The organism is Microvirga sp. GN3 (genome assembly GCF_055792825.1).
The window spans coordinates 50,694-144,984 of the sequence record NZ_JBVVAK010000005.1; the positions used below are offsets into that span (position 1 = coordinate 50,694).

Annotated in this window: 86 protein-coding genes and 2 tRNA genes; 47 read left to right on the forward strand and 41 right to left on the reverse strand. The window is 61.0% G+C overall.

Going from position 1 to position 94,291, the window contains the following annotated elements:
* Positions 1-476: endonuclease domain-containing protein (locus ACS5Q1_RS04360; RefSeq protein ID WP_473097042.1), on the forward strand; the 476-nt coding region annotated here is incomplete at its 5' end.
* On the forward strand, positions 473-2,890 hold the full coding sequence (gene pheT / locus ACS5Q1_RS04365) for a phenylalanine--tRNA ligase subunit beta (protein WP_473097043.1): 2,418 nt from the start codon (positions 473-475) through the stop codon (positions 2,888-2,890). The genes ACS5Q1_RS04360 and pheT, both read left to right, overlap by 4 nt.
* A gap of 200 nt (positions 2,891-3,090) precedes the next feature.
* On the opposite strand, the gene ACS5Q1_RS04370 is transcribed toward pheT, so the two are convergent.
* Positions 3,091-3,885, reverse strand: coding sequence for a HesA/MoeB/ThiF family protein (locus ACS5Q1_RS04370; protein WP_473097044.1), 795 nt, complete (start codon positions 3,883-3,885; stop codon positions 3,091-3,093).
* Between the two features lie 152 nt (positions 3,886-4,037).
* Here ACS5Q1_RS04370 and ACS5Q1_RS04375 point away from each other — a divergent pair, with 152 nt between their 5' ends.
* From ACS5Q1_RS04375 to ACS5Q1_RS04420, 10 genes are all read left to right on the forward strand, one after another.
* Positions 4,038-5,042: a BMP family lipoprotein gene (locus ACS5Q1_RS04375; protein ID WP_203442742.1), complete on the forward strand. Its 1,005-nt coding sequence runs from the start codon at positions 4,038-4,040 to the stop codon at positions 5,040-5,042.
* 120 nt (positions 5,043-5,162) lie between these two features.
* Positions 5,163-6,686 carry an ABC transporter ATP-binding protein gene (locus ACS5Q1_RS04380; RefSeq protein WP_203442743.1) on the forward strand — a complete coding sequence of 508 codons (1,524 nt, stop codon included), beginning with the start codon at positions 5,163-5,165 and terminating at the stop codon, positions 6,684-6,686.
* Positions 6,686-7,120, forward strand: a complete 435-nt coding sequence (locus tag ACS5Q1_RS04385; RefSeq protein ID WP_473097045.1) for a VOC family protein — start codon at positions 6,686-6,688, stop codon at positions 7,118-7,120. Before ACS5Q1_RS04380 ends, ACS5Q1_RS04385 begins: the two co-directional genes overlap by 1 nt.
* On the forward strand, positions 7,117-8,220 hold the full coding sequence (locus ACS5Q1_RS04390; protein ID WP_473097046.1) for an ABC transporter permease: 1,104 nt from the start codon (positions 7,117-7,119) through the stop codon (positions 8,218-8,220). Before ACS5Q1_RS04385 ends, ACS5Q1_RS04390 begins: the two co-directional genes overlap by 4 nt.
* Positions 8,221-8,224: 4 nt before the next feature.
* Complete coding sequence (locus ACS5Q1_RS04395; RefSeq protein WP_473097047.1) at positions 8,225-9,130, forward strand: ABC transporter permease; 906 nt, start codon at positions 8,225-8,227, stop codon at positions 9,128-9,130.
* A gap of 2 nt (positions 9,131-9,132) precedes the next feature.
* Complete coding sequence (gene cdd / locus ACS5Q1_RS04400) at positions 9,133-9,537, forward strand: cytidine deaminase (RefSeq protein ID WP_473097048.1); 405 nt, start codon at positions 9,133-9,135, stop codon at positions 9,535-9,537.
* A gap of 59 nt (positions 9,538-9,596) precedes the next feature.
* On the forward strand, positions 9,597-10,418 hold the full coding sequence (locus ACS5Q1_RS04405; protein ID WP_473097049.1) for a purine-nucleoside phosphorylase: 822 nt from the start codon (positions 9,597-9,599) through the stop codon (positions 10,416-10,418).
* Positions 10,411-11,172, forward strand: coding sequence for a deoxyribose-phosphate aldolase (gene deoC / locus ACS5Q1_RS04410; protein WP_473097050.1), 762 nt, complete (start codon positions 10,411-10,413; stop codon positions 11,170-11,172). Before ACS5Q1_RS04405 ends, deoC begins: the two co-directional genes overlap by 8 nt.
* Position 11,173: 1 nt before the next feature.
* Positions 11,174-12,496 (forward strand): thymidine phosphorylase, encoded by a 1,323-nt coding sequence (gene deoA, locus ACS5Q1_RS04415; protein WP_473097051.1) that lies wholly within the window; start codon positions 11,174-11,176, stop codon positions 12,494-12,496.
* Positions 12,493-13,434, forward strand: a complete 942-nt coding sequence (locus tag ACS5Q1_RS04420) for a 2-hydroxyacid dehydrogenase (protein WP_473097052.1) — start codon at positions 12,493-12,495, stop codon at positions 13,432-13,434. Before deoA ends, ACS5Q1_RS04420 begins: the two co-directional genes overlap by 4 nt.
* 252 nt (positions 13,435-13,686) lie before the next feature.
* Here the strand turns inward: ACS5Q1_RS04420 and ACS5Q1_RS04425 are convergent, their stop codons facing one another.
* The 18 genes from ACS5Q1_RS04425 to ACS5Q1_RS04510 all read right to left on the reverse strand — a co-directional run bounded on the left by ACS5Q1_RS04425 (position 13,687) and on the right by ACS5Q1_RS04510 (position 33,640).
* A complete protein-coding gene (locus tag ACS5Q1_RS04425; protein ID WP_473097053.1) occupies positions 13,687-14,538 on the reverse strand; it encodes a C40 family peptidase in 852 nt (283 codons plus the stop codon).
* Positions 14,535-14,882, reverse strand: a complete 348-nt coding sequence (locus ACS5Q1_RS04430; protein ID WP_473097121.1) for a MarR family transcriptional regulator — start codon at positions 14,880-14,882, stop codon at positions 14,535-14,537. Before ACS5Q1_RS04430 ends, ACS5Q1_RS04425 begins: the two co-directional genes overlap by 4 nt.
* A 74-nt stretch (positions 14,883-14,956) precedes the next feature.
* Positions 14,957-16,339, reverse strand: coding sequence for a leucyl aminopeptidase family protein (locus ACS5Q1_RS04435; RefSeq protein ID WP_473097054.1), 1,383 nt, complete (start codon positions 16,337-16,339; stop codon positions 14,957-14,959).
* 214 nt (positions 16,340-16,553) lie between these two features.
* On the reverse strand, positions 16,554-17,456 hold the full coding sequence (locus ACS5Q1_RS04440; protein WP_473097055.1) for a 2-dehydro-3-deoxygalactonokinase: 903 nt from the start codon (positions 17,454-17,456) through the stop codon (positions 16,554-16,556).
* Between the two features lie 48 nt (positions 17,457-17,504).
* The gene (gene upp, locus ACS5Q1_RS04445; protein WP_203444079.1) at positions 17,505-18,134 is read right to left on the reverse strand and encodes a uracil phosphoribosyltransferase; all 630 of its coding nucleotides are present in this window, start codon (positions 18,132-18,134) and stop codon (positions 17,505-17,507) included.
* A gap of 36 nt (positions 18,135-18,170) precedes the next feature.
* On the reverse strand, positions 18,171-19,424 hold the full coding sequence (locus ACS5Q1_RS04450; protein WP_473097056.1) for a URC4/urg3 family protein: 1,254 nt from the start codon (positions 19,422-19,424) through the stop codon (positions 18,171-18,173).
* 97 nt (positions 19,425-19,521) lie between these two features.
* Positions 19,522-20,784, reverse strand: a complete 1,263-nt coding sequence (locus ACS5Q1_RS04455; protein WP_473097057.1) for a GTP cyclohydrolase II — start codon at positions 20,782-20,784, stop codon at positions 19,522-19,524.
* 165 nt (positions 20,785-20,949) lie between these two features.
* Complete coding sequence (locus tag ACS5Q1_RS04460; protein WP_473097058.1) at positions 20,950-21,567, reverse strand: hypothetical protein; 618 nt, start codon at positions 21,565-21,567, stop codon at positions 20,950-20,952.
* A 224-nt stretch (positions 21,568-21,791) separates the two neighbouring features.
* Positions 21,792-22,262: a methyltransferase family protein gene (locus ACS5Q1_RS04465; RefSeq protein WP_473097059.1), complete on the reverse strand. Its 471-nt coding sequence runs from the start codon at positions 22,260-22,262 to the stop codon at positions 21,792-21,794.
* A 119-nt stretch (positions 22,263-22,381) separates the two neighbouring features.
* Positions 22,382-23,602, reverse strand: a complete 1,221-nt coding sequence (locus ACS5Q1_RS04470; RefSeq protein WP_473097060.1) for a phosphopentomutase — start codon at positions 23,600-23,602, stop codon at positions 22,382-22,384.
* A 68-nt stretch (positions 23,603-23,670) separates the two neighbouring features.
* A complete protein-coding gene (locus ACS5Q1_RS04475) occupies positions 23,671-24,654 on the reverse strand; it encodes a cation diffusion facilitator family transporter (protein ID WP_473097122.1) in 984 nt (327 codons plus the stop codon).
* An 18-nt stretch (positions 24,655-24,672) separates the two neighbouring features.
* Positions 24,673-26,301: an ABC transporter ATP-binding protein gene (locus ACS5Q1_RS04480; protein ID WP_473097061.1), complete on the reverse strand. Its 1,629-nt coding sequence runs from the start codon at positions 26,299-26,301 to the stop codon at positions 24,673-24,675.
* The gene (locus tag ACS5Q1_RS04485; RefSeq protein WP_473097062.1) at positions 26,298-27,452 is read right to left on the reverse strand and encodes an ABC transporter permease; all 1,155 of its coding nucleotides are present in this window, start codon (positions 27,450-27,452) and stop codon (positions 26,298-26,300) included. Before ACS5Q1_RS04485 ends, ACS5Q1_RS04480 begins: the two co-directional genes overlap by 4 nt.
* Before the next feature lie 155 nt (positions 27,453-27,607).
* Positions 27,608-28,720 (reverse strand): microcin C ABC transporter permease YejB, encoded by a 1,113-nt coding sequence (locus ACS5Q1_RS04490; RefSeq protein ID WP_473097063.1) that lies wholly within the window; start codon positions 28,718-28,720, stop codon positions 27,608-27,610.
* Positions 28,720-29,088, reverse strand: a complete 369-nt coding sequence (locus ACS5Q1_RS04495; protein ID WP_473097064.1) for a DUF4260 domain-containing protein — start codon at positions 29,086-29,088, stop codon at positions 28,720-28,722. Before ACS5Q1_RS04495 ends, ACS5Q1_RS04490 begins: the two co-directional genes overlap by 1 nt.
* A 39-nt stretch (positions 29,089-29,127) precedes the next feature.
* Positions 29,128-30,990, reverse strand: coding sequence for an extracellular solute-binding protein (locus ACS5Q1_RS04500; RefSeq protein WP_473097065.1), 1,863 nt, complete (start codon positions 30,988-30,990; stop codon positions 29,128-29,130).
* On the reverse strand, positions 30,987-32,873 hold the full coding sequence (locus ACS5Q1_RS04505) for an extracellular solute-binding protein (RefSeq protein WP_473097066.1): 1,887 nt from the start codon (positions 32,871-32,873) through the stop codon (positions 30,987-30,989). The genes ACS5Q1_RS04500 and ACS5Q1_RS04505 overlap by 4 nt, the downstream gene beginning before the upstream one ends.
* Positions 32,874-33,100: 227 nt before the next feature.
* Positions 33,101-33,640, reverse strand: coding sequence for a c-type cytochrome (locus ACS5Q1_RS04510; RefSeq protein ID WP_473097067.1), 540 nt, complete (start codon positions 33,638-33,640; stop codon positions 33,101-33,103).
* Between the two features lie 276 nt (positions 33,641-33,916).
* Between ACS5Q1_RS04510 and ACS5Q1_RS04515 the strand changes: the two genes are divergently transcribed.
* The 6 genes from ACS5Q1_RS04515 (at position 33,917) to ribB (ending at position 39,834) form a co-directional block, all read left to right on the forward strand.
* The gene (locus ACS5Q1_RS04515) at positions 33,917-34,660 is read left to right on the forward strand and encodes a 3-deoxy-manno-octulosonate cytidylyltransferase (protein ID WP_473097068.1); all 744 of its coding nucleotides are present in this window, start codon (positions 33,917-33,919) and stop codon (positions 34,658-34,660) included.
* Positions 34,657-35,511, forward strand: coding sequence for a prephenate dehydratase (locus ACS5Q1_RS04520; RefSeq protein ID WP_473097069.1), 855 nt, complete (start codon positions 34,657-34,659; stop codon positions 35,509-35,511). The genes ACS5Q1_RS04515 and ACS5Q1_RS04520 overlap by 4 nt, the downstream gene beginning before the upstream one ends.
* Positions 35,508-36,038 (forward strand): GNAT family N-acetyltransferase, encoded by a 531-nt coding sequence (locus tag ACS5Q1_RS04525; RefSeq protein WP_473097070.1) that lies wholly within the window; start codon positions 35,508-35,510, stop codon positions 36,036-36,038. The genes ACS5Q1_RS04520 and ACS5Q1_RS04525 overlap by 4 nt, the downstream gene beginning before the upstream one ends.
* An 804-nt stretch (positions 36,039-36,842) precedes the next feature.
* Entirely contained in the window at positions 36,843-37,163 is a 321-nt protein-coding gene (locus ACS5Q1_RS04530; RefSeq protein ID WP_473097071.1) for a hypothetical protein, read from the forward strand.
* A 216-nt stretch (positions 37,164-37,379) separates the two neighbouring features.
* Positions 37,380-38,495, forward strand: a complete 1,116-nt coding sequence (gene aroC / locus ACS5Q1_RS04535; RefSeq protein ID WP_473097072.1) for a chorismate synthase — start codon at positions 37,380-37,382, stop codon at positions 38,493-38,495.
* A gap of 256 nt (positions 38,496-38,751) precedes the next feature.
* Positions 38,752-39,834 carry a 3,4-dihydroxy-2-butanone-4-phosphate synthase gene (gene ribB, locus ACS5Q1_RS04540; protein WP_473097123.1) on the forward strand — a complete coding sequence of 361 codons (1,083 nt, stop codon included), beginning with the start codon at positions 38,752-38,754 and terminating at the stop codon, positions 39,832-39,834.
* Between the two features lie 136 nt (positions 39,835-39,970).
* On the opposite strand, the gene ACS5Q1_RS04545 is transcribed toward ribB, so the two are convergent.
* Positions 39,971-40,912 (reverse strand): histone deacetylase family protein, encoded by a 942-nt coding sequence (locus ACS5Q1_RS04545; RefSeq protein ID WP_473097073.1) that lies wholly within the window; start codon positions 40,910-40,912, stop codon positions 39,971-39,973.
* Positions 40,913-41,100: 188 nt separating this feature from the next.
* On the opposite strand from ACS5Q1_RS04545, the gene ACS5Q1_RS04550 reads away from it, so the two are divergent.
* A complete protein-coding gene (locus tag ACS5Q1_RS04550; RefSeq protein ID WP_473097074.1) occupies positions 41,101-41,688 on the forward strand; it encodes a L,D-transpeptidase in 588 nt (195 codons plus the stop codon).
* A 683-nt stretch (positions 41,689-42,371) separates the two neighbouring features.
* A complete protein-coding gene (locus ACS5Q1_RS04555; RefSeq protein ID WP_473097075.1) occupies positions 42,372-45,626 on the forward strand; it encodes a peroxidase family protein in 3,255 nt (1,084 codons plus the stop codon).
* Positions 45,627-45,719: 93 nt separating this feature from the next.
* On the opposite strand, the gene ACS5Q1_RS04560 is transcribed toward ACS5Q1_RS04555, so the two are convergent.
* The 4 genes from ACS5Q1_RS04560 to ACS5Q1_RS04575 form a co-directional block, all read right to left on the reverse strand.
* Positions 45,720-45,908, reverse strand: a complete 189-nt coding sequence (locus ACS5Q1_RS04560; protein ID WP_203440632.1) for a hypothetical protein — start codon at positions 45,906-45,908, stop codon at positions 45,720-45,722.
* A 131-nt stretch (positions 45,909-46,039) separates the two neighbouring features.
* Positions 46,040-46,510 (reverse strand): DoxX family protein, encoded by a 471-nt coding sequence (locus ACS5Q1_RS04565; RefSeq protein ID WP_473097076.1) that lies wholly within the window; start codon positions 46,508-46,510, stop codon positions 46,040-46,042.
* Between the two features lie 58 nt (positions 46,511-46,568).
* A complete protein-coding gene (locus ACS5Q1_RS04570) occupies positions 46,569-47,414 on the reverse strand; it encodes a patatin-like phospholipase family protein (RefSeq protein ID WP_473097077.1) in 846 nt (281 codons plus the stop codon).
* Positions 47,415-47,420: 6 nt separating this feature from the next.
* Complete coding sequence (locus ACS5Q1_RS04575) at positions 47,421-47,915, reverse strand: MarR family winged helix-turn-helix transcriptional regulator (RefSeq protein WP_473097078.1); 495 nt, start codon at positions 47,913-47,915, stop codon at positions 47,421-47,423.
* Between the two features lie 187 nt (positions 47,916-48,102).
* Between ACS5Q1_RS04575 and ACS5Q1_RS04580 the strand changes: the two genes are divergently transcribed.
* Genes ACS5Q1_RS04580 through ACS5Q1_RS04590 form a run of 3 tightly spaced genes read left to right on the forward strand, consistent with a single transcriptional unit; the run spans position 48,103 to position 51,190 of the window.
* Positions 48,103-49,323, forward strand: coding sequence for a YjgN family protein (locus tag ACS5Q1_RS04580; RefSeq protein ID WP_473097079.1), 1,221 nt, complete (start codon positions 48,103-48,105; stop codon positions 49,321-49,323).
* A gap of 8 nt (positions 49,324-49,331) precedes the next feature.
* Positions 49,332-50,411, forward strand: a complete 1,080-nt coding sequence (locus ACS5Q1_RS04585; protein ID WP_473097080.1) for a M48 family metallopeptidase — start codon at positions 49,332-49,334, stop codon at positions 50,409-50,411.
* Complete coding sequence (locus ACS5Q1_RS04590) at positions 50,411-51,190, forward strand: DUF1499 domain-containing protein (protein ID WP_203440626.1); 780 nt, start codon at positions 50,411-50,413, stop codon at positions 51,188-51,190. Before ACS5Q1_RS04585 ends, ACS5Q1_RS04590 begins: the two co-directional genes overlap by 1 nt.
* On the opposite strand, the gene ACS5Q1_RS04595 is transcribed toward ACS5Q1_RS04590, so the two are convergent.
* Positions 51,191-52,102 carry an MBL fold metallo-hydrolase gene (locus tag ACS5Q1_RS04595; protein ID WP_473097081.1) on the reverse strand — a complete coding sequence of 304 codons (912 nt, stop codon included), beginning with the start codon at positions 52,100-52,102 and terminating at the stop codon, positions 51,191-51,193.
* A 215-nt stretch (positions 52,103-52,317) separates the two neighbouring features.
* Here ACS5Q1_RS04595 and ACS5Q1_RS04600 point away from each other — a divergent pair, with 215 nt between their 5' ends.
* Positions 52,318-52,926, forward strand: a complete 609-nt coding sequence (locus ACS5Q1_RS04600; RefSeq protein WP_203440624.1) for a biotin transporter BioY — start codon at positions 52,318-52,320, stop codon at positions 52,924-52,926.
* Between the two features lie 95 nt (positions 52,927-53,021).
* On the opposite strand, the gene ACS5Q1_RS04605 is transcribed toward ACS5Q1_RS04600, so the two are convergent.
* Positions 53,022-53,393: a hypothetical protein gene (locus tag ACS5Q1_RS04605; RefSeq protein ID WP_473097082.1), complete on the reverse strand. Its 372-nt coding sequence runs from the start codon at positions 53,391-53,393 to the stop codon at positions 53,022-53,024.
* A 96-nt stretch (positions 53,394-53,489) separates the two neighbouring features.
* Between ACS5Q1_RS04605 and ACS5Q1_RS04610 the strand changes: the two genes are divergently transcribed.
* The gene (locus ACS5Q1_RS04610) at positions 53,490-54,176 is read left to right on the forward strand and encodes a hypothetical protein (protein WP_473097083.1); all 687 of its coding nucleotides are present in this window, start codon (positions 53,490-53,492) and stop codon (positions 54,174-54,176) included.
* Between the two features lie 56 nt (positions 54,177-54,232).
* Here ACS5Q1_RS04610 and ACS5Q1_RS04615 read toward each other — a convergent pair whose 3' ends face one another.
* Complete coding sequence (locus ACS5Q1_RS04615) at positions 54,233-54,640, reverse strand: DoxX family protein (protein WP_203440621.1); 408 nt, start codon at positions 54,638-54,640, stop codon at positions 54,233-54,235.
* 608 nt (positions 54,641-55,248) lie between these two features.
* On the opposite strand from ACS5Q1_RS04615, the gene ACS5Q1_RS04620 reads away from it, so the two are divergent.
* Positions 55,249-55,572: a hypothetical protein gene (locus tag ACS5Q1_RS04620; protein WP_473097084.1), complete on the forward strand. Its 324-nt coding sequence runs from the start codon at positions 55,249-55,251 to the stop codon at positions 55,570-55,572.
* A gap of 66 nt (positions 55,573-55,638) precedes the next feature.
* On the opposite strand, the gene ACS5Q1_RS04625 is transcribed toward ACS5Q1_RS04620, so the two are convergent.
* The gene (locus tag ACS5Q1_RS04625) at positions 55,639-55,929 is read right to left on the reverse strand and encodes a hypothetical protein (protein WP_473097085.1); all 291 of its coding nucleotides are present in this window, start codon (positions 55,927-55,929) and stop codon (positions 55,639-55,641) included.
* Between the two features lie 419 nt (positions 55,930-56,348).
* Positions 56,349-56,425: transfer RNA gene (locus ACS5Q1_RS04630), tRNA-Pro, on the reverse strand.
* A gap of 147 nt (positions 56,426-56,572) precedes the next feature.
* On the opposite strand from ACS5Q1_RS04630, the gene ACS5Q1_RS04635 reads away from it, so the two are divergent.
* Together ACS5Q1_RS04635 and ACS5Q1_RS04640 are read left to right on the forward strand one after the other, a co-directional pair.
* A tRNA-Gln gene (locus tag ACS5Q1_RS04635) sits at positions 56,573-56,647 on the forward strand.
* A 426-nt stretch (positions 56,648-57,073) separates the two neighbouring features.
* Positions 57,074-57,961, forward strand: a complete 888-nt coding sequence (locus ACS5Q1_RS04640; protein WP_473097086.1) for a LysR substrate-binding domain-containing protein — start codon at positions 57,074-57,076, stop codon at positions 57,959-57,961.
* A gap of 117 nt (positions 57,962-58,078) precedes the next feature.
* On the opposite strand, the gene ACS5Q1_RS04645 is transcribed toward ACS5Q1_RS04640, so the two are convergent.
* The 3 genes from ACS5Q1_RS04645 to ACS5Q1_RS04655 all read right to left on the reverse strand — a co-directional run bounded on the left by ACS5Q1_RS04645 (position 58,079) and on the right by ACS5Q1_RS04655 (position 61,133).
* Entirely contained in the window at positions 58,079-58,516 is a 438-nt protein-coding gene (locus ACS5Q1_RS04645) for a DoxX family protein (protein ID WP_473097087.1), read from the reverse strand.
* 177 nt (positions 58,517-58,693) lie between these two features.
* Positions 58,694-59,713 carry an aldo/keto reductase gene (locus ACS5Q1_RS04650; protein WP_473097088.1) on the reverse strand — a complete coding sequence of 340 codons (1,020 nt, stop codon included), beginning with the start codon at positions 59,711-59,713 and terminating at the stop codon, positions 58,694-58,696.
* Between the two features lie 79 nt (positions 59,714-59,792).
* Positions 59,793-61,133 carry an NAD(P)H-dependent oxidoreductase gene (locus ACS5Q1_RS04655; protein ID WP_473097089.1) on the reverse strand — a complete coding sequence of 447 codons (1,341 nt, stop codon included), beginning with the start codon at positions 61,131-61,133 and terminating at the stop codon, positions 59,793-59,795.
* A 173-nt stretch (positions 61,134-61,306) separates the two neighbouring features.
* On the opposite strand from ACS5Q1_RS04655, the gene ACS5Q1_RS04660 reads away from it, so the two are divergent.
* Complete coding sequence (locus tag ACS5Q1_RS04660; RefSeq protein WP_473097090.1) at positions 61,307-62,431, forward strand: Kelch repeat-containing protein; 1,125 nt, start codon at positions 61,307-61,309, stop codon at positions 62,429-62,431.
* Positions 62,432-62,435: 4 nt separating this feature from the next.
* On the opposite strand, the gene ACS5Q1_RS04665 is transcribed toward ACS5Q1_RS04660, so the two are convergent.
* The 8 genes from ACS5Q1_RS04665 to ACS5Q1_RS04700 form a co-directional block, all read right to left on the reverse strand.
* Positions 62,436-63,425: a ketopantoate reductase family protein gene (locus ACS5Q1_RS04665; RefSeq protein WP_473097091.1), complete on the reverse strand. Its 990-nt coding sequence runs from the start codon at positions 63,423-63,425 to the stop codon at positions 62,436-62,438.
* 101 nt (positions 63,426-63,526) lie between these two features.
* Positions 63,527-64,171 carry a ThuA domain-containing protein gene (locus ACS5Q1_RS04670; protein ID WP_473097092.1) on the reverse strand — a complete coding sequence of 215 codons (645 nt, stop codon included), beginning with the start codon at positions 64,169-64,171 and terminating at the stop codon, positions 63,527-63,529.
* 30 nt (positions 64,172-64,201) lie between these two features.
* A complete protein-coding gene (locus tag ACS5Q1_RS04675) occupies positions 64,202-65,377 on the reverse strand; it encodes a Gfo/Idh/MocA family protein (protein WP_473097093.1) in 1,176 nt (391 codons plus the stop codon).
* Positions 65,378-65,382: 5 nt separating this feature from the next.
* A complete protein-coding gene (locus ACS5Q1_RS04680) occupies positions 65,383-66,150 on the reverse strand; it encodes a sugar phosphate isomerase/epimerase family protein (RefSeq protein WP_473097094.1) in 768 nt (255 codons plus the stop codon).
* Positions 66,151-66,222: 72 nt separating this feature from the next.
* The gene (locus ACS5Q1_RS04685) at positions 66,223-67,302 is read right to left on the reverse strand and encodes an ABC transporter ATP-binding protein (RefSeq protein ID WP_473097095.1); all 1,080 of its coding nucleotides are present in this window, start codon (positions 67,300-67,302) and stop codon (positions 66,223-66,225) included.
* Positions 67,303-67,305: 3 nt separating this feature from the next.
* Positions 67,306-68,190, reverse strand: a complete 885-nt coding sequence (locus ACS5Q1_RS04690) for a carbohydrate ABC transporter permease (protein ID WP_473097096.1) — start codon at positions 68,188-68,190, stop codon at positions 67,306-67,308.
* Positions 68,187-69,122 (reverse strand): carbohydrate ABC transporter permease, encoded by a 936-nt coding sequence (locus ACS5Q1_RS04695; protein ID WP_473097097.1) that lies wholly within the window; start codon positions 69,120-69,122, stop codon positions 68,187-68,189. Before ACS5Q1_RS04695 ends, ACS5Q1_RS04690 begins: the two co-directional genes overlap by 4 nt.
* A gap of 79 nt (positions 69,123-69,201) precedes the next feature.
* Complete coding sequence (locus ACS5Q1_RS04700; protein WP_473097098.1) at positions 69,202-70,440, reverse strand: ABC transporter substrate-binding protein; 1,239 nt, start codon at positions 70,438-70,440, stop codon at positions 69,202-69,204.
* A 183-nt stretch (positions 70,441-70,623) separates the two neighbouring features.
* On the opposite strand from ACS5Q1_RS04700, the gene ACS5Q1_RS04705 reads away from it, so the two are divergent.
* The 3 genes from ACS5Q1_RS04705 (at position 70,624) to ACS5Q1_RS04715 (ending at position 74,386) form a co-directional block, all read left to right on the forward strand.
* The gene (locus tag ACS5Q1_RS04705) at positions 70,624-71,670 is read left to right on the forward strand and encodes a LacI family DNA-binding transcriptional regulator (RefSeq protein ID WP_473097099.1); all 1,047 of its coding nucleotides are present in this window, start codon (positions 70,624-70,626) and stop codon (positions 71,668-71,670) included.
* Positions 71,671-71,714: 44 nt separating this feature from the next.
* Positions 71,715-72,713 (forward strand): Gfo/Idh/MocA family protein, encoded by a 999-nt coding sequence (locus ACS5Q1_RS04710; RefSeq protein ID WP_473097100.1) that lies wholly within the window; start codon positions 71,715-71,717, stop codon positions 72,711-72,713.
* A 221-nt stretch (positions 72,714-72,934) separates the two neighbouring features.
* The gene (locus ACS5Q1_RS04715; protein ID WP_473097124.1) at positions 72,935-74,386 is read left to right on the forward strand and encodes a phosphomannomutase; all 1,452 of its coding nucleotides are present in this window, start codon (positions 72,935-72,937) and stop codon (positions 74,384-74,386) included.
* Between the two features lie 28 nt (positions 74,387-74,414).
* On the opposite strand, the gene ACS5Q1_RS04720 is transcribed toward ACS5Q1_RS04715, so the two are convergent.
* Entirely contained in the window at positions 74,415-75,317 is a 903-nt protein-coding gene (locus ACS5Q1_RS04720) for a glycosyltransferase family 2 protein (protein ID WP_473097101.1), read from the reverse strand.
* Positions 75,318-75,701: 384 nt separating this feature from the next.
* On the opposite strand from ACS5Q1_RS04720, the gene ACS5Q1_RS04725 reads away from it, so the two are divergent.
* The 15 genes from ACS5Q1_RS04725 (at position 75,702) to ACS5Q1_RS04795 (ending at position 94,210) form a co-directional block, all read left to right on the forward strand.
* On the forward strand, positions 75,702-77,009 hold the full coding sequence (locus ACS5Q1_RS04725; protein ID WP_473097102.1) for a nucleotide sugar dehydrogenase: 1,308 nt from the start codon (positions 75,702-75,704) through the stop codon (positions 77,007-77,009).
* Between the two features lie 130 nt (positions 77,010-77,139).
* Positions 77,140-77,943, forward strand: coding sequence for an ABC transporter permease (locus ACS5Q1_RS04730; RefSeq protein WP_473097103.1), 804 nt, complete (start codon positions 77,140-77,142; stop codon positions 77,941-77,943).
* Positions 77,944-77,952: 9 nt separating this feature from the next.
* Positions 77,953-78,720 (forward strand): ABC transporter ATP-binding protein, encoded by a 768-nt coding sequence (locus tag ACS5Q1_RS04735; protein WP_473097104.1) that lies wholly within the window; start codon positions 77,953-77,955, stop codon positions 78,718-78,720.
* Between the two features lie 134 nt (positions 78,721-78,854).
* Positions 78,855-80,861, forward strand: coding sequence for a glycosyltransferase (locus ACS5Q1_RS04740; protein ID WP_473097105.1), 2,007 nt, complete (start codon positions 78,855-78,857; stop codon positions 80,859-80,861).
* Positions 80,862-81,064: 203 nt separating this feature from the next.
* Entirely contained in the window at positions 81,065-82,126 is a 1,062-nt protein-coding gene (gene rfbB, locus ACS5Q1_RS04745) for a dTDP-glucose 4,6-dehydratase (protein WP_473097106.1), read from the forward strand.
* A 78-nt stretch (positions 82,127-82,204) separates the two neighbouring features.
* Complete coding sequence (gene rfbC, locus ACS5Q1_RS04750) at positions 82,205-82,762, forward strand: dTDP-4-dehydrorhamnose 3,5-epimerase (protein WP_473097107.1); 558 nt, start codon at positions 82,205-82,207, stop codon at positions 82,760-82,762.
* A gap of 60 nt (positions 82,763-82,822) precedes the next feature.
* The gene (gene rfbA / locus ACS5Q1_RS04755; protein WP_473097108.1) at positions 82,823-83,692 is read left to right on the forward strand and encodes a glucose-1-phosphate thymidylyltransferase RfbA; all 870 of its coding nucleotides are present in this window, start codon (positions 82,823-82,825) and stop codon (positions 83,690-83,692) included.
* Positions 83,693-83,742: 50 nt separating this feature from the next.
* On the forward strand, positions 83,743-86,256 hold the full coding sequence (locus ACS5Q1_RS04760) for a methyltransferase domain-containing protein (RefSeq protein ID WP_473097109.1): 2,514 nt from the start codon (positions 83,743-83,745) through the stop codon (positions 86,254-86,256).
* A gap of 3 nt (positions 86,257-86,259) precedes the next feature.
* Complete coding sequence (locus ACS5Q1_RS04765; protein WP_473097110.1) at positions 86,260-87,189, forward strand: glycosyltransferase; 930 nt, start codon at positions 86,260-86,262, stop codon at positions 87,187-87,189.
* A gap of 42 nt (positions 87,190-87,231) precedes the next feature.
* The gene (locus tag ACS5Q1_RS04770) at positions 87,232-89,220 is read left to right on the forward strand and encodes a glycosyltransferase (RefSeq protein ID WP_473097111.1); all 1,989 of its coding nucleotides are present in this window, start codon (positions 87,232-87,234) and stop codon (positions 89,218-89,220) included.
* Positions 89,217-90,005 (forward strand): glycosyltransferase family 2 protein, encoded by a 789-nt coding sequence (locus ACS5Q1_RS04775; RefSeq protein WP_473097112.1) that lies wholly within the window; start codon positions 89,217-89,219, stop codon positions 90,003-90,005. The genes ACS5Q1_RS04770 and ACS5Q1_RS04775 overlap by 4 nt, the downstream gene beginning before the upstream one ends.
* 434 nt (positions 90,006-90,439) lie before the next feature.
* The gene (locus ACS5Q1_RS04780) at positions 90,440-91,774 is read left to right on the forward strand and encodes a polysaccharide pyruvyl transferase family protein (protein ID WP_473097113.1); all 1,335 of its coding nucleotides are present in this window, start codon (positions 90,440-90,442) and stop codon (positions 91,772-91,774) included.
* Positions 91,775-92,069: 295 nt separating this feature from the next.
* On the forward strand, positions 92,070-93,428 hold the full coding sequence (locus ACS5Q1_RS04785; protein ID WP_473097114.1) for a hypothetical protein: 1,359 nt from the start codon (positions 92,070-92,072) through the stop codon (positions 93,426-93,428).
* A 132-nt stretch (positions 93,429-93,560) separates the two neighbouring features.
* Entirely contained in the window at positions 93,561-93,965 is a 405-nt protein-coding gene (locus ACS5Q1_RS04790) for a transposase family protein (RefSeq protein WP_473097115.1), read from the forward strand.
* Positions 93,962-94,210 (forward strand): transposase, encoded by a 249-nt coding sequence (locus tag ACS5Q1_RS04795; protein ID WP_473097116.1) that lies wholly within the window; start codon positions 93,962-93,964, stop codon positions 94,208-94,210. Before ACS5Q1_RS04790 ends, ACS5Q1_RS04795 begins: the two co-directional genes overlap by 4 nt.
* Positions 94,211-94,291 lie beyond the last annotated feature (81 nt).

Consider the following 94,291-nt stretch of genomic DNA (forward strand, 5'->3'; position numbering starts at 1 on the left):
CCCGCCACGGGTCGAGCGGGAATGCCGATCGACCCGATGGCGTCGTACCCCCCTCCCTGGCCCTCCCCCACAAGGGGGGAGGGGATGAGGCCGCGCATGCTCATGTGACGTCTCGCCAACGGTCTCAGGCCAAGTGGATGCGTCGTGAGATGACGCCGGCCGAGCGCAAGCTCTGGCATGCTCTCAAGGCTCATCGCTTCCAGGGACTGCATATGCGGCGTCAGGTTCCCATAGGACCCTACGTGGCAGATTTCATCTGCCACTCGGCAAAGCTCGTGATCGAGGTCGATGGCTCCCAACATGGTTTCGACCGGCATGTTGAGCAGGATCGAGCAAGAGATTCCTGGTTCGAAGCGCAGGGCTATCAGGTCCTTCGCTTTTGGAACCACGATGTCATGACGGCGCTCGACAGCGTTCTCGATACAATTTTCGCAAATATTCCATCCAACCTGCCCATTGCAGGAGATACACCATGAAATTCACCCTCTCCTGGCTGAAGGATCATATCGAGACCTCGGCCTCCCTCGACGAGATCGTCGAGACGCTCACCCGCATCGGTCTTGAGGTCGAAGGGGTCGAGGACAAGGCGAAGACGCTGGCGCCCTACAAGGTCGCCTATGTGATCTCGGCCGAGCAGCACCCCAATGCCGATCGCCTGCGCGTATGCATGGTCGATACGGGCGAAGGCGCTCCGATCCAGGTGGTCTGCGGCGCCCCGAATGCTCGCACCGGCATGAAGAGCGTGTTTGCGCCGCCCGGCACCTACATCCCGGGCAAGAACATCACGCTCGGCGTCGGGACCATCCGCGGCGTCGAGAGCGCGGGCATGCTGTGCTCTGCGGCGGAACTCGAGATCTCCGACGATCACGACGGGATCATCGACCTTCCGGCCGACGCGCCAGTGGGCGTTCCTTACGCGACTTATGAGGGCCTCGACGATCCGGTGATCGAGATCAACCTGACGCCGAACCGTCCCGACTGCACCTCAATCCACGGCATCGCCCGCGATCTCGCAGCCGTCGGCCTCGGTACGCTCAAGGGCGATGCCGTACCGGCTGTTGCGGCCAAGGGCGCATGCCCGGTCTCGGTGACGATCGAGGACGAGAAGCTCTGTCCGGCTTTTGCGCTTCGCCTCGTGCGCGGCGTGAAGAATGGTCCGTCGCCGGATTGGATGCAGCGCCGCCTGCTCTCCATCGGTCTTCGCCCGATCAATGCGCTCGTCGACATCACCAACTACATGACCTTCGATCGCGGCCGCCCGCTGCACGTCTTCGACGCGAAGAAGGTGAACGGCAACCTCACAGTCCGCCGCGCGAAGGAGGGCGAGGAAGTGCTGGCGCTCGACACCCGCACCTACAAGCTCGATCCGAGCATTGTGGTGATCGCCGACGAGAGCGGCGTCGAGTCCATCGGCGGCATCATGGGTGGCGAGCATTCGGGTTGCGACGAGAATACGACCGACGTGCTGATCGAATCGGCGCTGTGGGATCCGCACAACATCGCGCAGACCGGCCGCAAGCTCGGGATCATCACCGACGCGCGCTATCGCTTCGAACGCGGCGTCGATCCGGCCTACACCGTGCCGGGTCTCGACCTTGCTACCAAGCTGGTCATCGACCTGTGCGGCGGCGAGGCGAGCGAAGCCACGATGGCCGGAACGGTGCCTGAGGCAACGCGCGTGATCGAGTTCCCGTGGAGCGAGGTTCCGCGCCTGTCGGGTCTCGACGTGCAGCCTTCGGAATCGGAATCCATCCTCAAGAAGCTCGGCTTCGGCATCCAGATCCAGGGCTCGGGCGAGCGCGTCAGCGTCACGGCGCCGTCCTGGCGTCCGGACATCGAGGGCAAGGCCGATCTCGTCGAGGAGGTCATCCGCATCGCCGGCGTCGACCGCATCCTGCCCAAGCCTCTGCCGCGCCTCGAGGACACGGTCGCCAAGCCGATCCTGACCCTGATCCAGAAGCGCACGCGCCTCGCTCGCCGCTCGCTCGCCGTGCGCGGGCTGGTGGAGGCCGTCACCTGGTCCTTCATCGCCAAGAGCGAGGCCGAGCTGTTCGGCGGTGGTGATGCGCGCCTGGCGCTTGCCAACCCGATTGCTGCCGAGCTCTCCGACATGCGTCCGAGCCTGCTGCCGGGCCTGCTCAAGGCCGCGCAGCGCAATGCGGACCGTGGCTTCGGCGATGTGGCCCTCTTCGAGGTCGGCCAGACCTTTGCCTCTGACGAGCCGGAAGGCCAGTCGATCAAGGCCGCTGCGGTCCGTCGCGGAACGGCGCGTGCGGAAGGTGTTGGCCGTCACTGGGACGGCGGCGCTGAGAGCGTCGATGCTTTCGACGCCAAGGCGGATGTGCTGGCGCTTCTCGCGGCGCTTGGCATCCCCTCGGGCAGTCTCCAGATCGTCGCGGGCGGTCCGTCCTGGTTCCATCCCGGCCGCTCGGGCACGCTGCAATTCGGCCCGAAGAACGTGGTCGGCGCCTTCGGCGAGGTTCATCCGAAGGTGCTCAAGGCCCTCGACCTGAAGGGGCCGCTGGTGGCCTTCGAGCTCAATCTCGATGCGCTTGTGCCGCCCAAGGCGAAGCCGACCAAGATGAAGCCGAAGCTCAACCTGCCCGACTTCCAGCCGCTCACCCGCGACTTCGCCTTCGTGGTCGGCCGCAACGTGGCGGCCGGCGACATCGTGAAGGCGGCGCAAGGAGCGGAGCGCCAGCTGATCGTCGGCGTCGACGTGTTCGACATCTACGCGGGCACCGGCATCGATCCGGACAAGAAGTCCGTCGCCATTGCCGTGACCCTGCAGCCGACCGAGAAGACGCTCACCGACGCGGAGATCGAGGCCGTCTCGGCCAAGATCGTCGGAGAGGTGTCGAAGAAGACCGGCGCGGTGTTGCGCGGGTAACCACAAGCGTCATCCCGGACGCGGCACAGCCGCGATCCGGGATCGTAAGACGAGTAAGGCGTAAAAACTCCTCCGTCATGCCCGGGCTTGACCCGGCCATCCACGTCTTAGGAACCGTCGTGTTTCAAAGGCGTGGATACCCGGCACAAGGCCGGGCATGACGATGAGGAAAGCCCATCCAGCTTGTGCTTTGAATTGATTCAGACTGACTGGGATGCCGTTGCTTTGACCCCACTCAGCGGATTCGCCTCATCCCATCCATAGCGCACCGTGTCGAAGCGCATCCCCCGCGCATCGACCATCAGCAGGCGCCCGACAAGGCTCTCTTCGAAGCCCACGATCTCCCGGATCACCTCCATGGCCATCAGGCTGCCCATGACGCCGGCGAGCGCACCGAGCACGCCGGCTGCGGCGCAGGTCGGAATCGCGCCGGGTGGGGGCGAGGAGGGGAAGAGGCAGCGATAGGTGGGGTTGGGCTTGCCATCCGGGCCGGTCTCGTGAGCCCTAATCGTGGTGAGCGAGGCGTCGAACTGGCCGAGAGCCGCCGTCACCAGGGGCTTCTTCTCGAAAAAGCAGGCATCGGAGACCGCATAGCGGGTCTCGAAATTGTCTGAGCCGTCGGCGACGATGTCGTAGCAGCGGACCAGATCACGCGCGTTCGCGGCCGTCAGCCGGGTCGGGTGAGGCTCGACCGTCACATGGGGATTGAGACGGCCAACCGCCTCCGCCGCGCTCTCGACTTTTGGACGACCGAGATCCGGAACCCCATGGATCACCTGCCGCTGCAGGTTGGAGAGGCTTACCGCGTCGTCATCCACAATTCCGATGGTGCCGATGCCTGCCGCAGCGAGATACTGGATCAGGGGGGCGCCCAAGCCGCCAGCCCCGATCACGAGGACGCGAGCGGCTTTCAGCTTCAATTGTCCAGGCCCGCCCACGTCCCGCAGAACGAGGTGGCGGGCATAGCGTTCGACTTCATTGGTGCTCAGAGACATCCTCTGACCTTACGGGAATGGCTCCTGCTATCAACCATTCGGTGAAGGAAATAACATGCCGCCTTGACAGGGGCCTTGGCGTCATGACCCTTGCCGTGCCATCGTCATGGGGCAACCGGCATCAAGCCGGCGTCTAACAGGGAACAAAGCCGATGACAGTCACAAAGTTTGGCCTCGCACTCGCGGGCCTCGCCTTCTCCGCCTCCGCTGCCCTTGCGCAGCAGCCGGCCTTCAAGCCCGCCGTCGTTTACGATCTCGGCGGCAAGTTCGACAAATCCTTCAACGAGGGCGTCCACATGGGCGCCGAGAAGTTCAAGAAGGACACGGGCACCGACTACCGCGATTTCGAGCCGCAGAACGACGCCCAGCGCGAGCAGGCTCTGCGCCGCTTCGCCCGCGACGGCTTCTCGCCGATCGTGGCCGTGGGCTTCTCGCAGGAGACCGCGCTGAAGAAGGTCGCCGAGGAATTCCCGAAGACCCAGTTCGCGATCATCGACGCCGTCGTCGAGAAGCCGAACGTGCAGTCCGTCGTGTTCAAGGAGCATGAGGGCTCGTTCCTGGTCGGCCTCCTGGCGGCCCAGGCCTCCAAGACGGGCAAGGTCGGCTTCGTGGGCGGCATGGACATCCCGCTTATCCGCAAGTTCGCCTGCGGCTACGTCCAGGGCGTGAAATACGCCAAGAAGGACGGTGAGGTGTTCCAGAACATGACCGGCACCACGGGGGCTGCCTGGAACGATCCGGTGAAGGGCGGCGAGCTCGCCAAGAGCCAGATCGATCGCGGCGCGGACGTGATCTACCATGCGGCCGGCGGCACCGGCGTGGGCGTGATGCGCGCTGCGGCTGATGCGGGCAAGCTCGGCATCGGCGTCGACTCGAACCAGAACGGCATGCATCCCGGCAAGATCCTGACCTCCATGGTCAAGCGCGTGGACGTGGCCACCTACAACGCCTTCGACCAGGCCAAGAAGAACGCCTTCAAGGCCGGTGTCTCGGTGCTCGGTCTGGCCCAAGACGGCGTGGCCTGGGCGCTCGACGACAACAACAAGTCGCTGATCACCGCCGACATGAAGGCTGCCGCCGACAAGGCTGCCGCCGACATCAAGTCCGGCGCCATCAAGGTGCACGACTACATGTCGGATTCGAAGTGCCCGATGTAAGATGAGACAGGGTTCGGCCGCAGATCCGTAAAGGTCTGCGGCCGAATCTTTTTCGACCGAGTTTTGTTTTTCCGATAGAATCCGGCTCTCGTTTTATCGCCGGCAGACCATTCGAGGCCGATGTCCCCAGCCATTGAACTCATTGCCATCAACAAGAGCTTCGGCGCCGTTCACGCCAACAAGGACGTGAATCTGCGTGTCGAGCGCGGCACGATCCACGGCATCGTCGGCGAGAACGGCGCGGGCAAGTCGACCCTGATGTCGATCTTGTACGGTTTCTACGAGGCGGATTCCGGCGCGATCCACGTCAACGGCAAGACGATTTCGATCCGTTCCCCGAACGACGCCATTCATGCCGGTATCGGCATGGTGCACCAGCATTTCATGCTGGTGGAGCCCTTGAGCGTGGTCGACAACGTGATGCTCGGCGCCGAAGGTGGCGCCATGCTGCGCGCGGGCGAGGCCAAGGCGCGCGCCGAGCTTGCGCGGCTCGCCAAGGATTATGGCCTCGAGATTGACGTAGACGCGACTGTCGGCGACCTTTCGGTCGGCCTGCAGCAGCGCGTCGAGATCCTGAAGGCCCTCTATCGCGGCGCGGATATCCTCATCCTCGACGAGCCCACCGCCGTGCTCACGCCTGCGGAGGCCGATGCGTTGTTCGAGCTGCTCCGCTCGCTCAAGGAGCAGGGCAAGACCGTTATCCTCATCACCCACAAGCTGCGCGAGATCATGGCGATCACGGATCGCGTCTCGGTCATGCGCCGCGGCGAAATGGTGGCGACCGTCGAGACCGCCGATACCTCGCCGCCCGAACTGGCGGAGCTGATGGTGGGACGGCGCGTGCTGCTGCGCGTCGAGAAGGCGGAGAAGACGCCCGGCGCGCCGCTGCTCGAGATCGACAACCTATCCGTCGTCGATATCCGAGGCGTGCTGCGTGTCGCCAACGCCTCCTTCAAGGTTCATGCGGGCGAGATCGTCGGCATCGCGGGCGTCGCCGGCAACGGTCAGAGCGAATTGCTGGAAGCCATCGCCGGCATGCGCCAGCCAGTGCTTGGCTCGCTCCGTCTCGAGGGGCGCGACATCCCTTGGTCGGAGCACAACCCGCACCGGATGCGCCAGCTCGGCCTGCTCCATGTACCGGAAGACCGGCTGCGCATGGGCCTCGTTTCCGCCTTTCCGGCCTTCGAGAGCGCCATCCTCGGCTTCAGCGACGAGCCCCATCTCGGCCGTGGGCCGATCCTGGATCATGACCGCCTGATCGCGGATCTGGCGAAGAAGATGGAGCAATACGACGTGCGCCCACCCGCGCCACGGCTGAAATCGTCGAAATTTTCCGGCGGCAATCAGCAGAAGATCGTGCTGGCGCGCGAGATTGAGCGCAACCCGAAGGTGCTGCTCGTCGGCCAGCCGACCCGCGGCGTCGATATCGGCGCCATCGAGTTCATTCACCGCCGCCTGATCGCCCTGCGCGATGCGGGCGTTGCCATATTGCTCGTCTCGGTGGAGCTCGACGAGATCATGAACCTGTCCGACCGCATCCTCACCATGTGCGGCGGCAGGATCACCGGCGAGCGCAAGGCCTCCGAGACGAACGAACAGGAGCTCGGCCTGCTCATGGCTGGCGTGACGGATGAGGCCGCCTGATGCAACCGCGTTTGACCCTTGTCACGCTGGGCGTTGCAGATCTCGCAAAGTCCCGCGCGTTCTATGAAGCCTGGGGCTGGAAGGCCTCTTCCTTCAGTCAGCCCAGCGTCGCCTTCTTCCAGGCGAACGGTCTGGCGCTCGGTCTGTTCGGCCGCGCCGATCTCGCCAAGGATGCCGGCGTCGAGGACAAGCCCACCGGCTTTGCCGCCATCACGCTCGCCTACAATGCCCGCTCCAAGCAGGAGGCCGACGAGGTCTATGCCCTTGCGGTGAAAGCGGGCGCACGTCCCGTCAAGCCGCTGCAGGATGTGTTCTGGGGCGGCTATTCGGGCTATTTCGCCGATCCCGACGGGCATCTCTGGGAAGTCGCCTGGAACCCGTCCTTTCCTCTTGATGAGCAGGGCCACATGTTCCTGCCGGATTCGAAGACGTGAGTGCTCCTCTCGACCTGCCCAAATGGGCCGACACGATTCTCGTGCCCGCCATCTCCGTGGTGGCGGCTTTTCTCGTCGCCGGCCTCGTTGTGCTCGGCATCGGCGAGAATCCGCTCTCTGCAACGCGCTACCTGCTGCAGGGCAGCCTCGGCACAGGGGAGGGGCTCGGCTTCACCCTGTTCTACATGACCGACTTCATCTTCGTCGGTCTGGCGGTCGCGGTCGCCTATCATGCCGGGCTGTTCAATATCGGCGGCGAAGGCCAGGCGACGCTTGCGGGTCTCGGCATCGCGCTCGTTCTCAACAACCTCACCTTCCTGCCGGGTTTCCTGCTCATTCCGCTCGGCATTCTGGGCGCTGCGGCCTTCGGTGCCGCCTGGGCGGCCGTGCCCGGCTATCTCCAGGCGAAGCGCGGCAGTCACATCGTCATCACGACGATCATGTTCAACTGGCTTGCCAGCGTGCTGATCGTCTACCTGCTCGTGAACGTGCTGCGCGAACCGCAGAACATGAACCCGGAAACGCGCGCCTTCCCCGAGCAGTCGCATATTCCCTTCATGCACGATGTCTTCGCGGCCTTCGGCATCGAGATCCCGGCTTCGCAGCTCAACCTCACGCTCGTGCTAGCATTGGCGGCGTCGTACTTCGTCTGGCTTCTCATCTACCGCTCGCGCCTCGGCTATGCGATCCGCGTCGTCGGCTCCAATCCCACGGCCGCAGTCTATGCCGGCATCTCGCCCGCGCGCATCATCATTATCGCGATGGTCATCTCCGGCGCGCTGGCGGGTGGTCTCGCGGTCAACGAACTCATGGGCTATCAGCACCGCCTGTTGCTGGAGTTCACCTCCGGCTACGGCTTCGTCGGCATCGCGGTGGCGCTCATGGGCCGCGCGCATCCGGTCGGCATCATCCTGGCGTCACTCCTGTTCGGCATTCTCTATCAGGGCGGCGCGGAGCTGGCCTTCGAGCAGCCGGCGATCACCCGCGACATGGTGGTGGTGATCGGCGGTATCATCATCCTGTTTGCCGGCGCCCTCGACGGGCTGTTCCGGCGTCTCGTGGCGCATCTGTTCACGCGTCAGAAACTGGCGAGGGCGTGACGCCATGGATCTCAGCTCTCTCGTCACGGTTTTCGACTCGGCCCTGCGGCTCTCGATCCCGCTTCTCGCCGCCTGCCTCGCTGGCCTCTGGTCCGAGCGTTCCGGCGTGGTGGATATCGGCCTCGAGGGCAAGATGCTGGTGGCGGCCTTTGCGGCAGCTGCCGCGGCCTATGCCTTCGGATCCGCCTGGATCGGTCTTGTCGCCGGCATCTGTGCATCGGTGGTCTTCGCGCTCATCCACGGCTTTGCGTCCATCAGCCAGCGCGGCAACCAGATCGTGTCAGGCGTCGCCATCAACATGCTGGCGGCGGGGCTGACCGCCATCGTCGGCAATGCCTGGTACAGCCAGGGCGGACGCACGCCGCCACTGGAAGGAGCGCAGCGTTTTGGCGATGCGATCTTCGGTCATTCGGCGCTGGTCTACATCGTTCTTCTGGCCGTGCCGCTCACTTGGTTCGTGATGGGACGGACCCGCTTCGGCCTTCGCCTGCGCGCGGTCGGCGAGAACCCGGCTGCCGTCGACACGGCTGGCATTTCGGTGACGGGCCTTCGCTACACCGCCGTCATCATCGGCGGCGTTCTGTGCGGCATCGGCGGGACCTATCTTTCCGTCGGGCAATCGGCGGGCTTTCTCCCCAACATGACGGCCGGCAAGGGCTTCATCGCGCTCGCCGCGCTGATCTTCGCCAAGTGGCGTGCCTGGCCGGCGCTTGGCGCGTGCTTCCTCTTCGGTCTGCTCGATGCCATTGCCATCCGCCTGCAGGGCATCTCGCTGCCGGGAATCGGCGAGGTGCCGGTACAGGCCATCCAGGCACTGCCCTATCTCATGACCGTGATCCTGCTCGCCGGCGTCATCGGCACGGCGATCCCGCCCCGGGCGGCCGGCGTACCCTATGTGAAGGAGCGCTGAGCATGCCATCGCTCGATACCCTGTTCGAGGCGGCCAAGGCGATCCAGGCCAAGGCCTATGCGCCTTATTCGCGCTTCAAGGTCGGCGCGGCCATCGCAACGCCCGGCGGCAAGATCTTTGCCGGCTGCAATGTGGAGAATGCGGCCTATCCGGTCGGCTCCTGCGCGGAAGCCGGCGCCATCGCGGCCATGATCGCCGCCGGCGAAAGCCGCATTGCCGAGATTGTCGTGATGGGCGAGGGCGAGCACCTCGTCACGCCTTGCGGTGGCTGCCGCCAGCGCATCCGCGAGTTCGCTGCGCCCGATACGCCGATCCACATCGCGGGTCCCGAAGGGATCCGGAAACGCTTTACGCTCGACGAGCTTTTGCCCTTCTCCTTCGGGCCGGACAATTTGACGGATCGCTAGAACAGGTCCGAAACCGATTGTGACAATGAAAGGAAGGCCTGCGATTCAGGCCTGAAACGATGACGATGCATAAGATGATTCAGGAAGCGGCCGAATTCGTGCGCGCCCGCGGCTTCGACGGACGTTTCGATGCAGCCTTCGTGCTCGGCACGGGGCTCGGAACCTTGGTCGACGAGGTCGACGATGCGGTGAGCCTGCCCTATGCCGACATCCCGAACTTCCCGAAGAGCGGCGTCTCCGGTCACGCAGGCAAGCTCGTCGCCGGCACGTTAGAGAGCAAGCGCGTGCTGCTGTTCCAGGGCCGTGCGCATTATTACGAGACGGGCGATGCTGGCGCGATGCGCCTGCCCATCGCCTTCGTGAAGGAACTCGGCGTTCCGGTGCTGGTCGCCACCAATGCTGCCGGTTCGGTGCGAGCCAACATTCGTCCCGGCAGCCTCGTTGCGATCAACGATCACCTCAATCTCTCGGGCGGCAATCCGCTGCTGCGCGATCACACCGAAGGCCGCTTCGTCTCGCTCACCGGTGCCTATGATCCGGACCTCCGCCAGGTTCTGCAGCGTGCCGCGAAGAAGAGCGGCATTGAAGTACCGGAAGGCGTCTATGCCTGGCTGTCCGGCCCGAGCTTCGAGACACCGGCTGAAATCAAGATGGTGCAGATTCTCGGCGGCGATCTCGTCGGCATGTCCACAGTGCCGGAGGTGATCCTTGCCCGCTATTATGGCCTCAAGGTTGCCGCCATCTCCGTCGTCACGAACCTCGCTGCCGGGATCGAGGGCGCTTCGCCCTCGCATCAGGAAACCAAGGATACGGCGGCCGAAGCCTCAGAGAAGTTCAAGCGTCTCATCCGGTCCTTCGTTGCGGAGCTGTCCCATGTCTGATGCGCAAATAGCGATGCGCGCCCTGCGCAGTCTCGATCTCACCGACCTCACCGATACCTGCAACGATCAGGCCATCGATGCCCTGTGCAGGAAGGCGCTCGATCCGCGAGGGCCTGTGGCGGCCGTGTGCGTGTGGCCGCAATTCGTGAAGCGCTCGCAGGAGAATCTCAAGGGTTCCTCCGTGCGCATCGCGACGGTGGTGAACTTCCCCGCCGGCGGCGAGGATGTGAGCCGCGTCACGGACGATACGCAGGAAGCGCTCTCCGACGGCGCCAACGAGATCGATTTGGTGTTGCCCTACGGAGCCCTACGCCGGGGTGATCTCGCGGTGGCCACCGAGATGGTGGAGGCGGTGCGCGATCTCGTCGATCAGGGGCGTCTCCTGAAGGTCATCCTGGAGACGGGCGAGCTGAAGGATCCGAAGCTCATCGAGACGGCAAGCCGCATCGCCATCGACGCAGGTGCTGATTTCATCAAGACCTCGACCGGCAAGACACCGGTTTCGGCGACGCCTGAGGCGGCCGAGATCATGCTCAACGCCATCAAGGCGTCGGGTAAGCCCGTCGGCTTGAAACCCTCCGGCGGTATCCGCACCGTTGCGGATGCGAAGATCTATCTCGATCTTGCCGACCGCGTCATGGGCCCGAACTGGGCGACGCCGCGGACATTCCGCATCGGCGCGAGCAGCGTCTATGATACGCTGCTTGCTGCCATCGAAGGACAGGCCAGCACAGCGGCGACTGGAATTTATTGAGATGACGCTTCTTCCGCAGGAAATCATCCGCCACAAGCGCGACGGCGGCAGGCTCGACCCTGAGCATATCGAGCACTTCATCGAAGGCCTCACCGCAGGCCGTGTCACGGAAGGCCAAGCGGCCTCCTTCGCGATGGCGATCTTCTTCCAGGGCCTCTCCGTGCCGGAGCGCGTGGCACTGACACGCGCGATGATGAATTCCGGCACGGTTCTCACCTGGGATCTGCCGGGTCCGGTGCTCGACAAGCACTCGACGGGCGGCGTCGGCGATACGGTCAGTCTCGCGCTCGGACCTGCGGTGGCGGCCTGCGGTGGCTACGTGCCGATGATCTCCGGACGCGGCCTCGGCCACACCGGCGGCACTCTCGACAAGTTCGATTCCATTCCGGGCTATGTCACGCAGCCCGATATTGACACGTTCCGTCGTGTCACGCGCGAAGTCGGCTGCGCCATCATCGGTCAGACGGCCGATCTCGCGCCCGCCGACAAGCGCCTCTACGCCATCCGCGACGTGACGGCGACAGTCGAATCCATCGATCTCATCACCGCCTCGATTCTGTCGAAGAAGCTGGCCGCGGGCCTTCAGGGACTCGTGATGGATGTGAAGTTCGGCTCCGGCGCCTTCATGGACAATGCCGAGGATGCGCGAAAGCTCGCCGAGAGCCTCGTCCTCGTCGCCAATGGCGCGGGGCTTCCGACCAGCGCGCTTCTCACCGACATGAACGAGTCGCTGGCGTCCGCCGCCGGCAACGCGGTCGAGATGGCATATGCTGTCGACTATCTTACAGGCCGTCGCCGCGAGAAGCGTTTCCACGAGGTGACGGTAGAACTCTCCGCCGAGATGCTCCTGCTTGGCAAGCTTGCCGCGACCATCGAGGAGGCGCGCAAAAAAGTCGAGGAGGCGATCTCCTCCGGCAAGGCAGCCGAGGTTTTTCAGCGCATGGTGGTGGCCTTAGGAGGTCCGAGCGATTTCCTGGAAAAGCATAAGAGCCATCTGCAAGCTGCGCCGGTCGTTCGTGACATCCACGCCGAGCATTCCGGCATCGTGCAGAAAGTTGCGGCGCGCAACATTGGCGTTGCAGTTGTCGCGCTCGGCGGAGGTCGCACGCGGCCGCAGGATCCCATCGATCACGCGGTGGGTCTCACCGCACTCGCGGCCATCGGCGAGACGGTCGATGCACAGCGTCCGCTCGCCATCGTGCATGCGCGCACCGAGGAGGCTGCGGAAGCGGCAGCACGTGCCGTGCGCGCCGCCTATGTCATCGGTGAGGCCAACGTCGTTTCGGGCCCGAGCATTCTTGAGCGGATCGGAGCAAAGGCATGAGCCTTCTCGTCGCCGTCACTTGGGAAACGCAGCCCTGGGTCGAGCGCTTCAAGCGCCATTTGCCCGATCGTGACATCGTCGTGCTGGGCGAGGATTTCGACAGGGCCGCCATTCGCTATGTGGCGACCTGGGGGCCAAAGCCGGGAAGCCTCTCCGATCTGCCGAAACTGGAGGCGATCTTCTCACTCGGCGCCGGCGTCGACCACCTGATGAGCTATCCCGATCTGCCGGATGTGCCCATCGTGCGCGTCACGCAGGACGATCTCACCCATCGCATGAGCGAATACATGGTGCTGCACTGCCTCATGTATCTGCGCGAGCAGCGCCGTTTCGATGAGGATCAGAAGGCCAAGCGCTGGAAGCCCGACCGCGCACCGCCGATTGCGAACGAGGTGCGCGTCGGCATCATGGGCTTCGGCGTGCTGGGGCAGGATGCAGCGCGCAAGCTGAAGGTCATGGGCTTCGATGTGGCGGGCTGGAGTCGCACGTCGAAAACGGTCGAGGGCTTCCAGGTCTATGCGGGCAAGGAGGGCCTGACGCCGTTCCTCAATCGCACCGATATCCTCATCGCTCTCATGCCGTTGACGCCGGACACGAAAGGGATACTGAACCGTTCCCTGTTCGAGAAGCTTGCCCGCGACGGCAGGCTCGGCGGACCGATCCTGATCAATGCGGGCCGCGGCAAGCTGCAGGTGCAAGCTGATATCCTCTCATGCCTCGATGACGGCACTTTGATGGCCGCGACCCTCGATGTCTTCGAGACGGAGCCTCTGCCTGAGAATTCACCGCTCTGGACGCATCCGCGCGTGACGATCACACCGCACAACTCGGCAACGAGCGAACCGGAAGCGACGGCGCGCTACATCGCGCAGCAGATCCGCCGTCATGAGGCGGGCGAGGTGTTCGAGAACGTGGTGGACCGGGCGCGGGGTTATTGAGGCGTCCTGCTCTGTGTCTCGGTCATTCCGGACGCAGCGGAGCGAAGATCCGGAATCGTTGAACAAGTGAAGCGGGACCAGCCCTCTCCCTCCTTGTGGGGGAGAGTTGGAGAGGGGGGCTGGTGCATCGTTCCGAGAGGTTAGCGCTCACACCCCCTCCCTGACCCTCCCCCACAAGGAGGGAGGGGAACAGCGCCACATCCGTCCTACGATCCCGGGTTCTGCTGCGCAGCCCCGGGATGACGATATTCTTCAGCCCAGCCGCTTGACCGAACTGATCGGCCCGTAGCTCGTCCGGCGGATGCGCTCTTCGGCGACCGCGAGCGGCTCGATCATCACCGTCATGCTGTGGCCGGTGGCGTGGATGAAGTTCGTCGCATCCATCATCAGGCCGACATGACCCTTCCAGAACACGAGATCGCCGCGCTTGAGGCCGCTCAAATCCGACGTCACCTCGACAGATGTGCCGAGCTCGCGCTCCTGCATGTCGCTGTCGCGCGGCGCCTTGATGCCTGCGGCGGTGAGCACGATCTGCGCCAATCCCGAGCAGTCGATACCGAGGCTCGTCTTGCCGCCCCAGAGATAGGGCGTGTGCAGGAGACGTTCGGCCACGCTCACGTAATCCGCCTCGTATGCATCGAGCCCGGTCAGATGCGCGTTAAAAACCCAGCCGCCGGTGGCCAGGCGCGCGTAATCGCCCTGCGTTTCAGTGACAGCGACTGTGGAATTCAGCGTCAGGTAATCCTGAAAAGGCAGCTTCAGGTTGGGACCCGGATAGATGAAGGTCCGGATCGCGCGGACCTTATGCGTCGGCTCAAGTCCTGGCTCGCTGAGAGCGGCGCTCGGCAGGTAGCCCACATAGCCGTCGTCGTGGAGCTGCACCCAGGCCCAGCCCTCGTGCTCGTCATAGACGGTCACGCTTTCCCCGAAGAGGGCCTGCGTGTCGACCGGCGCCTCGCGGGACGGATGACGGTGCAGGGCTGAGAAGGTGGTGATGACGCGCTTGTCCGTGCCGGTCGTGAAGCGCTCGGCCTCAACCTGTCCGCGCAGGCGCTCATCGGCGAGATCGGCGCGGACGGGCGTGATGCGGCGGTCGAAACTCATCGGGGCAGCTCCTTGGCGCGGGCCATGATCATGTCTCCTAGCCGTTCGACGGCCAAAGCGCCAGCGACCGTGCGCTGGATGATGACGTTGCGCCGATCCGCCTCGTCCCGCTTTCGGGAAACCAAGTGGAGCTTGCCCAGGGTGTCGAGGGCACGGGTGATGACGGGCTTGGTAACGTCGAGCTTCTTCGCAAGCCCGCGCACCGTATGGGGCGGCGTCTCCAGGTAGATCGTCAGCAGGATGGAAATCTGCCGGGAGGAGAGGTCGCCGCCCTGGTGCACGAGGCCGAGATGCACATCGTGCCAAAGCTTGAGCGACTGAAATGCACGCAACTCGACAGGCATGATCACACCGTTCGTTCCGGATCCGGATCTTTCTGACCCTGAACGAACGGTGCAAGCGATGCTTGGCGTTATGCTTAAAGTCCGTAGCGCTCCTTGATGAGGGCATACATCAGGCGGGCGGCCTGGACCTCGCCGCCCTCGGGCCGTGCCGGCTTGGTCGAGCTGTTCCAGGCATAGATATCGAAATGGACATAGGCCTTTGCCGCCGCCACGAAACGGCGCAGGAACAGAGCGGCGGTGATCGAGCCACCCATCGGTCCGCCGGTGTTGTTCATGTCGGCGAACTTGGAATCGAGCTGGCTCTGATAGGGCGTCCAGAACGGCATGCGCCAGACGGGGTCGTTCACTGCCGTGCCGAGGCGGGCGATGTCGGCGGCGAGCGCGTCGTCATCGGTGTAGAAAGGCGGCAGCTCTGGCCCAAGCGCCACGCGGGCAGCACCCGTGAGGGTCGCGAAATCGACGAGGAGGTCGGGGCCTTCCTCGTCGGCGAGCGCCAGGGCATCGGCCAGGATGAGCCGGCCTTCCGCATCCGTGTTGCCGATCTCGACGGAGATACCCTTGCGGCTCGACAGAATGTCACCGGGACGGAAGGCGTTGCTGGAAATCGAATTCTCGACAGCCGGAATGAGCACGCGCAGGCGCACGGGGAGCTTCGCGTCCATGATCATGGAGGCGAGCGCAAGAGTTGCGGCCGCGCCGCCCATGTCCTTGCGCATCAAAAGCATGGAGGAGGCAGGCTTGATATCGAGACCGCCGGTGTCGAAGGCGACGCCCTTGCCGACCAGCGTGATGCGCGGCGCATCCGCCTTGCCCCAGGTGAAGTCGATGAGGCGCGGCGGCGTGATGGAGGCGCGGCCGACCGCATGGATCATGGGAAAGTTCTGCTTCAGCAGATCGTCGCCGACGATGCTGGTGAAGGACGCGCCATGCTTCTCTGCGAGCTGACGCGCGGCCGCTTCAATGCCGTCGGGCCCGAGATCGCTGGTCGGCGTGTTGACGAGATCGCGGCTTGTGACGACTGCATTCGCAATGTGCGAGACTTCCTCGGCATCGACACCCTTCGGAGTCACGAGGCGAACCGATTTCTCGCTGCGCTTGCGATAGCGGTCGAAGCTATAGGCGCCGAGAAGCCAGGCAAGGGTGGCGAGCGTCGGGTTCGGTGCCTCGGTCTCGAAGCGATAGACTCCATCGGGCAGCAGGGTGGGCAGCTTGCCGACGAGGAACGGATCGTTGTGCTTGGCGTCCGCGCCGTTGAGCCCGAAGACGACGCCTGTGAGGTCGCCTTCCGTATCTGGTAGCAGGCAATGGCTCCCGGCCTTGCCCTCGAACCCTTGCGCCTTTGCAAAGCCCTGCGCCGTCTGCGGCAGCCGTCCGGCGATCTCCGGCCAAGTCTGCTCGTTCACGAGCCAGATCGGCTTAGACGTGTCGTTCGCGGAGGTGAGAAGGGCATGTGGCATGGGATTTGACCTGGACCTTTGAGGACGATGGTTTGAGGCGAGGTTTTAAGGGCTGATGCAGCCCGTGTCATCCCGGACGGCAAAGCCGATCCGGGAGCGTTGGACGAGTCTAGCGCGGGGGTCCCTTCCTCCTTGTGGGAGAGGGCTTGTGGCGGCTCATCCTGAAAGCGATCCCGGATCTTCGCTGCGCTTCCTCCGGGGTGACTGCTGTGATTCACCCCAATGCGTGCTGGCGCACGATCCGTGCGAGGCCGGCGATCAGGGCCTGCTGCGTATCCTTCGTCTCGGCCTTGATACCATGGCGCTTGAGCGCGTGAGCGTAGAGCTCCGCACGCTCCGGTGCGGCCAGGATGGTCACGACAGAAGGGCGGCCGAACTGCGCCAGTGCTCCATTGATCTCGTCGCCCGTGAGCAGGCCCGAGAGGTATGGTGCCAGCAGGTTGCTGTTCATCCGTCCCGAGACCACGGAGGCGCGGGCGCTGAACAGGAGATGCAGCAGGCCGACCCTGTGCTCGCCGCTGTTGCGCTCGGCTGCATCGAGGCCGAGGTCGAAGCCCTTCGGGTCTTCCGGCTCGGTGGCCGGGCGACCGATCATGGAATGCTCACGCAGGAGCGCGTACATCTCGCCGGTCATGTAGGTGGCGAAGCGCTCGATGCGTCCGTTCTTCATTTCGATCCATTTCGGATGCGTGCCGGCGGAACAGATCAATCCGTTCTCGACGCCGGCACCGAGCGCCAGCGTTTCCTCACCACGCATCACATCGGCGGCACCGGGAGCTGGCTCGCAGAACAGGCCGGGAATGATGTAGCCCTTGCGGCCGTTCTCCAGATCCACCGGCACGAGCGCCTTCGCGATCTCGGCAGGGCCTGCGGGACAGGTGGCATAGGGCGCCTCGACCCAGCCCTCGCGGCTTCCCACCATGCCGACGAGCAGCACCGGAGCATCCGGCTCGGCCTTCAGCCAGTGCCCGCATTGGCGCAGGAAAACGTCGCGATGCTGGCCCTTCTGCAGAGCCGAGACGCCCTCATTCGACGAGACCTGATCGAGAATGGTTTCGTTCTCGATCAGATAACCGCGAAAGCGGGTCGTTCCCCAATCGGCGACGATAAAGCGCAAGGCGGATGATCCGTTGTTAGGGCTGCAGAATGCTAACAGCTCGATGTGCTAGCGCGTTCCGTACATCCGGTCGCCGGCGTCGCCTAGGCCCGGCACGATATAGCCGTGGTCGTTGAGGCGCTCGTCGATGGAGGCGGTCCAGATATGCACGTCCGGATGCGCGCCACGCAGCTTCTCGATGCCCTCGGGCGCCGCGAGCAGGCAGACGAAGCGCAGATCCTTGGCGCCGCGCTCCTTCAGCCGGTCGATGGCCGCCACCGCCGAGTTGGCGGTCGCCAGCATCGGGTCGAGCACCAGCACCATGCGGTCGGCGAGGTCGGACGGGGCCTTGAAGTAATATTCGACGGCCTGGAGCGATTCAGGGTCGCGGTAGAGGCCGATATGGGCAACGCGCGCGGCGGGAACCAGCGTGAGCATGCCGTCGAGGAAGCCGACGCCGGCACGCAGGATCGGGGCGAACACGAGCTTCTTGCCGGCGATCTGCGCGCCTTCCATGGTGGTGAGCGGCGTCTCGATCTGGATGCGCTCGATGGGCAGGTCGCGGGTGACCTCGTAGCAGAGCAGCATGCCGATCTCGTTGAGGAGCTGGCGGAAGCCCTTTGTCGAGCGTTCCTTGTCCCGCATCAGGGTCAGCTTGTGCTGAACCAGCGGGTGATCGACCACGGTGACGCCCTGCATGTTTTTTCCCTCTTTGATCGTCTTATGCTGATTCATCTAAAACACAGTCCCGTCACTGATCACGCTGAGAGGAGGCGAGCCGTCGCCGCGTTTCTCCTTCGCGAGCCTCCGCCCCGTCGCCCAGGTACCGCCTTCCAGTACCTTGGCCAGAGGAAAGTCCTCCGTGGCAAATCCTAGCTTCGCGCGGATGGGTTCGGCAATGCGGTCGAGAAGGGCGACCGTCAAGGCCCGCCATTCCACCACAAGCTGAGAATCCACCTCATGGGGGCGGGCAGCGTCCGCCGGATCCTTCAGGACGATCACGTCCGTGTCGAGAAAAAGGCCGCCGTTGCGGTATTCGGGTAGCCCGGTGAGGCCATCGATATCGATGACGGTGAAGCCCGCCCATTCGAGCGGCTCGATCAGCGAATAGGAGAGCCACTGTGACAGCTTGTGGAAGGGAATGAGACCCTTCGTGATGTCCGGCGCCTCCACGAGCGGATGGCGCCACGTATCGCCGAGATCGACGCCGCCGAGCGTGATGCGGCCGGGCCAGATCGGGCCGAGATGGGTCAGCAGCGCCTCCAGGATCGAGGTTGCCTTGATCTGATCATCCTCGGCCGTCGCGGCGATGACATCGAAGAGCCCACCTGGCCTCGGATCGTCGACCTGCCCGAAAATATCCGGGTTCGTCGCGACGACACGGCCGAGGCGGTTCAGCAGAGCGGCGCGGCCCTCAAGCCCGACGAGCGGATTGTCGACCGAGACCTGGAAGCCCTCGGCAAGATCTTCCGCTGTGAGGGGCAACAGCACATCGGCATCGACACGGAAGGGATCCTCCGGCTTGCTGGAGAAGGCACCGCTCACGAACATGTCGAAGCTGGCGACCGCAAGGCCTTCCGAGCGGATATAGGTCTCGCCCGTTCGGCCCTCCTCATAGCGCCACTGCGCGCCCGCGCCGGCATCGAGCAGGACGGACGCGATGGCGAGATCGAAGGCGGAGCGGGCCATGTCGGCGGCGGTTTCCCAGGGCGCGCCATGCATCACCGCATCCCAGCGATCATGGCCAACGGCGGAGAAATGGCGCCAGCGGGCATGGAAGGGAATGTCGAGGGACGGATAAGCCTCGCGGATCGTCTTCACGACCTCGTCGGCACAGGGCTCGAGGCGGCCGAGATCGACCGAAAAATGCGTGAGGCGGCCATCAAGCCCAGCCTGCAGAAGCTGGTGTGACCGCTCGCGCACGGCAGCTGCGGACAGGAGGCTTCGGGCGGCTTTCGTCTCAGGAGACAGGTCAGGCTGGTCGGTCACGCAGGGCTCCGGTGCTCTCGTGACGAGAGCGATAGCATAGTCTCGGCCGAGCGCAGCATCGGGCGCTCAGCCGTTTGAGGAGAAGGTTAAGAGCGCCTCAGAACCGCTCCAGGTCGCGGCCCTTCACTTGGTTCAGCTCAGCCGCGTCCGGTGCGCCATCGGGCGTGTAATAGCCGGCGGCCTTCTTGGCCTCCAGCTCCACCTGCGCGTCCGGCGGCACCAGCTCGGCCGGAATCGGCACGCGCTCGACCACCTCGATGCCGGAGCCGGTAATGGCGTCGTATTTCATGTTCGACATGGACATGAGCCGGTCGATGCGGCGAATGCCGAGCCAGTGCAGCACGTCGGGCATGAGCTGCTGGAAGCGCGCGTCCTGCACGCCCGCCACGCATTCGGTGCGCTCGAAATAGGTCGCTGCGGAATCGCCGCCCTCCTGCCGCTTGCGCGCGTTGTAGACGAGGAACTTGGTGACCTCGCCCAGTGCGCGGCCTTCCTTGCGGTTATAGGCGATCACGCCGACGCCGCCGGTTTGCGCTTCCCGGACGCATTCCTCGATGCCGTGGACGAGATAGGGCCGACAGGTGCAGATGTCGGAGCCGAACACGTCGGAGCCGTTGCATTCGTCGTGCACGCGGCAGGCGATGCGGGTCTTGGGATCGCTCAGCCGCGATATATCGCCGACCACATAGACCGTGATGTTGCCGATGGGCGGCAGGAACACGCTCATATCAGGGCGCGTGACGAGTTCCGGGAACATGCCGCCGGTCTGCTCGAACAGGGTGCGGCGCAATTCGCCCTCGGAGCAGCCGAAGCGCTGCGCGATGCCGGGCAGATACCAGACCGGATCGACGGCGACCTTCGTCACCGAGATGTCGCCGGTCTCGTGCAGGAAGCCGCCATCGGCGTGCAAGCGCTTCGCACCCATGGCCGTGAGGATCTCCGGCATGTTGAGGCGGGCCTTGGTCACCGCGATCGAGGGGCGGATGTCGAGGCCGCTTGCGATCTCGTCCTTATAGACATCGCCGACCATATGGCCCCAGGGATCGAGAGAGACGATCTTGCCCGGTTTGAACCATTGCGGATGCGGGCCGATTTCGGCGGTCGGGTGCGTGTTGTGAAGATCGGGTCGCGCCAGCGGGTTGAGCGCCCGGGCCGAGATGGCGAGCGCCCGATAGAGGGAATAGGAGCCGCCATGGGCGCCGATCACGTTGCGGTCGGCCGGATTGGTCACCGTGCCGATGATCGGGCCGCGTATTTGGGGATCTTGAGCCCCCCATTTGATCGGATGCTTGATGGTGCCTGCGTTCGGCTCTGGGTGGGAGGTGAGCCGGATATGGGTCGAGCGGTTAGACGAGCTCATGAACAATCTTCCACGCAAAAACGGGAAGACTCCCCCACTGATCGTCGGAGAGCCTCCATACGATCTTTGGAAGACTGATCCAAAGTTGCGGTGCCGTCAATGGCCCAGAATGCCACAAAAAGCTGCAGCCAAAATGTGATCGAATCTTCTATTAAGATGCTGAATTTATTTGCAGAATTTTGCTTGAGTCGCTCTGATCTTCTGGATCGATTCCCGATTTTCTGGCACTTTCGAGGGCTTGCCGGGCTCAAGGATTGGCTCACAGGCCCTCAGCATCTTCTCCACATCAGTGAAGTATTCGAGAGACGCTTTCAGGAATGTACATTGGGTTTGATTGTTTTTGTTGCCGTTATAAGTGGCAAGCGTTGTCTGGAAGACTTCGTTCTTTGCGCTAGCTGACTTTTGTGCGTCCATGCACCGCTTCTCAGCTAATAGATCAGCCCGCGATTTCGAATTGCATGTATTATTCGGTGAATCGAGCATTTTCAGGCCTGCGACAACATCGGCCTTCAACTTTCCGGCCAGTTCCGGTTCGTAGACTTGGCACATATCCGTCGTTTTCTCAGCCTGGGCTAAATGCTTTCTGGATTTGCTGAGAAACTCACATCTCGAAATTTCTGTCTTCTCTTGCTGATAGACAGCATGAGCCTTTCGACCTTCCTGCTCGAAACGCTTGGTCAGTTCGATGGCTTTGAGACATTCCTGTTGCGTTGCCGCCTGGGGGTGGGATGTCGCAAAGAGGCTCGCAATCGCGCAAGCCAAAACCAAAACAGCGTTTTTCATTCAGGGCTCAATCCGGCAGCCAAGATCTCCCGTTAGTGTAACCTGCAGTTTTCAAGTGATGCAATATCGTAGTGCCGATATTGGCAAAGGTTTCACGCCGCCCAATAGTGTCCTGCGTCACACCCCGCCCGAAGTTCAGGATCGGCATATGCTCGCGGGTGCGGCAGCTTGGCCGGGAGGGGCGATGCCGGATGGAGTGCTAGCGCAGATCCGGCATCGTGACGTTAAAGCCAGCGCCGGACGCGTGAGCGGTAGCCTCGGTAGACATCGCCGAACTTGCGCTCGAGATACGCTTCCTCGCGAGCCACGACGCCGTAGCGGATGACAAGCGCGAAGGGCACCAGCATCACCAGCAACCAGAGATTGTTGAAAGCGATGGCCAGGCCGATCAGACCCAGGACCATGCCGAGATAGATGGGGTTGCGCGTGAAGCGGTACGGCCCTGTCTCGACGATGGCGGTGGTCGGCAGGTTCGTGGGGACGTTCGAGCCGGCCCTGGTCATTGTAACAATAGCCCAGGCGAACAGCGCCAGCGCGAGGACGAACACCAGTGCGCCGAGCCAGCCATGAGGCAGGTCAGCTGGCAGGAACGGTAGGGGCATGAGCCAGTCGAGTGCAAACCCGGCAAGGACGGAGAGCCCCAATGCCAGTGGCGGTCGAACAATGACGTGAGCGGTATCTGCTGTGTCAGCCATAGCGGGAGGTGAACCCGAGGTCCAAGCCTATGTCACTTGCACATTACCACCAAACCGCTTGGAAAGCGTGACACTCCGCTCTATCGCAGTTCGTAGTGAAAGGAGTGTCTTCGCGGATCCTAAAGCCACGAGGTTCCCTTGCCGCTGCGGGACACGCCCAGATGCGCCAGCACGCTCGCGCCGATATCCGCAAAGCTTTCCCGCCGCCCGATGGTGCTCTGCCTAATGCCCGGCCCGAAGCTCAGGATCGGCACATGCTCGCGGGTGTGGTCGGAGCCCTGCCAGGACGGGTCGTTGCCGTGGTCGGCGGTGATGATGACAAGGTCGCCGTTCTTGAGCGCAGCCTCGATCTCCGGGATGCGCCGGTCGAATGCCTCGAGCGCGGCGGCGTAGCCGGGGATGTCGCGGCGGTGGCCGAACTCGCTGTCGAAATCGACCAGATTGGCGAAGACGAAGCCGCCGTCGGGCAGATCCTTCAGTGCCTCGATGGCGGCGGACAGGCAGGCATCGTTGCCGTTAGGCTTGATCTCCCGGCCCGTCGAGCGATGGGCGAAGATGTCGCCGATCTTGCCGACAGTCACGACGGAACGACCCGCATTCATGAGCGTGTCCAGGATGGTATCGGCCGGCGGCGGCGTGGCGAAATCCTTGCGGTTGCCGGTTCTCTTGAAGCCCGCCTCGGGCGAGCCGACGAAGGGGCGGGCAATGACGCGGCCGATCTTGTATGCATCGCAGAGCTCACGGCCGATCTGGCAGAGATCGTAAAGCCGTTGCAGCCCAAAGGTTTCCTCATGGGCTGCGATCTGCAGCACGCTGTCGACGGAGGTGTAGACGATGGGCTTGCCCGTGCGCATGTGCTCCGCGCCGAGCTCGTCGATGATGGCGGTTCCGGAAGCATGCTTGTTGCCCAAAATACCGGGTAAGTTGCCGCGCTCGATGAGGGCCGCCGTCAGGGCTTCCGGGAAGGTCGGGACCGTATTGGGGAAATAGCCCCAGTCGAAGGTGACGGGAACGCCCGCGATCTCCCAATGGCCCGAGGGCGTGTCCTTGCCCTTGGAGGTCTCGACGCCATAGCCCCCGGCGCCTTTCAGCGGTCCCTGCGGCGCCAGGTTCGGCGGCATGCGTCCCGTCGAGGCCTCAACGGCAAGGCCGAGCCCGAGCGCCGCCATATGCGGCAGGTGAAGCGGTCCTTGGCGCAAACCGGCGTGGTCTCCCCGACCCGCGGCGCAGGCCTCCGCGATATGCCCGACCGTATCGGCGCCGGCATCGCCATAGGCCGTCGCATCCTCCGCTCCGCCGATACCGACGGAATCGAGCACGATGAGTAGAGCGCGAGGCATCACTTCCGATCCTTCAAAACACGAGAATCACGACTGATACGGCATTACGGCAAAAGATGCGATGGCGCCTAATGGTGAGGGTGCCCGCCAGAATTGTGGCCCTCATGGGCATGATCATGATGATCGAGCGGGCATTCCGCGCCGTGTTCGTGGGAATCCGGCCGGTGAATCTCGATCTGCAGGGTCGAATGCCCGATACGGAAATGGTCCTTCAGTTCCTGCTGGGCCTGTGCCAGAAAACGGTCGCCCGGATGCCCGTCCGGCATGACGAGATGGGCGGTCAGTGCCGCCTCGGTCGTGCTTACCGCCCAGACATGGAGGTGATGGACGCGGGCGACACCCGGCATCACCTCGAGCGCCTTCCTGACCTCTGACATGGCAATGCCGCTCGGCACACCCTGCAAGGAGAGCGCCAGCGATTGCCGCAGCAGGCCCCAAGTGCCCCAGACGATGACGGCGGCGATGATCAGGCTCAGCACCGGGTCGATCCAGTTGGCGCCGGTCCAGAGAATGGCAAGACCGCCGAGAACCACGCCGAGGGATACGGCGGCATCCGCCACCATGTGCAGGAACGCGCCGCGAATGTTGAGATCGTGCTGGCCGCTCATGAAAAGAAAAGCGGTAAAGCCGTTCACGATGATTCCGATGCCCGCCACGATCATCATGGCGCCTGCGGCAACGGGCGGAGGTTCGATCAGCCGCCCGACGGATTCCCACACGATGCCGCCGACCGCGACCAGCAACAGAAGCGCGTTGAAGAGCGCAGCCAGAATGGAACTGGAGCGCAGGCCATAGGTGAAGCGCTCCGTTGGCCTGCGCCGTGCGAGCAGTGCAGCGCCCCAGGCGATGGCAAGGCCGAGCACATCGCTCAGGTTATGCCCGGCATCGGAGAGCAGGGCCATGGAATCGGCCCAGAAACCATAACCCGCCTCGATGGCCACGAAGGCCAGATTGAGCGTGATGCCGATGGCAAAAGCGCGCCCGTGGCCGGCCTGCGGAGCATGGGAATGTCCGTGATCGTGATGGCCGGTCGAGTGATGATGCGGATGCATGATCGCAGCGTTCAAGCCTTATTCCCGAACGGCGTTCGATGCCGCCGTTTCGAGATTGAAGGCGGCGGCAAAGAGCGCCTTGGTGTAGTCGGTGCGGGGCGCTGCGAAGATGCTCTCGGCCGATCCTTCCTCGACGATCTTGCCGTTCTGCATCACGACCACGTGGTTCGCGAGCGCCCGCACCACTTTCAGATCGTGGCTGATGAACATATAGGCGAGGTTGCGCCGCTTCTGGAGATCGCGCAGCAATTCCACGATCTGCGCCTGCACCGACATGTCGAGCGCCGAGGTGGGCTCATCGAGCATGATGAATTGCGGCTCGAGCGCCATGGCGCGGGCGATCGCGATGCGCTGGCGCTGGCCACCGGAGAATTCGTGCGGGTAACGGTCCATGGTGGACGGATCGAGGCCGACATCCTCTAGCGCCTTGGCGACGATCTCGCGGCGCTGGGCGTAAGATAGGCCCTTGTTCTGGACAAGCAGTCCTTCCTCCACGATCTCGGCCACCGACATGCGCGGCGAGAGGGAGCCGTAAGGGTCCTGGAACACAACCTGCAGATCCTTGCGCATCGGGCGGATCTCTTTCCCGCGCATGCCGTCGATGCGATTGCCGAGAAAGACGATGGGGCCTTCCGATTGCACGAGGCGCAGAATGGCAAGACCCAGCGTCGTCTTGCCGGAGCCGGATTCTCCCACCACACCGACGGTCTCGCCCTTGCGCACCCGCACGGAGACGCCGTCGACCGCCTTCACATGGCCGACGGTTTTCTGGAAGAAGCCGCGCTTGATCGGAAACCATACCTTGATCGGCCCGGCATCGACGATGACCGGCGCATCGTTGGCAACCTGATTGGCGCGACCCTTCGGCTCGGCGGCGAGAAGCCGTTGCGTGTAAGGATGCTGCGGATTGCCGAAGACCTCGGCGACGGTTCCCTGCTCGACGATCTTGCCTTTCAGCATTACGCAGACGCGGTCGGCGATCTTGCGCACGATGCCAAGATCATGGGTGATGAACAGCATCGACATGTTGAGCCTGCTCTTCAGCTCGGCGAGCAGCTTCAGGATCTGCGCCTGCACCGTCACGTCGAGCGCAGTGGTCGGCTCGTCGGCGATGAAGAGGTCGGGCTCGTTGGCGAGCGCCATGGCGATCATCACGCGCTGGCGCTGGCCGCCGGAGAGCTGATGCGGATAGGCATCGAGCCTGCTTTCCGCATCGCGGATGCCGACCAGGTTGAGGAGCTCGAGCGTGCGGGTGCGCGCCTGGCGATCCGAGAGACCACGATGCAGTTTCAGGATCTCGCCGACCTGCCGCTCGATGGTGTGGAGCGGATTGAGCGAGGTCATCGGCTCCTGGAACACCATGGTGATGTCGTCGCCACGCACCTTGCGCATCTCGTCTTCGTCCGCAGCGATCAGGTCCTTGCCCTTGAACAGGATGCGGCCCGAGGGGTGATGTGCGGACGGATAGGGCAAGAGCTTGAGCGCCGATAGAGCCGTGACGGACTTGCCTGACCCGGACTCGCCCACGAGCGCCACCGTCTCGCCTGACATGACATCGAAGGACACGCGGTCGACCGCCAGCATGTCGTTCGCGCCCTGACGGAAGGCGACGGAGAGATCCTGGACGGAGAGGAGAGGCTCTTTCATCGAAACGTCTTCCGCGGATCGAAGGCGTCGCGCACCGCTTCGCCGATGAAGATGAGGAGGCTGAGCATGATGGCGATCACGAAGAAGCCTGCGAGGCCGAGCCACGGCGCCTGAAGGTTGGCTTTGCCCTGGGCCAGCAATTCACCCAGCGAGGGCGAGCCCGGCGGCAGGCCGAAGCCGAGGAAGTCGAGTGAGGTGAGCGTCGTGATCGAGCCGTTGATGATGAAGGGCAGGAAGGTCAGCGTCGCCACCATCGCGTTCGGCAGAAGGTGCTTGAACATGATGGTGCTGTTCGACAGCCCCAAGGCCCGTGCTGCGCGCACATATTCGAAGTTCCTGGCGCGCAGGAACTCGGCGCGCACCACGCCCACGAGCGACACCCAGGAGAAGAGCAGCAGGATGCCGAGCAGCACGAAGAAGCTCGGCGTGATCACCGCCGAGATAATGATGAGAAGATAGAGCGAGGGAATGGCGGTCCAGATCTCGATAAAGCGCTGGAACAGAAGATCGGTCCAGCCACCATAATAGCCCTGCACCGCGCCGGCGAGAACGCCGATGATGGATGAGATGCCAGCGAGCGTGAGGCCGAACAGGACCGAGATGCGGAAGCCGTAGATGAGGCGCGCCACCACGTCACGGCCCTGGTCGTCGGTGCCGAGCCAGTTCCACTCGATGTCCCTGCAGCCTGTGCCGCCGGTGCGCTCCGCGATGGGCCGGCACTGCTCGTCCGTGAGCATCCATGTGGGTGGCGCGGGCGCCGGAACGGGCAGGTCGAGATTATGCGTGTTGTAGGAGAAGCGGATCGGCGCCCAGAGCAGCCAGCCGTTGTCCTGGATCTCCTTGGCGATGACCGGATCGCGATAATCGGTCTGCGCCAGGAAGCCGCCGAACTTCTCCTCCGGATAATCCACGAAGGCCGGATAGAGCAGTTCGCCCTTGTAAGAGGCAAGAATCGGCTTGTCGTTGGCAATCAGCTCGGCGAACAGGCTGAGCACGAACAGGACCATAAAGATCCAGAACGACCAGTAGCCGCGGCGGTTCGCCTTGAAATTCTGCAGTCGCCGCCGATTGAGGGGTGACAGCTTGATGAAACCTTCTTTCGGCAGAGGCGGCGCTACGGGCGGCGAGACGAGAGGAATGGTCTCGTTCATCTCACGCCTCCCTCACCGTCGTCATGGCCGGACTTGTTCCGGCCATCCACGTCTTTGAACCGCAGCGCCAAAAGGCGTGGATACCCGGCACGAGGCCGGGCATGACGGAACTGCGGTTGCCTCGGCGGAGGATCACAAGAAAGCATGACTTCATCTCACGCCTCCCTGGTCTCGAAATCGATCCGCGGATCGATCCAGGTATAGGTGAGATCCGAGAGCAGGTTCACCGCTAAGCCCACCAGTGAAAAGATGTAGAGATTGGCGAAGACCACCGGATAGTCGCGGTTCACGATGGATTCGAAGGAGAGCAGGCCCAGCCCATCGAGTGAGAAGATCGTCTCGATCAGGAGCGCGCCGGCGAAGAAGGCGCCGATGAAGGCTCCCGGGAATCCCGCAATGACGATCAGCATCGCATTGCGGAACACGTGGCCGTAGAGCACTTGGCGCTCTGACAGGCCCTTCATGCGGGCGGTGAGCACGTATTGCTTACGGATCTCATCCAGGAACGAGTTCTTCGTCAGCAGGGTCGAGGTGGCAAAGGCGCCAAGTGCCATGGCGGTGATCGGCAGAACGAGGTGCCAGAAGTAATCCGCGATCTGCATATACCAGGGCATGAAGGCCCAGGTCTCGGAGGTCAGGCCGCGCAGGGGGAAGATCTGCCAGAACGATCCGCCGGCAAAGAGCACGATCAGCAGGATCGCGAAGAGGAAGCCCGGAATGGCGTAGCCGATGATGACGATGGCCGAGGTCCAGATGTCGAACGAGGAGCCGTCCTGCACCGCCTTCTTGATGCCGAGCGGAATCGAGATCGCATAGGACAGGAGCGTCATCCATAGCCCCAGGCTGATCGAGACCGGCAGCTTCTCCTTGATCAATTCCAGCACCGAGATGTCGCGGAAATAGCTCTTGCCGAAATCGAAGCGTGCATAATCCCAAATCATCTTCAGGAAGCGCTCATGCGCCGGCTTATCGAAGCCAAACTGCGCCTCGAGCTGCTTGATGAATTGCGGGTCGAGCCCCTGAGCGCCGCGATAGCGGGAGGAGGCGTCGCCTGCACCCGCGCCGCCGCCGCCGGGGCTCTGCGCGCCGAAATCGCCTCCGCCGCCGGAAATGCGGGACGAAGCGCCGGAATCCTGCCCCTGAAGCTGCGCGATGATGCGCTCCACGGGACCGCCGGGAGCGAACTGCACCAGCACGAAGGAGATGAGCATGATCCCGAGGATGGTGGGGATCATGAGAAGAACGCGGCGTGCGATATAGGCCAGCATCAAGCGCCTGCGGATTTCAGGCCGATGCGGCCAAGGTGGGTGTCTTTGAAGCCGGATGCGTACTTCAATCCGTATCCCAACATGCGGTCGAACCCGATATGCGCCGCCCAGATGGCGGCGAGCCCGATAAGCAGAGCGTTATCCGATAGCCATCCGAATCCAACCAGGACCGCAGGCCCGAGGGTGGAGTGGAGCGCATTGTAGACCACGGCCCCTGGCTTCGGGCCCGCCGTGTAGGCTGCAAAGCTCAGATCGGGAGCGAGGAAGAGGATGGCATAGAGCCACCAGGAGAGGCCCAGATAGGCAAAGGCAGCCGTGGCCAGGAAGAAGAGGGCGAGGCCCTCGAAGCGCAGGAGCAGACGGGGCATGTCCGCCTCTCTGCGGGTCGTCAGCGTCGTGTCCAAGCCTTATCCTCTCCCGATCCGCTTTGCCTTCTCGGCATCGTACCACCAGGTTTCCGGCGCACCCGAGGCAAGGCGTGGCTTGGTCTGCGGGCGCGAGAACTGGTCCCAATAGGCAAGCCATTCGCTGGCTCGGAACCACATGGGCACCCAATAATGGCCCGAACGGAGCACCCGGTCCAGGGCGCGGCAGGCGATGTTCAGTTCCTGGCGCGACTTGGCATTGGCGATCTTCTCGATGAGCGCATCCACCGCCGGGTTGTCGATCCCGGCAATGTTCCGCGAGCCTGGCCTTTTGCCGGCGTCCGATCCGTAAACGATGCGCAGGCTGTCACCAGGCGTGGATGAACCAACGAGGTTACGGCTCGCCATGTCGAAATCGTATTCGTCCATGCGGCGCTGGTACTGCGCGGCATCCACGATGCGCGACGACGCGTCTATGCCGAGCCGCTTCAGGTTCGCCTGGAAGGGTTGCGTATGCGGCTGCAGCGAGGGTTGAAAATCGAGGAACTCGATCCGGAAGGGCTGCCCGTTCGGCAGCTTCAGCACGCCGCCCTCGCGCTTGCATCCTGCTTCGCGCAACAGTTCGTCGGCACGGCGCAGCAGGCGTCGGTCCTGTCCGGAGCCGTCGGAGACGGGCGGGAGAATCGGATCGCCGAAGACGGAGGCAGGCAGCTTGTCGCGGAACGGCTCGAGCAGCGCCAATTCTTCCGGTGAGAGCTTGCCCACCGCCTTCATGTCGCTGTTCTCGAAATAGGAGGTCGTACGCTTGAACAGACTGAACATGATATTCGCGTTCGTCCATTCGAAGTCGAAAGCGAGGCCGATGGCTTCACGGATGCGCGGATCCTTGAAGGTGTCGCGGCGCGTGTTGAAGTACCAGCCCTGAATGGTCGAGGGTGCGTCGTTCGAGATCTCTTCCTTCTTCACCTTGCCTTCCCGAACGGCCGGGAAATCGTATCCTGTCGACCAGATGCGGGACGTATATTCCTCATTGTAATTGAGCGTGCCGTTCTTGAATGCCTCGAAGGCCACGATGCGGTCGCGGAAATACTCGTAGCGGATATGCTCGAAATTGTTCTGGCCCACACTCACGGGCAGATCCTTGGCCCAGTAATCCGGCACGCGGTCGAACTCGATGAAACGTCCGACCTCGAAACGGCCGACCTTGTAGGCACCGGAGCCGAGCGGCGCTTCCAGCGTCGAAGCCTCGAAATCCTTCCCCAGCCAATAGCGCTCGGAGAAGATCGGCATGCCGGCGACGATGAGATGCAGATCGCGGCTGCGTTGCGGTGTGAACTGGACGCGCAGAACCTCGTCTGTTTCCGCTTCTGCGGAGGCCATCTGGGTCAGAAGCTGAGAAAAGATCGGATGGCCCTTGGTCTTGAGGATATTCAGCGAGAAGGCCGCATCCTTCGCCGTCAGCTTCGAGCCGTCATGGAAGCGCGCTTCGGGGCGCAGGATAAAGTGGTAGGTGAGCTTGTCGTCGGAAATGCGCACGCTCTTCGCAACGAGCCCATAGAGAGCGTCCGGCTCATCCGCTGAGGAGGTCATTAGGGTGTCGAACGTGCTGGCCATGCCGGCTGCGCCGTCGCCGCGCAGTACGAAGATGTGGAGGGTGTTGAAGGTATCGAAGTTCTGGTTGCCGAGCGTCTGCTTGATCTGGATCGCCAGCGTGCCGCCTTTGGGTGCCGCCGGATTCACGTAATCGAAATGCTTGAAGTCGGGCGGATACTTCAATTCGCCGAAGCTCGACAGGCCATGCGTTTCGGTTTCACCTTCCTGCGCGAAGCCGATGTGTGGCAGAACGGACAGAGCGGCGCTCGCGGCTCCGGTCTTGAGGATGCTGCGGCGGCTGATGCTTCTCATCGCGGTGCTCCCGTCTTGGCGGCCTTGGCCTCGTTATACCACCAGATGGTCGGGAAGGCGGCTCCGCCGTAGCGTGGCATCGTCTCGGGATGACTGTAACGGTTCCAGCGCGCCGTGCGCTGCTTCAATGAGGTCCATTGCGGAACCACGTAATCGTGAGCGAGCAGAACGCGGTCGAGCGCTCTCGTTGCGGCGACGAGTTCTTCGCGATCCTTGGCGAAGATGACCTTCTCGATCAACGCATCGACGCCGGGATCGGCAATGCCCGACAGGTTGCGTGAGCCTTCGCGCGCGGCGGCCTGCGACCCCCAGAACTCGCGCTGCTCGTTGCCGGGCGACTGCGACTGGGGCCAGAGGCCGGTCGCGATGTCGAAGTCGAAAGCGCGGGTGCGGTTGGTATACTGAACGTCATCCACGGTGCGCACCGTGGTGGCGATGCCGAGCCGATCCAATGAGGCCTTGTAAGGCAGGAAGACGCGCTCTTCGTTCGGGCTGCTGCTGAGCAATTCAACGCTCAAGACCTCGCCCTTCGCGTTGACGCGGCGGCCGTTCTTCACCTCCCAGCCAGCTTCCTTGAGGAGCCGGTCGGCTTCGCGCAGATTGTTGCGGATCGTCTCGGGCGAATCGTTGACCGGGTTCTTGAAGGGCGTCGTGAAGACCGAGGCGGGCACCTTGTCGCGAACGGATTCGAGGATCTCCAATTCTCTTCCTTCGGGCAGACCGGACGATGCGAGATCGAGGCCGAAGAAAAAGCTCGATGGCCGCTCGTAGAGACCGTAGAAGATGGTCTTGTTCAGCTCCTCGAACGGGAAGGCCAGATTGAAGGCCCGGCGCACGCGCTGATCCTTGAACTTGTCGCGCCTCATGTTCAGCACAAAGGCCTGCATCACGCCCGTGGCGCGAAACGGAAACTCCTCGAGGATCACGCGACCTTCGTGCCGCGCCGGAAAGTCGTAACCCACCGCCCAGTTGCGCGCGCTGTTCTCGGTGCGGAAATCGAGACGGTCGCTCTTGAACGCTTCAAGCAGCACCGTCGCATCGCGATAATATTCGTAGCGGATCTCGTCGAAATTGTTCTGCCCGACATTCACGTTGATCTTTTCGCCCCAGTAATCCTTCACGCGCTCGTAGGATGCATTGCGGCCGGTGTCGAAAGTCTTGAGGCGATAGGGGCCGGAGCTGAGCGGCGGTTCGAGCGTGGTCTGCGTTACGTCACGCTTGCGTCCATCGGGCGTCGTTCCCTCCCACCAATGCTTTGGAAGGACCATCAGCTGACCCATGATCTGCGGTAGCTCGCGATTGCCTTTCTCGTCGAAGGTGAACTTGACCTCGCGCTCGCCCACCTTCTCGGCCTTAGTCACATTGGCGTAGTAGAAGGCGTAAGTGGGGCTGTTGGTCTTCAGCACCTCGAACGAGAAGATGACGTCGTCCGCCGTCACCGGCTTTCCGTCATGCCAGCGCGCCTCCGGGCGCAGACGGAAGCTGACGAAGGAATAGTCGTCAGGATAGGAGAAGGATTCGGCGAGCAAGCCGTAGGAGGCACTCGGCTCGTCGAGGGCGGAGGTGGTCAGGGTCTCATAGATGAGACCGAGTCCCTGTTCGGGCGAGCCTTTCACGCCGGCCACGACGATGTTGAAGCTGTCGAAGGTGCCGAGCGCTCCCAAACGCACCAGTCCGCCCTTCGGCGCATTCGGATTGACGTAATCGAAATGCGGGAAGCCTTGCGGATATTTCGGCTCGTCGAGCAGGGCCGAGCCGTGCCGCCATGGCGCTTCCTGGGCTGCGAGGGGCGTGAAGGCGAGGCAGACCGCGAGGAAGCTCGGCAGAAGGAAGCGGATCACAAAGCGTCTCCTGAACGGGCGAGGCGTCTGTCGTTCAAGCATCGGACCCAAAAGTGGAATGCACTTTTGGGATCCATCCGATGCTTCTTCTCTATAACTGGTGCATCGTCGGCACGGAAAACCGGTACCCACTTTTCCGCACGATGCATCAGCTTAGATTTTGTGCGCAATGGGGCGAGCGCAAGGGATAACTTTTAAAACCCTGGAGAGGCTAAAGAAAAAGCCGGGCGAGGGGCCCGGCTTTCCGAAATGTGATCGATGGTAGGGACTTACTGGGCGGCCGGGAACGCAACCGGGCTGTCCGAGAGGGTCCGCAGATAGGCCAGCAGGTCCGCACGGTCCTGGGCCGCAGCAAGGCCGGCGAAGGCCATGATGGTGCCGGGGGTCGCCTGCTTCGGGTTGTGAACAAAGGTGTCCAGGGCCTCGTAGGTCCAGTTGCCGCCATGTCCCTTCATGGCTGCAGAGTAGTTGAAGCCTGCATGGGACGCCACAGGGCGTCCGACGACGCCGTAGAGGTTCGGGCCGACCTTGTTCGGGCCGCCGTTCTCGAAGGTGTGGCAGGAGGCGCACTTGCGGGCCTGGGCCTGGCCCTTGGCCGGATCGGCCTTGGCCAGTAGAACCGGAAGCGGCTCGGTCGGGGCGGCTGCGACAGCGCCGCCGGCAGCGGCTTCCTCGGGGGCCGGGAGGTCATAACCAGGGACAGCGGGCTTATGGGGTGCAAACAGGCCGCCGGCGATAACGTTGACGCCGACCACGAAGAGAAGCGAACCGAAAACGGCGCCCGCGATCTTATTGGTCTCGATATTCATCAGTTAGGCTCTCCTCGCCTTCGTACACCGGCGAAATCAGCGCAGCAGAACGGATCCGCGAGCGAGCGCCCGCGACAGGGCCGTTGCTTAGCCGTAGTGATGGGGTTTTGACAATGGGGTTTCCAGGAGTTTTCGCCGTTCTCGTGGTCGCAGCACGGGTCTCAAACGCATAAAGGCAGCCGAAGCTCCGGTTCCCGGGGCATGGCAAATCGACCCTGCCTTCCACTTTTTGGCCCGATGCTCTAAGGACGCGCAGTTTCTTGTAAAGACCGCACCATGTCCGACCCAATCGTCCTCATTCCCGCTCGCCTTGCCGCAACCCGGCTGCCGAACAAGCCCCTGGCCGAGATCGCCGGCGAGCCCATGATCGTCCATGTGTGGCGCCGGGCCGTGGAGGCGGGAATCGGTCCGGTGGCCGTGGCGACGGACGCTCTCGAGATCGCCGAGGCCGTGACCAGGGCAGGAGGGACGGCCGTGATGACCCGGTCCGATCATGCCTCCGGCTCCGACCGCATCTTCGAGGCTGTGGAAAAACTCGACCCGGAGGGACGGCACGACGTGGTCGTGAATGTCCAGGGCGACCTGCCGACCATCGACCCGGCGGCGATTGCGGCCTCCATCGTGCCGCTTGCGGATTCCACCGTCGACATCGCGACTCTCGTTGCCGTCATCGCGCGGGAGGAGGAAAAGACCAATCCCAACGTGGTGAAGATGGTGGGAAGCCCGATCGAAGCCGGCCACTTCCGCGCGCTCTACTTCACCCGGGCAACCGCGCCCTACGGCGACGGCCCGCTCTATCATCACATCGGTCTTTACGCCTATCGCCGCAAAGCGCTGCAGCGCTTCGTCGGCCTGAAGCCTTCTCCGCTGGAGATGCGCGAGAAGCTGGAGCAGCTGCGGGCGCTGGAGGCCGGCATGCGTATCGATGCCGTCATCGTCGATGACGTGCCGCTTGGCGTCGATACTCCCCACGATCTGGACAGGGCGCGCGAGATCATCGCGCTGCGGAGGACATCATGAACAAAGTCATTTCGTTCCAAGGCGAGCTGGGGGCCAATTCCCATACGGCCTGCTCCGAGGCGCGCCCTGATTGGCAGGTTCTGCCGAGCCCGACCTTCGAGGATGCCTTCGCGGCCGTGGACGAAGGGCAGGCGGGCCTCGCCATGATCCCCATCGAGAACTCGATCGCCGGGCGCGTGGCCGACATTCACCACCTTCTGCCGGCCTCCGGGCTGCACATCGTCGGCGAGCACTTCCTGCCGATCCATTTTCACCTGATGGCGATCCCTGAGGCCAATCTCGGCACCGTCAAGGATGTCTACAGCCACGTCCATGCGCTGGGCCAGTGCCGCAAGATCATCCGCAAGCTCGGGCTGAAAGCCCATGTGGCTGGCGACACCGCGGGCTCCGCCCGCGAGGTATCCGAGTGGAAGGATCCGACCCGGGCGTCTCTCTCGCCCCGCATGGCGGCTGATATCTACGGCCTGAAGATCCTGGCCGAGGATGTGGAGGACGAGGCCCACAACACCACCCGCTTCGTCATCCTGTCCAAGACACCGCAATGGACGCCTGCCGGACAGGGGCCCACCGTCACCTCCTTCGTCTTCCGCGTCCGCAATCTGCCGGCCGCGCTCTACAAGGCGCTGGGAGGCTTTGCGACCAACGGTATCAACATGACCAAGCTCGAGAGCTACATGCTCGAAGGCGAGTTCCTGGCGACGCAGTTCTATGCCGAGGTGGACGGGCATCCGGAGGACACCAACCTCAAGCGGGCGCTGGAGGAGTTGGAATTCTTCTCCCGCGAGCTGCGCATCCTCGGCGTCTATCCGGCCGACCCGTTCCGGGAGAAGATCAAGGAAGCCACCGAGTGAGCATCCTCGTCCGCGAGGCGGTTGAGAGCGATGTCGAAGGGATTGCCAGGGTCCACGTCCAGGGCTGGCGCGAATCCTACAAGGATTTCCTCAGCCCCGAGGCGCTTGCCGGATTGTCCGTCGAAGAGCGGATGCGGATGTGGCAGGGGACTTTCGCGCAGCCAGATCCGCGGGCCAAGCTTCTCGTTGCGGAAGCGGATGATGGCGAGATCGTCGGTTTCGTGCGCGGCGGACCGATCCGCCAGGAGAGCGCCGGTCTGCTCGGCACCGAGACCGAGATTTTTGCGATCTATCTGCTCGACAAGGTCAAGCGCCAGGGCATCGGCTCCAGACTGATGCGCGGCGTGCTCGATCATCTCAGCCGGCACGGCTTCCGCTCGATGGGCCTGTGGGTACTGAAAGACAATCTCCCGGCCCGCCGCTTCTACGAGGTACTGGGCGGACAACCGGGGGCCGAGCAATCCTTCGACCTGCGCGGCCAGATGGTCGTCGAGGTCGCCTACCGGTTCGAGTTGGCGCTGCCCTAGGCGCACGGCGCACCCGTGTTATCCCCGTCGAGCGCAGCGAGGGAAGGGGATTCACTTACACACGCGGCGTTATGGATTCCCTTCCCCTCCGCTGACGCCCCGGCCGGGAATGACACCGGATTCCACACCCTCCGCCGTCATCCCCGTCCCCGGACTTGATCCGGGGATCAGGCCCGGGGATCCACGCCTTGGAAGCCGCAACGCGGCAAAGACGGGGATGGCCGGCACGAGGCCGGCCATGACGTCCGGGAGAGGATTGGTAGAGCAGCGTGATGTTCTCATTTTGTTCTTGACATCATTCCCAATCATGGCTATATCATTGCCGTAGATCTGCTCCTGGCGAGGGGCGCGCTCGCGAGGCGTCGCAGTGTGGGAGCAGGCACGGTCCCGTGCACGCACTGAACGCAGGTGCGGGTGACGGGAGGCCCAGGATGTGGGTTGGTGGTCGGGATCGGTCGCAGGCCGCCGTCGCGCAGACGGTCACCGCCTGCGGCGGTTGACTGAGCCGGCCTCGCCTGTCCGCCTCAACAAGCCGTGCGCGAAGAGGCATCCCGGCTCTTCCATCCTCCCATCAGACATCGAGCCGGGCTGCCTGTCGCGCCACCCTCGATCCACCGTCAGGCTCGGAGCCCAAAGCTCCGGGCCCCAAGGTGCTGGCTCTAACAACGGCCGGCGACCAATCCTGGATGGACGGAGACGACTACCGCTGGGTGCAAACTCCGAGCGCCCGTCGCTACCTGTTGTTGTGGTTTTTCTGAGAATATGCTCTTAATAGATACTTTGTTGCAATTTCAGGAGTTCGTTATGTCTCGCATCATTGCCGCTGCAGCGGGTTTGACCCTGCTGATGAGTTCCGCCTCCGCCGAGACCATCGAGCGGACCGTCAAGGCGAATACGATTACCGCCATCGGCGGGTTCCTCGCCTACGAGATGAATACCTGCTATCCCTCGAACATCCCCGATGTGAAGGTCCGCCAGGCGCCTGCCAGCGGAACCATCCAGATCCGCCCCCATGAACAGACACTCGGCAAGGATACGGTCTGTCCGGGCACGAAGGTTCGCGGCATCGCTTATGTCTACGCGCCGAAGAGGGGCTTCAAAGGCATGCTTCAAAGGCATGGATGAGGTCGTTCTCGACATTCCCTGGAGTTCGACCGATGTCGGTCCTGAGACGATCATGACCCGGACCTATCGGATTCGCGTGGAGTAACGCCGGGCAGGCTGCGGTGGTCGAAGAGGCCAGCGGCCGATCTGGAAGCGGGAATGCCGAGAGGCAGATTGCATCGCGCGTGACACCGGGGCGCTTTGGTTCTAAGACGCCCTGAACATCGAAGAAGCGCCATGTCCCACAACACCTTCGGCCACCTGTTCCGCGTCACCACCTTCGGCGAAAGCCACGGCCCTGCGCTCGGCTGCGTCGTCGATGGCTGCCCGCCGATGATCCCGCTCGAGGCCGCCGAGATTCAGGCGGAGCTCGATCGCCGCCGTCCAGGCCAGTCGCGCTTCACCACCCAGCGCCAGGAGCCGGATCAGGTCAAAATCCTGTCCGGCGTATTCATCGACGAGCGCACGGGCCGGCAGGTGACGACCGGAACGCCGATTGCGCTGCTGATCGAGAATGTCGACCAGCGCTCCAAGGATTATTCCGAGATCAAGGATTCCTACCGTCCGGGCCATGCCGATTTCACCTATGACGTGAAATACGGCATCCGCGATTATCGCGGCGGCGGCCGCTCCTCGGCCCGCGAGACGGCGGCCCGCGTGGCGGCCGGCGCCATCGCCCGAAAAGTGCTGTCCAGAGTCACGATCCGCGGCGCGCTCGTGCAGATGGGGCCGCACGCTATCGACCGCGGCAACTGGAATTGGGACGAGGTGGCGCGCAATCCGTTCCTCTGCCCGGATGCGAAGGCGGCTCAGTTCTATGAGGAATATCTCGACGGCCTGCGCAAGGACGGCTCCTCCATCGGGGCGGTCCTGGAGATCGTGGCCGAGGGCGTGCCGGCGGGCCTCGGCGCTCCGATCTACGGCAAGCTCGATTCCGATCTCGCCGCAGCGCTGATGTCTATCAATGCAGTCAAGGGTGTCGAGATCGGCGATGGCTTCGCGGCAGCAAGCTTGCGCGGTGAGGAGAACGCCGACGAGATGCGTCCCGGCAACCAGGGTGCGCCGACCTTCCTGTCGAACCATGCCGGCGGCGTGCTCGGCGGCATCTCGACCGGCCAACCGGTGGTGTGCCGCTTTGCCGTGAAGCCGACCTCGTCGATCCTCACTCCGCGCTCCAGTGTCACCCGTACCGGCGCCGAGGCCGAGGTCCGCACCAAGGGCCGCCACGATCCTTGCGTCGGTATTCGGGCGGTGCCGGTGGGCGAGGCCATGGTCGCTTGCGTTTTGGCAGACCATCTCTTGCGCCATCGCGGACAGGTCGGCCACGGAGCCTCTTGGCCCTTCGAGCCCTGATCCCCAATTTTAGTTTTACTAAAATCGGCTCATCGGCTAAGCCCCCGGCATGAGACTGGCTGAATGGTTGTCCCGCAATAAGGTGTCGCGCGTCGCGTTCGCGCGGCGGATCGGCGTCACTCCTGGCGCCGTTACCCAGCTGTGCAATTCGGACCAGGCCTGGCTCTCTCGGGACACCGCCGAATTGATTGCCCGTGAAACCCGAGGGGGCGTCACGCCCAACGATTTTCTGCCCGAATCCGCCAAGGAGGCATGGATGCCCCATTCCGTCACCGAAGCCATCGAGGCTTTCGCCCGCGGTGAAATCGTCATCGTCACCGATGACGACGACCGCGAGAACGAGGGCGACCTCATCGTCGCCGCCTCCCTCTGCACGCCGGAGAAGATGGCCTTCATCATCCGCAACACCTGCGGCATCGTCTGTGCCCCGCTCACCGTCGCGGAGGCCCGCCGTCTGCGGCTCGATCCGATGGTACAGGCGAACGACGCGCCGCTCGGCACCGCGTTCACCGTGACTGTCGACGTGAAGCACGGGCTGACCACGGGCATCTCGGCCGAGCAGCGCTCCAACACCGTGCGGGCGCTTGCCAACAATAATATGGGCGCGGCCGATTTCGTGCGTCCCGGCCACGTCTTCCCGCTCATCGCCAAGGACGGCGGCGTGCTCATGCGCTCCGGTCACACGGAGGCTGCGGTCGACCTGTGCAAGCTCGCGAACCTGCCGCCGGTCGGCGTGATCTGCGAACTCGCCAATGACGACGGCACGGTGATGAAGGGGCCGCAGATCGATGCCTTTGCCGAGAAGCACAATCTCAAGCGCATTTCTGTCGCCGACCTGATCGCCTACCGGCAGGCCCGCGAAAAGCTCGTCGAGCGGATCGGGACTTTTCCGGTGGAGACCCAGTGGGGCTCGTTCACCGGCTACGCCTATTCGACGCCCTTCGACAGCGTGCAGCATATCGCGCTCGTCCATGGCCGCATCGGCGACGGCACGAACATTCCGGTGCGCCTGCACCGCGCCAATGCGCTGACCGACGTGTTCGAGGGCGGCAAGGCGGTCAACGCGGCTCTGCAGCGTTTCGTGAAGGAGGGCAGGGGCGTTCTCGTCTATTTGCGCGACGGCACGGCCGGCGTTCCGACCACGTCCTTCTCGGAGCATGACGAGACAGGCTCGGAAGCGATGCGCTCGAGCCAATGGCGCGAGATCGGTCTCGGCGCGCAGATCCTGCGGGATCTCGGTGTTGCGTCGATCCGCAATCTTGCGACGTCGAGCCGTTCCTATGTGGGCCTGAGCGGCTTCGGGATCGAGCTTTTGAGCCAAGAACCCATCGAGTGCTGAGGCAGGCTACCTAAAATCTCCTCGCGTCATCACCGGCTTTGTGCCGGTGATCTCGATCCGTAAAGCGCTGAGCCTCATAAAAGCGAGATGGCCGGGACAAGCCCGGCCATGACACATGCGATGTGCGGGACCTCGTTTAAGCGCCCGTCTCACGTCCCATGAGAGCGTCGAGATGAAAGGCCGTCGATCTCGCAAGGCCTTCGAGGTCATAGCCGCCTTCGAGAACGGAGACGATCCGCCGGCCGCAATGGTGTTCGGCGAGATCCATCAGCTTCTGCGTCGCCCAGGCGAAATCCGATTCCGTCAGGTTCAGGCTGGCGAGTGGATCGCGCCAATGGGCATCGAAGCCGGCCGAGATGATGATCAGGTCGGGGGCAAAATCATCGATGCGCGGCAGGACGACGCTGTCCACCGCCTCGCGGAATGCCTCGCTGCCGTCGCCCGCGCCCAACGGCGCGTTGACGATGGTGCCGTGCTCGCCCCTCTCGGTGAGGGCACCGGTTCCAGGATACAGGGGCGCTTCGTGGGTCGAGCAATAGAGCACGCTCGCATCCGACCAGAAGATGTCCTGCGTGCCGTTGCCGTGATGCACGTCCCAGTCGAAGATCGCGACCCGTTCCGCCCCATGGTGCTTCTGGGCATGGCGCGCGGCGATGGCCGCGTTGTTGAAGAAGCAGAAGCCCATGGCCCGGATGCGCTCGGCATGATGCCCCGGCGGGCGCATCGCCACGAAGGCATTGGTCGCCCGGCCGGACATGACCTCGTCCACCGCTAGCACCGCGCCGCCGGCGCCCCGGAGGGCAGCCTCGTAAGTGCCCGGCGACATGACCGTGTCCTCGTCAATCCTGACTAACCCTTCTCGGGGGCTGATGTCCCGGAGCCGGACGATGTATTCTTCCGGATGGGCGAGGGCGAGGCTCTCCATCTCCGCCATCGGCGCCTGCTCGCGGATGAGCGAGGTGAATCGCTCCTTCTCCAGCGCGCGCTCGATGGCGCGGATACGGTCGGGCCGTTCGGGGTGCCCAAGCGGTGTCTGGTGTTCGAGGCTGGCCGGGTGGGCGATGTAGAGCGTGGACATGAGCATTCTTGAATAGGGATCGCCACGAGTGTCGCAGCGTCACGAGCGGCTGTCTATGTTGTTGCGATGCAACACCTTCCGATGCGGAGCCGTGCCATGGTGTGTTTCGATTCGACTTAAGGACCTCGCGGTCTATAACCCCGACTGAAACGACTATTGGCCCAAGCTGAGTCTGCAGAGCTTACACAATGCGCCTTTCCCGTCTGCCCCTTCTTTTGACAATGATCGCGGCTCTGGCCGGATGTAACTTCAAGGGCATCCCTGATCCCCAGGTCTCGACCCGCGACACGGAGTGGATGGCGCAGACTCCGAAGGCTGAGGACGATCCTCGCTTTGGTCGATATCTGATCGATGACCCGACGGGTGAGGCGCCGGGCACCATCGTGGTCGATACAAAGGAACGCCAGCTCTACTACGTGCAGGCCAACAAGAAGGCGATCCGCTACGGCGTCGCCGTCGGCGACGAGGCTTATGGCTGGGCCGGCACGGCCACCATTGCCCGCAAGGCGGAATGGCCCGACTGGAATCCGCCGGCCGAGATGAGGGCCCGCTGGCCGCATGTCCAGTACACGAAGGGCGGCCCTGAGAATCCGCTCGGCGCGCGGGCGCTCTACCTCTACGAGGGCAACAAGGACACGCTCTATCGCATCCATGGCACGAATGAGCCGGAGAAGATCGGCCACGCGGTGTCCTCGGGCTGCATCCGGATGCGCAACATCGATGTGATTGACCTCTACAACCGCGTTGCCCTGAACACGAAGGTCATCGTCCGCTAATACATCAGCTCGGAAGCAAACCTCGCTTTCGGATTTCATCCGATGCGTCCTTATTGAGAGGCGCATCGGAGAAGCTCTTCCAAACATAAGCGCTAGATTCGCGATTCATGCGGCTTAGCTGTTCTGGTATCGAACGGAATGCAACCGTCCGACGTTCTGTCGCCTTTGCTGTTCTTCCGCACGTCATGCCGAGCTAGCGTTCAGCGAAATACTGCGTTTGCACAGGATATTGCTTGGTCCTGGAAAGCCGCTCTGTGTCCAGCTTGGCCATGAAGCATTTTCTATTGGCTTAGATCACATTTACGTGGTTGAGCCAGCAGGCATGAGCGCGCTTCTTCTACCGAGGGATTAATCCGGCCGTTCGTTATGCTGAGTTATCGTATATCAAAGCTGACGCCTGAGCCTTTTCGATCTTGCTACAGCTTCGCTTTGATCTACGCAGTCCGAGTTGGGGTGTCATTATTCGATAAGATCATTTAAGTAAACTAAGTTTATTACTTTTAAATAAACCCATGATAATTGCCATTATGGCTGTGTTGTTTTCATAAAATATGCACGAATGTTCATATTGGAAAGTAATCGCTCTGCAATTACAGAATTTTTGGCAAGTTTTTAACTTATGATCGCCACAAATTCTGGTCCTACTCCTCCGTCCCACCGGGCCAATTCGGAGGAGACATGTCATGTTGCTCATTCGGTCCGATCTCGACTTCATCCTCTCCCAAATTCTCCAGAGCGAAACGCACACACCGATCAACGATCCTTCCCTGCCGTTCGGGCTTCGAACGGTCAGCGGCACAGGCAACAGCATCGTATCCGGTCACTACGACTACGGCGCCGCCGATCGTGTCTTTCCCCGCCTGACCGATGCTGAATTTCGTGAAGCCGAGAGTGGGACGTCATACGAGCAGGTTCTTAGCGACACGAGAGTGGTGGATTCCGAACCGCGCACCATCAGCAATCTGATCGTGGATCAAAATGGAGACACCAACCCGGCAGCACGCGCTGCCGACGACAACGGAGACGGCCTGATCGCCAATGTGGCGCCCGACGCCGGCGCGGCGCCGTTCAATCAATGGTTCACCCTGTTCGGCCAGTTCTTCGATCACGGCCTCGATCTCGTCAACAAGGGCAAGAGCGGATCGGTCATCATTCCATTGCAGCCGGATGATCCGCTCTACGTGGCCGGCAGCAATGAAAACTTCATGGTGCTGACGCGGGCGACCAATCAGCCGGGTCCTGATGGAGTGGTCGGAACGGCAGATGATATTCATGAACACACCAATCAGACCACTCCGTTCATCGACCAGAACCAGACCTACACGTCACATCCGTCGCATCAGGTGTTCTTGCGCGAATACGCGCTCGACGCGAATGGCAAGCCGGTAGCCACCGGGGCCTTGCTCGATCATGCCGGTGGCGGGCTTCCGACCTGGGGCGATGTGAAAGCCCAGGCCAGAACCATGCTCGGCATCGAGCTCACCGACGAGGACGTGACCAACATCCCGCTGCTGGCGACCGACGAATATGGCCAGTTCCTTCGCGGGCCCAACGGCTTCGCGCAACTTGTGCTGCCGGGTGAGGACGGGCGTGCAGGCACGGATGACGACGTTCTCGTCGAAGGCAATCCGTCCGCTCCCGTGAAGACGACTGGTGCGGCCCATACGGGCCATGCCTTTCTCGACGATATCGCGCACGACGCCATTCCGACCGGAAAAGTTGCCGATGGCGACCTCGAGGTCAGCCTCGCCAATCTCGATGGTTCGGATACGAGCGGCAATTACGACAACGAGCTTCTCGACGCGCATTTCATCACGGGTGACGGGCGTGGGAATGAGAATGTCGGTTTGACAGCGGTGCATCACATCTTCCATGCCGAGCACAACCGGCTGCTCGATCATATCAAGGATCTGATCCGCGCCGAGTTGCCCGCCGATTCCGATTTCGCGCGCCAGTGGCTGCTGCCGGGAGCAGATCTCACCGATGGCATCCAGGAGAGCGAATGGAATGGCGAGCGGTTGTTTCAGGCTGCGCGCTTCGGCACCGAGATGCAATATCAGCATCTGGTGTTCGAGAATTTCGCGCGGCGCATCCAGCCCAATATCGACGAGTTCGAAGCGCACAACGTCAATATCGATCCTGCCATCACGGCGGAGTTCGCGCACACGGTCTATCGCTTCGGGCATTCCCTGCTGCGGGAGACCGTCGACCGCATCGATGCCGATGGTAATGTGGTCGATGCGGACCCCAATGCTGCGGGCGATCAGCAACTGAGTCTCGTGGGCGCTTTCTTGAATCCAGTGGCTTATGCGCAGCGGGGCATATCCGGCACTGCAGCGGGAGAAATCGTGCGCGGCGCGACCAATCAGGCGGGTAACGAGATCGACGAATTCGTGACCGACGCCCTGCGCAACAGCGTCTATGGATTGCCACTCGATCTTGCCGCCATCAATCTCGCTCGCGGGCGGGACACGGGCATTCCCTCTCTCAACACGGTGCGCGAGCAATTTTTTGAGGGAACTAACGACTCCGATCTTAAGCCCTATGAGAATTGGGCGCAGTTCGGCGGAAATATCCGCCATCCTGAGTCGTTGATCAACTTCATCGCGGCCTATGGCATTCATCCTCTTCTCGATGAGGCAACGACAGCGGCGGAAAAGCGCGCCGCCGCAACCGTGATTGTCGAGGGGCGAGATGATGATCCTGCGACGGCCGAGAATGAGAGTGCTGCTTCGGACACCGACTTCCTGAATGGAACCGGCGGCTTCGCAGGGCGCGAGACAGGCATCGACGATATCGATCTGTGGATCGGTGGACTCGCCGAGAAACCCTTGGCATCCGGCGGCCTTCTCGGTTCGACGTTCAACTTCGTCTTCGAGACGCAGATGGAAAAGCTGCAGAGCGGGGATCGCTTCTATTACCTGTCGCGACTAGAGGGCACCAATTTCCTGACACAGCTCGAAGGAACGTCTTTCTCCGAACTGGTGATGCGAAACACCGGCGCGAAGCATCTTCCCTTCGATGTCTTCTCGGTGCCGGACTACACGATCGAGATCGGCGATCCTTCGACCTATCCGACAGGCGGCTCGGTCGGAGTCGTCTGGCGCGATGGCTGGATCACTTACAATGGCACAGCCCATGTGGTGATGGGTGGGACCGAGCGGATCGATCGCGTAAGGTCCGGCGCCGGTGACGACACGCTCTGGGGCGATGGCGGCAACGACGTGCTCGTCTCAGGTCTTGGGAACGATGCGCTCATCGGCGGCGACGGCAACGACAGGATGTCGGGCGAGGACGGCGACGATTTCTTCAAGGGTGCGGGCGGTAACGACAGCATGGAAGGAGGGGCTGGAGACGACCTGCTCGTCGGTCTGGAAGGCCGTGATCGCATCTGGGCCGGTGCCGGCGACGACGAGGTCTTCGGCGGCCTCGACAACGACCGCATCGACGGCGGCAGCGGTGACGACGAACTGCTCGGGAACGAAGGCAACGATTGGATCAAGGGCGGAGCCGGCAACGATCATCTGATCGGCGACAACGGAAATCCATTCGGTGAGTCGTTGGCGGACGCCGACACGGCCGCCTTTTCCGGCCGCTTCCGCAACTACACCATCAAGCACAGTGCCGACGGCACCGTGACCGTCACCGACAAGGTAGGAAAGGACGGAACCGATACTCTCGAAAACATCGAGAAGCTGCAGTTTTCGGATCGGTCGATTCTCGTCGATGATGGATTGGGATTCATGGATCAAGCAGTCGCAGACTCGGCGACGCAAGACATTGCTGCTGATTTCGAAAGCTTCGAGTCAAGTTCGTCCGAGGGTGGGCAGGCGCTTTCAGGTTCTGCAGGTGATGAAGCCGTTACTCTGGATCTGTCGCATTCGGAGCCCAGCCCGCAACCGCTGTCGTGCGGTTCAAGCGATGTCATTTTGGCCTGAGCGGAACGAGTGACGTGGCGGACGCATAACGGTGGAGCTGCCCAACATCAGCAGGGTAGCTCCACCTCAATATTCGGGTCGACTGGAGTCAGCTTAATCCAGCACGGCTTCCTTGCGCAGGATTGCAGGAAGTTCGGAGGTCTTCGGACGGCTCTGCTGGAACTTGGCGGCCTGGACGGCTGCGGCGAGGGCGGGCAGAGCGACGGCCTTGAAAGCCGGAATGGAATGGGCGGCGTTCTGTTCGCTCGGTCGGATATCGCGGTCTGAAGCTTGCTGGGTCATGAATCCTCTCTGGAAGTCAGGCTGTCTTGGCAACCTGCTGTTATGATCTGCAGGGCTGTGACCGCTTTGGGGCGGACCTGTGATCATGTGCTGGCTTGGCTGCAGATGAACTCTTCAAGCTGAATCAATCCTTAACGCTGCAACATTCCTGCCGAGGCTGCGGTTAGCCCCTGAGCATCCGCAGTCGTCTGGGATGCAGGTCTTGGACGCAGGGCGAGGATCGACACCAGAATGAGCGCGCCGATCATGCCCACATGCTCGCCGGCCGTATGGAGCGCCATGACGGCCCGCTCGCCCTCAAGGCGCCAGAAGGCATGAACGATCAGGATGGTCAGGAAGGTGAAGACGCCTAGAGCTCCGGCACCGAGCCAAGTCCAGCGCTTCGCGATGATGAGGGCGGATCCCGTCAGCTGAACGAAGATCGTGAGGCCGTTGAAAAGCCAGGCCGGCTCCAGACCGAACTGACGCATTTCCGCCACGCCGCCTGGGAAATCCAGGAGCTTGATGAGGCCACTGGCCCAGAACGGAAAGGTGAGCAGAACCCGGGCGGCAATTTCCGTTCCCCGGTGTGAGAGCAATGTGTCGATCCAGCGTGGCGTCATGATGGCTTCCCGTTGCTGACGTTAGGACAGGTGGGGGAGCTTCTAAGGTCAAGCTTCGTTACAAGCTGTGCGCACCCGCACCTTTTGCAAAGGCCTCGCCATCCCTCAAACCCATCTCATAGGCTTTGCGGATGCCAGCAGGATTGGTGATGTCGAACTGCCCGATGGGGACCGGTTCGGAGGGCTGGAGATAGGTGCGGCCCTTCACTTTCGGGAAGGCACGATAGAGGCGCGAGAGAATAACCAGGGTTTTGCCGCCCTGCTCCTCGACCGGGAGGAGGGGTTCCGTCGGCACGTTGTCGACAAGCCCGCCATCGAGCGCAGCCATGCCGCCGATGCGGCCGACCGGCATGAAGGGCGGGACGCTGGCGCTCGCCATCAGGGCAGCCGACAGCTCAGCAGGGGACGAGAGATCCTGCACCTGGACGAATTCCGGCCGGAAGCCCAGGGCCCGCCCGCCGCGCGGATGGACGGGAGAGTGCCATTTCTTCTCGATCTGATAGGTCGCGATGCCCAGCGGAATGGCGAGCGAGAGGGGCAGGCGGCGCGGCTTGCGGGCAAGCCCGATCAGGATGCTCGGGCCCTGCTTCAGGCGTTCCAGTACATTCTCGTCGATGATGGCTTCGATCAGGCTGCGATACATGAGCGAGACGGGCCAGGGCGAGCCTTCGCTGCGCCAAGCGCGCCATTCGAAGTTGCGGCGCCCGAGGCTACAGCCTTCCGCCACCATCTCGTTCACACGCCGTCCGAGCCCGAGAAGGCTGTAGCAGGCGGACCAGGCGCCCGCGCTCACGCCAACGACCATCTCGGGCTTCAGGCCGAGCAGGGGCGCGGCCGCTTCCCAAAAACCGCCCTGCCAGTAGCAGCGGTTCCCGCCGCCCGCGAATGCCACCGCGTCAAACATCGTAGCCTATCGGGATTTGGAGGCTGGGAGTTCTTCTTCCGCCCGGGCCCGATCCCGCCAAGCCAGAACGATGCGCTCCAGGTCGGCCAGATCCTGAGTTGGGAGCGTTCCGAGCGTGCGCATGACATAAGCCCGTTGCGCCGCGATCCCGCGATTGGCGAGGTCCCGTCCCTTCGATGTCAGGTAGAGGGCATTGGAACGCCGGTCGCCCGGGATCGAACGCCGCTCGACGAGTCCGGCCTCGACCATGCGGTCGAGAAGCCCTGAGACGTTGCCCTTGGTGACGTAGAGCCGCTCCGCCAGTTCCTGCTGGCTCATGCCCTCGCGCTCCGTAAGTGTGGAGAGCAGATCGAATTGCGGGATCGACAGGCCCAGCTCTTTCAGTTCCGTAGCAACTGCGTTCGTCGCCCGGCGGTTCAGGCGGATGAAGCGAAACCAGATCCGCAGCGGATCGGCGGTCTCGATGGGGGCAGGGGCTGGCGAGAGAGACGTCAAAGGCATCAGGCTCCTGGTACGGGCAAATAGTTTACATTGAAACCGTTGCGCCCGTCACCCCTCGAACAGGAAGCGGGCGTTTACTAAGAAATTGCTTTGGATCCCCGAATGGCAGGGCAACTTGCCGCACGATATGTTCTATTGTTGACCTACCGTGGTAAGAATGAGGCAGAACACCTTTGAAGGTTTCCTCATGACTGCCTCTCTTCATGCGGATGGATCGCTTCCCGCATTGCAAAGCTCACCCATGTCCTTCTCCGGACAGGGCCGCGAATTTCTGAAGCTTCTGATCACCGGAAGTCTTTTCCAGATTCCGACATTTGGCTTTTATCGCTTCTGGCTGATCACGAAATTGCGCCGCCATCTGTGGGTCAATACTCAGATCGAGGGCGAGGCGTTCGAGTATACCGGCACGGCCAAGGAACTGCTCATCGGCTTTCTCATCGCCCTAGCCGTTTTGGTGCCGCTCTATATTGCGTACGCGCTTCTCGGTGTCATTCTCGAGGAGCAATACGCGTTCGCCAGCGTGCCGCTCGTCGTCATCATGTATGTGCTTGCCCACTTCGGCGGCTATCGCGCCCGCAAATATCGCGCAAGCCGCACGGTTTTCCGCGGCGTGCGCTTCTGGATGAAGGGATCGGGCTGGGCCTATGCCGCCAGGGCGGTTCTCTGGGATCTCGCGATGCTTCTCACCCTCGGTCTCGCCCTGCCATGGGCGATGGCCGCGCTCGAGCGCTACCGGATGCGCCACACGTTTTTCGGCAGCATCCAGGGCGGGTTTGCGGGAACCGGCTGGACGCTTTTCAAGCGCGGTTGGTGGGTTTGGGCCCTCGGCCTCGTTCTGCTGGCCTTTACCTTTTTCGTATTCGTCATTTCGACCCACATTGCCACGGGGAGCGGCAGGCCCGCCTTGCTGGCCATCACCTTTTTGCTGAGTCTGCTCATTCTGAGCCTCCTGCCGCTCGCGTTGGCCATCTTCACCCGTTGGCACATCGATGGATTGCGCTTCGGCGACGTCACGGCGGTTAGCGATTTTCGGATCGGCACCTATTACGGCCTGTTTTTCAAGCTGATTTTCTCGTCTCTCGGCTTCCTGTTGGCCTTCGGCCTCGTGGCCGGATTGCTGGGCTTCGTCTTTGCCGCTGTTTTCAAAGAAGCGATAGCGGCAGCAGAGGGCTTTTCCTGGGTTTCGGTGAGTGCCGGTGTTCTGGTGGCCATCGGGTATCTCGTGGCCTTGCTCGGACTCGGCGTCCTTCAGCGCTACTTCCTCGGGCGCGGGCTGTGGGCTGCCATCGTGACTTCAACGACGATCACCAATCTGCATTCTATCGATGCGGCCGTGGCGGCCGGCAAACCGGCCGGCGTTCTGGGAGAAGGACTGGCCGACGCTCTCGATTTCAATGTCGACATATGAGGTCAGTCATGGCGGGTGCGGTGTTCTATGACGGCGAGAGCGCCCGTCGAAGAACGGTTTCCCTAAACGTTACCGCGTCCGCCATCGACATTCATGAAGGCCCTGAATGGATTGCGTCCTGGCCTGTCGGCGAAGTCAGACGGCGTGATGCCCCTGAGGGAATCATACGGCTCACGCGGGACGGCGCATCCGATCTGGCACGACTCGACATCGCCGATGCTGAGATGAAGGCTGCCATTCGCCTCCATTGTCGGCATCTCGATACATCCGATCATCGGGAGCGGACAGGTTGGATCCTGTTCTGGTCGTTCGCCGCTACCGCGTCGATCCTGTTCTGCGTCTTCGTCCTGCTTCCCATCCTGGCGGATCGGCTGACGCCGCTCATCCCCGTTTCCTACGAGCGCCGCCTCGGTACGGCGGTCGACAATCAGGTGAGAGCAATCTTCGATGACAAGATATGCGAGGAGCCTCGCGGCCTTGCAGCCTTAAAAGTGCTCACGGAACGCCTGCAGAAGGCACAGGATCCGCCGGTGGAAGTCGATATCGCAGTCTTGCAATCGAAGATTCCGAACGCCATCGCTCTGCCCGGTGGGAGGATCTATCTGTTCGAGGCTCTGCTCGACAAAGCTCAATCATCCGACGAGATCGCCGGCGTGCTGGCTCACGAAATGGGGCATGTCGCCCATCGCGACGGGCTCCGGACAATGATCCGGGCCGGCGGCACCTCCTATCTGCTCGGTCTGCTGCTCGGCGATGTGACGGGCGGCGGCGCCATCGTGGTCGTCAGCCGCTATCTCATCGACAGTGCCTATTCCCGCGAGGCGGAAGCGGCGGCGGACGATTTCGCCGGGAAGACCATGGCAGCCGTCGGACGCCCGGCCCGCGGGATGGCCCTGCTGCTCAAGCGGATCGAGGGGGACAGAAAGAGTGATGGGAACGATTCCGAGATCCTGGCTTTTCTGTCCACTCACCCCGTCACCGACCAAAGGCTGAAAGCTTTGGAAAAACAGGTGCCATCCCAGCAAGGCGAGCCGCTTCTCGATCAAGAGGAGTGGCGCGCGCTCAAAGAGATTTGTAAGACGACCTGATGCGCCGTCTCATCATCGAAGAACCGGTTTCCCGCCCGGCGAAGTGGTCCCCCACGCTGGCATGGTTCGCGCTTGTCGTGACCGTGCTGGCGGTGCTGCTGATCCGCTTCAACCGGATCGATTACCAATCGGGCTTTATCGTACTTGGGACTGGCACCGCCATCGCGCTCCTCGCGGTCGGCATGGCCTTCATGGGCTTCGTGCGCATCTGGCAGGAGGGGCGTCAGGGGCTGGGAAGCGCCATCAAGGGGCTTTTCATCGCGGCGATCGTTCTCGCCTATCCGGGCTTCATGGCGCTCAAGGCCGCGACCTTGCCGCCGATCGCCGATGTCAGCACCGATACAGACGACCCGCCGGCCTTTTCTCGCTCACGGGCCGCGCTCCAGGCTCGCGAGGGCCGAGTTCCCCCCGACGTTTCGGCGGAGGCGCGGGAGATGCAGCGTGCCTCCTATGTGCAGATCGCGCCGCTCACGCTGGATATCGGCCCGGAGGAAGCTTTCACCATCGTTCAGAAGGCGGCCCAGAATCTCGGTTGGCAGGTGATCGAGGCCGTCCCGCCTGGAGGACGCGTTGGATTGGGCAGGCTCGAAGCGGTCGACCGTTCGCTTGTGCTCAAGATGCCGAGCGACATCACGGTGCGGGTCCGTCCGCGTGTCGATGGCACACGCATCGATATCCGGTCGGCTTCCCGCTTCGGCAACCACGATTTTGGCATCAATGCGGGATATATCCGCGACTTCCTTGAGGAGGCCTCGAACCTCGCGATCGCGGTACGCTGATCAGGCCAGTCGATATTCGCTGTCGAGAGCGGGAATGCCATCAACGGCCGCCTTTCCCTTGGCGACCAGATCCTCCAGATGCGCGAAGACCGAGAGCCCAGCGGCTCCGACGAGCGCCGGATTCAGGCCCTGATAGATTGCGGCCACGATCTCGGGGATCGTCCGGTCACCGGCTTTCAGTCGATTGAGAATCGAGGCCTCGCGCTGGCGCCGGTGATGGATGAGGGCGCGCACGAAACGCTGAGGCTCCTGCACCGGGCCGCCGTGACCGGGCCAATAGAGATTTTCCTCGCGGCCCTTCAGCTTGTCGAGGGACGCCATGAAGGCGCTCATCGATCCGTCCGGCGGCGCGACCACCGTCGTGGACCAGGCCATCACATGGTCGCCCGAGAACAGCGCCTTCTCCTCGGGCAGCACGAAGGCAAGGTGGTTGGCCATGTGTCCCGGCGTGGCGAGCGCCTCCAGGGTCCAGCCGGGACCTTCGACGGCATCGCCCTCGCGCAGTTCCCAGTCGGGCACGTAATCCTTGTCGGAACTGGCCTCAAGCGAATTGACCTCGCCCGTGAACAGGGGGCGGGCACTGTGATGTGGTGCGCAGCCGACGACCTCGGCCCCCGTGGCGGCCTTGATGGCACGGGCGGCGGGCGAGTGGTCCTTATGGGTATGGGTGACGAGGACATGGGTGACGGTCTCGCCTCGCACGGCGTCGAGAAGCGTCTCGATATGGCCGAGCACGTCGGGGCCCGGATCGATGATGGCGACGTTTCCTGAGCCGACGATATAGCTGCAGGTGCCCGTAAACGTGATCGGGCCCGGATTGCTGGCGACGATTCGGCGGACGAGGGGGCTCACCCGCACACATTCGCCCGATTGGGCCGGAGGGCGGATGTCGAAGGTGAGATCGTCGGCCATGCAGGAATCCTCATGGATGCGATTGGAAGCGTCTGGCGCTTCCTAACCATCGTCAATCCAGCCGCAAGGGTTTTTATCCCGCCCCGGACCATTGGATTAATGGTGTCCACAGCGCCCGGAAATGCCCGAACCGTCGCTTGAGGCACGAGCCAGACCTCCCTATAAGGCTTCATGAGCCGCCGCGCGAATGGCGGAACGATCTGGAGATTCAATTCATGACGACCGGCGTTTCTTCGCTGTCTTCTCCGTCGACCCTCGTCGGCCTCCTCTGGCCGTCCCGGGACGATGCCCGCTTCGCCGCCCTTCGCGCCATCGTGCTGATGGTTGTCGGTACGGCGCTTCTCACCGTGTCGGCCAAGGTTCAGGTGCCGCTGCCTTACGTTCCCATGACATTGCAGACCCTGGTCGTGCTGATCATCGGCGCGTCCTACGGCTGGCGCCTCGGCGGCGCGACCGTGGGTCTCTATTTGCTCGAGGGTGCCATGGGCATGCCGGTTTTCGCGGGCCCGACCGCCGGTATCGGCTATCTGATGGGTCCCACCGGCGGCTTCCTCTTCGGCTTCCTGGCTGCAGCCATCGTGATGGGCTTCATGGCCGAGCGCGGTTGGGACCGTTCGCTCCCGCGTGTCATCGTCATGATGACCATCGGCCACGCCGTGATCTTCGCCTTCGGCTTGGCGCAACTGTCCCTGGTCATGCCCTTCGCCAAGGCCTGGACCGTGGGCGCTGCCCCGTTCGTGGCTGCTACCCTCGTGAAGACCGCTCTGGCCGTGGCCCTGATGCAGGCAGCCTGGTCGATCACCCGTCGCGGCGGCAAGGCCTGATCGGGCCTTCAAGGATAAAGTTTTCGGAAGCCGCCTTCGGGCGGCTTCTTCATTTTGGGAATTTGCTTGCAGGAGTTGGAGGCAGCTGAGCTTTATCAGCCGACCGAATGCACCAGACGGAGCTTGGGCTTCGCTTTGGTCGTGCCATAGAGGAAGGTGATCTCCGCCCACTCCTCATCGCCACTGCCTTCCTCGATGCGGTAGCCCATCTGCTTGGCGATGGCCTCGACCTGGCTGAGGTTCGACCGCGAGATCCAGCGGGAAAATTCGCCCAATCCCTGATCCATCAGAACGGCAATCATGCCGATCTCGACGCCTTGATCGAAATCCTCGCTGCGGCCAGGAAAACGCAGTCGCAAACCGTCGTCCAGATGGATATGTCGCATAATGGGAAGCCCCCAAATCACCCTTTCCGGGCACCTTTTGTTGGAAAGTATCAAGGAACGCGCATTGCCGGAAGGCGGCATGGACGCGCATCTCCCATCCTGCCTCGAGCGAGAGGGGAACTTGCCCGGCAAGCCGCTCATTAGCCCTGCGATCGGTTTGAAATCAGGAGGCCTCTCATGGCCGAACGCAGGATCACCGCCTTCTTCGACAGCTACGATGAAGCCGCACGGGCGGTAAAACGGCTGGAGGTCGCACATATTCCGAATTTCGAGATCAGTCTCGTCTCCAACAACTCCAACGATGCCTACACGCATCATGCGACGCGCTCCTTCGACGAGGACGGCTCCTCCCATGAATTCGCTGGTGCTACAGCGGCCGCTGGTACGGTTGCCGGGGCAGGAGCCGGCCTCCTGGCAGGGCTCGGTACGGTGGCCATTCCGGGCTTCGGGCCCGTGGTCGCGGCGGGATGGATCGTCTCGACCCTCATCGGCGCAGGCGCCGGGGCTGCAGTCGGTGGTCTCGCGGGAGCGCTGGTCGATGCGGGGCTCAGCGACGAGGATGCGCAGAATTACGCCGAAGGCGTTCGTCGTGGCGGAGCGCTCGTGACCGTGAAGGTCGATGAGGCACAGATGGACAGGGTGGTGAAGATTCTCGACGACGAGGGCGAGATCGAGCCGAGCGAAGAGGAAAGGGTAAAGGATGAGGCTCCGGCGCCTCCGATCGGCGCTGCAGCCTCGACCACGACGGGCTTGACGACGGATCTCATGCCGATCCCCGTCGACGAGGATGATGGCGATCACACACTCCATGTCGAACTGGAGGATGAGCGCCTTCGCCGCTCAACGGGCACGAGGTCTGAATAGGAGAAAGGCGAGAGCCATGAGGTGCCTCTCGCCTTCTATTTGGTCAGTTCACTTGATCAGGCTGCACGACCGTTGCGCAGGATGCGATCCAGGCTCCATGCGCCGCCGCCGGCTGCTGCAATGAACAGAAAGACGAAGCAATAGAGAATGGCCGCATCGCCGCCGTTCAGAACGGGATAGAAGCTGCGCGGAGCATGAGCAATCCAATAAGCGGCGGCCATCAGACCCGAGAGGACGAAAGCGACCGGACGCACGAACAATCCAGGGACCAGAAGCGCTCCACCCACGATTTCCAGAACACCGGCGATCCAGGGCAGGCTGAAGGCTGCCGGTCCGGGATTGGGAGAGACCGGGAAGCCCAAAAGCTTCTGCGTGCCATGCGCCATGAAGATGAGCGCGGCAACGATGCGCAGGATGCTGAGAAGGCGTGGTGCCCAAACGGTCTCGAGCTGAGTGGTGTTCATCAAGGGGTCTCCAAGCTAAAAAGATTCAGCGGTCGGCTTCGCCGATCCGCTCATGAGCGCAACTCCGATACAAGTTCAGCCTGGATCTTCCCACCCCTTAAAGCGCAGCTTCCGGTAACGAATTGCTTACCACGTTGCCAACACGGTTTGATCCACCGTAGGGCTCAGGCGTTTCTCCTACGCCAACAGAAAAGGAGGCTTTTATGACCATCCTCGATCCGAAAACCGGACAACTCGTCACCATCGATCTCACCTCCAAGCCGCGCCGCGCGTGAGGCGGCTCGCTGTAATTGCCGGCAAGCAGTGAGATCTGAATTCAAGCCATCCAAAATACTCTCCTTCTCCCACTTTTTTGATCGACTTCTCCGCTGATCAGCGGCGCAACGCGCCATATTTAACTTCGAGCGGCATGGGCTCGTGACCTAACGCACATCGAAAATGTGCCATCTTGTAGATAGTCGAAGGGCCAGAACCCTTGCTCCGCAACGGCATTGGCTAACAGGAATGGATTCATTCGAGCGCCAAGGCCGAGGTTTTTGGCTGACTGATCAGCAACCGGAGCGTTGGCGCTCGACCTTTTGAAGAGATCGACAGTTGAGGAGAGTCGGATGGCTCTGACAGGACGTTTTAATCTTCGTAAAACCTTGACCGGCCGCATCGTTCTGCAGGTTGAGGAGGAGGTGACGGGCTTTTGGAGACGGATGTTCGGCAAGGCCAAGCTGCACCGCCGCTGGCGTGACGCCAATGTGCTGGATCTTGCAGCCCCGGAATTGCGAAGCCTCGTCGATCTGCGCTTCCGCCCGCGCTACATGCCTCAGACCAACGAGACGCCGCAGGACTTGCCCAAGTCACCGCGTCAGCTCGAGGCAATGCCAGCCCAAAGCCTTCACTATGAGACCTACCGCGAAGACGGGCGCTTCTCGACGCACTAGCAGCGGCCGCAAGGGAGTGGAAGCTCCGATGAGCGTCCCAGCGTGCGCATCACATGGCGAGCGTCATTAATCCCACCAGTCGCGGGGACCTTGTTTACAGCGGTATCCGACAAAACAAAGCGGCGATTCACGGCTCGGCACATATGCTGCCTGTGCATATTCTGTCACATCGCAGAATGTGCGGTCGCGAACAAACCGATCATAGGTACTGCCGCCGGTGCCCAGGACAATTGCACCTCTTGCGAACACTAACTGGCGACTTGCGCCGCACGGCATGTCCACCGTCGAAGGGCGTGTTTGAGCCTGGGCAGTGGTCGCCAACAAGGTAAGAGACAACGCGACTACACCCTTCTGCATTGTCGCCTCCTGGTGCCTGCGCTTCCAAGTGCCGATTGCCTAGACCAATACTCTGCTTGCAGAGTTGCTGGAAGATCGATCTGCCATCAATTCTGCTTGAGTTCGAGTTGTCTTGGGACCTTGGGGCGATAACGGTGCCACTTCTCGTCCAGGATTCAAATTTTCGAAGGTTACTCCCACGGCGTACGCTCCATGGCGGCCTTCGCAACGGATACTGACTCAATCCGCTATTCCTCAGGCCCAGCCCTGACGGATCAGCCCTTGAACTCGAGGATGGCGGCGGGATCGCGAGGGTCGATCGGAAGTACTGGAGAGAGAGGTAATTAGGACATTCATCCCAAGCGGTTCATGAAGCGGTCCGCGAAAAATCCGCCCCAGTCGGGGGTCAGATTATAACTCTCTGATGATATCGAGGAAAATGGTCGGAGTGGCAGGATTTGAACCTGCGACCCCCACGTCCCGAACGTGGTGCGCTACCAGACTGCGCTACACTCCGACACCGAAAATTCTCGGGAGGCCGGTCTTATAGCGGCGAGGTGGGAGCGCCGCAAGGGGAGAATTGAGCCTTTCTTGCAGATAAATGTCTCCTTGCAAAACGCTGTTGCCAGCCGCCATCGGGCCGATTATGTACACGCCACACTATTGGGGCGTCGCCAAGTGGTAAGGCAGCGGTTTTTGGTACCGCCATTCCCAGGTTCGAATCCTGGCGCCCCAGCCATTCTCAACTGAATAATTCAGTCTCCTCCTAGAAAACTCGCAGATTCCTCGTCCGGGATTGTCGCCGGCGCGGCCTTGTTCGTTAAAACGATGTGCGCGGCCTCAGTGCAGAGGGGGCCCAAACTCATCTCTCACGTCGACAAAGGCTTACTTCTGAGAGGAGATGACGCGCCTGCGGATCGGGGCGAGGCAACATTCCGCTGGAGGGCCCCGGTCGAACGGGAGATCCGCCAGTTGCTCTAAACTCATGCGTTGCAGGGCCGGATGGGACAAAGGATCGCCGCTCCAGTCATCCGCGTCCCGTTGCCGGGGGCGGTTGCGGAGAAGCTGCTTTGCTATAGCGAAGGGGTTTAACATCTCTGCATCATGCGCCCATTCTCGCCTTCGAGGGATGGTTTTTCTCTGCATGAGGCTATAGAAAAACTATATGCGAAACTTGAGCCGGTTCCATCTCACGGGCCTGCGCGCCGCCGAGGCGGCGGGCCGATTAGGCAGCCTGAGGGCGGCGGCCGACGAACTCGGCGTCACCATCGGGGCCGTCAGCCAGCAGATCCTGAAGGCCGAGGAGCAGTTCGGACGGTCCCTGTTCGAGCGTCTGCCGAAAGGCCTGAAGCCGACGCCGTTCGGGCAGGACATCCTGAAATACCTGAACGCTGGATTCGCAGAGATTTCGGCCGGACTTGCTCTCGCTGAACGCCGCCGCGACGATGTGCTGACGGTGTCCGTGGCACCCGTCTTCGCAAGCAAGTGGCTGGTGTGGCGCCTGCAGCGTTTTCACGAGCAGTATCCCGATATCCGCATCCGCATCGATGCAGATGTGGCGCTCGTCGATCCGGATACATCGGATGTGGACGTGTGCATCCGGGTCGGTTGGGGCAATTGGCCCCATGTGAAAGCGGAGAAGCTGATCGATCAGCGTATCTTCCCCGTCTGCAGTCCACCGCTTGCCAAGGGACTGCAAAAGCCCGCCGATCTTGCCGGCGTTCCCATCATCCGCGAGCCGACGCCCATGTTCGGCTGGAACGATTGGCTCGGCCCGAACGGTCTCGACGAGTCGATCCTGGGAGACGGGCCGGTCTTCTCGGACGCCTCGCTCTGCCTCGATGCCGCGGTTGCGGGGCAGGGGGTGTTTCTGGCGTGGGAAACGCTGGCAGGAGACGCCATCGCTTTCGGGCGTCTCTCGGCTCCTTTCCCGGACCACTATGCCACGGGTATCGCCTATTGGTTCGTCACGTCCAAAACCCTGCCGCAGACGCGGGCGGTATCAGCCTTTCACGACTGGCTGAAAGGCGAACTGGCGAGCATGGAGAACTGATTGCGCTTGGCGAGGCGGCTCTGCATGGTTGAATAGTTTGCTTGGAGTCCCTTGTTTATTGAATGGATGAATGGCCGTGCGGAACGCGCACAGCCATTCATGATTTCTGTCGAAAGGTTATCCGACCCGAGGGCGAAGCGGAGTGGCAGAACCGTGGCCGAGAGTCAGGGGCTTCATCGCGAAAGCACCGTCGCCGATCAGGACATGCGCAAGGGCGGCGATCGCAAGAAAAGCGGGATATTCCCAGCCGCCATTGGGAGCGTTGAACACCCAGCCGTTCGGGGCATGCACGAGCACAGCGCCCAGGAGAATCGGCAGCAGGACAATAGATACTGCGCGACCATAGAAGCCCAGCAGAATGGCAAGGCCGCCGATCAGTTCGGCCAGGATGATGGGCCATGCCAGGAAGGCAGGGAAGCCGACCTGCGAGAGGAAGCCGGCAAAGCCCGGAACCGTAAAGACGGCAATCTTCAGATAGGCATGGGCGATGAACATGATGCCAAGAGCCGCACGCAGGGCGAAAGCACCATAGGGAGCAAGGCGGATATCGATCATGGTTTTGTCTCCAGGACCCCTGTGGTCCGTGTGCCAAGAACCTGATCTTTTCGCCCATGCAATGCAATGGCGCAGAATGCAGCCATTGCATTGCATAATTGCAATAAATGCCCTCTCACAAGGGCAGGTTGGTCGCCGCTGTTCCTCGCACGCGACCGAATTGCGCCGAAAGATGCTTCAGCCCAGTGACGACGACCGTGGCGAACGCCCTTCGAGCGGGTAGGCGGGGTCATTGTATCCGGGGCTGGAAGGATGCCCGGTCGCGACGAGGCGGTCGACCAGCGCTTCGTCCTCGGCCGTGAAGCGATAGTCGAGGGCCTTCAGGTAATCGTCCCACTGCTCCTCCGTGCGCGGACCTGCGATCACGGCAGTGATGAAGCGATTGTTCAGCACCCATCCCACCGCGAACTGGCCTGCGGTGATCCCACGCGCCTCGGCATGGCGCTTGATGTCCTGCGCGATCTGCAGGGATTCCGGACGCCACTCGGTCTGCATCATCCGCTTGTCCTGCCGACCGGCGCGGCTCATCTCCGGCGGCGGAGCATCGGGGCTGTACTTGCCCGTGAGGACACCGCGTGCGAGCGGCGAGTAGGGCACGACGCCGAGGCCATAATAGTCGCAAGCCGGCAGATGCTCGACCTCCGGCATCCGGTTCATGGCGTTGTAATAGGGCTGGCTCACCACCGGACGGTCGATGCCGAGATCGTCGCAGAGGCGGCAGATCTCAGCCACGCGCCAGGCCCGATGGTTCGAGACGCCGAAATACCGGATCTTGCCTTGGCGCACGAGGTCGCCCATGGCGCGCACCGTCTCCAACAGAGGCGTCGTGTGATCTTCTTTATGGAGATAGTAGATATCGATCCAATCCGTGCCGAGGCGCCGCAGGCTTGCCTCTGCGGACTCCATGATGCGCCGACGCGAGAGACCGCTCTCGTTGGGGCCTTGCCCGGTCGGGTTGGCGACCTTCGTGGCGAGCACCCAATGGGAGCGATGCGCCTTGATCGCGCGTCCCGTGATCTCTTCGGACAGGCCGCCGTTGTAGACATCGGCCGTGTCGATGAAGTTCACACCCGCCTTATGTGCCTTCGCAATGATGCGCGCGGAGAGAGTTTCGTCCGTCGGACCGCCGAACATCATCGTGCCCAGGCAGATCGGCGAGACCTTGAGGCCGCTCCGGCCCAGGCTGCGGTAATCCATGTGAAGCTCCATCATCTTTGTGTGTTGGACGATAACGTGATTGGTCCGACATCCCTATGACCAGAGAGCATGAGACCTTTCACCGCTGAACATGCGAGGCAGCTTGATCATCACGACCACTATAGCGGTCGCACATCTCTCTCCGGATTCTTACCGCAAGTCGGTTGGGATCGAGATCCACATCGTCCTCCGTGACCACGGAACCCGCAGCGACGTCACGGGTCAGGCGGACGCCGTGCGCAATGCCGATGGGCAGCATGCGCCGAGCCTTGCTGCGTGCCGCTGGCGCAAGCCGTCCATAGACGGTGTAGCCGCCTTCGCCGTCGAGACTTTCCCCCGCCTTGAGATTGCGCTTGGCAACCGCCACTGCATCGCCACGCCATGCCCGGCATGAGCCCGTCGGCTCACCGCGCAGCGCGGCGCTCAGAACGGAGATGGACAATTCGAGGCCGATCAGATGGAAGGGCTTGTACATGGCCGCATAGCGGCCGGTCGAATCCGTGGGAAGGCCATATTGCTTGAAGCAGGCTGCCGCATAGTCGCTAGGAGCTTTCAAAATTACATAGACACCCCAGCGCAGATCCCGGAATACCGGCCTGCCATCGCGCTCGAGTGAAGACACCACCTCCACCATGCCATCGTGGTCGAGTTGACCGCCGACAGCACGGGGGCGCAGGACATGAGCGAGATCGTCGACACCGCAGGGCGGGAAGAGCAATCCGTCCTCCGGCACGTCGAGGTCGCAGGCATTCGCGATGGCGGCCATTTCGATGGCGGATTTGGTGCCATCGAGGAAGGAGTTGAACATCTGCGGATTCATGCCCGCAGCTTTGGCCTGCTCCGGCGTCAGGCCATAATGGGTCCAGACACCGTCCGGAGTGACCGCGTGGTAGGCCGGCAGGTATTTCGTTCCTTTGCCCGCCGCAGCGACCGTGAATCCCGCGGCACGGGCCCAATCCACCATCTCCGACACGAGTGCAGGCTGGTCGCCATAGGCCATCGAATAGACGATGCCGCGCTCCCGCGCCTTCTCGGCGAGGAGGGGACCTGCCAGGACATCGGCCTCCACATTGACCATGACGATGTGCTTGCCGGCCTCGATGGCCGCCAGCGCATGCTTGATTCCCGCCTCGGGATGGCCGGTCGCTTCGATCACCACCTCGACATCATCCGCCGTGCAGGCCTCCCTTCCATCGGTGGAGAAGCGCGTGTTCGCAATTCTCACCTCGTCCCAGCCGACAGTCCGGCAGGCCTCACGGGCTCGGTCCGGATTGAGATCGACGATCATCGCGACCTCGAGCCCAGCGATGGTCGGCACCTGGGCGAGAAACATCGAGCCGAACTTGCCGGCGCCGATGAGCGCCACGCGAACGGGGCGGCCTGCATCAAACCGTTGACGGAGCAGTGCTGACAGGTTCATGGCGTCTTGCCTCTTATGCTGCGCTTTCTCGTCCGGTCAGGCTCGAAGCTGAAGGCGTGCAAGTCAATGGGCTTCGCTTGGTCTCAAAAACTTGATGAGACGTGCGACATGTTTCCTTGTCACGGACGCTGCCCTCCGCGAGTATCGGCCGGTCACATTGCGCGAGGTCGGACATGGATCGCCGCCACTTCATCGCACTCGCCGGATTGACCGCTCTCGGAGGCTCCCGCGCTCTGGCCCAGCATGCGGAGCACAATGCGCCGCTGCCCGAGGCGGCACCCTCGCCGGATCCCTATACCCGCCTGCAGGGCGGCGTGCCGCATCATCTGACGCCCGAGCAGGAGGCGCAGCGCGTGACCGACAGCCCGGCTCCGGCCGGTGGGCAGGGACGATGGGTCTCTCGTGCGGCGCTGCCCATTCCGCGCAGCGAGATGGCCTGGGCCACGGTTCTGAACGATCGTATGCACATCGTCGGCGGCTATGGCGAGGGTCGGGTCGACCGCGCTTATCACCACGTCTACGATCCTGCCTCGGATCGCTGGTTCAACGCCGCCCCACTGCCGCGCGGAGCCAACCATGTGGCGGTCGCGGCCGATGCCGGGCGGGTCTATGCCTTGGGCGGGTTCATTGAGCAGAACCGCAATCCCGACCCCAATGCTTATGTCTACGACGCGACTGCGGACCGATGGTCGACGATTGCGCCGCTGCCCCGTCCGCGTGGTGCGGCTGCAGCCGTGGTGCTCGATGGCAAAATCCATCTGATCGGCGGAGCCTCGCTACCGGTTGCGGAGAGGGCCAGCGTCGGCTGGCATGAGGTCTACGATCCGCAGACCGACCGTTGGACGCAAGCCAAGGCACTGCCCGGTGCTCGGGATCACGTGGGTTGTGTTGCTCATAACGGTGTCATTCACGTCATCGGCGGACGCTTCAACACCTTCGAGTACAACACCAACCTGCATCATGTGTATCTGCCGGCCAAGGACACATGGGAAGAGCGATCCCCACTCCCGACTGCCCGTTCAGGGCACGGGCTGGTGATCTATCGGAACCGGCTTTTCGCCATGGGCGGCGAGGCGGGACGCATCGAGCAGGGAAGGCCGATTCAGGCCAAGGTCTTCGGGCAGATGGAAAGCTACGACCCCGCCACCGATACATGGCAGCATCACGCACCGATGACGACGCCGCGGCATGCGGTCGGCGCCACCGTGATCGGCGACTGGATCTATGTGGCCGGAGGCGGCGCCGTGCTCGGCGGCTCGGTCCAATCCGCCGTGCACGAAGCCTTCACGCTCGGCTGACGGATTACCGCCCCGGCAAAGCCCCGAGAGCCGTCAGTTCCGCCTCGGCCTGGGCGACTGAAATTGCTCCGGGCTTGAGTCCTTCTCGTGCCATGCGGGCTCCCAACTCCGTGAAGTAGGTGTTCGCAGGCACCGATACGCCGTGAAGGCGTCCGAGCAACACGATTTCGCCGTTGAGGTAATCGGTCTCGATCGATCCGCCGCCGCGCGCAAGGCTCTGCGTCGTCGAGCTGCCCAAGCGGTCGATGCCGGCGATCGGCTGCTGCTTCATCAACTGTGCCCTGCGGGCATCGGCGGCGCCAACATCCAGCCACGGGATGCCGGCTGCCTTGTAGGCAGCTTCAGCCTCGGCCCGAAGCAACGCTTCCAGGTGCTTGAAATCGGCATCGAGGCCGAGCGCGGCCTGCAGGATGTTGCTCAGGTTGAGAAGCAGCTTGCCGTATTTGCTCTGCATCACGTCCTGCGAGACGAAGGCCGCGACATTGGCCGCCTCTAGAGCTTTCGCGAGCTTGATGTCGTAATCGTTGCTGCCGCCGGGATAGCGCCCGATGTCGAAGATGCCGTGACGCGGCACGGAAAAGGCGCTGACCTCGCCGGGTGCCGAAATGGCAGCCGGCATCATCACCGTCACGCCATGTACCTCAGGGAAATAGCGGAGAGCCAGTCGCTCGTTGGTCACACCGTTCTGAACGCAGAAAATTGGCTGCCCGGTGACGCCTGCGGCGCGCAGACGATCGAGCGCGGCAAGTGTATCCTGGGTTTTCATCGTCAGCAGGATGGCGTCATTCGGTCGGAAGTCGATTTCAGACGGATCGGACACGCAGGGAAACTGCGCCCTTGCGGTCTTCTCCGGCGTACGCAGAAACAGCCCATCGGCCTGGATGGCCTTGAGCTGAGCGCCCCGCGCAATGCCGATTACCTCCTGCCCCGAGGGCGTCAGGGCCGCGGTGACGGTTCCACCAATTGCGCCGACGCCATAGACAATGATCCGCATGATGTTCCCCGCGTGAACGTTGGATGGATAGGAAAGACGACTCCAACATCCTTAAACGCGATATCCCGCGTCTTCCAGCGTTTCGAACAAGGCAGTAGATATCAGTCCCGTGCTGCCCAGACCATGCCGCGGCGCAGGATGGTGCGCATCTCTGGCACATCGAACTCCCTCGCCACATGGCCGAGGGAGCTGTAGAAGACGCGGCCCTGACTGTGGCGGCGCTTCCAGACGACCGGCATGACGACGCCTTCGATCCAGGGGGCATGCTCGCCCGAGAAAGTGGTCGTGGCGAGAACCTCGTTCGAGAGGTCCACATGCATGTAATACTGCTCGGAATGGTAGTCGAAGTCCTGGAGGCCCTGCATGACCGGATCGTCGGGGCGGGTGATGTTCACTCGGTAATCGATGATGTTGCCGGGATGGGCCACCCATTGCCCGCCGCACATGAACTGATATTCGACCGCCTCGCGGAAGGCATCGCCCATGCCGCCGTGAAAGCCGGCCAGGCCGGTTCCTTCACGGACGGCCTCGGAGAGGTTGGCAACCTCCTCCTTTTCAATCTTCGACATGGTGTAGATCGGAACGATGAGACTCATCGTGGAGAGCTGCGGGCTGGCAAAGGCTTGGGTCGAGTTTTCCAGGTGAACCTGAAAACCCTCCTCCCGCAGCATATCGGCCACGATCGCAGCGCACTGCTCCGGCTCATGGCCGTGCCAGCCGCCCCACACGATGAGTGCTTCGCGCATCGTCCGTTCTTTCTGTCGATAGGTTCGCTCTCAGGCCGCAGACGCTGTCTGGGGCAAGCCCTTCCAGAGAATGGCCGCGTCGGCATCCTCCAGGACGGCCGGCCGTTCGAGGGTCGTCGTGATCGCCCGAGGCTGTCCCGTCGCCGCTCCTTCGAGGATGCTGTGCATGACCTCCAGAACATGCAGACCGAGGCGACCGCTGGAGCGGTGCGGGGTGCCGTTCAGCACAGCGCTCGCGAGGTCGGCGAGGCCGAGTGCGCGGTAGTTCGCCTTGTTCGGAATATCAGGAGCCCAGTTGGGCGAACGCCAATTGGGAGAACCCAGCGGCATCTCGCTCGAGTCGACGGCGCGCCAATCACCACCGCGTTCGGTGATTTCCACTTGGCCGCCGAAGAAGTTCGGATCCGGCACCCGCAGCGAACCTTCCGAGCCGTAGATCTCGATGGCCGGATGGCTGTGCTTCCACACATCCCAGCTCATGCAGAACGTCACTTGCGCGCCCGAGGCGAATTCGAGCAGCGACATCACATGCGTCGGTGTCTCGACCGGGATGCGATGGCCCTTGCGCGGCGATTCCGATGTCACGATGCGCTCGGGGAAGCCGATGCTCGACATGGCGAAGACGCGTTGGACCGGACCGATCAGATTGATGAGAGTGCTCAGATAATACGGCGCCATGTCGAGGATCGGGCCGCCACCGGGCTTGAAGAAGAATTCCGGATCCGGATGCCAGTGCTCCATGCCATGCGACATCAGGAACGCCGTTCCAGAGAGGATATGCCCGATCTTGCCATCATCGACGAGATTACGGGCGAGGCGTCCGCCGGCGCCGAGGAAGGTGTCGGGGGCGCAACCGAGATAGAGGCCACGCGCTTCCGCCTCGTCGACGAGCTTGCGTCCCTGCTCAAAGTCGACCGCGAGCGGCTTTTCCGAAAAGACATGCTTGCCGGCGGTGAGCGCTGCGAGTGAGACGCCGAAGTGAGCGCTTGGAATGGTGAGATTGACCACGAGATCGATGTCATCGCGAGCCAGAAGCTCGTCGACCGAAAGCGCCTCGACGCCGTGCCGGCTCGCCTGAGCCTGCGCCACCTCCGGCTTCATGTCCGCACAGGCGCGCAGGGTAAGGCCGCGATAGGCGGGGATATTCTGAAGATAGATGCCCGAAATATTGCCGCATCCGATGATGCCGACGTTAAGGGAGTTCATGATTGTTAGTCCTCGATAGTGCGCAGGAAGGCGAAGCTGTTGCGGGCCGTCGCGGCCGGGTCTGCCGGTTTGTCGTGCTCGACCACCATCCATTCGGCGCCGGCCTCGCGGCATACGCGCCAGAGCTCGCGCCAGTTCAGCACGCCTGAGCCAACATCGGCCCAGCCGTCCTGATCCTCGTTTTGTCCAGCCGGTGCGATGTCTTTCACGTGAGCGGCCGTGATCCTGCGGCGATAACGGTCGATCCATTCCTCGGGATCGGCGCCGCCACGCACGAGCCAGGCCACATCGACCTGCCAGGTGAGGGGGCTCGAGCCGGCCGCTTCGAAGATCAGTTCGAGGGCGGTCTTCGTGCCGTCCTTCGGCTTCAGCTCCCAATGATGGTTGTGGTAGCCGAGACGGATGCCCTTTGACTGAAAGCGCTCCGCGATCTGCCCCAATTCACGGCCGAGCGAGCGCCAGCCGTCGGCGGCCATGTCCCGCTCCTCCGGCGGAACGGCCGGCATGTAGAGATGCGTGAGACCCAGTGTCTTGCAGGCATCCACGATGACATCGGGCTTCTCGCGTAAAGCCGCCATGCTGACATGGCTGGAGGAGGCCTTGAGACCGCGGGCATCGAGCTTCGCGCGGACCTCCGCTGCCTTGTCGAGATGCGAGCCGACTGTCTCCACATGGCGATAGCCGGCATCGGCCACCGTATCGAGGATCAGGTCGAGATCCTCCAGGAATCGCAGCGTGTAGAGTTGAATGGAAAGACTATCCGTGACGCTCATGGGGTCCTCAGAGTTCAAATGATGGCAGGCGCAACAGGCCATGCAATGCAGTCTGTCACGATGTTGGTGTGGTTACAGGCGCTCGCCGGTCTCGGCCGAGAAGAGAGACACCTGCGTGGGATCGACGTGGAGCGTCAGGCTCTCGCCCGGTGTCGCCTTGCGGCTGCCAGTGGTACGCACCTGGACCGAGCCGACAGGATCGCTGCACCAGATCACCGTGTCGGCGCCCATGGGCTCGACGATGTCGACCTTGAACCCCGGCCACGTGCCGTTACTCGCAATCTCCAGATGCTCCGGCCGAACACCGAGCACGACCTCCTGCCCGGCCGAGGGCGAGGCAGAAAACTGATATGCCGAGAGCGACAGGCGGCGGTCGCCGGCGAGGAAGCTGAGGCCCTCGCCGGTGTTCTCGATCCGGCCCTTGATGAAGTTCATCTGCGGCGATCCGACAAAGCCCGCGACGAACAGGTTGGCCGGACGGTGATAGATCTCGTCGGGCGTGCCGATCTGCTGGATCTTCTGCTCCTTCATGACCACGATCCGGTCGGCCAGTGTCATCGCCTCGATCTGATCGTGCGTGACATAGACCATGGTGGTCTTGCCGAGACGGGCATGCAGACGCTTGATCTCGACCCGGAGTTCGTTTCTCAGCTTGGCATCGAGGTTGGAGAGAGGTTCGTCGAACAGGAACACGGCGGCGTCGCGCACCAATGCACGACCGATGGCAACACGCTGGCGCTGGCCGCCGGAGAGCTGGTCCGGGCGACGGTCGAGAAGGGGCGTGATCTGCAGCAGTTCCGCGGCCTTGGTCACACGCTTCTCTATCTCGGGCTTCGGCGTTTTCGCCATCTTCAGGCCGAAGGACATGTTTTCGCGCACGCTCATGCGCGGGTACAGGGCATAGGACTGGAACACCATGGCGATGCCGCGATCCTTGGGCTCCTCCCAGGTCACGTTCTTGCCGTTGATCCAGATCTGCCCCTCGGCAACGTCGAGCAGACCTGCGATGGCATTAAGCAGGGTGGACTTGCCGCAGCCCGAAGGTCCGAGCAGGACAATAAATTCGCCCTCGGCGATATCGAGGGAGAGGCCGTCGAAGACCTGAACGGCCTCGAATGCGACGGTGACATCACGCACGGAAACGGTCGACATGCCTTATCCCTTCACAGCGCCGGCGGCGATGCCGCGGACGAACCAGCGTCCTGAGACGAAGTAGACGACGAGGGGAACGAGTGCCGCGAGCATGGTCGCTGCCATGTCCACGTTGTAGGCGCGCTCGCCCTGCGTCGAGTTCACGATATTGTTGAGCTGCACGGTCATGGGCAGGTTCTCGCGGCCCGCGAAGGTCAGGCCGAAGATGAAGTCGTTCCAGATGCCGGTGACCTGCAGAATCGTCGCAACCACGATGATGGGCGTCGACATGGGCAGGATCACCCGGAAGAAGATCGACCAGAAGCCGCCGCCATCGATGCGCGCCGCCTTGAACAACTCGATGGGAAGGCCTGCATAATAATTGCGGAACAGGAGCGTCATCGTCGGCAACCCGAAGATGACATGCACCAGAACGATGCAGGCGAGAGAGTTGTAGATTCCGGTCAGCGAAAAAATCCGCACCAGGGGATAGAGAAAGACTTGGTACGGGATGAAGGCGCCGAGCAGCAGGATGCCGAACATGACGTTGGCGCCCTTGACCCGCCAGAACGACAGGGCATAGCCGTTGATGGCGCCGGCGATGATCGAGAAAATCACCGACGGGATCAGGATCCGCACCGAGTTCCAGAATCCGACGCTGATGCCGTTGCATTCAAGCCCGGTGCAGGCGGAGGACCAAGCCTTGCTCCAGGCCTCGAAGGTCATGGCGGCGGGTACAGCGAGAATGTTGCCGAGCCTGATCTCATCCATGGGCTTGAGCGAGGTCATGACCATGATCCAGAGCGGCAGCAGGAAGAACAGTGCTGCCGTTACCAGGAAGGCATAGACGCCGATGCGGCCTGCTGTGAGGTGTTGCGGGCGACGGCCCTGAGGCACTGGGGGGGTCATGCGTGCCTCCCTTCGGAGCGGACGTAGCGAGCATAGACCCAAGGGGCCAGCACAATCACGACGGTGATCAGCATGATCGTCGCGGCGGCTGTTCCGAGACCGATGTTGTTACGCTCGAACAGGTGATCCATGACGAATTTTGCCGGCACTTCGGTGGCGATACCGGGACCGCCCAAGGTCATGGCGACCACGAGGTCGTAGAGCTTCACGACGCCGGTTGCGAGCAGCACGACGGCTGTCACGACCATGGGGCGGAGCAGGGGAAGGACAACGGAGGTATAGACGCGCCAGGTCGGAATGCCATCGACCTTGGCCGCCTTCCAGAGATCTCTGTCCACTCCACGAAGGCCTGCGAGCATGATGGCCATGGTGAGGCCGGATCCGTGCCAGAGCCCGGCTATGACGATGGTGTAGATCGCCATCTTCTGATTCACGAGCCAGTCGAAGGTGAAGGTCTCGAAACCCATATCGCGCACGAGCTTTTGCAGGCCGAGGCCGGGATTGAGGAACCATTGCCACGCGACGCCGGTGACGACGAAGGACATGGAGAATGGATAGAGAAAGATCGTGCGGAAAAGGCCTTCGCCGCGCACGTTCTGATCGATGAAGACCGCGAGCAGGAAGCCGATGATAAGACAGCCCGAGATGAACAGCGCGCCGAAGATGACGATATTCTCGGCCGAGGTGAGAAAGCGGTCATTGGCAAAGAGGCGGGTGTATTGCGTCAGGCCAAACCAGTCGAGCTTGGGCAGGAGAGTCGAACTCGTGAACGAGAGCCGCACAGTCCAGAGCATGCAGCCAATGTAGACGACAAGGACAATGAGCGCGGTTGGCAGAAGGGCTATGGCGGCGGGCAGGCGTGTCCGTACGCTGCGTCGGACCTTCGTACCGCTCGGGCTAACGCCGGGAGCGCGGATCGAGATGGTATCCACCAGACAGGCTCCATTCAGAATGCTTCAAGATCCGTGACCGAAGCCTCGCCCCTGCAGGCAGGGGCGAGGCTGTTGTTCGTCAGGTTGCATCCCGCATGGCGTTGGTAACCTTCTCGATGAAGGCATCGACCGACATGTTCGGGGTGTTCCAGTACTGCGTGACGGCGTCCTGAATGGCGCCCGAGTAATTCGGAGGGCTCAACAGCTCCATCGCCTCGACCTGGTTGGCCGGATCCTTCAGCACTGCGTTGGACCTCTGGGCGCAGACGTCCATGGAGGAAACGTCCACATCCATGCGCACCGGGATCGAGCCCTTCTTGATGTTGAAGGCAAGCTGGGTGCTCGGATCGAGGAGAACCTCGATCAGCTTGTCCTGGGTCGCAAGCGCAGCCTTGTCCTTGGTCGCCGGGAAGACGAAGACGTCACCGCCGATCACTTCTTTGGGGCTGTCTCCCACGAGGGTGCAGCCATATTCCTTGCCGGGCGTCTGGCCTGCTGCCGTGAACTCGCCCTTCGCCCAATCGCCATTGAAGTGCATCGCTGCCTTGTTGGTGATCACGAGGGCGGTGGCGTCGTTCCAGTTGCGTCCGGGGCTGCCGGGATCGACAAGGCCGCGCATCTTGCCGAAGAGCTCGACGGTTTGCCTGAATTTCGGATCCTTTAATACATCCGGTTTGCGGACGCCGTAAAACTGACGGAACATCTCGGCACCGCCGTTGCCCACAAGCACAGCCCGGAACAGATTGTGTTCCCAGGTCGGCTGACCGCCAAGGGCGAGCGGGATGACGCCCTTAGCTTTGAGCTTCTCGCCAGTCTCGATCAGCTCGGGGAAGGTCTTCGGAGGCTGCAGGCCGGCGTCCGCAAAGATCTTGGTGTTGTAGAACATCCAGTTCTGGCCGTGGATATTGACCGGGACGGCGTAGAATTTGCCGTTGCGGACCGCCGCCTCGACGATGGGCTTGGGCATAATCTCCCGCCACTTGCCTGCTTTTGCCTGGGCATCGACGTCACGTACCAGGTCATTGCTGACAAGCTCGTCGAACTGCTTGCCGGTGTTGAACTGCATCATGGTCGGGGGATTGCCGCCCACCATCCGGTTGATGCCCGCCGTGCGGGCATTGACGCCGCCCGCGATGGCGTTGTCGACCCAGGTGCCGCCGGCCTTGGTGAACTGATCCGCGAAGACCTTCACGGATGCGGATTCACCGGCGGATGTCCACCAGTGAAGAACCTCGGCCTTTTGCTGTGCGAAGGCTCCGGTGCTGCAGAGTAGGGCAATAGAAAGGGTATACGCGGAAACGCGTGTCTTCATGCTCATGGCTTCCTCCCCAGAAGCGTTTTATCGATTTTTGTAATCGATTACATCTTGCGATATAGGTTGTAGTGGCTTTTTAGATTAGTCAAGACACTAGTTGATGTAAGTTATTTCCTATGAGAGAAGGTAACATATCTTGCCAAGGGTACTGAGGTAACCTGCATGAGTCGAAAAAGGTGGCGTTCCGTGAAGGAGATACGCATCGCCGATGTGGCTCGACTTGCCGGGGTGTCGACGGCAACGGTCAGCCGGGTGCTGTCAGAACCGGAGAAGGTAAGGCAGAAAACGCACGATCTCGTGATGGAGGCCGTGCGCCGCAGCGGCTACATTCCGAACAGCACCGCACAGAAACTGCGCACCCGCCGCACCATGAACGTGCTGGTGGTGGCGCCGCGACTCACCAATCCGGTCTTCGCCGAGATCCTTCGCGGTGTCGATGATGAACTGACGCAGTCGGGCTACGGCATCATCATCGGCAATCTGGACAACCGCAGGGAGCGTGAGGCCCGCTATGTCGATCTCGCCCTGTCTCGGCAGGTGGACGGCGTTCTTCTGCTGACGGGTTACATTCCGGCGAACGGCGCCCGCGACATGAGAGAATCCGGACTGCCGATCGTCGCCATGTGTGCTGCCATCGATGACGACAAGATCCCGAACGTGGTCGTTCAGGATCGCGAGGCATCCCGCCGAGCGGTTGAATATTTGGCGCAACTCGGGCACCGCAGGTTCGGTTACATTTCGGGGACGCCGAGTTCAATCATTGAACACGAGCGATTTCGAGGATTCCGAGAGGGGATCGCCGCGGCCGGCTTCAGCCAGGACGACTTCGTGCGTTGGGAGGGGCCCTTCGTGTTCTCGACCGGTGTCGCCGCCGCAGAATCCTTCCTGACGATGAAGGATCGCCCGACCGGAATTTTCGCCGCTTGCGATGAGAGTGCCATCGGCTTCATCAAGCGCGTCCGGGAGGAACGGATCCGCGTTCCGCAGGATGTCTCGGTCGTCGGCTTCGATGGGATCGAGTTTGCCGATTACACCGAACCCACGCTCACCACGTTCCGGCAGCCCCTGTATGAGCTGGGGCGCACAGGTGCCGACGTTCTCATGAAGCTGATCCGGAACGACATGAAGCCGGAGGATTGGAATCTTCGCCTGCCACTGACCCTTTTGGAGCGCGACACGACCGGACCGGTTCTGCATAAGGATTACAAATCTCTGCGACGGTCCGCGATTTGAGATCGCAGCCCTATCAACAGATATCGAAACATGAGGAGAGCACCATGCAGCCGGTCCGTTGGGGAATCTTAAGCACCGCGAAGATAGGACGCGTGAAGGTCGTTCCGGGCATGATGAAAAGCCCGCTCTGCGATGTCATTGCCGTCGCCTCCCGAGACGAGGCGTCCGCCCGCGATATGGCGGCGGAACTCGGGATCGCGAAGGCTTACGGTTCCTATGAAGCGCTGCTTGCCGATCCCGAGATCGAGGCGATCTACAATCCGCTGCCCAACCATCTGCATGTGCCGATGACTTTGGCGGCCGCTGCCGCCGGCAAGCATGTCTTATGCGAGAAACCGATTGCCATCACGGCCGACGAGGCGAAGCAGCTCGGGCAGGCTGCATCTCAGGTGCTGATCGCCGAAGCCTTCATGGTCCGCCACCATCCGCAATGGCATCGCGCCCGTGACGTGATCCGAAGCGGCGAGATCGGAGATCTGCGCGCCATTCAGATCAGCTTCTCATACTTCAATGTCGATCCCGCGAATATTCGCAACAAAGCCGATATCGGCGGGGGAGGGCTCCTCGACATCGGCTGCTATGCCGTCGTCGCAGGGCGTTACTTCTTTGAGGCCGAACCCCTTCGCGTCGTCACGCTCATGGATCGTGACCCGGCCTTCGGCGTCGATCGGACCACCAGTGCCCTGATGGATTTCGGAAATGGTCGGCAATTGTCCTTCACGGTTTCGACCCAGTCCGTGCCGTATCAGCGGGTCCAGATCTTCGGAACGAAGGGGCGGATCGAGATCGAGATCCCCTTCAATGCGCCGCCGGACAAGCCGACCCGCATCTTCGTCGACGATGGCAGCGCGCACGGCAATCAATCGGCCCGCGCCATCGAGTTTTCTGTGGTGGATCAGTATGGGCTTCAGGGCGAGGCTTTCAGTCAGGCGATCCGAGGCACTGCGCCTCTGGTCTATGGCTTGGAGGATGCCATCCTGAACATGCGCATCCTGGATGCCTTGCGGCGATCGGAGGCATCTTCCTCCTGGGAAAAGGTTTAGGATCCTCTGTGGGCAACCTTAAGGCCTAAGCCTGCAATGCCTTTGGGGTAGGTCAGGTCATTGCCTCCCCCATCCGAGTGATCCGTTCGAGCCAATGGGGTGCGTTGACTTGGACCGCCGCGCTCGGAACTATTCTCATGATCGAACGTCGGAGAAAGCCGCCCTTTGATTGAGGCGCGGCATCGAACGCCCAGGTTACAGACAGGCAATCCCTTATGGACATGCATCCAGCCATCATCCCGCCGTCCCTGAAATTCGGCACGAGCGGGCTGCGAGGGCTTGTCGTCGAGCTGAATGGCGTTCCGGCTATCGCCTATACTCGCGCTTTCGCCGAGATGCTCAAGGCGGACGGCTCGGCGGCGGCATCCCAGAATGTCGTGCTGGTTGGACGGGACCTGCGCGAGAGCAGCCCGAGCATTGCCCAGCTCTGCTGTGCAGCCCTGCGCGAATCAGGGCTCACCCCGCTCGATTGCGGCGCTCTTCCCACGCCGGCGCTGGCCTATCACGGCATGCGATTCGGCATCCCGGCGATCATGGTCACCGGAAGCCACATTCCGGAGGACCGTAACGGGCTGAAATTCTATCGGGCTCAGGGGGAGATCGATAAGAAGGATGAGGCTGCCATCCTGGCATGGCATGCCAAGCTCGAGATCACGTCTGTGCCCGAGAGCGCCAGCACCTTTCATGCCCAGACGCCCGACATCAATCTGATCGATGCCTACAAGGCCCGCTACCGCGACTTCTTCGGGACAGGGGCGCTGGCGGGTCTTACTGTCGGTGTCTACCAGCATTCCTCGGTGGCCCGCGATGTCATCGTCGAAATGCTCGAGGATCTTGGGGCTCGGGCAGTGCCGCTGGGGCGGGCGACGAGCTTCATCCCGGTCGATACCGAGGCACTGCGTGAAGAGGACGAGGCTCTGGCGCGGCAGTGGGCCGGGGAGCAGAGGCTCGATGCCATCGTCTCGACCGATGGCGACGCGGACCGTCCCCTGACTTCCGATGCAAACGGCGCCTTTCTGCGCGGCGATCTGGTTGGTGCGATCACGGCCAAGGCTCTGGGAGCAGACGCGATCGTTACACCCGTGACCTCCAACTCCGCCCTGGAGGCATGCGGCGCATTCAAGACTGTTATCCGCACGCGGGTCGGTTCCCCTTACGTCATCGAGGGCATGGTGGAGGCATCTGAGGCAGGGGGGCGGGCTGTCCTCGGCTTCGAGGCCAATGGCGGTGTCCTACTTGGTTCAGACATTGTACGGAATGGCCGTCAGTTGGCGGTGCTTCCCACCCGGGATGCCATGCTGCCCATTCTCTGCGTTCTCAGCGAGATCGTCACGCAGGGCAAGCCTCTCGCCGAAATCGGAGCCACCTTTGCCTTCAAGGCGGCGGCCAGCAACCGTCTGCAGAACGTGGCGACGGACAAGAGCACTGCCTTTGTTTCCCGGTTGCAGCAGGATGGGGCATTTCTCTCCGAACTGATGACTCCTCTAGGAGGTGTGGCCGGGGTCAATTCCTGCGATGGATTGCGGATTACAGCGAAGAATGGCGAGGTCGTGCACTTCCGGCCTTCCGGTAATGCGCCGGAATTGCGGGTTTACGTGGAGGCTACGACCCCGGAGCGCGCTGAGAGTCTGCTTGCTTGGGGACTGGCTGAGGCGGGGCGGCAAATGGGCTGAGCACAGAAGCCGGCTAAGGATCTGAAAATTAAGCTTTTCCCTGGTTCAGCCGACCGAGATGTCCGGTGAAGCTGTCCCAGATCCCTCGGCAGATGAGTTGTAGCCTTAAGATTCTTTTGTCGACGAGGGTCGTGTAGGCAGCCAGGAAACCCATGCTTCGGCTAATGAAATAAAGTTTCCAGGCCGAGGGCGTGTAGGGCTGGCGTGCCAACCACAACGCGTTCCTGACCCAGTAGTAGTTTCTGATCGGGACATGGACGGCAATCTGGCGCCTGCCGACTTCTATTGTTCCGCTGCCGAGGTGGTGATCCACCTTAGCCGTGGGGGACAGAAAGCTCTTATACCCTGCCGCCTTGGCCCGGAAACACCATTCCACATCGACAAGGTCAATGAACAGGTCCTCCTTGAAGCCGCCCACGTTCTCCAGAATGGCAAGTGGAATCAGGGAGCCGGAAGCAATGATGAAGTCGCTCTCTACGGGATGGTCCGGGCCCTCGAGCGAAAGACGGGACAGGAGGAGTCCATGGGCCCGATAGGCCCGCGTCTGCTTCTGGCTGTTAAGCTCATAGTAAGCTGGCCCGATGGCAGCCACTCCGCCGTGCTCTTTCTCTAGGGCGACCAGATTGTTCGACAGATCGGCCACGACGCCAGGCGTCAGGATCGTATCCTGGTCAAGCAGCAGGATGTGCGAGTAACCTTCTGCCCGTGCCATGGCCGCACCCTGGTTCTGGGCCGCTGCTATCCCGAGATTCTCTTCATTTGCAAGAACATGTGCCTGAGAGGCTGACGCGACCTCCCTCACGGTCCCGGCATTCGCTGAGCCATTGTCGACCACCACGACGCCCTGGACTTGGGGGGTAGCAGATCGCAGGACCTGGGCCAGCAGGTCCGTGTCTGGATTGTAGGTGACCGCCACGGCCAGGACGCGCATTCAAATTCTCCGGATCGGACCCGTCCTAGTAGATCGATCGCGGGGGGCGGGCAAGCGAGGGGGGCGCAGGGTCGGGGCTGGGTCCAATGTGAACTTGATCCTTTGCCGACGGCGAGGTCTGCGGCGCATGGACAGCTATAAGCCGTATGGAGAAGCCCCAAGTCTCTGTCATTGCGTCAGGTTGACCCGACGGTGAGTCAGGGTTGCTGGAGCAGAGTCAAAGAGGTATAGCGGCGTCCGAGGGGCTCTGGCTAGGCTTGTTGGCCGGGTGATCTTCCGTTTCGGAAGGCGCGGCACTATGGCGCTTTCCGGAGGTATGCGGGTTGGGTCAATCCCCTTATAGAAGGATCGCGCGATCCCACGCGCCTGAAGCCGAGATTTCCGATGCACAAAGACACGCTGCTGAAAAGATTGAACGACAAGACCGCTGTGATCGGTATCGTCGGACTGGGCTATGTCGGTCTGCCGCTGTCTCTTCGGTATTCCGAGATCGGATACAAGGTTGTCGGTTTCGATATCGATCAGAGCAAAGTCGATATCCTGAAGCAGGGACAGACCTATATCGAGCATATCGGCTCCGAGGGCATCGCCAAGGCCATCAAGAACGGATTCGAGCCGACCGCCGATCTATCGCGGGCGCGCGATGTGGATGCGCTCATCCTGTGCGTTCCCACTCCTCTCAACAAATACCGCGAACCGGATCTCAGCTTCGTGCTGAACACCGTCGATGCTCTTCTGCCGCACCTGAGGGCCGGCCAGGTCATGTCGCTGGAAAGCACGACCTATCCCGGCACCACCGAGGAAGAGCTGCGCCCGCGGATCGAGAAGGCCGGCTTCACGGTAGGAGAGGACGTGTTCCTTGTATTCTCGCCCGAGCGCGAGGATCCGGGCAATGCCAAGTTTACGACACACACCATTCCCAAGGTCTGCGGCGGCAGCACCCCGTCCTGCCTTGAAGTGGGCCTCGCCCTCTACGGTCAGGTGATCAACACGGTCGTCCCGGTGAGCTCGACCCAGGCCGCGGAACTGACGAAGCTGCTGGAGAACATCCATCGCGCGGTCAATATCGGTCTCGTGAACGAGATGAAGATCATCGCGGATCGGATGGGAATCGATATTCACGAGGTCATTCGGGCGGCTGCGACCAAGCCGTTCGGCTTCGTACCTTATTATCCAGGCCCTGGTCTAGGCGGTCACTGCATTCCGATCGATCCGTTTTACTTGACCTGGAAGGCGCGCGAGTACGGCCTGCACACGCGCTTCATCGAGCTTGCCGGTGAGATCAACAGCACGATGCCGGAATGGGTCGTCGAGAAGATCGCGGATGCTCTGAACGAGCGCGAGAAGCCGATCCGCGGCAGCAAGATTCTCGTCCTCGGCATCGCCTATAAGAAGAACGTCGACGACATGCGGGAGTCGCCGTCCGTCGAGCTGATGACCCTGCTTCAGGCCAAGGGAGCGGAGATCGCTTACAGCGATCCACACGTTCCGAGCTTCCCCAAGATGCGGCGCTACTCTTTCGATCTCGAAAGTGTCGAGCTGACTCCGGAGACGCTGGCCGGCTACGATCTGGTGCTGCTGGCGACGGACCACGACAGGTTCAACTACGACACCATCGAGAAGCACGCCAAGCTCATCGTCGATACGCGTGGACGGTACCTCGGCGTGCGGGGCAATGTAGTCAAGGCGTAAACCTCTGGATGTCGTGGCATCCGGGGCGAAAGGCCGACACCTTGAGTGTCTGGGCCCGGCTTTAGATTAAAGCCGGCTTCGTGTCCCGGATCGACAACTCAAGCACCAAGAACGGATCAAGGAAGCGAAGTTGAGAACCGACGGTTCGAAAATGTTGGAGGTGTTGCGCGAGGTTCGCGACGGCTGGCGTTGGCGTGAATTGTGGATGACGCTGGGTTGGCGGGACGTGCAGACACGCCATCGCCGTTCACGCATCGGACCGTTCTGGAACACGCTCAGCCTAGCGTTTGTGGCGACCTGTATCGGCACACTGTACGGCGGGATCATGGCACGCCCCATGTCCGACTATATCCCCCATCTCGTCACAGGCTACATGATTTGGGGCTTCCTGCAGGCGTTGGTCATCGAGGGCAAGGACTCTTTCGCGAGCAATGCCGCTGCCATTCGGGAGATTCCCGTTCCGAGGACGGTGTATATTTATAAGCTCCTCTGGAAGAATCTCGTCATCCTTGGCTTCAACTCCCTTGTGTATGTCGCGGTTCTTGCGATTTTCCGGGTGTGGCCATTCCCGAACATCATCCTGATTCTGCCAGCGCTGGCGATCGTATTGCTGAACGGAATTTGGGTTGGCCTTCTACTCGGCCTCATCAACGTTCGCTATCGAGACCTGGGGCAACTGGTCCCGAATGCGATGCGTCTTGCGTTCTTCGTGACGCCGATCCTCTGGTATCCGGAAGACGCCACTGGATTTCGCACGATCTTCGTGGATTTCAATCCTTTCTTTTATTTTATCGAAGTATTGCGGGCACCGCTGCTGGGGCAGGCTCCGAATTTCCTGATCTGGGTCGTGACTCTGGCGATCACGGTCATCGGTTGGGGGATCATGGTACCGGTTTATGCCCATTGGCGTCGGCGGATTGCCTTCTGGGTTTGAGGTCGAACGATGGCGCTGATCAAACTCGAAAACATAACGTTGGAATTTCCGGTCCAGGCCACGAAATCTGAAAGGCGTCGACCGTCGTCTGATGACAAGCCCATCGGCGGGCAGCTTGCCTCCGGCCAATCGGGCCAGATGGTTGTGAGAGCGCTCGACCAATTGTCGCTCACGCTCGGGCCGGGCGACCGCCTAGCCCTTTTGGGCCATAACGGCGCCGGCAAGTCTACGCTCCTGCGCGTGATGGCCAAACTTTACGTGCCGACGCATGGACGGGTGACCATCCAGGGACGCGTGGCGCCGCTGTTGAACCTCAGCTTCGGTCTCGATGTAGATTCGACCGGCTACGACAATATATTCATCCGCGGTCTGTATCTCGGGATGAGCAAGGCCGAGTTGAAGAAAAAGGCCGATACTATCGCTGAGTTCAGCGAACTCGGCGATTTCCTCGATCTGCCGATGCGGACCTATTCGTCCGGCATGCGCGCGCGCCTGGCCTTTGCTATCTCGACTCATGTCGAGACGGACATCCTGCTGCTGGACGAGGTCGTGGCCACAGGCGATGCCCGCTTCTTGAAGAAAGCGAACGAAAAGCTGGAGAGCTTTGCACGGGAGTCGAAACTTCTGGTCCTGGCGTCTCACTCCAACAAGGTGCTGCGCGAAATCTGCAACAAGGGACTTCTCCTGGAACACGGCCAGATCAAAGCATTCGGACCCATAGAGGAGGTCATCGAAACCTACGCCGCCTCCACGGGCACGGATGCGAAGGACGGGTGATCCTGGCATGCTGTCAGAGAGGGCAAGGATGATGGGCATGAAACTGATGCGAACAGCTTGCTCGTCTCGGGCTCAGCAATCTCATGCCGTCCCGGGACGGGCTCGCGGGTTATGAGCGGCAAGGTCTCGGACACATGACCCAGGATGCTCTGCATTCTACATCCCACGGCACCGACACGAGCGTTGTAGCGGATGCCGTCTCCTTGCAGGAGCAAGTCCAACGACAAAGGGACGAGATCGCTGAGCTTAATGCCACGATCCGGGAACTACGAACGGAGATCAACGGGCTGCGGAGCTCCTTGTCCTGGACAGTGACACGTCCCTTACGCCTGCTGGCCAGGCGTCTTCCTGGCGTGGCTGCAGGGGTGCAGCGCAGTCTTGATCGAACCAAGGACATTTTAGCGACAAGGTTGCCGAGGCGGGCCGCCCAGGCTTTGTTCGACAATCGCTGGGATGTGAAAGACGAAATCGCGCAGCAGATTTCGGTCTATCGCTCCTCTGGCGCGGGAGGGCGAAGGATTGTCGTCTACACGGCCATCTTCGGTGAGTACGACAGCCTGCTGCTCCCGGAGCGCATCGATCCGAATGTTGACTACGTGTGCTTCACGGATCGCCCGCGGAACGATTATGGCGTTTGGCAGATGCGTTCCGCGCCGTACTTCCATCCCGATCCGACGAGGGTCGCCCGCTGGGTCAAGACGCACCCGCATGAGCTCTTTACCACCCATGAGATCGCGGTCTGGCTCGATGCCAATATTGTCCTGAAGGGCGATATCCATCGCTATGTCGAATTGATCGAGCATCAGAATGCCGATCTCGGCCTGGTCCCGCATCCGCATCGCGCCTGCTTCTATGACGAGGCTGAGGCCTGCAAGCGGCTCAAGAAGGATGCCTCGAAGCTCATTGACAGGCAGGTCGAGCATTACAGGAAGGCCGGTTTGCCCCTCAAGCAACCGCTGTTCGAAACCGGCTTCATGATCGTTCCCCTCAGGAAGCGGGAAACAGCGGATGCCCTTCATCTGTGGTGGCAACAGATCGAAGCTTTCAGCCGTCGCGACCAACTCGGTCTTGCGTGGGTCAATTATCGATATCCCGATCTCCGGATTGTTCCTCTGCTGCCGCAAGGAGCATCTGTCCGGGATCATGAGGATTTTGCCTACTTCCGGCACAGTTTTGCCCGGGCTCTGGTGATCCCGGACATGCTCTTGAAACTGGGCACTCTCTCCAGTCCGTCGACGGGATGCACCTTCGCCGAGGTTAAGAGCCAGCGGCTGGCGCCCTTGACCGAAGCCTCTATCGATATCGTCGTATGTGTCCACAACGCCTTGGAGGATGTTCGCGTCTGCCTGGAGGCGGCTTGGGTCTGTTTGCTGCCCAACCACAGGATCATCGTCGTCAATGATCGCTCCGATGAGGAAACGACCTCCTACCTGCGTGAGTTCGCGAAGGACAGGAATCAGGTCACTCTGCTCGAGAATGAGGAGAACCTGGGCTATACACGCTCGGCCAATCGCGGCCTTGCCGCCGGAACCGCGGCCTTTCGCATTCTGCTGAACAGCGACACCATTGTCAGCCCGGATTGGGCCCTGAAGCTTCTCGAAGCCGCCAATCGAAGCGAGAGGGTCGGCATTGTCGGTCCGCTCTCGAATGCTGCCGGCGCTCAATCCATTCCCCACATCAAGGCCACTGGAAAAAACACCGCAATCAACACCTTGCCGAAGGGCACGACGCCCGCCGATCTCGACAGGGCCTGCGAAGCCTGGAGCGATGCGGATCTCCTGCCGCGCGTGCCGCTGGTCCACGGCTTTTGCTTCGGCATCAAGCAGGAGGTTATCGAGAGCATCGGCTTCTTCGACGAGGAGAATTTCAAGCTCTTCTACGGCGAGGAGAACGACTATTGCTTGCGGGCTCTGGCCGCCGGCTTCGAACTCGCCGTGGCGACCAACACCTTCGTCTACCATCGCAAGTCGCGGAGCATCGACGAGGAGAAGCGGGTGGTGCACATGGCCGAAGCCTGGAAGCGCCTGCGGGAGCTCTATGGTGCGGACAGGATCCTGTCCGCCTACCGCCAGGTCGAGGAGCACCCCGTGCTGGAGCGGATCCGCAAGGAAGCTGGGCGCTATTTCCAATCGAGGCAGTAGACGAAGCAGAGATCCGGCTCTCTACCTAAGATTGAATAGGCCTCTTGAATGTGGCTTATTGCCCCTTGGGTCGCGGTAAGTCCGTAAGCCGTGGACGATATTACCATTATAGGCTAGTACCCTGCCGAAGATGGAAAAAGCGGGGCGCCCGTGCCGGATGGTGGGGTTTGCGCGGCAATTGGGGACAGAAAAGAGCAGGGGTCATGGCAAAGCGATACTTGGTCACCGGGGGCGCCGGATTCATCGGATCGGCCGTCGTCCGCAAGCTTATTTCGAGCACGCCGCACCAGGTCCTCGTCGTCGACAAACTCACCTATGCGGGCAACCTCGATTCCCTCCAATCCGTTGCCGGCAGTGACCGCTATCGTTTCATGCGGGCTGATATCGCTGATGCCAAGAAGATGCAGGCTGTGGTCGGTGAATACCAGCCGGACGTGATCATGCATCTTGCGGCTGAGAGCCATGTCGACCGCTCGATCGACGGCCCGGGGGAGTTCGTGCAGACCAATGTCGTCGGCACCTTCACGTTGCTTCAAGCGGCCTTGGCTTACTGGAACACGCTGGACGCTGCGCGCCGGGATGCCTTCCGCTTCCATCACATCTCGACCGATGAAGTCTTCGGCTCCCTGGGCGAGGAAGGGTTCTTCCACGAGGAGTATCCGTACCAACCGAACTCGCCGTACTCAGCCTCCAAAGCTGCATCGGACCATTTCGTGCGCGCCTGGCACCACACCTATGGCCTGCCGACCCTGATTACCAACTGCTCCAACAATTATGGGCCGTATCATTTCCCTGAGAAGCTCATTCCCCTCATGATCCTGAATGCGCTCGAGGGAAAGCCTCTGCCGGTTTACGGCAAGGGCGAGAATGTGCGCGACTGGCTCTATGTGGAGGATCACGCCGAGGCGCTGATCCTCGTGGCCGAAAAGGGCAGGGTAGGTGAGAACTACAACATCGGCGGCTGGAACGAGCGCACGAACATCGATGTCGTGCGCTCCATCTGTCAGTTGATAGATGAGATGGTGCCGAGCAATGCGATCGGGCCACGGGAGAAACTGATTTCCTACGTGACCGATCGGCCGGGCCATGATCTGCGTTATGCCATTGACGCCACCAAGATCGAGCGCGAGTTGGGGTGGCGGCCGGCCGAGACCTTCGAGACCGGCCTCCGGAAGACCGTCTCCTGGTATCTCGACAATCCGGCGTGGTGGGAGCGCGTTCGTTCCGGCGTGTATCAGGGCGAACGGCTCGGGATCGCGGTCTAAGCTGAGACTCTTAGTTCAAAGGACGTGCTCGCTCGAGCCTCGCGCTTGAGAGGACAGCAGAGATTGAGGAGTGACGGGGTGCTGAGAGTGGAGACAACGGTGTTGCCGGATGTCAAGATCGTCAATCCGCGGCGCATCGGTGACCAGCGCGGCTTCTTTTCCGAAACCTACAACCGGCAGCATTTTGCCGAAGCGGGGATCGATGTGGAGTTCGTGCAGGACAACCACTCGCTCTCGGCCGCGGTCGGGACGATCAGAGGTCTGCATTTCCAGAGTGAGCCGTTTGCGCAGGCCAAGCTCGTTCGGGTCGTGCGCGGCCGGATCCTCGATGTCGCGGTCGACATCCGGCATTCGTCATCGACCTTCGGCAAGCATGTGACTGTGGAGCTATCCGCCGAAAATGGTTTGCAGCTTTTCGTGCCGGTTGGCTTCGCTCACGGCTTCTGCACGCTCGAGCCCGATACAGAGATCGTGTACAAGGTCTCAGCCTATTACTCTGCCGCACATGATCACGGGCTGCGCTGGAACGATCCGTCACTCGGCATTGATTGGCCTGTCGCGCCGGCCGATGCTGTTCTGTCGGACAAAGATAGGCAGCAGCCGCTGCTCGCCGCATTGCCGGCCTACTTTCCATAGAACAACGATTGGAAACAGGGACTCCTACGGGAGATTCCTGACATCCAAGGAGACGAAACGATGAAGGGTATCATTCTGGCGGGCGGCAGCGGAACACGACTGCATCCGATGACGTATGTCACGTCGAAGCAGTTGCTACCCATCTACGACAAGCCGATGATCTATTATCCGTTGACCACGCTGATGCTCGCTGGCGTCCGCGATATCCTAATCATCTCGACACCGGATGACCTACCGCGCTTCCGGCAGTTGCTCGGGAGCGGTGAGCAGTGGGGCATCCGCCTGTCCTATGCGGAGCAGCCTAGGCCGGAGGGGCTCGCCCAAGCTTACATTATCGCGGCGGAATTTGTCGCGGGCGGTCCGTCGGTCCTGATCCTCGGCGATAATGTCTATTACGGTCATGGCCTGACGGACCTCTTACGCTCCGCGGTCAGCCGCACGTCTGGCGCCTCTGTTTTCGCCTATCATGTGACCGACCCCGAGCGTTATGGTGTCGTCGAATTCGACCGCAGCGGCCGGGCAATCTCCATCGAGGAGAAGCCGAAAGCCCCTCGCTCCAATTGGGCAGTGACGGGCCTGTATTTCTACGATCATCAGGTCGTCGACATCGCGGCCAATTTGAAGCCTTCTGCCCGCGGGGAACTCGAGATCACGGATGTGAACCGCGTGTATCTGGAAATGGGCCAACTCCAGGTCGAGCTGATGGGCCGCGGCTACGCCTGGCTCGATACCGGAACTCCGGACAGCCTCGTCGAGGCCGCTGAGTTCGTTCGCGCTTTGGAGAAGCGCCAAGGATTCCGGATCGCTTGCCCGGAAGAAATTGCCTACAGCGCAGGCTGGATCGACACTCAGCAACTGATAAACCTTGCCTCTAAACTCTCTAAGAGCACTTATGGAGAATACTTGCTTCGAATTGCTCAGGCGAGCTGAGTCGATTTCCGCAATTGGAGTGTTAATATACCTTAGAGTGGGGCGAAGAGTTGGGCGAGATCTTTAAAGCGGAGCACTCAGTGAAAGCATTAGATTTCACTGGTGAGAGGTTTACCTCTGCGGTTGAAGGGCAGATAGCATTTGAGCACATCCATCGCTACTTGATGGCGAGGGACCTGTGTCGCGGAAAAGACGTTGCGGACATAGCATCCGGTGAAGGTTATGGGTCTGCTTTGCTGTCTCAGGTGGCGAAGAGTGTGATCGGCGTGGAAATAGATCACGGTTCGGTCGCGCATGCTACTCAGTCTTACCCATATCCGAACCTCAAGTTTGTTCAAGGAGACGCTCGGAAGCCGCCGATTCCGAGTGCTTCAATCGACATTGTTGTTTCGTTCGAGACGCTTGAGCATTTCTTTGAGCATGATGAATTCCTCTCTGAAGTTGGCCGAATTTTGCGGCCCAATGGCTCGCTGCTAATCTCAACTCCCGACCGCGATGTTTATTCACCATCCGGGCGTCCAGCAAACCCATTTCATGTCCATGAGCTCTCACAGCCTGAATTCTTGGATCTCCTGAACCGGCACTTCTCTGAAGTAAAAATATTCCGGCAGCGTCCTCTCTTAGGCTCAGTCATTGCTGCTGAGCAAAATGGTGGTGTCAACCTCATAACATATGAGAAGCGCGGCGACGACCACTTGGAGCAGTCGAGTGGCGTTCCGCGCGCTTTGTACTCTATCATATATGCTGGCAAGTCGAGCCTGCCGGAGAATGAGGTCGCGTCTAGTATTTATATCGATACCGACCGCGTCGATTTACCGATACTACAAGTAGCCGAAGCGCGGGCAGAGGCTGCGACGGCCCATGCGGAGGTCGCGGTTGCTCGCGGCGAAACTGTAGCTGCACAGTTGCAGTATGACGAGGTGAAACGGCAAACGGATGAGCATGTGAGGGCTCTTTCAGAAGAGCTTAGAAAGCGTCAAAAGCGGATACGGGATCTGGAACGTAAAATCGCTCAGGTTTCTGAGCAAACTCGTCTGGAACGGGGCATCGGATTAGATGAACTTGTTGCAGTCTTGAAGAAAAAGCCATTGCTGTACAAGGTTTCGCGTGCCGTTTGGTGGACCGTCACCCTGCAGCTGACGCGTCGCTTGGCGGAGCGCAGAAGGCTCAAACTTGAGTTCGAAAAGACGCTGCAACAGGCGAGAAAGATCGTCGCTGCCAAGCTCTTTGACCAACAGAGCTACCTGCGACAGCAGCCGAAGCTTGCCAAAGCCAAGCCGTCCGAACTAGACGCCGCAGTTCACTATCTGACTATCGGGTCCAAGAAAGGCAAAAAGCCCAACGCGCTCTTCGATCCGAAATGGTATGCTGCTACGTATCCGGACGTGGCAGCTTCCGGAATAGAACCTTTGGTTCATTATCTCCAGCGTGGCTCTGCAGAGGGACGGAAACCTAATCCGTTCTTCGATCCGAAATGGTACGCTGCTGAGTACTCTGACGTTATTGAGTCCGGAATGGAGCCTTTGGCTCACTACTTGACGTTCGGTTCCGCAGAGAGACGGAAGCCTGATCCACTGTTTAATCCAACGTGGTACTTGGCAGAATACTCTGACGTTAAGACGACCGGATTGGATCCCTTAGCGCATTATTTGTCTCACGGCCTTCCTGAGGGGCGAGCCCCCTCACTGGAATGGATCGAGAGTAAAAATGAGAAGCGTGCCAGAGCTCTTGGTTTGACACAATCCCTGCAGCCGACAAAAATTGCATTAGGCATTGTCACCTACAATAATCCGCCTGAAGATCTTACTCGTTGCTTAAACAGTGCCCATATCGCGCTTCGAGAGTTAGGTGAGGAAAACGAATTCTCCGTATTCTTGATCGATAACGGCGATCCCTCCGCGGCTGACGTCAGTCAATTTCCCTTTCTTACAAGGCTTGATCCAGTCGGAAATGTTGGCTTCGGTGCGGGTCACAATCGCCTTATGAGAGCAGCCTTCTCAGATGCAAAGACGAACTACTATTTGGCTCTCAATCCTGACGGTATGCTTGAACCGGAGGCAATCAAGGCGCTTCTGGCAATGGCGCAAGGCTCTAACGACTGCGCACTTGTAGAGGGCGTCCAATTTCCCGTCGAGCACCCGAAGAACTATGATCCTGTCGAGTTCGATACTCCTTGGGCCTCAGGTGCATGCCTCCTTATTTCTCGTCGAATATATCAGTCGATCGGGGGCTTTGATGAGAGCTTCTTCATGTACTGTGAAGATGTGGATCTCTCGTGGCGAGCGTATGCAGCGGGTTTCAAAGTCAAGATTTGTCCGAGGGCTCTCTTCTTTCACCCAACCCATGATCGGTCATTCAATCTTCAAGTTCACGCACGTTTCCTTGCAGCGGGAATTACGCTTGCTCGGAAGTGGGGCGGGGCGCAGTTCGAGAAACGTCTGATGGAGCAAGGAGCCAAGCATGGCATAGATCTCTCGAAGATCCCAAAGGTGGATCCGGTAAATGAGGTGCCCTCTGTCGTGACGTTCGATCATGGCTTTCATTTCGCGCGCGCACGGTGGTAGACAATGACGAGCAATCCTGTCCGAAACAATCGCCCTGAGGCTGATAGGTTAGATGTGATTGTCAGGCTTCACGACCCAGAGCGCTTGGCAGAACTGAAGCGTGCAATCTTCTCTCTGATTTCCCAGGACTTCCGGCCACTCACGATAAATCTCGTCACGCAGAGATTCAGTAGCGCAGAAACTGAGGCAATTCTTGCTGGCCTGCAGCCATTGCTCCAACTTGATCCTACCGTGAGGTTTGATGTCTGGAACTTCACAGCGGGAGAGCCTAAGGACGCGCGCTCAGCCCTCCTCAACTTCGGGATAGAAAGTTCAAAGGGACGATACATTGCGATCCTCGACTACGACGATGTGATGTATCATGACGGTTACACAAGGCTCATTCGCGAGCTTCAAGAAAGTGGTTGTGCCATCGCGTTTGGCAAAGTTGTGATGAAGTTCGTAGATGTATTTCAGGATACCATCATATGCCAACGTCAGCAAAACAGATTTAAAGGCGACGGAGTGGTAGATCTTTTCATTGATAATTTTTGTCCCATCCACAGTTTCGTCATTGACCGCGACCGGGTTGATAATGAGGTGCTCTCGTTTGATGAGAAACTCGACAAATTAGAAGATTATGACTTTCTGATCAGGGTCTGTGCAACTCACTTATCAAGCTTCAAGTTGAAAGACACTGTCGTTGGGGAATATTATGCAAAGAATGATGGCAGCAATACTATTATGCTTTCTTCAGCCGCAAGAGTGACGCACCTTGCGGCGTGGACGCGTGCAAGAGAGGCGATCGAACGCCGCCGGAGGAGCGCCTTAGTTTCGCGAGAGGTGCAGGCTGCATTGGGACTTCAGACATTTGATCCACGGATGTCAGTTCGGAATCTCATCGATGCCTGGAGCGCCGTGAGCAATAGGCGTTCGAACATAGGTGCGATCTGACGTTTATTTCCAGCATTCGTGTGCAGATTCCATGATGGGGCAATGGGTATGGTAACGAAAAAAATCGCGCTGCAGCTGGCACGCAGACTCAAAGCGCATCTGGTTAAAGTGCATCCGCTCGTTCGATTGGCAGCGCGACACGGGAAGGAAGAGATCCGCGCGCGCTCAGGCAACGTCGCATCCAAGGGACGAATGCTAAACAATGCGAATTCTGCTGCGCCGAAAGCTAAAATGGACGCAGATGACCAAGAATTCAGGTCGTTCATTTCGGCGCAATTCAACGTCGACTGGTATCTCCGGACCTATGCCGACGTAGCTGCCGCCGGCATTGATCCAATCACGCATTGGCTGAAGGGCGGTTTGACCGAGGGACGTCTGATTGCCCCTAATGTGATTGTGCGACGTGGTGCAGTTGCCAATCAACTGGCCGACGGCGGATGGAAGATCTTCAAATGGCGCGGGAAGTCGGTCTCCGTCCTTGTCTGTGATCCCGCAGATGCTGAGGAGTTCCTCACTTTCGTCTCAGCTCACTTCGATCGCGGGTGGTACCTTAAGGCTTACCCGGACGTGGAGGCGGCAAAAGTTGATCCCTTATTCCATTGGCTGTTTTACGGCATTCAGGAAGGTCGGCTTCCAGGACCTGATCTGGTGGTTCGCACCGGTTCATATGCAAGCAGGCACGCAACACAGGTTTGGAAGTGCTTTACGTGGCGCGGGGAGCCGATTGCTCTTAAGGCTGTTCGGATTCCAGAGGCAGTCTTGCAGCAGGTCAGGGCTCAGGCGCGACATGATCCGGCGGTGCTGGCCGCCGGCGTCCAGGCCCTTTCGAAGCTCCCACACTTCGGAGCCGATGATCTGCTATCGCGCGATGGCGTGGATTTGCTTGGTATATTCAGTGCTCTTCCTGAGCGGCCTGAAGCGATCGTGATGATACCAAGGCTCACGATCGGTGGAGCGGAAAAGTATGCCGCGGATACGGTGGAAGCGTTTCTGGGCGCAGGTTTGAAGTCGATCGTCGTACTCGTGACGGAGCAAACTGCCGAAGCCGCCGGGGATTGGATGCGCCACGCGATTCTTGCGCCCTTCGGACGCGCGCGGATCGTATTCTGGCCTGATGCTTGCGGTCCGAGCTATTATAGTCCAACAGTTCTGGCGCGGCTGCTCAACGCACTTCGTCCAGGGCATGTACTGGTGGTCAACAGCCGCGTTGGATTGGATATGGTGGCAAGCTTTGGTCGCGGCCTATCCCAGTTTGCGCGCCTATACTGCGCGTACTTCAGCCTTGGGGTCGATGGGTTGGGCGCGCCGTATGGTGTTCGATATCCCCGGAAAACAGCGCCATTCGCGGTTTCGCTCACGGACAACGAGGTGATGGCCGATGCTCTCAGAAGAAGATATGGCGCCGTGCCAGGACCTGGCGTTCGTGTCTTGCCTCCACGAACAAAAAAGCTTGCTGACGACGTCTTCGCAGAACGGATTTCAGCAAGAACAGCTCGAATGGCTTCCAGTCGTCGCCGCTGGGCTTGGGTGTCAAGAATTGAGGAGTTTAAAGGAACAGCGATCCTGATGGCTCTTGCCCGTCTTCGACCGAATGACGAGTTCCACCTGTTTGGACCGCTTCAAGGTAAGCTGGACGCCCTTGGCTTGGACACCAGCAATATCACCTACTGTGGGGTGATAGACGACCTTTCCAGTGCCGATTTCAGTGCTCACGATGGCTTTATCTTCACGAGCCTATTTGAAGGTATGCCGAATGTTGTACTGGAGATGAGTCAGCATGCGGTTCCCATGGTCTTGGCCGATGTGGGAGGTCTACGCGGCACCTTTGATGAGGCTGCAACGGTGTTCGTGAAGCATTGTGCCACCCCTGAGAAGACGGCCGTTGATTTCTCCGCAGCACTTGATCGAGTAGCGGACCTGACGAGCGCAGAGTTGATCGATATGGTAACGGCGGCGCGGCGCCAGGTTCTGGCTCGTCACTCGCCCGAGGCCCACTTGCTGGGCGCTTCCAATCTTCTTGGTGCAGAATGAACAGTCAACCGAACATCACTGTCACTGTCGTTTTTCACAAGGAAGGGCCGTTTGCTCTGCCCGCCCTGGACAGCATGGAGGAACTCGTCGGCGTGGCACGGGCCGACGGCCTTGTCGTCGAAGCAAGAGCTGTGCTCGACAGAGCCGATGATCTTACCCGTCATCTTGTGGCAGCACGCGGTTCGTGGCTCGACGGGGTAGAGGAGGTCACCTATGGCGATCTAGGTCTGTCGCGCAACGCTGGTGCTCAAGCGGCTAACGGCGAGTTCCTCGCTTTTCTCGATGGCGATGACCTGTGGGGATCGGATTGGCTGCGATTAGCCTACAAGGCGGCAACATCCCCTTCTGCGCCTGCCGAGGCTGTCTGGCATCCCGACTACCTCTTCTATTTCTCGGAAGGCGATTTCGACCGGCACTCGGTTGGTGCGACACCTCACCCCGATGCTCGATCATTTTACATGCAGCAGGTCTCGAGCATGTCTGATGGCTTCGAGCGTGGTACGCTGATGCTGAACAACATCTGGAGCGCTAACGTCTTCGCTGCTCGTGCGCTACACATGAAGCATCCCTACGAGGCTGTCGATAGAACGAAGGGATTCGGAATCGAGGACTGGTCCTGGCACATGGGCACGGTATGGTCGGATGTCCCGCATCTGATCGTTCCCGACACCGTTCACATCATTCGTGTGAAGGAAGGTGGGTCTTTGGGTCAGCAGAATACATCCGAGGGACTTCTGCCAACTTTGCCTCGTCCGGTGCGCCCAACGGAGACTTGGTGGCGGTAGTCACATACGAGTGCGATCTGTCCAGTCTGAACTAGAATATAGGCCTGATAATCGATCCTTTAGAACGTAAGAATCGATGGAAGCAGAAAAACAGATGTCATAGAACTGATAGCTTCGGACGCAAGGCATCTTATGCTGACACCGCATCCGCAGGTGTGCGCCAGACTCAAAGTGCTCCCCCGCAATCCGACGAGGGAGGCGTTTAGAGCCACAAATCGGGGAAGCGATCGTAGCTTTCTGTCAGGATAGTGCCGAAGACTGCCCAAGCGGACCAAATCGAGATCCATCAAAGTCGGCGTCTCTCTTAAAGCTAGATGAACAAGAGGAATTCAAACTGGGCTTGTCGTTGTATAATATACTAATCATGTGTTTGATGTGTCTCTTCGATTCTTTCTGGTGACTAATCTGGGCTGAAGTAAAGGTGACAAAGTAGGATGGAAAAACTCCGGGCTTCACACATCATTCAAAAGGCGATCGAACAGATTGACGCTGCAATTCGACCATTCGTGACGGATGAGCCATACTGTCTTTTAGAGTTCCCGGACCACAGCAACGCTGGAGACAGCGCGATTTGGCTTGGGGCGTCCGCCTGTCTTGAACGGCACTATGGACGCCCACCGGCTTACGTATGCACAGATAACGAATTCAACGTTGACGCACTTCGGGAGGCGGCTCCTCACGGCACTATTTATCTTAAAGGGGGCGGCAGTCTTGGAGATGTTTGGCCAGAGTCACAGATTTTTCGAGAGTTTGTCATTGAGAGCTTTCCTGACAGACCAATCGTGCAGCTGCCACAAAGCATTTCGTTCAGTAGTGCAGAGAATAAAGAACAAGCCCGCAAAGTATTTAGCGGACATCCTAACTTCACACTGATGGCGAGAGATGAGGCCAGCAGAGTATTTGCGAATGAGGAACTGGGTGTTGAAGCTGTTTTAGTGCCGGATACGGCTCTATATCTTGGATCACTGGATAGGCTCTTTCCGCCGCCCGAGATGTTTGTTGGATTGCTCAGAACTGACAAAGAGAAAAGAGAAGCAGATATAACAGCGCTAATCTCCAAGTATAATATATTTGCTACAGATTGGATATTTGAGAATAGTGACTCCGATGAACGAATCCGAGCACGTTTTGCTGGCGCAAGAAATTATCTTCGTTATCTTAATTTAGCTCGCAACCGACTAAGGCGCGGGTTGTCGAAATTATGTCTTGGGGAATACGCAATAACCGACCGTCTCCATGGACATATTCTACTAACGATGCTCGGGATCGAGCATGCAGCATTGGACAACTCGTACGGCAAGATAAGCAATTTTGTGCGAACATGGACAGTAAACTGCGATCTTACAACTTTCGTGGATACAAGTGAGGATTTGGAGCGGTGGATTGTTCTTAAAAGCGAAGACAATAAAAGCGAAAAGTTTGTAAAAAATAGATCAGACTATTTTAACTATGGACAAGTACATGACGATAAAGAGTTTCTAGCCGATGCCCTCTTGGAGATCGATAGACTTGAACGTTTAAGCATAACGAAGACAGATGAACTGCGTTATGTTTGGTCAATTGCAGATGGCCGAGTAGAGGAAATAGCCAACCTAACTAAACAATTGGAAACCATTTCAGAGGAAAGCGTAATTCTCAAGGAGAAACTTTCGGCCTTAGAGCAGAGGGAGCTCACCTTGTCTTCTAAGGCAGAGAGTATTCCCGAAGGGAAGCAGCCTGTCTCCTTTTTTGCGAGATTGCTGGGTTCTAATCGACAAGCTAGGGATTAGCGCTGACGGACAGGAGCCTCTGGGAGGCTAGTGAGCACTTTTATTGCCTAAGAATCCATCATAGGTTTGGTGCTGGGCCATTGCAGTAGAAAATGACCTGCGTAGGTTGTCCGTTGTCAGAAAATACAGTTAGCACAGAGAAGAAGTATGTTGTTTTCGTATAGAGAACTAGCCTATCTTCAGAATATACATCTCAGGATTGTGTAGGCACGCGTTAATGCTGACGAACATGAGCTCTCTGACGAAGGACGATACATCGTCCCGTTCATCGATGGGTAGAGGATGGTTGAACCGCGTGGCGATGAGCTTAGGTCTTGGCTGCGTTCTCAGCCTATTTTTCTTGCTCATAAGCTATCCGGGAAATCTCTCGCCTGACAGTACCACAAGTTGGGGTGAGGCCTTCAGTGGTCGGATTTCCACAATCAAGCCTCCGCTGGTTACGCTCATTCAGTCGCTATATTCCGCGTTGCCTTCGCCAGAGTTTGCTGTGGCTGCCTTTACTTTCACACAAGGCGTATTGTTCTGGTTCTCGATCTTTCTATTCGTGTCGCTATTCGTTCATAAGACACGCACTTTCGTCTGCGTCTGCCTATTTATTTCTCTAATCTTTCCGCTTTGGCCCTACACAACGCTCAACTGGGTTGATGTATGGGTAGTAATCTTCTTTCTATTCTCCGCAACGTTTTTTGAACTATTCCGGAGGTCAGACAACACCAACGCGCGAAACGCCGTCCTAGCATGCGTGTTTCTCGTCTTGAGTGCATCTACGCGCCATAACGCCGTTTCTATTCTTCCAATTGCAGTTCTGCCGATAGCGTTCTTTCTTCTCCGTCGATGGCAGTTGCCGTGGCAACAAGCTTATGGTGCAGCAACAATTTCCCTTCCATTTCTGTTTCTCGCGGTAAAGACCTTTCTGTTATTCCCTCAGGTGGCCCCCGGTCCGTCGCTAGCATCATTTGGGCTTCTGAATCAGTATCTTGGAGCTATTGCGTCATCGCAAGGAAGTATAAAGACAACTCTTATTACATCAGAAGAACCATTGTTTGATAGCCGATTTGGCCCTGGTAGTCTCCGTGCCTCGGTCCAGGCATATACACCTGGCTTCAATGGTTTCGACCTGCTGTGGAAAAAAGATGCCATACTGAAGAACAATAACAGCAATGGCTTTCAGACTGTTTTGTTGAACGCTGATTTCATAACTCCCGCGTTCTGGCGTGTTCTTATTGCTGCTCCGGGCGGATTCGCCGAGCATAAGGCGAATTACTTGATCGGCCAGTTCGGATCCGGATCACTGCAATATCCGTTCGATTGGGGCGTGTTTCAAAATCAATTTGGTGTAAGCTCTCGACCGGCGTTGGAAAGCATCAATACCGCTCTACCTACATTTCTCCGAGAGCAAACGAATCTGATATTCTACCACCATTGGTTCATGTTTCTGATTGGGTTTGCAGCGTTCGTTGCTAACATGCAACTACTTAGAGACCCAGTACTGGCAAGCCTTTTTGCGTTCAGCATTTTATATGCCATTCCATTCATGTTCTTTGAGACAGGATGGGAATGGCGGTATCTCATGCCTTGCTACATAGCCAATATACTGCTGACAGTTTGCGTGACCGTTCGTCTAACTGAGCGGCGAGCAAGGATGTCAACCTAAAGAGTTCCTGGACGTGGGGACTATCCACGCTGCGGCTTCTGTACGGACAGTTAGATCCTGTCTGACGGCCTGTGACCCTGGGTAAGGATATGGCTGTTGCCTTGGTGGGGCTCACCGAGGCGAGGACCTGCGATGCGGCGGCATGAACTGAGCGATGCTCAATGGGAGCTGATTGCGGATCTCATGCCCAGGGCCGGTCGGCATGGCGGCGGGATCGCCGGCAGGGGGCAACGGGCTGATGTGGAAGCTCTGTACCGGTGCGCAGTGGCGCGCCCTGCCCGAGCGGTACGGGCCTTGGCAGACCGTCTACGAGCGCCTGACCCGATGGCGGGTCTGTTCGACACGATCCTGGATCGGCTCCGGCTCACGCTGAATGCCGAGGGACTGATTGACCTGGATCTGTGGTGCATCGACAGCACCAGTGTCCGAGCAAGCCGTTCGGCGGCCGGAGCGCGTAAAACGGGGATCCGCAGGAGCCGGACGACCATGCGCTCGGCCTCTCCCGTGGCGGCTTCGGCAGCAAGATCCACCTGGTGAGCGATGGGGCCGGCCTGCCGCTGGCCTTCACCCTCACGCCCGGGCAGCGGCACGAGGTGCCGGTATTCGAGACGCCTCTGAGGGCGGTCCACCTGCCCAACCCGAGAGGCCGTCCGACCACGCGGCCCAAGTCCCTGGCGGGCGACAAGGCCTACAGCTACCGGCCTGTCTTCCGCTATCTGCGTAGACGTCACATTCGCCCCGTAATTACCCACGCCGTTGCTGAGGCTGGTTTCAGGCGCTGACGGTAGCGAGAATGGTGCCGAAGACGGTGACACTTGGCGTGAGCCGAGCCGTATCGACGACGGTGCGCACGGCCGCTTCGC

What these genes read in the sequence shown, in the direction of transcription:
- ACS5Q1_RS04565 (WP_473097076.1), bottom strand. Translation starts at nt 46,510, where the DNA reads ATGACGCCACGCTGGATCGACACATTGCTCTCACACCGGGGAACGGAA.
- ACS5Q1_RS04545 (WP_473097073.1), bottom strand. Translation starts at nt 40,912, where the DNA reads ATGTCCACGCTCTACATCGCCCACCCGGCCAGCCTCGAACACCAGACA.
- ACS5Q1_RS04370 (WP_473097044.1), bottom strand. Translation starts at nt 3,885, where the DNA reads ATGTCTCTGAGCACCAATGAAGTCGAACGCTATGCCCGCCACCTCGTT.
- ACS5Q1_RS04615 (WP_203440621.1), bottom strand. Translation starts at nt 54,640, where the DNA reads ATGAACACCACTCAGCTCGAGACCGTTTGGGCACCACGCCTTCTCAGC.
- ACS5Q1_RS04640 (WP_473097086.1), top strand. Translation starts at nt 57,074, where the DNA reads ATGCGAAACTTGAGCCGGTTCCATCTCACGGGCCTGCGCGCCGCCGAG.
- ACS5Q1_RS04430 (WP_473097121.1), bottom strand. Translation starts at nt 14,882, where the DNA reads ATGCCTGTCGAGTTGCGTGCATTTCAGTCGCTCAAGCTTTGGCACGAT.
- ACS5Q1_RS04460 (WP_473097058.1), bottom strand. Translation starts at nt 21,567, where the DNA reads ATGAAAAACGCTGTTTTGGTTTTGGCTTGCGCGATTGCGAGCCTCTTT.
- ACS5Q1_RS04645 (WP_473097087.1), bottom strand. Translation starts at nt 58,516, where the DNA reads ATGATCGATATCCGCCTTGCTCCCTATGGTGCTTTCGCCCTGCGTGCG.
- ACS5Q1_RS04680 (WP_473097094.1), bottom strand. Translation starts at nt 66,150, where the DNA reads ATGAGCGTCACGGATAGTCTTTCCATTCAACTCTACACGCTGCGATTC.
- ACS5Q1_RS04380 (WP_203442743.1), top strand. Translation starts at nt 5,163, where the DNA reads ATGTCCCCAGCCATTGAACTCATTGCCATCAACAAGAGCTTCGGCGCC.
- ACS5Q1_RS04495 (WP_473097064.1), bottom strand. Translation starts at nt 29,088, where the DNA reads ATGCCCCGTCTGCTCCTGCGCTTCGAGGGCCTCGCCCTCTTCTTCCTG.
- rfbB (WP_473097106.1), top strand. Translation starts at nt 81,065, where the DNA reads ATGGCAAAGCGATACTTGGTCACCGGGGGCGCCGGATTCATCGGATCG.
- ACS5Q1_RS04420 (WP_473097052.1), top strand. Translation starts at nt 12,493, where the DNA reads ATGAGCCTTCTCGTCGCCGTCACTTGGGAAACGCAGCCCTGGGTCGAG.
- ACS5Q1_RS04490 (WP_473097063.1), bottom strand. Translation starts at nt 28,720, where the DNA reads ATGCTGGCCTATATCGCACGCCGCGTTCTTCTCATGATCCCCACCATC.
- ACS5Q1_RS04625 (WP_473097085.1), bottom strand. Translation starts at nt 55,929, where the DNA reads ATGCAGAAGGGTGTAGTCGCGTTGTCTCTTACCTTGTTGGCGACCACT.
- ACS5Q1_RS04720 (WP_473097101.1), bottom strand. Translation starts at nt 75,317, where the DNA reads ATGCGCGTCCTGGCCGTGGCGGTCACCTACAATCCAGACACGGACCTG.
- pheT (WP_473097043.1), top strand. Translation starts at nt 473, where the DNA reads ATGAAATTCACCCTCTCCTGGCTGAAGGATCATATCGAGACCTCGGCC.
- ACS5Q1_RS04605 (WP_473097082.1), bottom strand. Translation starts at nt 53,393, where the DNA reads ATGCCGCCTTCCGGCAATGCGCGTTCCTTGATACTTTCCAACAAAAGG.
- ACS5Q1_RS04610 (WP_473097083.1), top strand. Translation starts at nt 53,490, where the DNA reads ATGGCCGAACGCAGGATCACCGCCTTCTTCGACAGCTACGATGAAGCC.
- ACS5Q1_RS04580 (WP_473097079.1), top strand. Translation starts at nt 48,103, where the DNA reads ATGACTGCCTCTCTTCATGCGGATGGATCGCTTCCCGCATTGCAAAGC.
- ACS5Q1_RS04510 (WP_473097067.1), bottom strand. Translation starts at nt 33,640, where the DNA reads ATGAATATCGAGACCAATAAGATCGCGGGCGCCGTTTTCGGTTCGCTT.
- ACS5Q1_RS04455 (WP_473097057.1), bottom strand. Translation starts at nt 20,784, where the DNA reads ATGAGCTCGTCTAACCGCTCGACCCATATCCGGCTCACCTCCCACCCA.
- ACS5Q1_RS04500 (WP_473097065.1), bottom strand. Translation starts at nt 30,990, where the DNA reads ATGAGAAGCATCAGCCGCCGCAGCATCCTCAAGACCGGAGCCGCGAGC.
- ACS5Q1_RS04505 (WP_473097066.1), bottom strand. Translation starts at nt 32,873, where the DNA reads ATGCTTGAACGACAGACGCCTCGCCCGTTCAGGAGACGCTTTGTGATC.
- ACS5Q1_RS04570 (WP_473097077.1), bottom strand. Translation starts at nt 47,414, where the DNA reads ATGTTTGACGCGGTGGCATTCGCGGGCGGCGGGAACCGCTGCTACTGG.
- ACS5Q1_RS04595 (WP_473097081.1), bottom strand. Translation starts at nt 52,102, where the DNA reads ATGGCCGACGATCTCACCTTCGACATCCGCCCTCCGGCCCAATCGGGC.
- ACS5Q1_RS04470 (WP_473097060.1), bottom strand. Translation starts at nt 23,602, where the DNA reads ATGCCTCGCGCTCTACTCATCGTGCTCGATTCCGTCGGTATCGGCGGA.
- ACS5Q1_RS04660 (WP_473097090.1), top strand. Translation starts at nt 61,307, where the DNA reads ATGGATCGCCGCCACTTCATCGCACTCGCCGGATTGACCGCTCTCGGA.
- ACS5Q1_RS04520 (WP_473097069.1), top strand. Translation starts at nt 34,657, where the DNA reads ATGAACAAAGTCATTTCGTTCCAAGGCGAGCTGGGGGCCAATTCCCAT.
- deoC (WP_473097050.1), top strand. Translation starts at nt 10,411, where the DNA reads ATGTCTGATGCGCAAATAGCGATGCGCGCCCTGCGCAGTCTCGATCTC.
- ACS5Q1_RS04740 (WP_473097105.1), top strand. Translation starts at nt 78,855, where the DNA reads ATGACCCAGGATGCTCTGCATTCTACATCCCACGGCACCGACACGAGC.
- ACS5Q1_RS04475 (WP_473097122.1), bottom strand. Translation starts at nt 24,654, where the DNA reads ATGCATCCGCATCATCACTCGACCGGCCATCACGATCACGGACATTCC.
- ACS5Q1_RS04435 (WP_473097054.1), bottom strand. Translation starts at nt 16,339, where the DNA reads ATGCCACATGCCCTTCTCACCTCCGCGAACGACACGTCTAAGCCGATC.
- ACS5Q1_RS04465 (WP_473097059.1), bottom strand. Translation starts at nt 22,262, where the DNA reads ATGGCTGACACAGCAGATACCGCTCACGTCATTGTTCGACCGCCACTG.
- ACS5Q1_RS04480 (WP_473097061.1), bottom strand. Translation starts at nt 26,301, where the DNA reads ATGAAAGAGCCTCTCCTCTCCGTCCAGGATCTCTCCGTCGCCTTCCGT.
- ACS5Q1_RS04735 (WP_473097104.1), top strand. Translation starts at nt 77,953, where the DNA reads ATGGCGCTGATCAAACTCGAAAACATAACGTTGGAATTTCCGGTCCAG.
- ACS5Q1_RS04590 (WP_203440626.1), top strand. Translation starts at nt 50,411, where the DNA reads ATGCGCCGTCTCATCATCGAAGAACCGGTTTCCCGCCCGGCGAAGTGG.
- ACS5Q1_RS04425 (WP_473097053.1), bottom strand. Translation starts at nt 14,538, where the DNA reads ATGAGTTTCGACCGCCGCATCACGCCCGTCCGCGCCGATCTCGCCGAT.
- ACS5Q1_RS04585 (WP_473097080.1), top strand. Translation starts at nt 49,332, where the DNA reads ATGGCGGGTGCGGTGTTCTATGACGGCGAGAGCGCCCGTCGAAGAACG.
- ACS5Q1_RS04550 (WP_473097074.1), top strand. Translation starts at nt 41,101, where the DNA reads ATGCGCCTTTCCCGTCTGCCCCTTCTTTTGACAATGATCGCGGCTCTG.
- ACS5Q1_RS04710 (WP_473097100.1), top strand. Translation starts at nt 71,715, where the DNA reads ATGCAGCCGGTCCGTTGGGGAATCTTAAGCACCGCGAAGATAGGACGC.
- ACS5Q1_RS04515 (WP_473097068.1), top strand. Translation starts at nt 33,917, where the DNA reads ATGTCCGACCCAATCGTCCTCATTCCCGCTCGCCTTGCCGCAACCCGG.
- ACS5Q1_RS04385 (WP_473097045.1), top strand. Translation starts at nt 6,686, where the DNA reads ATGCAACCGCGTTTGACCCTTGTCACGCTGGGCGTTGCAGATCTCGCA.
- ACS5Q1_RS04375 (WP_203442742.1), top strand. Translation starts at nt 4,038, where the DNA reads ATGACAGTCACAAAGTTTGGCCTCGCACTCGCGGGCCTCGCCTTCTCC.
- ACS5Q1_RS04665 (WP_473097091.1), bottom strand. Translation starts at nt 63,425, where the DNA reads ATGCGGATCATTGTCTATGGCGTCGGCGCAATTGGTGGAACCGTCACC.
- ACS5Q1_RS04675 (WP_473097093.1), bottom strand. Translation starts at nt 65,377, where the DNA reads ATGAACTCCCTTAACGTCGGCATCATCGGATGCGGCAATATTTCGGGC.
- cdd (WP_473097048.1), top strand. Translation starts at nt 9,133, where the DNA reads ATGCCATCGCTCGATACCCTGTTCGAGGCGGCCAAGGCGATCCAGGCC.
- ACS5Q1_RS04670 (WP_473097092.1), bottom strand. Translation starts at nt 64,171, where the DNA reads ATGCGCGAAGCACTCATCGTGTGGGGCGGCTGGCACGGCCATGAGCCG.
- ACS5Q1_RS04655 (WP_473097089.1), bottom strand. Translation starts at nt 61,133, where the DNA reads ATGAACCTGTCAGCACTGCTCCGTCAACGGTTTGATGCAGGCCGCCCC.
- ACS5Q1_RS04690 (WP_473097096.1), bottom strand. Translation starts at nt 68,190, where the DNA reads ATGACCCCCCCAGTGCCTCAGGGCCGTCGCCCGCAACACCTCACAGCA.
- ACS5Q1_RS04530 (WP_473097071.1), top strand. Translation starts at nt 36,843, where the DNA reads ATGTCTCGCATCATTGCCGCTGCAGCGGGTTTGACCCTGCTGATGAGT.
- deoA (WP_473097051.1), top strand. Translation starts at nt 11,174, where the DNA reads ATGACGCTTCTTCCGCAGGAAATCATCCGCCACAAGCGCGACGGCGGC.
- ACS5Q1_RS04405 (WP_473097049.1), top strand. Translation starts at nt 9,597, where the DNA reads ATGACGATGCATAAGATGATTCAGGAAGCGGCCGAATTCGTGCGCGCC.
- ACS5Q1_RS04765 (WP_473097110.1), top strand. Translation starts at nt 86,260, where the DNA reads ATGACGAGCAATCCTGTCCGAAACAATCGCCCTGAGGCTGATAGGTTA.
- ACS5Q1_RS04725 (WP_473097102.1), top strand. Translation starts at nt 75,702, where the DNA reads ATGCACAAAGACACGCTGCTGAAAAGATTGAACGACAAGACCGCTGTG.
- ACS5Q1_RS04650 (WP_473097088.1), bottom strand. Translation starts at nt 59,713, where the DNA reads ATGGATTACCGCAGCCTGGGCCGGAGCGGCCTCAAGGTCTCGCCGATC.
- rfbA (WP_473097108.1), top strand. Translation starts at nt 82,823, where the DNA reads ATGAAGGGTATCATTCTGGCGGGCGGCAGCGGAACACGACTGCATCCG.
- ACS5Q1_RS04790 (WP_473097115.1), top strand. Translation starts at nt 93,561, where the DNA reads ATGCGGCGGCATGAACTGAGCGATGCTCAATGGGAGCTGATTGCGGAT.
- ACS5Q1_RS04715 (WP_473097124.1), top strand. Translation starts at nt 72,935, where the DNA reads ATGCATCCAGCCATCATCCCGCCGTCCCTGAAATTCGGCACGAGCGGG.
- ACS5Q1_RS04485 (WP_473097062.1), bottom strand. Translation starts at nt 27,452, where the DNA reads ATGAACGAGACCATTCCTCTCGTCTCGCCGCCCGTAGCGCCGCCTCTG.
- ACS5Q1_RS04685 (WP_473097095.1), bottom strand. Translation starts at nt 67,302, where the DNA reads ATGTCGACCGTTTCCGTGCGTGATGTCACCGTCGCATTCGAGGCCGTT.
- aroC (WP_473097072.1), top strand. Translation starts at nt 37,380, where the DNA reads ATGTCCCACAACACCTTCGGCCACCTGTTCCGCGTCACCACCTTCGGC.
- ACS5Q1_RS04770 (WP_473097111.1), top strand. Translation starts at nt 87,232, where the DNA reads ATGGGTATGGTAACGAAAAAAATCGCGCTGCAGCTGGCACGCAGACTC.
- ACS5Q1_RS04620 (WP_473097084.1), top strand. Translation starts at nt 55,249, where the DNA reads ATGGCTCTGACAGGACGTTTTAATCTTCGTAAAACCTTGACCGGCCGC.
- ACS5Q1_RS04395 (WP_473097047.1), top strand. Translation starts at nt 8,225, where the DNA reads ATGGATCTCAGCTCTCTCGTCACGGTTTTCGACTCGGCCCTGCGGCTC.
- ACS5Q1_RS04600 (WP_203440624.1), top strand. Translation starts at nt 52,318, where the DNA reads ATGACGACCGGCGTTTCTTCGCTGTCTTCTCCGTCGACCCTCGTCGGC.
- ACS5Q1_RS04700 (WP_473097098.1), bottom strand. Translation starts at nt 70,440, where the DNA reads ATGAGCATGAAGACACGCGTTTCCGCGTATACCCTTTCTATTGCCCTA.
- ACS5Q1_RS04775 (WP_473097112.1), top strand. Translation starts at nt 89,217, where the DNA reads ATGAACAGTCAACCGAACATCACTGTCACTGTCGTTTTTCACAAGGAA.
- ACS5Q1_RS04555 (WP_473097075.1), top strand. Translation starts at nt 42,372, where the DNA reads ATGTTGCTCATTCGGTCCGATCTCGACTTCATCCTCTCCCAAATTCTC.
- ACS5Q1_RS04575 (WP_473097078.1), bottom strand. Translation starts at nt 47,915, where the DNA reads ATGCCTTTGACGTCTCTCTCGCCAGCCCCTGCCCCCATCGAGACCGCC.
- ACS5Q1_RS04560 (WP_203440632.1), bottom strand. Translation starts at nt 45,908, where the DNA reads ATGACCCAGCAAGCTTCAGACCGCGATATCCGACCGAGCGAACAGAAC.
- ribB (WP_473097123.1), top strand. Translation starts at nt 38,752, where the DNA reads ATGCCCCATTCCGTCACCGAAGCCATCGAGGCTTTCGCCCGCGGTGAA.
- upp (WP_203444079.1), bottom strand. Translation starts at nt 18,134, where the DNA reads ATGCAGGGCGTCACCGTGGTCGATCACCCGCTGGTTCAGCACAAGCTG.
- ACS5Q1_RS04780 (WP_473097113.1), top strand. Translation starts at nt 90,440, where the DNA reads ATGGAAAAACTCCGGGCTTCACACATCATTCAAAAGGCGATCGAACAG.